The organism is Caenimonas terrae, from assembly GCF_042655405.1.
GTDB lineage: Bacteria > Pseudomonadota > Gammaproteobacteria > Burkholderiales > Burkholderiaceae_C > Ramlibacter > Ramlibacter terrae_A.
Window position 1 is genome coordinate 1 of record NZ_JBHSMF010000009.1, and the last position, 107841, is coordinate 107841.

Here is a 107841-nt window from a genome sequence, read left to right on the forward strand (position 1 = left end):
AAAGTCGTCCCGCAGCTGCGCCGCGCCGTTCCTTGTGCGCCGGTTACGTCCGACGTTAGGCCACATCATGGAAGCCTCACAGGACATCGAGGAAGAACGGCGAATTGCCACACTTGTTTTACCCGAGGACTACGGTCGGAATGCGGGACAAGTGGCCAGCCTATCCACGCACGCAATTCTCTACATCAAACGCAAGGAGCTGTCGCTCAAGCCGTTCGAGTTGATATCGCTGCCGGCATCGCAGTGCTCGTCGATCCAATACGAACAGAGGCTCGCTGTCGTTCCAATGGTTCTCGGTGGTCTGCTCGTACTGTTGCTTCTCAGCGCATTCATCTTCGGTAGCGTCGAGGCGGGAACGAGCATTCGTCTTGGTGCAGTGGCACTCGCCTTGATCTTTGGTTTGAACATGCTGTTCGGGGTAAAGCGGCACAGGCTCACGTTCATCGTCGACGGAAAGCGCTATCGCTGGCAATCCAAAGCCGGAGACTACAAGTACAAGACCGCGGTTGTCGAAAGGCTCGTCGCCTATGCTCGCGAGCGTGGGCTTCTTCATGCTGCGAAGGCTTAAGCGTGAAGTGGCCTAACCCTTCCATCGAGCGGACGGTTTCCAGCGGGCTGCGCCCGCCTCCAACCGCCGCTCATGTCAAACGTTAGGCCTCAAGAATGCGCGCGCTACAGATCGAGCTGAATGGCCAGAGCTTGGCGGTCGCCGGATCGGAAGCCGCGGTCCTGCTCTCCGCCGGAATTAGCCTATCCATTCATGAAAGTGGTGGTACGTTGGACGTGAGCGGCATGGAGGACTTGGGGAACGATGTCAGCTGTCACCTCTCGTGGGTCGAGATGATCGATCTCGTAAAAGGCGATCGCGTGACGGTAAAGTTTGTTGAAGCGGCGACAGCCACGCCGCCGTCCGAGGCCCGGCGAACGGACTCACCGCAATATGCGGCCGAGCGTGCAGCCTATGAAGACGACCTCCGAGAGAACCCTCTTGGACCAGTGGTTTTGGAGCGCAAGCAAGCGGACGCCAGGCTGGCGCTTTATTGGAAATCTGACCCACCAATCGTGGCGTCGTTTGAAAGTGGGCGCGAATTCATATCCTGTCGCTTTAGCTGGCACTCCTTTCGACCTGACCGTTGCCGCATGACTTTCAGCAGCTTCTCGCAGGTCGAAGCACTCGACCGCACGGGCGGTAAGGATTGGTTCAGCGGCACATTGAACGTGGGAGAAGTCTGTGCGATCGAGCTCGGGGCCTAACAGGTCCGTCAACGCGGACGCCCAAAGTCGTTCCGCGGCTGCGCCGCGCCGTTCCTTGGTCGCCGGCTACGTCCGACGTTAGGCGCCTCATGTTGGACCTGCTGGAACTCCTGCTCAACATTGGCGCCGTGTGGCGCATCGCACTGGGCTGTGGCCTTGCACTTGCTCTTGTTGCTGCAGCGAATGCGGTTTATCCGGTGCCAGCCGGCGCATGGTTCCTCCTTGGCTTCGTTGGCGCGTCGGTTGGTGGCGTATGGCAGGCCGCAGCCGCATCCAAGCAGGCACCGTCTCCACCCGTCACGCCTGGTCGCAGGCCGCGCCTGCCGAGCGCACTCGCGTTCCTGACGGTAGCCGCCATTGGCGGCCTGTGGGGCTACCTGGCGGAACTCGCCTTCGGCCGAACGTTTGCGGTCCTTTGCATGCTTCTTGGCCCGCCGCTCCTAGCACCCGTCTTTGGCATCTTGTCCAAGGAGAGACTCAGCCCCTTCTCTGTCGTGCTCGCTTCGGCAGCGTGCCTGCTTGGCTACGCCACTCCACATGCCATCAACTTGTTCTTCCAGTCGACAGGCGCCTAACCCCTCGCTCGAGGCGACGCGCTACAGCAGCCAGCCCTGGCCGCGCTACGCTGTGGTCCATCACGCTCCGCGCGGCCAGGGCCGTCTGCCTCCGCACGCGGCTCAGCCCGAAAGTTAGGCGTCACATGTGGCTGTGGTTGCCTGCTCTGACTTGCATCTTCTTCGGACTCGGCCTCGCGATGAGTGGGAGCCTTCGCGAAGCGGCAACGGTAACGGCATGGAGCTTTCCGCTCATCCTGCTTAGCTGGTACTTTGCATCGCGTAGGAAGAGCCTTGCTCCTACCAGGACGGAACGCACGATCGCAAAGGTCTGGCTGATCCTTCGGAGAACGATCTGCTTTGCCGGTGCAACTCTCTTCGCAGCGACGGCAGCCTTTGGGGGACATTCTGCGTGGGCACACAAAAGTGGTGCCACCTTGGTGGGAAGCGTTATGGCGCTGGTGATGGCCGTGGCGTGTATTTGGTGGGGTGCATACGGTAGCACGGGGAAGAAAGGCCTCTTTCGCGGTGACATGGAGGCGCACGAGCAAAGGAAACGTCGCTATGGCCGGAAGTAGTCGAGAGGACATCGGGGCGGTGACGCCTAACAGGTCCGTCAACGCGGACGACCAAAGTGGTTCCGCAGCTGCGCCGCGCCGTTCCATGGTCGCCGGTTACCTCCAACGTTAAGCATCAGCAATGCGACGTACTGCCCTCCTACAAACCGCCGCGATCGCCGTGGTCTGTGCGCTCTTCGCGGCGAAGTTGCCCTCGCTGGCCGAGCCTGGCGCAACTGCGTTCTCTTGGGTGGGTGCAGCGATGGGCGCGTGCATCGCCTTCTTTGCCGGCTTCATCGGCTCCCGCTTTTCGTCTGCAAATCCTGATTTCGAGGCCTCAGCCACACCCGTACAGCTAAGGCTGCTGCGTGGCTCTGTGATTGGCCTCGCGGGCGCGGTCACGAGTTTCACCGCGTATCTGTATTTTCCGTCGCCGTGGCTCAAGGCAATCATTGGCGTTTCTATCGCGGTTGGAGCCGCCTGCGTGTTTCTCAGTCTCGTCGCCAAGTGGGCACCTGCCGGGAGGCCTGATGCTTAACATGTCCGTCCACACGGACACCCACGGGTGTCCGCTCCCTTCGGTCGCACCGTACCGCGGTCGCCGGTCATCTTCACGTTAGACGGCAAAGGAGTCATCGTGCAAATAGTGAGTCTCTCTGCATTCGCGCTCGCGGGCCTGCTTGCTGTCGCGTTCGGAGTCCGGTATCTCGTCACGCGCGAGTTCATGTCATATCACGCGCAGGTTCTGGGCCAGCCTTGGTCAGCGCTCGAACCCCGCCTGCAAATCATCATCCTCGGGATGCTTAGGGTTGCTGGTGCTGGCTTGCTCAGTTCCGGTTGCGCCGTTCTGTGGCTCTTGCTCCCCATCGGCCGAGGGCAGCCCTGGGCGGTCTGGGCCGCTCTCACGGTAGTGCTGGTAGTCACCGCGCCCATTCTTTACGTCGTTGTCTGGCTGCGTCAGCAGTCTCCGGGCGCGAGAACTCCTGTGATCCCCACCGTCGCCGCTATGTTACTGGCCACCGCTGCAGCCGTCGCATTCTTCGCTGGCCGCTATGCCGCCTAACAGGTCGGTCAACGCGGACGCCCACGGGTGTCCGCGCCTTCGGCGCACCTCTCTCGTGGTCGCCGGTTACGTCCGACGTTATCGGTCAAAGGCATGAGGGAAAACGCCGTGGCGCTCGCGCACGTTGCCCGTCGGGCAGCTCGGGCACTGTCGCGCCGGAACGCCCCGCGCCACGGCCGGTTTGCGGACGGCGCTGCGTGCGCGGCGCTCGGGCGGTCTTCTGGCGCGCATGGTTGCGTTGGCCTGCTTTGGCAGCCGAGTTGTTCCGCGTGGGTGGACTCCAGTGCGCACGCGCTCAAACCGCTCCACTTTTCTGGGGGGTCTTCCCGAGCGTTCGGGTGGGCAGCAGTTCAGCCTGGTAGCGCTCCGGTCAGCCTTCAACACTGCCGCACACTTGCCGGCATCGCAGCGGCAAGGTGCCGGTCGGCAGTCGGGGTTGGTTTGGCGTTGGCCAGGGCGGCTTCCGATAACGGGTCGGTCAACGCGGACGCCCACGGGTGTCCGCGCCTTCGGCGCACCTCTCTCGTGGTCGCCGGTTACGTCCGACGTTAAGTCTCATGGACGCACTCGCCGAGCTTAACAAGCGCCTTCGCCTGATCGCGGGATTGCTCGATGGCGCTGCGTCTCTGATTAGGGATGCCCCCCTTCCTTCCACGAACGCGCACATTCGGCGTATCGGAGAGGCGTTGGCGTCGGTCTATGAGATTCAGGGCGCTCTGTACAAGCTCCGACCGGAACTGGAGGTCCCATATGAGGACGCGCCCGAGGAAGTCCGCGCGGCGAACAAGCGTCTTGGCGACGCGATGATTGCGGCATACGATCTTGCGGATACTGCTATGGTGGCCGAGGCAATCGCACTGTTGGCTGACTTTGCTAAGAATGAACCGTCGGAGTACCACCGCTCAATTGCGAATGGGGAAGTCGAGAGGCTGAAGGCCAACTATGAGACTTAACAGGTCCGTCAACACGGACGCCCAAAGTCGTTTCGCAGCTGCGCCGCGCCGTTCCTTGGTCGCCGGTTACGTCCGACGTTAGGCGTCATCGGGCAATGGCCATCTTTCCCAACCGGATCGTACGGACAGACGAGGGCGTGTGGCTATCTCAGGTTCCGCCTTGGACGCATGCGTGTGTGCTCATTGCACTTCTTGTCGCAGCAGGAATCGTTGCGTTTTTCTCTAGGGGGAAGAGACTTCCCGGTGAGGCGTTTATTCCGGCCGCCATTGCCGCCGGGTCGTTGGTTCAAAGTGTGCGCGAACGCCGACGGTACGGTCAGTTAGGTCGGCCGCTAGTCTCTCGTTTCAATGGCTCTCTCAATATCAGTCCACGAGTTGGCGCTGAACTGAAAGTCAACCTTTCAACCACGAAGAAGGTCGTTGTCTATGGGCAGGCGGGCCGACGTATCTACAGGGCCGTCGACAACGATGGATCGTATGTGGAGATAAGGCCTGAGTGGGGGCGAAGTGAAGAGCGCGAGGCTATCGCGTTCCTTGAGAATGCCCTTGGGCCGCTCGTTCTTGTCGAGGTAGCTCAGACTGAATTTGCTGCGGTGCGTGGCGATGGACCTTACTATGACGCCTAACCAGTCCTTCAACACGGACGCAAAAGGGAGTCGGCTCCCTTCGGTCGCACCTGCCTTGTGCGCCGGTCAAGTCCGACGTTAGACGGTGGAGGTTTGAATCATGCTTCTTCAGGCAAGTGTCTTTCTCGCGCTACTTTGTTCAGCCCTGTGGGTCCTTTTGGCCGCGAGCAAACGCCGCTGGTCGGAGGTGTCCCTCGCGGGTTGCATACTGCTCATCGCAGTGTTTCGAGCGAGTTCCATGGCCGTGCCAGGTTGGGCTTACCTTCTAATTGGAGCCCTCGCCTTGGTCGCAGCCGTCCTGCATGTGCGCCACCTCTCGCGCGATCCGGAATGGAGGGCGTCTTGGAAGCGGTAGCTTGGGGCGGGTGCGCTCTGTTGTCTAACTTGTCGGTCGACACGGACGCCCGAGGGCGTCCGCGTGCTGCGCGCACACCTTTCCTCGGTCGCCGGTCACCTTCGCGTTAGGCTTCACATTCCACACCCCATGTCACTCCCTCGGTCCAGCCTCCGCATCGCCATCGCGCAGATTCCGATGCACTGGACGATTGAAGAAAACCTCGCGGCAATGCTTTCGGCTATGCGGCTGGCGCGCTCGGCCGGGGCGACGCTGTGCGCCTTCTCCGAACTGGCCGTCACGGGCTTCCACCGCAAGATCGTTGAACTGGCGAAGGCCGACCTCGTGGCGCCAGCGATACGCCAGATCACTGACGCGGCGTCGGAGTTGCGTTTGGCAGTTGCCTTCGGTGCACCGACATTCGGCCCGGACGACGCCAAGTACAACAGCCACATCCTGGTTGACGAGCTCGGCGAAGTAGTAGCGGAGGTTCACAAGAACGGACTCACTGCGCCTGAGGCAACGTTCTTTCAACCAGGAACCTCCAGGCCTGCAGCCCCTCTTCGAGGCTTCGTTACCTCGGCCGTCATCTGCCGAGAAGTCGAAGATCACGGTCCGGTCGTAGAGCAATTGCGCGAGAGCGCTGTCCGGCTTGTACTGTGGCCTGGCCTCATGAGCCCTGACCCGGACAAGCCAGTCACGGACCCGCCGGAACACGTCGTACAGGCGCAGCGCATTGCTGCAGTTACTGGAGCGTACGTGGTGCAATCCAACTGGCCAAATGCACTCAACAACCCGGAGCGCAGCGTCGAGACGGGTCACAGTGTCTGCATCTCGCCTCTGGGCGTCCTGCTTATCCGCCTTCCTCAGAGCCAGTTCGGTGTTGGTGTCTTCAACCTGGGTGAGTCCGCATTCGACTGGCATGCGCAGTGAGGCCTAACCAGTCGCTCAACCCCCGACTCGCTAGGCCTTACAGGACCTGCCTCCGCTCGCGGGGTTGGCTCGAACGTTAGGCCGCAGATGCAACTGTCCGCGCAAGAACTAGACGCCGTCTCCTTGGCGAAACTTGGCGACGAGGCCAGGATGCTTCTGTGCGCCGGTGACATCGACACTCTTGCGACGCGCTTCGGGTACGCGCTTGCATACGATCGGCACCCCGCCGACGCCATCCGCGAGGAACTCGCGTCCAGCCTCGCCGAAGCTGGGGCCAGTCGGCTCATTGCAACTGGCTGGCAACCGCCGCGCGTGGGCTACTTCAAGCAGAACGACACGGGTTTGTTCGCTCTCGTGGAGAGTTTAGTGCCAACCGAGAATGGGGCATCTATCCTCGTCGAAGTCATTGTGGCTGGTAGTGGCACCAATGCCCACGCCACGCTGGAGCAAGTTAGTGCTGCGGTCTAACAAGTCCCTCAACACGGACGCCCGCGCGGCAGGCGCAGCTCCGGTAAATCCATGTTCTACTGGCCGCGTTCTATGGCGGCACATCGACTAACCAAAGGAAGTGAAATGCGCAACTCCGGTAAGGCTCCAACGATGGCCGTGTGGGTCATTTCGCTTGTGCTCTTCTTAATAGCGCTCGCGGCTCACTTTGGAATTGCGAAGATTCCGGAGCCGTTTGCATCGTGGTCCTGGATTGTCGGCCTCGGCCTGCTGCTCCTCGCGTGCCGTGTTCGTGGCCTCTAGCTTCGGCTACAGCGCAGGACAGCACAGCACAGCGCGGCGTGGAGTTTGGCGCGCTGCGCCAGATTGCCCGCCTCGCCGGTTCTGCGAACCAGCGCCATCTGGCGGTTGACTTGGCCGGCACGAGTGCTCGGTTGAGCTTGGCTGCGGCTGCGTAGGGGTCTTCGATGTCACGCGTGGGGAGGTCGTCGAACATGCTCGCTGCAGTGCCCGCTAACAGGTCCGTCAACGCGGACGCCCAGGGTCGGCCCGCACCTGCACCGTGCCTTACCCTGGCGGCCGGTTGCGTCCGACTCCACGCGGCGAGATGCGAGCGTGTCACAGCCGGGAGCGGCGATCGGATGCTGGAGGCAATTGATGACTGACTACCTCGGACTTGATTGGCTGGCGATGGTGCTGACCTTCACCGCGATCTATCTCCTCGGCAACAAGAGCCGATACGGCTTCCTCATCATGATGGCTGGCAACCTCTGTTGGACCGCGATCGGTGTCTGGGCACACAGTTACGCCATGGTCTTGGCTAACCTCGGGTTCTTTTTGATGAATGTTCGCGGGTTTGTGAAGTGGGCGCCGGCCACCCAGGCGACCGGAGCGCTCGATGCATGACAGATCCGTCAACGCGGACGCCCGGAGTTGTTTCGCAGCTACGCTGCGCCTTTCCTTCGGCGCTGGTTGGCCATGTCGAGGTCGCCGAAAGGCACGCCGAATGGACTTGTGTTCAGGAGAGAGCCATGAAAGCTAACAGGTCGTTCGACGCGGACACGCAGCGGCATTGCGCGGCAAGCCGTGCGTGGGAGCATACGTCTCGCGACGCAATGCCACTGCGTGCTGATCATCTCCAACGCTAAACCGCACCGGGCGGCTGCTTTGGATGACGCGCCGATCGAGATCGCCGAGTACAACCCGAGGTGGGTCGAGGCGTTCCAACTTGAACGAGATGTCCTCGGTGTCGCTCTCGCCCCGTGGCTTGTTGGCGGCCCTGAGCACATTGGAAGCACTGCCGTTCCGGGTCTTGCGGCCAAACCCATCATTGACATCATGGCCCAGGTCCTTTCCCTCGAGGACTCCCGGGGCGCTATCGCTGCCGCAGCGGGCGCCGGCTATGTCTATTTCCCCTACCGCGCCGAAGCAATGCACTGGTTCTGCAAGCCGTCGCCGTCGATGCGCACGCATCATCTTCATTTGGTTCCGAGGGGAAGTCGTCTCTGGAACGAGAGATTGGCGTTCCGAGATGCTCTGCGCGCCGACGAAGCTCTCCGAGCGGAGTATCGGGACCTCAAGGTTGCATTAGCGGCAAGATTCCGTCACGATCGCGATGGCTACACGGATGCCAAGCTCCTTTTATCCATCGAGTTCTCCAGGGCGCAGGGAAAGGCGATGCACATGCGGTCTAACAGGTCGTTCGACACGGATGCCCGAATGCCTCCGTGCGCTTCGCGCCCGCGCCTCCGGGCCGCCGGCCAACTCCAACGTTAGAGCCCATGGGCATCGTCGTACTCTTTGCCGTAGCTTTGTCCGCCAGCGCCTACTTGAGCGCATTCTTTGCGTGTGTCATTTCTGCTCGGCGGAGTCGCAGCATCCCGATGTATTGGGCGGCGGCCGTTGCCAGTGCCGCCGTTGGTTGCGCAGTTGGGTGGGTCGCCCAGCCAAGACTCGATCGATCAAAAAGCAACTCAGCCAGAATTGCTTCAGCCCTGGCGTGGGGGCTTGCCGCAGTCCATTTGGTTCGATTTGCCCAGATCTGAAAAATTGCGATGTCCCGAATGCGGTCTAACGACGCGGACACGCAACATAGAACCGCGGCTTCGCCGCCGGCAATTTCCAACGTAAACTGGCAACACATAATCCGCACATGCCCGCACAGAAGATCCGTGCCGTCGCCATTTGCGTCTTCCTAGACAACGGGAGAATCCTGGTGAATGAGGGACACGATCCGGTTGAGGGGTCGAGCTTCTGTCGTCCTTCGGATGGGGGCATCGAGTTCGGAGAAACAGGTGCCGAGGCCGTCGCGCGCGAAGTGCGTGAGGAGCTCGGCGCTGAAGTCGCGAATGTTCGCCTGATTGGAACGCTGGAGAACATCTTCACCTACCTCGGGGCGCCAGGTCACGAAATCGTCCAGGTCTATGACGGCGAATTGGCTGACCGTTCGTTGTACGGGCGTGCCTTCGTTTCAGTCGTGGAAAGTGACGGCCAGCCTTTTCAGGCCGTGTGGCGGGGGCTTGGCTCGTTTGGCCCCCAATTGCCGCTTTACCCCGCCGGGCTCGTCCAATTGTTGCTTGCGAAGGAGGCTGAAGTTGCTGAATAACTGGTCCGTCAACGCGGACGCCCAAGGTCGTCCCGCGGCCTTGCCGCGCCGTCAGCTCGGTGGTTCCGAGATTCCGTCGGCGGGAAATGCGAGCTGACGTAAACGTTCCGTCCAACGGGTTCGTCAACGAACGGAGGCGCCATGGGACTCTTGACATTCAGTATCAACGTGACCCTGGACGGTTGCGTCGACCACCAGGAGGGCATCGCCGACGAGGAAACACACGCCTTCTTCACCCGCCTCATGGACGAGGGCGGGGCGATGCTGTGGGGCCGCGTCACCTACGAAATGATGGAGAGCTACTGGCCAGGGGTCGCCCGCGGCGACGGGGAGGCACCGCCGGCGATGCGCCAGTGGGCGGTGAAGCTCGAGGCCAAGCCGAAGTACGTGGTGTCTTCAACGCGAAAGGACTACGCCTGGACCAACAGCCACCACATCGCCGGTGACCTGCGCACGGGTGTACAGAAGCTCAAGGACGCGACACCGAACGGCGTGCTCCTCGGGAGCGGCAAACTCGCGACGGAGCTGGACCGGCTGGGTCTGATCGACGAGTACAAGTTGCTCGTCCACCCGAGGATCGCCGGCCACGGCCCGACCCTGTACGAGGGCGGGCTGCCCAGCACGCGACGGCTCGACTTGATCTCAGCGAGGCCGCTGCGCAGCGGCGCGGTCGCCTTGCACTACCGGCGCGCGGCAGGTGCTTGACATGTCGGCCAACACGGACACCCGACGGTTCATCGTCCGCTCCGCGGCGCCTTTCCCCGGGTTACCTTTAAGCTAGAGGGCACAGATGACTTCGCTGTCACTCCGGGATCGAATCGCCGACGGCGTGATCGCCACGGTCTTCGGGCTGCTCCTGGGTTTCGCGGCCGCGCTCTTTCTCGTCTTTGAGTTCGAACGGCGGTTTCTTTGGGGAGTTGTGCTGTTCTCGGCGCTCTTCTTCTTCGGCGTTGGTTTCGTTAGGTCTTGAATGAGCCGGATCGTTATTCTTGCCTTGAGCGCCGCCGCAACGCTCGCAACGTTTTCCGCACGTGCGCAGGAGGGCGCCATGCAGTCGGAATCGCGGGATGCAGCGGCCGCATACATGGGCACTGCGAACTTCCTGGTTGGTCGCATCGCGAGTGAGTGCCTGGTGGTCGTCGGCCGCCCGGAGTCGCCCCAGGACTACGCCGCTATCTGGCAGAGCAGGAACGCCAGGTACTGGATTGCAGCACGAAAGTACATGGTCAAACGTCTTGACGCGGCGCTTGCGTCCGGTGGGACGGCAAAGCGCGACTCTGTCTTGGCTGAGTACGCGGCCGCGATCCGACGGGACGGTGAAGCTTCGGCGCAGTCCTGGATCACCCGTGGTTCTCGGGAGGAAGCGTGTATGCAAGCCATCACCGTCATCGACGCTGGCGGATTGGACGTCACACAGCGCGTACCAATCTACAACGAGCTCGAGGCGCTTGCAAAGTGGGCTGAACAGTGATCAAGCTCTCGCCGAACAGGTCCGCGGTCTGTCTATGCAGTCGATAAGGGGCGTCTCTCAGGTCAATGGCGTTGACTTCGAACGCACGCCGGTTTCTACTCCGAATCAGCGTGAAGCAAAGGCCGATATGGGACAGAACAGCAAAGTCGTTGGTCCTCAAGACGGGCGCCAACTCAAGCAACCAGAACCGACGACGTTCGGACTCGGGGATCGAGTAAGAAAAAAGTCCGGCGCCGCGTGGCAAGGCTGCGTGGTCGGCTGGTACAGCACAACCCTGACTCCAGAGGGTTATGCGGTGGAATCCGAGGCTCATCCGGGCTCAGTGCAAATCTACCCGGTCGCAGCCCTTGAACGTGTGGCCTGAGCCGGCAATCGAGCCGACCCGCTACGGCAGATGGATATGACCCGGCGGCATTCGGTTCGCCACCTTGTGTCGCCGTGCCGAGGCCCTGGCCGCCGCGGGCAGTTCACTAGCTGGCGCCTTAACACGGCAATCGGACGTACGCATACTTGGCAGAACTTCCTGGCAATGCCCATCGACACGGACGCCCAAAGTCGTCCGCTCCTTTCGTGGACCGCGCGCTTTCGCCCGTCGGAGAGCAAGTGGACGACACCGGCCATCGCAGCATGCATCGCGTTGACGGTAATGTTCGCCGCCGACGCGAGCGCCGAGGTCCACAAGTGCGTGAAGGAGGGCCAGGCGAGCTACCAGGAACAGCCTTGCGCAGGGCAGGGCGGCGCGGACACGACGGTCCAGACGTTCAAGCCGAGCCCTTGGGTCGGCTGCTACCAGTCTGAAGGCCCGATGCTTGACCGCGTTGGGACGCGGCAAGAAGCGATGGAGGTAAGCCAGGATGGCGGCACCCTGTACTCGGCCATGGGCAGTGACGGCCCATACCAGCTGCGGCTGATCTGGGCGCCTTCCTCCCCGAGGCAACTGCGCTTGATCAAGGAGGCCATCGGCGGCAAGGAAAGGGACGGCATCGAGGTCACGCATGGTCTATTCATGTCGGGTGCGACCAAGGGTCCCGAGGTGCACGATGCCCCCGAGGACCAAGATGTCATGGGGTATTGGTGGATCCGCGGCCTCGACATTGAAGGCGATCCCATGCATCACCTGCCACGGACGAAGGAAACGCTTCGGACCAGCAAGGAATTTCTCTACTTCCTCGCGCCCGGTGTCTTTCAGAAGGCGAGCATGGTGCCTTGCGCGGTGAACAGATGACGAAGCAACGAGGAGGAATGCGCAGCATGGTTGGAGCCTTGTCCCGCGTGGATGTGCCACCACTCTTTGAAGGCCGAATTGTCGATCGACATGGACGCCGGTCTGCGTCTGGCTTGTCCGGTCGCCGGCCAACTTCACGCTAGACCGCTCAATGGGGAATGCACATGGAACCCGTCAGCCTTCGTCTTGGTAGGAGAAGCGATGCGCTGACGGTTGCCGCGCTCTCGGTGCAGGTGTTCCTCGACACTTACGCGACCGCTGGGGTCCGGCCAGATTTGGCGCGGGAGGCGTTCCGCGAATACTCGGAGCAAGCGTTTGTGGAACGCCTTTCAATGTCCGGCTGCCGGTTCGTTCTAGCAGAGGCACAGGATGCTCTCCTGGGTTTTGCCGAAGTTCAGTGCGAATCGCGCAAGGCTCCGGGCGCGGCCCCGCGTGGTTTCGAGTTGGTTCGGTTGTACGTCCAGCCGCAGGCGCAACGAGCAGGCGTGGGTAGTGCTCTCCTGAGGGAAGCAGAGAAGATCGCTTCATCCGCTCATTCTCCTGCCATATGGTTGACCGTGTGGGAGGAGAACGTGCGCGCGCTGGCGTTCTACGCCCGAAGTGGCTACGCTGACGTTGGAGCAACCGACTACATGTTCGAGGGGAAGGCGTATGGAAACCGGGTCGTTGCGAAGCAGCTTTCCGTGGCCTGACAGGCCCGTCGGTGCGGACGCTCAAGGGTGTCGCCCACCTGCGCCACGCCGGTCTTCGATCGCCGCTTACGTCTGACGGTATGCAGCACGGTCTGCGTGAGCGCCTCTTGCTCGCTGGAGCAGTTCTTTTGGCGCATCTTGGCCTGATCTACCTGATGCGCTTGACCGACTGGTTGCCCCGAACGGGAGGCTCCATTCGCCAAACGCCGGGGATCTCGGTCTCTCTTTTGAGGGTTGAGCCTGACGTGCCGAAGCGCGACGTCCTGCGTAGGGGGCGCGGCTTCGGGTCAAGTAGTGTGGGAGCCAAACATGCGTCGAAGGGCGTAGCACAGGAAGTCCAATCCGAGCCTCCCACCGTTGCCGTTGCGCAGATGCCGGACAGCAGGCGTGGCCCGGTCACTCTTTGGCCGGATGACAGAGCGCTTCGTGATTTTGCGCGATCATATGAGCCGTCGTTGGCTGAGAGGTCAAGAGCCAGGATCGGTGAGTCACAGGCAGACCTGACGCCAGGGGAAAGGTTGCGCGACTCGGTGGGCGATGCATCGATTCCGGACTGCGCTCGACCGGACGCGCTTCGCCGCATGCCGGTGCGGATCGGCGGATTGCTGGATTTGCCGCTGCTCGCCTATGCTGCCGCCAAAGGTCTTTGCAAGTAGCGAAAGGGGCTCCAGTGCCGCACAACAAACCAGACACAGGCAAGCCCGCAGGCGTCACCGCTGCGCGACGAATTCCGGCCGGCGCCCGTTGCCGTCCTTCCGTGCAGCAGAGTGACGCACAGTCTTTCGCGCCGAAGTACTCTCTGGTCGAGATCGAGCGGCGGTGGATCGCGGATTTGTCGTCTGTTGGTTCGCTTGAAGGGCTTGCGTATCGGGACATTGAAGACCTGTACGTTCGCGGTACCCGGCTTCGGCTTCGCAAAGTGACCGCCCAGAGCGGGGAGGTCGAACTCAAATTCTGCAAGAAGTACGGCCGCGGCGAAGGACTGGCGGAAGCCATCACAAACCTCTACCTGTCGCCGCGTGAGTACGAGTCCCTAGCGGCTCTTCCCGGTCGGGTCCTGCGCAAGCGCCGCTACTCCTACTGCGGTGGCGCGCTGGATTTCTATCCCGCTTTCCGATTTGCGATGTTTGAAGTAGAGTTTGACTCGGTGAACGATGCGCAGTGCTACGTCGTCCCCGCGTTCGTTCGCCGCGAGGTCACGGACGACGAAGACTATTCGGGAGGTTCCCTGGCTGCGAGAACCGCATGACAAGTCCTGCAACGCGCACGCCCAGAGTCGCTTCGCAACTGCCACGCGCCTCTCTTGGCGCCGGGTGCGCCCCGACGTAAGAGCTCATGAACACCTCCGCCGTTCTCGCACGGGCCCTGATCGCCTACTCGGTCCATGAGCATCAGGACGGGGCGGCGACGCACGTCCAGGTGACCCTGCAGCCGCGGTCTTGTACCGTTCGAGACAACGGACGCGGAATGGGGCTCGATCGCGACGGCTACGTCGTGGGGCTGCTTGAACAACTCGGCGGGCGGCGAAGCGACGTGGCCCTGCACGGCATCGGGCTGGCGATCATCGCGATGTCCTCGCCCATGCTACGGATTGAATCGCGCCGAAATGGCTGCCGATCTGCTCAAACCTTCGTATGGGGCATGGCACAAGGCCCGGTAAGCTCCGAACCGGCAGCGGGAGCCACGGGAACATGCGTGAGCTTCGCCTTGCCGATTGAGGCGCCTGAGATCGATGTGGACGAGGTACTTGCGCAAGTTGATCGATGGCGCGCCGCGTTTCCTGGATTGACGATTGATATTTCATTCAATGCACAGCATGCGCTCTGACAGGGGCCTTCGTGCCTTATTCGAGGAAACGATCCCTACAGCGGATAGGGGGCCGCTGATGATCCGGCTCAGGAGCTGGAACAGAAGATCGCTCTACAACTCGAGGCTCTCCGCTCGAGTGGTTCACTGTAGATGCAAAGTATCGTCGCGGGTAACGCCAAGTGCTGTCGGTGATGCCGTCTTACGCAAATGCACGTGAGTTCTTGCGCGCCGTCCAAGCGCGCTACCTTAGCCTTCCGGGGTACTCAGACACGGGCCTGGCGCGTTCGTTGGGGCTTCGGCGGCCCCGAGTCTGTCATTTCGAAACTGCCTATCGTGCGCCTGATCTGTTTCGCTTCGCCTTCGCGTCGCCCCATCCGTTCAGAAAGCTATCTCACCGGGTCGCTCGACACGTGATCGGCACGGATGGGAACGCTCCGTACTTCTATTCCAGGTTCTATGACGGCGGCGAGGAGCTCGAAAAATCGGAATCGCTGATGATGGCGGTTGCCGGAGCGACTGGAATCTCCAGCGGTACGGCGCACACAATCGCTGCATTGCTGTTCCCGCAGATCGGTGGGTTCACCCTTCTTGACATGCGCAAGATCAGGTTCCGGTCCCGACGGCGCGTTTCCGGTGTCGATTGCGTCGCGGTCTCGGGCGCCCACCCTGGTGGCGGGCGCGTCACCGCGTGGTTTGGGGCGGAAGATCTCCTTCTGCACCGGTTGCTTCGTGCCAAGTTCAAGGCTGAGGAGATCAGGCTGGACGTCAAGCCCTTTCTTTGCCGGCTCTACGGCGCTGTTCGATGCACCCAGGATCGATGCCTGACAGGTCCGTCGACGCGGCAGACCGAAGGTTCAGTTCAAGCGACGGGCGGATTGTCGATCACTTCTGGTTTGATCAGGGCGACCCTTAGGAAAAGCGTCGCCTCGAGCGGTACGTCGACGGCCAGCGCAGGTACAGCGTGGATTTTGAAGTCGTCCCGGAGTAGCCGCCCCACTGCGGGGGCAATCGCTAATTCGCGAAGGTGGAAGCGAGCGGGGCGCGCTTCGGCGGCGGTGTCGCAACAACTCGGGACGCAGCGCTGCGGGCGGCGCTGATCTCTTCCTGCTCATGGGCCAGCGTGTGGTTGAAACGATAGATTCCTGCGGCAGCGAGCACGGCGAGGACCAGCAGGTATCTCTTTTCGGTCTTGGGATTTCCGCTGAAAAGTGCCAGCAGCGCGCAGCCGGCGATGCCGATGACCAGCAACTTCAAGTCCATCGAAAGAGAATTGAAGAAGTCCATGGTGATCCTCAAACTGCAGATGCTCCCACTCTATACAGCCTCGCCGAATGCGGCTAGGAAGCGATGCATTCCCGGGGTTTCCGCGTTGTTGCGTGACCACGTCAGTCTGGGGCCGTTCCAGGGCCTCGCGGCCTTAGTGCACGGTCCACGACATCGATAGAGTTGCGCGCAATGGGCTGCCGCGACGCGAACCCGCACTGGACCGAGCCGTATTGATGAGTTGCAGACGCAGTGCCTGCGCCAACGGGCGGGTGGCGCGCACTGCGCTTCCGGTCCCGCTTCGCGCCAACGGATGCGACTGGCTCCGCCAGCCCGCCACGGGCGATTCTTCGCACCGCCCATTTTGTTTCTCCCGGCGTCCTGGGGTATCGTGGCAAGCATGTATCGCCTCGCGCCTTCACGGACGCTCGTGCAACCCGCGGGTTTCGCCCGTGGCTGCTTCCCTCTCACGCCCTGGGCCGCGTGATGGCCGCCGGCTACGCTGTCATCGGTGTCGGCGGCCCCGGCGTGGTGACGCAAACGGTAGCGGCTTTGATCGGCGCGCTCCAACGTTAAGGCGCATTCAGGATGCACTGCTTCAATCATGCGGGGCTCGAGGCTGTTGCGGTCTGCAGGATGTGCGGTCGCGCAATTTGCATGTCCTGCGTGCGCCCGACCGAGACCGCGGTCACATGCTCGCAAGCTTGCCGAGTCCGGGCGGACGCACTGGCCGGGCAGTTGGCAACCCACGCAGCCCTCACGGTCAAGGCGCAGCGGCTCACGGGTCTCACGCCCGGCATCTATCTGCTGTTCGCGCTTTTCCTCTTGTCGCTTGGCGTGATCGGCGCATTGCTGACACAGAGCCGAGTCCTCGCATCTGTCGCACCGATCCTGTGGCTGTTGTCTGCGTTCTGCATTCTCTTTGCCATTGCGATGGCATCCATCTGGCGACGGCTTCGGGGCCGCGATGGCGCTGCCCCGCAAGTGAAGCAGTGAAGGGCGCACTGTGGAAATCGCAGCATTCCCGGGAGAAAGGCGCTTTCTGGCAGGCGTGCTTGTTTGCGCTGCGGCTGCGGCGGCTGCTGTTGCGCTGATATCGGGAACGCTGATCTGGCTGGCCGGCTTCGGCGCAGGACTTGCCCTGGTGTCCTACGCTCTCGCACTGCTGCGCAGGTGCGGCGTCGCCTCGAACTGGAATGAGCGTCGGGGCCGAATCCTCTCGGCGTCGGTGGAAAGCGTGTTTGTGCCCGACGAGGCGACCGACACCGAATACCGGCCACAGGTGCGCTACGAATACGAGGGGGATGCAGGGGCGCGCACCGGGAGCCTGTTTTCTGTTTCGTCCTCGCTGTTCCGCGCGCGTACCTCGGGCGAGATCGAGAGCTTGCTGCTTTCGTACAGGCCGGCCACAAACGTGACTGTGAAGGTATGCCCGACGTGTTCCGACTGGGCGGTGCTGCGCACGGACATGCTGCCCAGGCGTCGCAGCCATGTGTTGGCAGCGCTGGTGGGTGGCCTGCTGGTGGCGCTTGTTTCGGCTGCCGCCGCAATCTTGCATGCGCTCTGACATGCCAATCCGCATTGCCGATCATGATGCCATGCCAACCTTGAAGAAGTCACCGCCCGAGCTCATCGAACGCTTCTCCGCCGCGTTGCCAGCCCACCCGGGCCTGGTTCGCAAGCCGATGTTCGGGTACCCTGCCGCCTTCGTCCAGGGGAATATGGTGTGCAGCCTGTTTCGGGATTCGGTCGTGGTGCGGCTCGGCAAGAATGGCGCCGCGGAGGCAGTCGCGGCGGGCAAGGCAGCGCAGTTTGCGCCCACGCCCGGCCGCGCCATGACTGGATACGTCGTGATTCCTGACGCAGATGTCCAGGGACCGGAAGCGCTGTCCGCCTGGCTGCAGCGGGCGCTCGATTTCACCCTGACGTTGCCGGCGAAGGTGGCGTCCAACGCCGGACGGCACGGATGACGATCCTGCGCACAAGCTTCGTCCTGCCTATCTGGTCGTGGACGATCTCGACGCTCTGTATGCGCGAGCGTCGGCGGCCGGAGCGCAAGTGGTGAAGGCGTTGAACACCGAGCCATGGGGGATGCGCGAGTTCGGGCTGCGCACGGTCGATGGGCATCGAATCATGTTTGGACAAGAAGTGGGTGCAGCGTGACCACGCCGACGATAGCGAGCGACGCAAGTAGGCAACCTCTCCGGCTTCCTGCGCCGCTCTACGTGCGGCTGCTGGCCATTCTCATCACTGGCGTCTTTTCGGGCCTGGCTGCGCTGGCGTTGGTCACTGGTCATGTGGGAGAGCGCTGGACCCGCTTGGGTTACGCCGGTCCGCTCGAGGAGGGGCGCGCGCAGAGCTTCGGCTTGGCCATGCTGTTCTTCGGCCTGCTGCCGCTCATGCTCTGCGCCCGAACGCCACGCTCGGCCATGTGGGTGGCTTCGATCTCGGTGGTCCTGGGGTTGATCTGCGTCTTCGCCGGCGCGCTGCTCTGAGCGAAAGGAGTGCAGGCAATGGACCCACTCGCCCTCGCATTCGCCCCAGTGCTTGCCTGCGATGCGCAGGAACTGGCGTCCCTGCGGGTCGAAGCAATGCGCGAGAGTCTGGAACGCATCGGCCGCTTCGACCCCGTGCGGGCGCGCAGCCGTTTCCTGGAAAATTTCTCGCCCGAGCACACCCGCGCGATCCTGCTGGACGGCCAGAGGGTCGGCTTCTTCGTCGTCCGGCCGCAGGGGGAGACGCTGTTGCTCGATCACCTGTACGTCAGGCCGTCGCACCAGAACCGCGGCATCGGCTCCAGGGTGCTGCAGGCGGTCGTCTCGGAAGCAGACGAAGGCGGACATGCAGTTCGCGTCGGCGCTCTTCGCGCCAGTGATTCCAACCGCCTCTACGCACGCCATGGCTTCGACCTGGTGGAGGAGGCGGAATTCGACAATTACTACCTTCGCAGGGGCCGGGATGCGCCCAGACAGACCGCTTAGCCGCGTCCGTCGCCAGCCTTGCATTGCGCCATGACGCCAGCCCAACGCCGCCTGCGCACGAACTGGCTGATTGCCGCAGCCGTGCTCCTGCTCGTGCTGGTCTTCGGCGACTTCGTTGAGGCGAATGCGGCGTGGCTGCGCTGGGTCTTGTTCGCGGGGATCGTCTTCGCGTCCTTCGGCCAGGGCCGGTCGCGCTCGCAGATGGCGCGCGACGGGAATGAGGACCTGGCGAGCCTGGTGGAATCGGCTCCCTGGCTGAAGATCTGGTTCAGCGTCTGGGCCGCCGTGGCGCTCATTGGAGCCATCTACGTCACCCGGCGCGACGTCGACCTGTTCCAGCTTGTCGGCGGGATCCGGTTCTTCATCCTGTCCTTTGCCATTCTTGTCGGACCGGCCCTGGCCCTCAACGAGCGAAGGCGGTTCCGGGAACTCGGGGAGGACCGCGATGCCCTCTGACCAATGCGTTCGACACGGACGCCGACGCCGCGCTATTCTTGGCCATGGGGGACATATTTCATGTTGAACTCAATCTCCGCAGTGCGTCACAGCGTCTCGATCGGCCGTGTCTCCGGCATGAGGATGAAGTCAAGGAATTCCCTGGGCAGGGACGCCCTGCATGCGGTCATGTCCATCCCCGGAGCATTCGACGTGAAGGTCGAATGCGAGACCGCGGATGTTGCAGTGGTCGGCTACGGCTGGCGGATGGCCGAGCGCTTCACCCAGACCGACGAACACCTGGCGGTGCGCGGGCTGCGTCGCATCGACTGGCTGGGTGACGCGGATGCCGGCTGACAGGCCGTTCATCGCCGCGCAGTCCCGGCCGCAACGCCCCGGGTCGGAGATGGAGCTAGTCTGGCCCGCATCCGAACACTTGCCGGGCTACGTGTCGGCGCTGGAGCGGGGGTGGTCGGCGGACAACGTGCGCGGCGAGGTGGCGGCACGCGAAGAACTCGCGCAGATCGACGCCAACCCCACGGCCTTCCTCGGCAGCCTGGTGGATCGCGAAGCAAGGGGCGAGCCGGTCACGCTGCCGGATGGCTCGGTCGTCAGTCGGCTTCCCTCGTTGCGCCGCTGGCTGTGGGACGGAGAATTCTGTGGAAGTATCGGTTTTCGATGGCAACCCGGTACCACGGCGCTGCCGCCACACTGCCTGGGGCATATCGGCTATGCGGTCGTGCCGTGGAAGCAGGGCCGAGGTTACGCCACGCTCGCGCTGCGCTTGCTGTTGCCGGAGGCAAGAGCTGCCGGACTCGCGTTCGTCGAGATCACCACCGATCCAGACAATCTCGCCTCGCAACGCGTGATTCAAGCCAACGGGGGCGTGCTCGTTGAACGCTTCACCAAGCCGCCGCAGTTCGGGAGTGTTCCCGGGCTGCGTTTCCGGATTGCGCTCGAATGAGGGCAGCGCCGCACCCGCAATGGCAGCCCGGCGCGCACCGCCGGCGGCAACGTGAGCCCGCATGCCGCAGTCGGGCCTGATCGTGCGAGTGCCGCAGGCCGAGGAGCGCTTCGGGGCACTGCGTCGACGATTCGACCCGCAGGCGCGACTGGGTGTGCCGGCGCATGTCACGGTCCTGTTTCCCTTCATGGCGCCGGAGGAAATCGGCGCGGCGGAGTGCGCCGCACTGGCGCAGGTGTTTGCCCGATTCGTGCAGTTCCCGTTCGTGCTCGGTGCCGTGCGCCGGTTCCCGCAAGCGGCGTACCTGGCGCCAGATGATCCCGGCCCGTTCATCGCGTTGACCCGTGCGGTGGTCGCTCGTTTTCCCGAGTACCCACCCTATGGCGGTGCCTATGAGACCGTCATCCCGCATCTCACGGTCGCTGACGGCGACGCGTCGGGCGCAGGGGAGGCGGAACTTTCGATGCGCAAGATCATGGACGCGCATGGGCCGCTGGGATCGGTTTGCAGCTGCGTGTCTTTGATGGAGAATTCGTCGGGGCAGTGGAGGCAAATGCATGAATTTTCGCTTGGTCGATCGCGGGGCTGAGATGTCCATCGGGAGTTGCGACGCGCCATTGCACATGCCGGCCCGGCGCCGCAGCGCTTTGCGTGTGGCCCCAGCGCACCCGACGATGTCACGTCTGCAGACCGCGCTTCTCCTCTTGGCGCTGGCCGGTCACGCAGCGGCGCAGGAGCCGGCGTCGCCGGCGATACCAGCGGCCTCGCAAGCCCCGGCACCCGCCGGCGCTTCGGGCGCGCGGCGCGTCGCCTCGTCCCCATTGGGCGCCTGCTTCGGGCGGCAGCCTGCTTACCCGGCCCGGGCTCTGCGCAACGACGAGCAAGGAGCAAGCCTTGTCGGATTCACCGTCAGTCCCACCGGTCACATCGAAGACCCGGGCCTGCTGCGGTCTAGCGGCCATGGTCTGCTGGACCAGGCTGCCCTTGCCCATCTGAACAAATGCATCGCTTCAGTCACGACCCAGCCCGACGCAGCGCTTCCGCCAGGTCGGTACGCGCTGCCGATGGTGTGGCGCATCCAGTGAGACTGCTCATTTCTGCCTTGTTGTTTTCCGCGACTGCAGCGCTCGCCCAGTCGCCGGCCAGCGTGCGGGGCATGGAAGGCGCCCTTCTGAAGGGCGATGGCGTTGCGGCGACAACCTACGCCGCCGCGGCACGGGGCGAGCAGCTCGGCGAGAAAGACCGCAGCTACGTTACCTGTGTCGAGGGCCGGCTCGGGCGTCCCGTCTCGACGGACCAGGGCCTGCCGCCATTCACCGCCAGGGTGCTCAACGCCTATCAGCTGTACTGGCAGCAGTCCTTGCTGAACCCGCCTGCGAGAGCGGGGTATGAGATGGCGCTCGCATCCCGCCTGGCCGAACTCCTCGGGCAAGCGGACCGCGATTTCTCCGGCCTGGAGGACCAGCTGCGGTCCCGCCTTGCATCCGACGGTTTCTACTCCCTCATGGGCGTCACACCGCCCCTGCGCGAACTGATGCTCTGGCGGACACAGAGCGCCAGGTCATTCCAGGTGGCGCTGCCCGAACAGGACTACGAATCGCGGGTCGTGATGCTCGATGACTTCGCCTCCCTGGGCTGGGCGGGGTGGGCGACCTGCGGCAACAGAAGCACCGGAGGATGGGCCACGGAGTCCACCCTGTATGCGGTCATGCCGCGCTATCCGGGCGGCGTCGGCAGCAATGCGTTCCTGGCCGTCCTGCTGACGCACGAGACCCAGCACTTCGCCGACAAGAACAGGTTCCAGAAGCTTCAGCCGTGGGAGCTGGAGTACCGGGCCAAACTCGCCGAGCTGTGGGCGGCGGACGACGCCACTGCAGCCGATCGCCTTGGATCGTTCGTCGACAGCCAGAGCGACGATCCGTCACTGGCGCACCCCTATGCCAACGCGCGCGTGCTCACGGGGCTGGCTGGGCTCCTGCGCGCGTCGCCGCTCGGCGTCGGGCGCAGCGCCCTGCGGGAAGCCGCACGGACGCTGCTGGCGCGGGACACTGCGGCCCGGGGCGGGCCCAGGCCCGCGGCCGAGGCGGGCTCACCGCGCTGACGCAGCCTCGCCAACGGCGCCTTTCTCTTTCTGAGCGGCCCGGATCAAGTCCGCCGCCTTCTCCGCGATCATGAGCACCGGCGCGTTGGTGTTGCCGCCGACGATGCGCGGCATGATCGAGGCATCGACCACGCGCAGGCCATCCAGGCCGCGCACGCGCAGCTGCGCGTCCACCACGTCCATCCCGCCATTGCCCATCCGGCAGCTTCCCACCGGGTGGTAGATCGTGTCGGCCTTGGCCCGGATGAAGGCGGCAATCTGCTCGTCGGTCTGCGCCGCGGCGGACTCCGGCAGTTCGCGCCCGCCCAGCGCGGCCAGCGCCGGCTGGCGCAGCAGGTGGCGCATGGCCCGGAAGCCGCGCACCAGCCTCGCCATGTCGTCCGCCTCGCCCAGGAAGTTGGGGTCGATGCGCGGCGCCGACGCCGGGTCGGCGCTGGCCAGCTTCACGCTGCCGCGGCTCTTCGGGCGCAGCACGCAGACATGGCAGGAGAGGCCGTGGCCGAACACCGTCTTGCGGCCGTGGTCCACCAGCTTGCCGATCACCAGGTGCAGCTGCAGGTCGGGGATGGCCTCGTCCGGGCTGCTGCGGATGAAACCGCCGGCCTCGGCGAAGTTGGTGGTGAGCATGCCGCTGCGGTGCCGGCGCCATTCGAGGATGCCTTTGAGCACGCGCGCCGCGCCCGGCAGCGAGAGGCCGAACAGGTCCGTCGCCGTGGGCACATCCCAGGTCGTCACCACGTCGACGTGGTCGTGCAGGTTCGCGCCCACGCCCGGCAGGTCGTGAACCACGGCGATGCCGTGCTCGCGCAGCTGCGCCTGCGGCCCGATGCCGGAGAGCATCAGCACCTGCGGCGACTGCAGCGCGCCGGCGCACAGCAGCACCTCGCGCGCCGCCTTGAGCTGGCGGCGTTCGCCCCGGGTGTCGAACTCCACGCCCACGGCGCGCCGCCCTTCCAGCAGGATGCGGCGGGTCAGGGCGCCGGTGATCACCTGCAGGTTGGGGCGCTGCAGGTTCGGCGTGAGATAGGCCTTGGCCGCGCTGAAGCGCTCGCCTTTGCGATGGGTGACCTGGTAGACGCCGACGCCTTCCTGGTCGGCGCCGTTGAAGTCGGTGTTCTCGCGGTAGCCGGCCTGCACGCCCGCCTGCGTGAACAGCCGGCCGAAGCGGCTCGGGCTGCGCGGGTCCATCACGTTGAGCGGCCCGTCGGCCCCGTGCCAGGGGTCGGCGCCGCGCTCGTTGTGCTCCGAGCGCTTGAAGTAGGGCAGGACATCGTCCCAGCCCCAGCCGGGATTGCCCTGCGCCGCCCAATGGTCGTAGTCGTCACGATGCCCGCGCGTGTAGATCATCGCGTTGACCGAACTGGAGCCACCCAGCACCTTGCCCCGGGGCTGGTAGCCGCGCCGTCCGCCCAGGCCCGGCTGCGGTTCGGTCTGGAATCCCCAGTTCGCCTGGCCGGTCTTGGCCAGCAGGGCCAGCCCCGCCGGGCAATGGATCAGCACGCTGTCGTCGGGGCCGCCCGCCTCCAGCAGCACCACCTGCACTGCGGGGTCCTCGCTCAGGCGCGCAGCCAGCACGCAGCCCGCCGAACCGCCCCCGACGATGATGTAGTCGACCATGTGTTCTCCTCACTTGAGGCACGGAAGCTACAGCGAATGCGGCCGGACCGCCAGGGTGCTTGCAATGATTGCGGCGCCGACGGGCACTTGCGGTGCGGCCACATTGCTGGAAGACTCCACCGGCCGGCGGAGGAAGTTTCCAGGGCGCAACAACAACCGACACGAGGACTTCTGTGCCAGCGAACATCATCCGCTTCGTTCTTCTCGTCGTGCTGGCGCTGCTCGTGGGCACGATGTTCGGCATCTGGGCGGGATACAACCCTTCCTCGCTCTCGGCCTCGGCCTACGTCGAACAGCAGCAAAACGCGATCCGCGGGCTGAACGTGCTGCTGCCGCTGATGGGAGCGGCGTGCATCCTCCTGAGCCTGGGCCTGGCCATTTTGTCCAGCGGGGATCCCCGCAGCCGCTATCTGCTGGTCGCGGCGGCGCTGCTCATGATCGTTGCCGGCCTGGTCACGCGCTTGGGCAACCAGCCGATCAACGCGGTGGTCATCACATGGAGCCCCCAGGCGCCGGCGGCCAACTGGGCGCAGTTGCGTGACCAATGGTGGCAGTGGCATGTGGTGCGCAGCCTGGCCGGCGTCGCCGCCCTCGGCCTGGCCGTGCTCGCCGTCATCGGCGCCAGGCGCCCCGCAAGCTAGCACCCGGAGGTCATACGAATGCAGAGCGAAGACCCCAACATCACAGCTGCCGCCTGCCGCTACCTGCTGGTCGGGCTGCTGCCGCGGCTCGAGCGGGCCAGCCCAGGACTGGTTGCCGAGCTTCGCGCGGGCATCGTGGCCGACCGCGATGCGATGGCGGCGATGGACAGCCTGGCGCGGAGGTGGCGGCGACGATCGACGAGGCGCTGCGAATGATCGGCCTGGCGGATTCCGCCTGAGCGCCGACCTCTGGCCCTGCGCATGCAGGCGATGCCATGGCCGTTGACCTGGGACGGATGGAAGATCCAATCCTCGCATTCGTGAGCCAGCAGGAGTGGGAGGCCTGGCTCGCGCAAGGCGCAAGCACGTCGCCGGGTGTGTGGCTCCGCCTGGCCAAGGCAGGGGCGGCGGACAAGACCCTCTCCTACGCCGAGGCGCTGGAGAGCGCGCTGTGCTACGGCTGGATCGACGGCCAGAAGCGCGCCGAGAGCGACCAGCACTGGCTGCAACGGTTCACGCCCAGGGCGACTCGGAGCATCTGGTCGAAGATCAACAAGGAGAAGGCCGAGGCTCTCATCGCATCGGGCCGGATGCGCCGCGCCGGCCTGGACGAAGTCGAACGGGCCCGGCAGGACGGCCGCTGGGATGCAGCCTATGCGTCGGCGCGCAATGCCACCATTCCGGACGACTTGCAGCAGGCGCTGGACGCGAGTCCGGCCGCCAGGGCCTTCTTCGCCAGTCTCGACAGCCGCAACCGCTACGCCGTCCTGTTCAGGATCCAGAACGCGAAGAAGCCCGAGACGCGGGCCAGGAAGATCGCCCAGTTCGTCGCCATGCTGGCCGCGGGCGAAAGGCTCCATCCATGAGTGCGGTGCAGATCGCTCCTCTGCAGGCGTCGGACCTGGCCGAACTGGCAGCGGCCATCCGCACCGACGCCGTTTACGCGCACCTCGGCGGCAAGGCGCCGGCGATGCAGCGCTTCGCATCGGGCCTGCAGCGCGCCCTGGCCGGCCCGCCAGAGCACCGCAGGACCGAGCGCTGGCTCAACTACCTGGTCCGGGCCGCCGACTCGGGTCAGGTGCTGGGCCAGCTGCAAGCGACGGTGCACGACGGCATCGCCGAAGTGGCGTTTCTCTTCGGCGCCGACAGCTGGGGCCGCGGCCACGCCTCGCATGGGCTGCGCTGGCTGCAACAGGAGGTCGTCCGCAGTTGCGGGCCGGTCGATTTCTGGGCGACGGCGGTCCCGGCCAACCTGCGCTGCCAGGCGCTGCTGGCACGCGCCGGCTATGTGGCGGTGGCGCCGGCGGACGCGCCGCGGCTTCTGTCTTACGATGACGGCGACCTGGTCTTCACCCACCGGCCGCCTGCCGCGTAGGGCGGCCATCGACACTGCAAGGAGAGCGGGATGCCTGGAGCCATGATCGCCGCGCTGGTCTTCACGGTGGCCTTGCTGGTCACCACCGCCTACTTCATCCTGGGCTCGATCCCGCTGCTGGTGCTCAAGCACGACACGCCGCTGGACGCCCGCTTCGTGCGCGGCTTCTTCAACGTCTATTACCGCGCCGCCGTGGCCACGGCCGGCGCAACGGCCGTCAGCTATGCCATCGCGCAACGCCCCGGGCTGGCAACCGGCGCTGCGCTGCTGGCACTGCTGGCCATCGTCCTGCGCAGCAGGATCATTCCCAAGATGGACGCGCTGGGAACCGAGATCCAGTCCAACCCCATGGATGCGATCCCGGGGTTCCGCCGCACCCACGTCACGGCCATCGCGATCAACGTCGTGCAGCTCGCAGCGATCGTCTGGAGCCTGACGGTGTCGCTCTAGGCGTATTAAAGTGCGGCCATGCGCATCGAGATCGACGACTTGACCCGGCCCGAAGTCATTGCCCTGCTCAACGAACACCTGGCCAACATGTACGAGCTGTCCCCGCCCGAGAGCGTGCATGCGCTGGACCTGGCCAAGCTGCGGCAGCCGGACATCACCTTCTGGTCGGTGTGGGACGGCGACGGTCTGCTCGGATGCGGCGCGCTCAAGGAACTGGCGCCCGGCCACGGCGAGGTCAAGTCCATGCGCACGCCGGCCGCGCGGCGCCGCACCGGCGCCGGGCGGGCGGTGCTGGCGCACATCATCGGCGTGGCCAGGCAGCGCAATTACCAGCGCCTGAGCCTGGAAACCGGTTCCTCGGACGCCTTCCGGCCGGCGCAGGTCCTTTACGAAAGCGCCGGCTTCACGCGCTGCGGTCCCTTCGGCAGCTATGCCGAGGATCCGCACAGCGTCTTCATGACCTTGCAGTTGCCATCCACCAGGAGCTGAGTCCATGTCCACCGGAACCGTCCGACTTCACCGTGTCATCCGCGCGCCGGCCGAGCGCATCTACCGCGCCTTCCTCGACGGCGATGCGATGGCCAAGTGGCTGCCGCCCAACGGCTTTACCGGCAAGGTGCACCAGATGGACGCGAATGCCGGCGGCCGCTGGCGCATGTCCTTCACCAATTTCAGCGCGGGCAGCAGCCACTCGTTCGGCGGCACCTACCTGCAGCTGGTCCCCAACGAGACCATCCGCTACACCAGCGTGTTCGACGACCCCAACCTGCCGGGAGAGATGACCACCACCGTGACGCTCACGCCGGTGTTCTGCGGCACCGAGCTGAACGTCGTGCAGGAGGGCATTCCCGCCGTCATCCCGCTGCCGGCCTGCTACCTGGGCTGGCAGGAATCGCTGGTGCTGCTGGCCCAGCTGGTCGAGCCCGAGATCCCGGGCTGAGCAGCGCCGGCAGCGCTTGCGGAGCCGCCCATGAACGACGCCCTGGACCAGCTCGCAGCCGGCCTCGACCTGCCGGCGCCGGAGCATGAGGGCCTGCGGCTGGCCTTCGGCCATGCGTGCGTGCTGCGGGTGCAGCACCTGCTGGAAGAGCCCGATGTCATGCATTGCCTCGACGTGCTCGGGCTGTTTCTGCAAGGCCGGGCCGGGCGCGACGCGCTGGCGGCGGCGGCGCAGCAGGCGGTGCGGCTGGCCAACTCGCACCGCGGATCGGCGTCCATCGACGGCTGCGGCCACGCGGCAGTGTCCGCCTCCTATGCGGTCGCCAATGCGCTGCAGGGCAAGGCGCTGCAGGCCGCCAGTTATGCGGCCTATGCGGCGGTCTATGCGCAGGGCGGCTCGGCCGCGGTGGCGGACCGCGGATCGTTCGAGCCCGAGTTCCGCTGGCAGTGCGCGTCCTTGCAGTCGCTCGCCGCCAGCGAGCGGATGATGATGGAGAAATCGCAATGACAAGACAGCTGATAGGTTCCGGCTCCAGCTTCGAGGCCCAGATCGGCTACTCGCGGGCGGTGGTGGCGGGCGACTGGGTGTTCGTTTCGGGAACCACCGGCTTCGACTACGCGGCCATGACCATTTCCGACGACGTCGTCGCGCAGGCCGAGCAGTGCCTGGTGAACATCGAGTCCGCGCTGCGGCAGGCCGGGTCGAGCCTGGCCGACGTGGTGCGCGTCCACTACATCCTGCCGGACGGGGCGCTGTTCGAGCAGTGCTGGCCGGTGTTGCGCAGGCATTTCGGCGAGGTGCGTCCCGCCGCGACCATGCTCAGCGCCGGCCTGGCCGATCCGCGCATGAAGATCGAGATCGAGGTCACCGCCCTCAAGCAGGGCAGGGAGTAAGCCCATGGCCGGCCCGATCCAGCCGCGCGAGATCGACCACCTGGTGCTGCGCGTGGTGGACCTCGATGCGATGAAGGCGTTCTATTGCGAGGTGCTGGGCTGCACCGTGGAGCGGGTGCAGGAGGCGATCGGCCTGCTGCAGCTGCGCGCGGGGCGCTCCATCGTCGACCTGGTGCCGGTGGAGGGCAAGCTCGGGCGCGAGGGCGGTGCCGCGCCCGGGCGCGAAGGCCGCAACATGGACCACTTCTGCCTGCGCGTGGAGCCGTTCGACGAGGCGGCCATCCGCGCCCACCTCCATGCCCACGGCGTCCAGGCCGGGCCGATCGAGCCGCGCTTCGGCGCCGAAGGGCAGGGGCCCTCCATCTACCTGAGCGATCCCGAGGGCAACGTGGTGGAGCTCAAGGGGCCGCCATCGGCCGCCATCGACCGCGGCATCTGAAGGAGAACGCCATACCGGCCGCACGTGCGCTTTGCTCCGACCCCTGGCCGGAGCTGCCGCTGGCGGCCTGGTGCGACACCCTGGCGACGCTGCACATGTGGCTGCAGGTGGTCGGCAAGGTGCGGCTGGTGCGCAGTCCGTGGACCAACCATTCCTGGCACGTCACGCTGTACGTCACGCCGCGCGGGCTCACAACCTCGCCGATCCCGCACGGCGAGCGCAGCTTCCAGATCGATTTCGACTTTGTCAGCCACGAACTGGTGCTGCAGGCCAGCGACGGCCAGCTGGCGCGCTGGCCGCTGCGGGCCGAGCCGGTGGCATCGTTCTACGGCCGGCTGATGGAAGAACTGGACCGCATGGACCTGCACGTCGAGATCCGCTGCCTGCCCTGCGAGGTGGAGGAGGCGCTTCCGTTCGACCGCGACGTCGTGCATTGCGCCTACGACGCGGAGTACGCCAACCGGTTCTGGCGCGTGCTGCTGCAGTCGGACCGCGTGTTCAAGCAGTTCCGCGCCGGCTTCAAGGGCAAGTGCAGCCCGGTGCATTTCTTCTGGGGCGCGCCCGACCTGGCGGTGACGCGCTTTTCCGGCCGGCCGGCGCCGCGGCATCCGGGCGGCGTCCCCGGCCTGGCGGACTGGGTGGCGCAGGAGGCCTATTCGCACGAGGTGAGCAGCTGCGGCTTCTGGGCCGGCGACGCGCGCCTGCCCTATCCGGCTTTCTATTCGTACGCCTATCCGTCGCCGCCGGGCTTCGCGCAGGCGCAGGTGCAACCGGCCGAGGCCTTCTTCCACGCCGGTCTGGGGGAATTCCTGTTGCCCTATGACGTGGTGCGGCAAGCCGCCGACCCGGATGCCACGCTGCTCGCGTTCCTGCAGTCGACCTTCGACGCCGCTGCCGGGCTGGGCCGCTGGCCCTGACGGCCGCGCTGGACGCCGCAATGGTTGCGGCGTACCCTGCCGGCAAACCGAGGAGGGCGCGATGAAGACGGAACTCTGGTACCTCGTGCTGGTGACGGCGTTCACCGGCCTGCTGTGGGTCCCCTACATCCTGGACCGCGTGCTGGTGCGCGGCCTGGTGGATGCGGTGGGCTATCCCGACAATCCCAAGCCGCAAAGCCTGTGGGCGCAGCGGCTGATGAAGGCCCATGCCAACGCCGTCGAGAACCTGGTGGTGTTCGCCGCGCTGGTGCTGGCCGCGCAGGTGGCGGGCGTGAGCAACGGCACCATCGCCACCGCGGCGATGGTCTACTTCTGGGCCCGGGTGGTGCATGCGGCTGTCTACACGCTCGGCATCCCCTGGCTGCGGACGCTGGCGTTCACCGTCGGCTTCCTGTGCCAGGCGGCGATCGCCTTGCAGCTGCTGCGTTAGGAATATCCTGCAGCGGATGCAGTTGTCCCTTTCCGGCTCCGAACGGTTCCTCGCGGGCTTCCATGACGCCGACCCGGGCGTCACCTCGCGCGCCTTCGCCCGGCTGCCGGCGCGAATGGCGGATTGCACCTTCCCCTCGTCGTACGAGTGCCTGGCCGCCGTGGTGCCGTCCGGCCCCGGCACGCTGGTCGACCTGGCCTGCGGCGACGGCTACCTGCTGGCGCTGCTGGCGGCGCGCCGGCAGGCCGGCCTCTCTCTGGTGGGCATCGACCTGAGCGCCGGCGAACTCGCGGCCGCGCGGCGCCGGCTCGGCCCAGCCGTCCTGCTGCACCAGGCGCGCGCCCAGGCGCTGCCGCTGGCCGATGCGAGTGCCGACACCGTGCTGTGCCACATGGCGCTGATGCTGCTGGACGACGCACCGCGGGTGCTGGAGGAAGTGCGGCGGGTCCTCAAGCCCGGCGGCGTGTTTGCCGTGGTCGTGGGCGGCGGTGCCGCCGCCTCGCCGGCGCACGAGGTCGTCGTGTCCCTGCTGCGGCAATCCCGCAAGCTGCCCGAGTTCGAGTCGCTGCGGCTGGGCGACAGCCGCCTGTACGCGCCCGACGGGATCGCCGAGCTGTTCGGGCCGGCGTTCGGGCTGCCCGCCATCGACGACATCCTGCTGCTGCGGCGCAGCGGACCGGACGGACTGTGGGACTGGTTCAGCGGGCTGTACAACATGGCCTGGCTGGGGCCGGCCGACCGGGCGGCGATCGGCCCGCGTTTCGTGCAGGAGGTAGCACCGCTTTGCAACGCCGACGGCAAGATGGAGCACCGCGTGATGCTGCGCCGCATCACGGCCCGCCGCGGCCTTGACTGAAAATCATGGGCGCGAGATTCACGATGCAGATGAAAACGGTTGGCACCCTGGCAGCGACCGCGCTGTTGTGCGCCTGTTCGGCCATCGGCCCGCGGCCGGCGCCGGACGGGGCCAGGCTGGAAGTGATGGCGACCGAGCGGGCGTTCGCCAAGTCGATGGCGGATCGCGACCTGGCCGCCTTCGCCTCGTTCCTGTCCGACGAAGCGGTCTTCTTCAGCGGCCCGGAGCCGCTGCGTGGCAAGAGTGCGGTGCTGGCCTTCTGGTCACGCTTCTACAGCAGCCCGGCCGCGCCCTTTTCATGGGAACCGGACCAGGTGGAAGTGCTCGATTCGGGCACCCTGGCCCTGAGCTCGGGGCCGGTGCGCAATCCGAAGGGCGAGCTGACGGCGCGCTTCAGCTCGATCTGGCGGCGCGAGGCCGGCGGATGGCGCATCGTCTTCGACAAGGGCGCGCCGGTCTGCAACTGCACGCCACCGTGATGGGAGCATGAGCCATGTCCACTGATGCCGCACGCGGCAGCTGCCTGTGCGGCGCCGTGCTCTTCACCGCCCGGCTGCCTTCACGCTGGGTGGCGCACTGCCACTGCACGCGCTGCCAGCGCGCCCATGGCGCGGCCTTCGTCACCTGGGTCGGACTGGACGAGGCCGCGGTGGCGATCGACGACGGCCGCGGCGCGCTGCGCTGGCACGCGGCGCACCTGGGTGGCCGCCGCGGATTCTGCGGCGAATGCGGCAGCCCGATGTTCTTCCAGGGCGAGCGCTGGCCGGGCGAGCTGCACATCGCCCGCGCGCTGTTCGCCGAGGCGGTGGACCGGGAGCCGCAGATGCACGCGTATTACGACACCCATGTTTCCTGGGTCACGCTGGGCGACAGCCTGCCGACCCGGGCCGCGCCGCAATAATCGGCCATGGAAACCAAATGGCTGGAAGATTTCGTGAGCCTGGCGGAAACCCGCAGCTTCAGCCGCTCGGCCCAGTTGCGGCACGTCACCCAGCCGGCGTTTTCGCGCCGGATCCAGGCGCTGGAGGCCTGGGCCGGCACCGACCTGGTGGACCGCAGCTCGTATCCGACGCGGCTGACGCCGGCCGGCGAGACCCTGCACGGCCAGGCGCTGGAAATGCTGCAGGCGCTGCAAAGCACGCGCGCCATGCTGCGCGGGCATTCGGCGGCGGCCCAGGACGTGATCGAGTTCGCCGTGCCGCACACGCTGGCCTTCACCTTCTTTCCGGCCTGGGTCTCCAGCCTGCGCGAGAAGTTCGGCCCGATCAAGAGCCGGCTGATCGCGCTGAACGTCCATGACGCGGTGATGCGGCTGGTGGAGGGCGGCTGCGACGTGCTGATCGCCTACCACCACCCCTCGCAGCCGCTGCAGCTGGACGCGGACCGCTACCAGATGGTGACGCTGGGCGAGGAAGTGCTGTCGCCGTACTCGCGGGCGGACGCATCGGGCCAGCCGCTGTTCCGGATGCCGGGCACGCCCGGCCAGCCGCTGCCTTATCTCGGCTACGCGCCCGGGGCTTACCTGGGCCGGGTGACGGACCTGATCCTCAAGCAGGCCGGCACCGCCATCCACCTGGACCGGGTCTACGAGACCGACATGGCCGAGGGCCTGAAGGTGATGGCGCTGGAGGGCCACGGCGTCGCCTTCCTGCCGCACAGCGCGGTGCGCAAGGAGTTGCGCAGCAAGAAGCTGGTCAGCGCCGCGCCGCCGGGCATGAAGGAGCTGGAGCTGACCATGGAAGTGCGCGCCTACCGCGAGAAGCCGCTGGGCAAGGAAGCGCCCAAGGGCACGGCCCAGGCGCTGTGGACCTACCTGGCCGGCCCGGGCGCGCGCTAGCCCCGTCCATTTCATTCTTCGCCGCGGGATCGCCCGCAACGCAACACGCTGCGGTTTGACATGCAGGCATTTACCTGCATATAATCCGCCTCACGCATACACACCACGAATGGACCCCGACAAGGTTTTCAAGGCACTGGCCGATCCGTCGCGCCGCAAGCTGCTCGACCAGCTGTACGAGCGCAACGGGCAGACGCTGGGCGAGCTGTGCCAGCACCTGGACATGGCGCGGCAGTCGGCCACCCAGCACATCGGCATCCTCGAGGCGGCCAACCTGGTGAGCACGGGCTGGCGGGGCCGGGAGAAGCTGCACTTCATCAACCCGGTGCCGCTGCACGAGGTCTACGAGCGGTGGGTGCGCAAATTCGAACGCAAGCGGCTCGGCCTGCTGCACGACCTGAAGCAACAACTCGAAGGAGAGTGACCATGAGCAAGGAAAAGACCAGTTTCGTCTATGTGACCTACATCCGCTCGACGCCGGAGAAGGTGTTCGATGCCATCACCAGGCCGGAGATCGCGCGGCGCTACTGGGGCCACGAGAACGTCTCCGACTGGAAACCCGGGTCGAGCTGGCAGCACGTGCGCGCCAACGAGCAGCGCACGGTGGAACTGGTGGGCAAGGTGGTGGAGGTGGCGCCGCCGACGCGCCTGGTCATCACCTGGGCCAACGCATCGCAGGCCGCGGACCCGGCCAGCTACAGCCGCGTGAGTTTCGACCTGGTGCCGTACGAGGGCATGGTGCGGCTGACGGTCACCCACGACGAACTGGAAGCCGGCAGCGGCATGGCCAAGGGCATCCAGCAGGGCTGGCCGGCGGTGCTGTCCAGCCTGAAGTCGCTGCTGGAAACGGGCGAAGGCATGGACGTGTTCGCCAAGCCCAAGACGGCCTGAGCGGCGAAGCACTCGATGACCCAGTCCTATACCGGCGGCTGCGCGTGCGGCGCGGTCCGCTACGCGACCGAGCAGGCGCCCATCTTCCAGAACCACTGCCAGTGCCGCGACTGCCAGCGCCGCAGCGGCACCGGGCACGGCTCCTACCTGAGCTTCGCATCGCGCGCCGCGATGACCATCACCGGCGAGGCGGCGCACTGGCAGGTCGCCGGCGACAGCGGCAACCTGAAGGTGCACTCCTTCTGCCCGGCCTGCGGAACGCCGGTCTACCTGAGCTTCGTCGCCATGCCGGACCTGATCGCGGTCCACGCGGCCAGCCTGGACGAGCCGGCCGGCTTCGCGCCGCAGGTCGTCACCTACCGCGGCCGCGGGCTGGCGTGGGACACGGTCGATCCCGCGCTGCCGGCTTTCGAGCGGATGCCGCCAGGCTAGCTCCGGGCGCCGGCTGCGGTGCGTTATGACGCATCGACATGACCCGGCGCCCAATCGGCATTGGCGCCATCGCGCCAGCTCCCATACAGTCCGGCGGTCCCATCACTGCAGGCACTCCATGAGCCCCAACTTCCGCGTCGAGCACGACTTCCTCGGCGACAAGCAGATCCCCGCCGACGCCTACTGGGGCGTGCACACTGCGCGCGCCGTCGAGAACTTCCCGATCTCGGGCACCATGATCTCGGCGATGCCCGACCTGATCGTCGCCTTCGCGCACGTGAAGAAGGCCGCGGCCCGCGCCAACCACCAGCTCGGCGTGCTGGACGAAAAGCGCCTTTACGCCGTCCTGTGGGCCTGCGAGCAGCTGGTGGCGGGTCGCTACCACGACCAGTTCGTGGTCGACGTGATCCAGGGCGGCGCCGGCACCTCCACCAACATGAACGCCAACGAGGTGATCGCCAACCTGGCGCTGGAAAGGCTCGGGTTCGAGAAGGGCCGCTACGACGTGCTCCACCCCAACGACCAGGTCAACGCCTCCCAGAGCACCAACGACGTCTATCCGACCGCCGTGCGGCTGGCCTTGTGGTCCGGCATCGACCGGCTGCTGCTGGCGATGGCCGGCCTGCGCGCCAGCTTCGAGCGCAAGGCCCACGAATTCGAGCGGGTGCTCAAGATCGGCCGCACCCAGCTGCAGGACGCCGTGCCGATGACGCTGGGCCAGGAGTTTTCCACCTACGCCGTGATGCTGGAAGAAGACGAGGAAAGGCTGCGCGAGGCGCGTGCCCTGATCCAGGAGATCAACCTGGGCGCCACCGCGGTGGGCACCGGCATCAACGCGCCGCACGGCTACACCGAGCTGGCGGTCGGCTTCCTGGCGAAGGAAAGCGGCATTCCGGTGGTCAGGGCCAAGAACCTGGTGGAAGCAACGCAGGACACCGGCGCCTTCGTGCAGCTGTCGGGCGTGCTCAAGCGGGTGGCGACCAAGCTGTCCAAGACCTGCAACGACCTGCGGCTGCTGTCCAGCGGCCCGCAGGCGGGCTTCGGCGACATCCGGCTGCCGCCGCGGCAGGCCGGCTCCTCGATCATGCCGGGCAAGGTCAACCCGGTGATCCCGGAGGTGATGAACCAGGTGGCCTTCGAGGTGATCGGCAACGACGTGACGGTGACGATGGCGTCGGAAGCGGGCCAGCTGCAGCTCAACGCCTTCGAGCCGATCATGGGCTGGAGCCTGTTCAAGAGCATCTCGCACCTGTCCAGCGCCTGCGAGACGCTGAGGGTGAACTGCGTCGACGGCATCGAGGCCAACCACGAACTGCTGGCCCGGCGGGTGCGCGAGTCGGTGACGCTGGTCACCGCGCTCAATCCCATCATCGGCTACGAGAAGGCGGCCATGATCGCCAAGACCGCGATCGCCACCGGCCTGCCGATCGACGAGGTCGCCGAGTCGCTGGGCATCATGACCCGGGCCGACGTCGAGGCCTTGCTGATCCCGGAAAAACTGACGCAGCCCCTGCGCCCCGAAGCCTGACGGGCGGGCCGGGCACAAACCATGCTTTGAAACGGTACGCAGACCCCGTCCGGGGCGGCTTCAGGGTAATCCCGAAAGCCGCAACGCCTAGAATTTCGTTGTCCATACACACATCGCTTCCTCTCAGGAGATCTTCATGAACAAGCATTTGCTGGCATTCGCCATTGCGGCCGCCGCGGCCACGGGCGCCTTTGCCCAGGCCAACGACACCCTCGCCAAGGTCAAGGCCTCGGGCGAAATCACCATGGGCGTGCGCGATTCCTCGGGCGCCCTGTCCTATACCCTGGGCGACGGCAAGTACGCGGGCTTCCACTACGAGCTGTGCCAGCGCATCATCGGCAACGTCGAAAAGGCCGTGGGCAAGAAGCTGACCGTCAAGTACCTGCCGGTCACCTCGCAGAACCGCATCCCGCTGGTGCAGAACGGCACCGTCGACATCGAGTGCGGCTCCACCACCAACAACGCGGCCCGCCAGAAGGATGTTGCCTTCGTGCTGACCACCTACGTGGAAGAAGTGCGGATCGCCGTCAAGGCCAACTCCGGCATCAACTCGCTGGCGCAGCTCAATGGCAAGAAGGTCGCCACCACCACCGGCACCACCTCGGTGCAGCTGCTGCGCAAGCACGAGCGCGCCCACGGGGTCGACTTCAACGAGGTGTTCGGCAAGGACCACGCCGAGAGCTTCCTGCTGCTGGAGTCCGGCCGCGCCGACGCCTTCGTGATGGACGGCCAGATCCTGGCCGGCAACATCGCCACCTCCAAGAACCCGGCCGACTACAAGATCGTCGGCGAAGTGATCAGCGTCGAGCCGATCGCGATCATGATCCGCAAGGACGATCCGGCCTTCAAGAAGGTGGCGGACGACACGGTGCGCGACCTGATGAAGAGCGGCGAGATCGCCAAGATCTACGACAAGTGGTTCGTGCAGCCCATCCCGCCGAAGAACACCCGCGTCGGCCTGCCGGCCAGCGAAGCCACCAAGAACGCCTGGGCCAATCCGAACGACAAGCCGCTGGAAGACTACCTGAAGAAGTAAGCGGCGCGAGCCGCCTGCCGGACCCCGCCTGCGCACTTGCCCGGGCGGGGTTTCTGTTTTAAGGTCGCCGGACGGCGCAGGCACAGAATAACCAGCATTCGCGAGGAGCCCTTATGGCATGGGATTGGCAGGTATTCTGCAAGACCACCGACGACGCCACCGTGATGGCCACCTGCTTCGGCAAGGGCGGAGACATCACCTACCTCCAATGGATGCTGCAGGCCTGGGGCTGGACCCTGTCGGTGGCCGCCTGCGCCTGGGTCATCGCGGTGCTGCTGGGGGGGCTGGTCGGCACGCTGCGGACGCTTCCCAACAGTCCGTGGCTGGTGCGGCTGGCCAATGCCTGGGTCGAGCTGTTCCGCAACATCCCGATCCTGGTGCAGCTGTTCCTCTGGTACTTCGTGCTGCCCAAGCTGTTTCCGCCGATGAAGGCGGTGCCCGGCTTCCTGCTGGTGGTGTTCGCACTGGGCTTCTTCACCTCGGCGCGGATCGCCGAGCAGGTGCGCGCCGGCATCCAGGCGCTGTCGCGCGGCCAGCGCTACGCCGGCATGGCGATGGGCTTCACCACCGCGCAGACCTACCGCTACGTGCTGCTGCCGATGGCGGTGCGGATCATCCTGCCGCCGCTGACCAGCGAGTCGATGAACCTGCTGAAGAATTCCTCGGTGGCGTTTGCCGTGTCGATCGCGGAGCTGACCATGTTCGCGATGCAGGCGCAGGAGGAGACGTCGCGCGGCATCGAGATCTACCTCGGCGTCACGGCGCTGTATGCGCTGTCTGCCTTCGCGGTGAACCGGGTGTTCGCCTTCATCGAGAAGAAGGTGGCGATTCCCGGCTTCATCGTTGCCGGCGGAACGGGAGGCCACTGATGGGAAATCTGGACCTCACCTTCGTCAGCTGGGACATCATCAGCAAGTTCGTCCTCAAGGGCTTCTATTTCAGCGTCACGCTGACCGTCATCGCCACCCTGGGCGGCATCTTCTTCGGCACCATGCTGGCGCTGATGCGGCTGTCGGGAAAGAAGGCGTTGATGCTGCCGGCCACCATCTACGTCAACGGCATGCGCTCGATTCCGCTGGTGATGGTGATCCTGTGGTTCTACCTGCTGGTGCCCACCCTGATCGGCCGCCCGGTCGGCGCCGAGCCGTCGGCCTTCATCACCTTCATCGCCTTCGAGGCGGCGTATTTCAGCGAGATCATGCGGGCCGGCATCCAGTCGATCCCGCGCGGCCAGGTGCATGCCGGCCAGGCGCTGGGCATGAGCTACGGCCAGAACATGCGGCTGGTTGTCCTGCCGCAGGCGTTCCGCAACATGCTGCCGGTCCTGCTGACACAGACCATCATCCTGTTCCAGGACACTTCGCTGGTCTACGCCATCGGCGCCTACGACCTGCTCAAGGGCTTCGTCACCGCCGGCAAGATCTACGGCCGGCCGGAAGAGGCCTACCTGCTGGCGGCCGTCGTCTACTTCGCGATCTGCTACGGCCTGTCCTTCATGGTCAAGCGCCTGCAGCTGAAGATCGCCATCATCAGATGACAGCCCCCACGCTCGTCACTTCGTGTACTTCGCTGCCCCCCGAGGGGGCATCGGTCCCCTTGGGGCGGCCCGGCGGCAACTGAAAGGAACCTTCACCATGTCCATGATCGAAATCAAGAACGTGTCCAAGTGGTACGGCCCGGTCCAGGTCCTCACCAACTGCAACGTCAACATCGACAAGGGCGACGTCGTGGTGGTGTGCGGCCCGTCGGGCTCGGGCAAGTCCACGCTGATCAAGACCGTCAACGCGCTGGAGCCGTTCCAGAAGGGCGAGATCTACGTCGACGGCATCGGCCTGCACGATCCCAAGACCGACCTGCCCAAGCTGCGCAGCCGGGTCGGCATGGTGTTCCAGCACTTCGAGCTGTTCCCGCACCTGTCGGTGACGGAGAACCTGACCATCGCGCAGATCAAGGTCCTGAACCGCACGGCCGACGAAGCCAAGGCGCGCGGCCTGAAGATGCTGGACCGCGTGGGCCTGATGGCGCACAAGGACAAGTTCCCCGGCCAGCTCTCGGGCGGCCAGCAGCAGCGGGTGGCGATCGCCCGCGCGCTGTCGATGGACCCGATCGTGATGCTGTTCGACGAGCCGACCTCGGCGCTGGACCCCGAGATGGTGGGCGAGGTGCTGGACGTGATGGTGACGCTGGCCAAGGAAGGCATGACGATGATGGTGGTCACGCACGAGATGGGGTTCGCGCGCAAGGTGGCCAGCCGCGTGATCTTCATCGACGTCGGCGGCCGCATCCTGGAGGATTGCTCCAAGGACGAATTCTTCGCCCATCCCGAGAACCGCCAGGCCCGCACCAAGGACTTCCTCAACAAGATCCTGCAGCACTGAAAGCGGGAGCGGAGCGGGGACAAAGACGCAGAAGCAACGCAGAAGACGCAGAAAAGAGAGTTGAGGGTTGAACCGGAGAGGGCGGAAGGTCGCGTGGCTTTCCTTTTTTTCATTTCTCCCTTCTGCGCTTTCTGCGTTGTTTCTGCGTTTTCTGCGTCCGGCTGTCCGCCTTCCGTATTCAGCGAAAATGGCGGCATGACAGAGCAAATCACGATCAAGCGGCCGGACGACTGGCACCTGCATGTGCGCGACGGGCAGGCGCTGCAGGCGGTGGTGCCGCACTCGGCGGCGCAGATGGGCCGGGCGATCATCATGCCGAACCTGCGGCCGCCGGTGACGACGGCAGCGCAGGCGATGGCCTACCGCGAGCGCATCCTGGCGGCCGTTCCCGTCGGCAAGTCCTTCGAGCCGCTGATGACGCTCTACCTCACCGACAACCTGCCGCCCGACGAGATCCGGCGCGCGAAGGAAGCGGGCGTGGTGGCGGTCAAGCTCTATCCGGCCGGCGCCACCACCAACAGCGACGCCGGCGTGACCGACATGCGCAAGACCTACGCGACGCTGGAAGCGATGCAGCGCGAAGGCCTGGCGCTGCTGGTGCACGGCGAGGTCACCTCGCCCGACATCGACCTGTTCGACCGCGAGGCGGTGTTCATCGACACCCAACTGGTGCCGCTGCGGCGCGACTTCCCGGAACTGAAGATCGTGTTCGAGCACATCACCACCCGCGAAGCGGCGCAGTACGTGCACGCCGCGGACCGCCACACGGCGGCGACCATCACGGCGCACCACCTGCTGTACAACCGCAACGCGATCTTCCTGGGCGGCATCCGGCCGCACTACTACTGCCTGCCGGTGCTCAAGCGCGAGGTGCACCGGGTCGCGCTGGTGGAAGCGGCCACCTGCGGCAGTTCCAAGTTCTTCCTGGGCACCGACAGCGCGCCGCACCCGGCGCACCTGAAGGAGCACGCCACCGGCTGCGCCGGCTGCTACACCGCGAACGCGGCGATCGAGCTGTACGCCGAGGCGTTCGACGCCGCCGGCAAGCTGGCGCAGCTCGAGGCCTTCGCCAGCCTGCACGGCCCCGCGTTCTATGGGCTGGAACCCAACACCGACACCATCACGCTCGATCGCCACGAGTGGACCATGCCCGAAAGCTACGCGTTCGGCGAGGCGCGGCTCAAGCCGCTGCGCGGCGGCGAGACGCTTCAATGGAGACTGCGCGCATGAATGTCGCTTTCCTGCTCGATGCGGACAACCTGTCGTCGGCCGCCGACGTCGACCAGATCTTCGCCCACTTCCGCCGGCTGGGCATCACCGTCACGGTGCGGCGCGCCTATGGCGGCACCGAGAAGCTGGTCGGCATGAAGGAGGTGCTGCGCCAGCATGCGGTGCGCTCGTTCATCAACCAGGGCAAGGGAACCACCGACGCCGCCCTGGTGATCGACGCCATGGACCTGTTGCACCACGACGCGCTGCCGTCGATGGTGGCGATCGGCTCCAGCGATGCGGACTTCGCGCCGCTGGCCGTGCGGCTGCGCGAGGACGGCATCCGCGTGCTCTGCTTCGCGCTGCGCGACAAGGCCGACGGCGATGCGCTGGCGCTGGTGTACGACGAGGTGGTTTACCTGGACTCGCCCAGCCGCGCCGAGCGGGTCGACCGGGCCGAGCGGGTCGAACGGGCGGCGCCGGCGCCGGCACGCAAGGCGCCGGCCGCGAAGAAGGCGCCGGCCCGGCCGGCCGCGGCGAAAAAGGCCGTCGGCAAGGTGTTCGCCGACGAGGATGACGAACTGGACGCCATCCTGGAAGCGGTGCCGGCGCTGCTCAGCGGCGAGCAGGTGCCGCTGAACGACGTCACCAAGCAGTTGCGCGACGCCAAGGTGCTCGGGCGCAGCGCCAGGTCGACCGCGCTGCTGGGCCGCCACGCCGCCGACTTCAGGCTCACGCCCGAGCGCAATCCGGCCTACGTGCAATGGATGGCGCGCACCGGCCGCTAGCCGCGATCGACTGGAGCCGGCCCTGGTTTGCGCCCTGGCGCGATCCGGGACAACGCGTTGCCGCCCGCGTCTGCGAGGGCGAGCCGCTGCACGAAGCGCTGAACCGCGAGCAGGGCGCACCGGTGCGCTTCGTGCCGCAGCAGGCGCTGCCGGACGGCCGGGCCTACGAACACTTCATCAGCGCCAGCGGCCAGTGCCCGGTGCGACCCGGCCTGCACGACTTCTTCAACGGGCTGGCCTGGCTGGCGCTGCCGCTGTCCAAGGCTCGCCTCAACCGGTTGCAGGCGGCGCAGATCGAGGAACGCGGCGTCGGCGCCGTGCGCGGGCCGGTGCGCGACGCCATCACGCTGTTCGACGAGAACGGCGCCCTGCTCGACGCCCCGCCCGAGCTCTGGGCCGCCCTGCTGGAGCGCGATTGGCAGCGGCTGTTCGTGCAGTTGCGCCCGCTCTGGCGGCAGGCGCGGCTGCTGGTGGTCGGCCATGCCCTGCTGGAGAAGCTGGTGCAGCCGCGCAAGGCGCTGACGGCGCACCTGTGGCGCAGTCCGGTCGCGCTGCAATCCGTCGCGGCTGCCGACGCGCTGCTGGCCGCCATGCTCACCCCGGCCGTGCTGGCGGCCAAGCCGTTCACGCCGCTGCCGCTGCTGGGAATTCCGGGCTGGAGCGCTCAAAACGCGGACGTTTGCTTTTATGATGACGCCCAGGTCTTTCGGCCCCGCAGGGCACCAGAACGCACAACAACTCCGCCCCTGCACCCCCGCGCCCACCCTTGATTCCGGCAAGCCGGGCCTCATCTGGACGCGGGGGCAATCCACAACCTTTCGGAGAGTTCATGAAACGCATTTTCCTGTTCGTGCTGACCAACCTGGCGGTGGTGGTGGTGCTGGGCGTCGTGTCCAGCCTGCTGGGCGTCAACCGCTATCTCACGGCCAACGGGCTGAACCTGCCCATGCTGCTGGGCTTCGCGCTGGTGATGGGCTTCGGCGGCGCCATCATCTCGCTGCTGCTGTCCAAGACCATCGCCAAGTGGAGTTCCGGCGTGCGGGTGATCGCGCAGCCGCAGAACGCCGACGAGGCATGGATCGTGGAGACGGTGCGCCGCGTCGCCGACAAGGCCGGCATCGGCATGCCCGAGGTCGGCATCTTCGAGGGCGAGCCGAACGCCTTCGCCACCGGCGCCTTCAAGAACAGCGCCCTGGTGGCGGTGTCCACCGGCCTGCTGCAGGGCATGACGCGCGAGGAAGTGGAAGCCGTGATCGGCCACGAGGTGGCGCACATCGCCAACGGCGACATGGTGACCATGACGCTGATCCAGGGCGTGATGAACACCTTCGTGGTGTTCCTGTCGCGGGTGATCGGCTCGCTGGTCGACGGGTTCCTGAGCAAGGGGGAGAACCGTTCCGGCCCCGGGATGGGCTACTACATCACCACCTTCGTGCTGGACGTGCTGCTCGGTTTCCTGGCGGCGATGATCGTGGCCTGGTTCTCGCGCCACCGCGAGTTCCGCGCCGACGCCGGCTCCGCCAGCCTGCTGGGCCGCAAGCAGCCGATGATCAACGCGCTGGCCCGGCTGGGCGGCATGGTGCCCGGCGAGCTGCCCAAGGGCCTGCAGGCGCTGGGCATCACCTCCGGTGTCGGCAAGCTGTTCGCCACCCACCCGCCGATCGAGGAGCGCATCGCCGCGCTGCAGGCGGCACAGACGCCACAGGCCGCCTGAGCGCGCCGCGCCCGCGAAAAAGCCGCCCACGGGCGGCTTTTTTTCTGTCATGCCGGGCTTGACCCGGCATCCACACGCTGCGAATGCAGATGCGGTCGATCAGGAAGTGGCGGTGTTTTTTCCTTGATCGACGTTCTTCGCGACGCCACAGCCTGGATCCCGGGTCAAGCCCGGGATGACAGCCCTTATCCGAGCGTCCGCTTCACTTGCGCCAGGTCCATCCCGTACATCTCGGCGAAGGCTTCCATGCTCTGGCCGCTGGCGGCGAAGGCGCGGGCGAGGGCTTCGCGCTTGGCCGATTTGTGCGCCAGTTGCGCCACGGCCTGCTGCAGGAGCGCGTTGTTGGTTTCGTCCTGCGTGCGCATCTTCTCCGCGTACTCGGCCGGGCTCAGGCCGGAGGCTTCGATGGCGGCGACCAGTTTCTGCATCAGCCGCGGGCGCAGGTCTTCCCTGGTGCGCTGCTGGCGGCGGCGGAACACTTCCATGATCGCGTGGTGCACGTGCTCCGGCGCCAGCGGTGCCACCGGCTGCCCGTCCAGGTCATGGCGCTGCAGGCCGGCCGCCACGCTTTCCAGGTAGGCGGTGGAACGGGCATGCAGGCCCAGGGCCACCTTCAGCTCCTCGCGCTGGAAGGCATCCGGATGGCGCGCCAGCAGGTCCTCGAAGATGCCGATCTTCAGCGGCTTGAACTGGGCGCCGAACAGCTGCGGATGCAGCTCGAACAGCCTGTCCAGCACCGGGTGGGCCGGCTTGCCGCGCGGCGGGCCCTTGCGCTGCTGCGCCTTGGGCCGGGACTTGGCCGCGGGGCCGGGCGCAGCCGGCGTGGGCGCTGCAATGCCGGCAGCCGAAGCGGGTGCGGGGTCGTCGGCGGGAGCGGGGGCAGGAGCGGGGGCGGATGCGGTGTCGTTCATGGTGGGATTCAGGTGGAAATTCGGAGGGCGGCGCGGGCCACGGCCTCGCCGACGCGGATGCCGTCGACGCCGGCCGACAGGATGCCGCCGGCGTAGGCGGCGCCTTCGCCGGCGGGAAACAGGCCGCGCACGTTCAGGCTCTGGTAGTCCTCGCCGCGGGTGATGCGCAGCGGCGAGGAGGTTCGGGTTTCGACGCCGGTGAGCACGGCGTCGGGCATGTCGAAGCCCTTGATCTTGCGGCCGAACACCGGCAGCGCCTCGCGCAGCGCCGCGATCGCGTAATCGGGCAGCGCCGGCGCCAGGTCGCCCAGCGTCACGCCGGGCGTGTACGACGGCTCGACCTCGCCCAGTTGGGTCGAGGCGCGGCCGGCCAGGAAGTCGCCCACCAGCTGGCCCGGCGCGCGGTAGTCGCCGCCGCCCAGCGTGTAGGCGGTCGATTCGAGCCGGCGCTGCAGGTCGATGCCGGCCAGCGGACCGCCTGGAAAGTCGGCCGGATCGATGCCCACCACCATGCCGGCGTTGGCGTTGCGCTCGTTGCGCGAATACTGGCTCATGCCGTTGGTGACCACCCGGCCCGGCTCGGAGGTGGCGGCCACCACCGTGCCGCCGGGGCACATGCAGAAGCTGTAGACCGAGCGGCCGTTGCCGGCGTGGTGCACCAGCTTGTAGTCGGCGGCGCCCAGCAGCGGATGGCCGGCATGGCGGCCCCAGCGGGCGCGGTCGATCACGCCCTGCGGATGCTCGATGCGAAAGCCGATCGAGAACGGCTTGGCCTCGACGAACACGCCGCGCCGGTGCAGCATCTCGAAGGTGTCGCGGGCGCTGTGGCCCAGCGCCAGCACGACCTGGTCGGCGCGCAGTTCGCTGCTCTTGCCGCTGGCCTGGTCCAGCACCGTCAGTCCCCTGACCTGGCCGTCCTCGATCTGCAGGTCGGTGACGCGCTGCTGGAAGCGGATCTCGCCGCCCAGCGCGATGATCTGCTCGCGCATGTGCTCCACCACCTTCACCAGCTTGAAGGTGCCGATGTGCGGATGGGCCACGTACAGGATCTCCGGCGGCGCGCCGGCCTTGACGAACTCGCCCATCACCTTGCGCCCGAGATGCCGCGGGTCCTTGATCTGGCTATAGAGCTTGCCGTCGGAGAAGGTGCCGGCGCCGCCTTCGCCGAACTGCACGTTGCTTTCCGGGTCGAGCACGCCCTGGCGCCACAGGGCCCAGGTGTCCTTGGTGCGCTGGCGCACCGGCTTGCCGCGCTCCAGCACGATCGGCCTGAATCCCATCTGGGCCAGCACCAGCGCCGCGAAGATGCCGCACGGCCCGAAGCCCACCACCACCGGCCGCACCGGCAGGTCGGCGGGCGCGGCGACCGGCGGATGCCACACCATGTCGGGCGTGGCGCTGACGTGGGGGTTGCCGGCGGACTTCGCCAGCAGCGCCGGCTCCTGCGCCGGATCGGCCAGCGTCACGTCGACGATGTAGACCGCGGCCAGGTCGGCCTTGCGGGCGTCGAAGCTGCGTTTGAACAACTCCACCTGCGCGATCTGCTCGCGCGGCAGCGCCAGCAACCGGCAGGCGGCTGCGAGCAGGACGGGTTCGGGGTGCTCCGCTTCGGCCAGCGTGAGCTTGATTTCGGACAGTCGGATCATCGCAATTGCGGCTTGTGTTGATCAAGCAGGCAAGCGCCGATGATAACGGGGCGGCGACAGGGCGGACGTCGCGCCGCCGGGCCGCCCCAAGGCACGACAGCCCCCTCGGGGGGCAGCGCCGCGGGATGGCATGCCCGCCAGCGTGGGGGCTCACATTACGCCGGCAGGAAGCCCTCGATCGACAGGTAGCGCTCGCCGGTGTCGTAGTTGAAGCCCAGCACCGTGGCGCCGGCCGGCAGGTCGGGCAGCTTCTGCGCGATCGCGGCCAGGGTGGCGCCCGAGGAGATGCCCACCAGGATGCCTTCCTCGCGCGCGCTGCGGCGCGCCATCTCGCGGGCCGCCTCGGCTTCCACCAGGATGACGCCGTCGAGCAGCGCGGTGTCCAGGTTCTTCGGGATGAAGCCGGCGCCGATGCCCTGGATCGGGTGCGGCGCCGGCTGGCCGCCGGAAATCACCGGCGAGGCGGTCGGCTCCACCGCGAACACCTGCAGCTTGGGCCACTTGGCCTTGAGCGTGCGGGCGCAGCCGGTGATGTGGCCGCCGGTGCCGACGCCGGTGATCAGCACGTCCAGGCCACCGGGGAAGTCGGCGATGATTTCCTGCGCCGTGGTGCGGTCATGGACCTCGATGTTGGCCGGGTTCTCGAACTGCTGGGGCATCCAGGCGCCGGGCGTGGCGGCGACGATTTCCTCGGCACGGGCGATGCAGCCCTTCATGCCCTTTTCGCGCGGGGTCAGGTCGAAGCTGGCGCCGTAGGCCAGCATCAGGCGGCGGCGCTCCACCGACATGCTGTCGGGCATCACCAGCACGATCTTGTAGCCCTTGACGGCCGCCACCATGGCCAGGCCGATGCCGGTGTTGCCCGAGGTCGGCTCGACGATGGTGCCGCCGGGCTTGAGGGCGCCGGACTTCTCGGCGGCTTCCACCATCGACAGCGCGATCCGGTCCTTGATCGAGCCGCCGGGATTGGCGCGCTCGGACTTGATCCAGACGTTGCGTGCGCCGAACAGGCGGTTGATGCGGATGTGCGGCGTGTTGCCGATGGTCTGCAGGATGTTTTCGGCTTTCAAGGGCTGCTCCTTTTGGCGAGGTCGGGCGGCCATTGTGGCGCAGGGCGATAATGCGTGGGTGAAGCCCGCCAGACCGCCGCTGGTGCAATCTGGGAAACCAGGCACTGGAGGAACGTCCGGACTGCACAGGGCAGCGTAGGAGGTAACACCTCTCCACCGCGAGGTGAGGATCAGAGCAACAGAGACGAGTCGACGGGTCGTTCGCAAGGACGGCTTGTCGGGTGAAACGGGCAATCTCTACGCGCAGCAATACCAAGTAGGCACACGTTGACGGGGCCCCCGGAGTGTGCGGGTAGGTAGCACCGAGCCGTCTGGCGACAGGCGGCCCAGATTAATGGCGGTCACGCCGGGGGCAACCCCGGCGCCACAGAATCCGGCTTATCGGCGGACTTCACACTTTTTTCTTTCTGCGGCGGCGGCCGGCGGCCGCGCGGACGGCGAGGCCGGGAGTGCGCCGTCTCTCCGTTCGCGTTGAGCTTGTCGAAACGCCGCAGAGGGCCAGGCTCCGCGCGGACGGCGAAGCCGGCGAGGGCGCAGCGCATCGGCACGGCGGCCGGTGCCATGCACCGGCTTCCCTGTGTTTTCCCGATTCCATGACGCGTCGCACAACTCACAGTGCGCCTCAGGCCGCACTGTTCGGACAAGTGCGACGAGCCAGATCACGAAGCGCGCTGAAGCGCGCCGTCATGGAATCGGGAAAACACAGGCACCGCGCAAGATGCGCCGCACCCTCCCCAGCCTCGCCGTCGATGACCCGATGGCGCGCGCACGCTGACCAACCTTCTGCGCGTCGGGCGCCGCCTGTCGCGCCGCGCGGAGCCGGCCCTGCGGCGTTTCGACAGGCTCAACGCGAACGGGACGGGTTTGCGCGGACTGGGATGGGTCCCGAGTCAAGCCCGGGACGACAGTTTGTGCCGATGACGGCCGCTAGAACCGCTCGTGCGCCATCAGGTAGCGCCACTGCCCCACCGGCAGCGGCCCCAGCGAGACGCGGCCCAGCCGCATGCGCTTGAGCGCCAGCAGCCGCAGGCCGACGGCGTCGCACATGCCGGGCACATGCTCGGGCAGCACCCCCTTCAGCGCGAAGCGCAGCCGCGTCTCGCCTTCGCCAGTGCTGTTGACGCTGACCTTGATCGGCGGCAACGGCTGGTTGCGGAACGTCAGGCCGTGGCACAGGCGCTTGACCTGCTCCGGCGTCACCTCGCCGGCCACCTGCGCGATCAGTTCCTGCTCGATGGTGGCCGCGTCCTCGGTCAGCTTGCGCAGGATGCGGCCGTCCTGGCTCAGCACCACCAGGCCGCTGGCCTGGCGCGGCAACGCCGACGGGATCACGAGGTGGGCGAAGTGGCGCTTGAGCGGGCGCACGCCCGAGGGATCGTCGCTGGCACGCAGGTTCGGATGCACCTCGGGCGCGGCGTCGGCCGGCTTGTGCAGCAGGATGGTCACCGGCAGCAGCGCCAGCAGGCTGGCCGAGGGATCGACCTGCACCTTCTGGTCCTGCACCCGCGCCATCGGCTCCTCGACCAACACGCCGTCCACCGTCACCCAGCCGCCCTCGATGTATTGCTCCGCTTCCCGGCGTGAGCAGCCCTTGAGTTCGGCCACGCGCTTGGCCAGCCGCACCGGTTCGGTCATTGGCCGCCCTGCATGGCCTCGAGCCGCTGCACGTGCGCCAGCAGCGAGCGCTGCGCCACCGGCCACATGCGCGGCGGCACGTCGTCGTAGGCCAGCTCCACCCATTGCTCCAGGCTGCCGTCAGGCCGGGCCCGCATCGCGGCCAGCACCTTGGCCTCGCGCCTGAGCCGGTGGGTCTTCAGGTGGGCGATCGCCTGCTTGGCCGCCCCCAGCACGTGGCCGTGGGCCGGCAGGATGAAGCCGATGCCGTGCGCGTCGCAGGCGGCGCTGAGCGCGTCCAGCGACTCCAGGTAATCGGTCATGTTGCCGTCCGGCGGGTCGACCACCGTGGTGCTGCCGTTGAGGATGTGGTCGCCGGAAAACAGCAGGCCGTCCTCCACCAGCACCAGGCACAGGTGGTTGGCCGCGTGACCGGGCGTGAGGACCACCTGCAGCGTGTGCTGCGCGGGGCCGGCGCCGACCATCAGCCGTTCGCCATTGGCCAGTTGGCGGTCCGGCGTGAATTCGCTGGCCGGCCGCGCCGTCGGCAGCGAGGCCAGGCCCAGGATCGGCGGACGGTTCCTGCACATCGCCTGCAACGGCCTGGCGCCGGGCGAATGGTCGGCGTGCGAATGGGTGCAGACGATCATGCGGATGTCGCCGCCGGTGGCGTGCCACAGGCGCTCGATGTGCTCGCTGCCCGCGGGGCCGGGATCGATCGCGATGTAGCCGCTGTCCGGATCGCCGACCAGGTAGCTGTTGGTGCCGGGGCCGGTCATCACGCCGGGGTTGGGCGCGGTCAGCCGCAGCACGTTCTTCAGCAGCCGCACCGGCTCGTCGGTGCGCCAGTCCAGGTGGTGGACGATCTGGCCGTCGGGGCTGACCAGTTCCAGCTCGCCGTACGGGCTTTCGTGCTCCATGTAGCGCGCCTCGGCGCCGCGCAGCAGGCCGGCCCGCGGACAGCTGGTCCACAGCGGCAGCTCGCTCGCGCAAGCCTGCAGCACGGCGTCGACCGACTCGAAGTGCTCCAGCCGCTCCAGCGTGCGGATGGTCGGGAAGATCATGAAGAAGCTGCCGGCCTTGTGGCGGGCCAGCGCGTCGGCCGGCCGCACCCACACCGGCTCGAACTGCTCCGACTCGTCGGCGACCGGCGCCTGGCTGGCGGGCATGCGCGCCACCAGGAAGGGCACGTCGAAACGGCGCGGCAGTTCGCGGTCGGTGATCCAGTGCGCCAGCACGTAGACCTCGTCGGCAGCCAGCGTCAGGCCGCGGGCCTCGCACTGGGCGGCGAAGGGGGCGTCGCGCCTGAGCGCCGCGATGTCGGCATCGTCGGCCGGGCGGCCGTCGGCGTGGCGGGCCAGCAGCACCCCCAGCTCCTCGTAGCTCTCGCGGATGGCTGCGATCGCCTGCGTCAGGTGCAGGTCGCCCTGGCCCGGACGGCGCGCGGCGATCCGGTGGGCGGCGCCGTCGGCCGCGTCGATGCCGCCGCCGGGAAAGACATAGGCGCCGGGCGCGAAGCTGGCGGTGGGCGAGCGGCGGGTCATCAGCACCTCGATGCCGGCGCCGGCCGCGCCATCGCGCAGCAGCAGCACGGTGGCGGCGGGCCGGGGGGCCGCGGGTTCGCGCTGGGGATGCAGGAGCTGGGAGGGACGGACCATGGCCCCATTATCGGCAGCGCCCGGCCGCGGCCCGGCGGCTTGGGGAAAACCCGTCGGTGAAAGCGCGCTCACCGTTGGCGCGCCGGCACTTCCATACTGGCTGCTTTTGCAGGAGACAGACCGATGATGATCAAGCGTTGGACCGGCGTATCGATGCTGGCGGGCCTGCTGGCCCTGACGGTGCTGCCGCTGGCGGCGAATGCCCAGGCCTGGCCTGCGAAGCAGCCGATCAGGCTGGTGGCGGTGTTCCCGCCGGGCGGCTCGGTCGACCAGGTGGCGCGCATCCTGTCCGTGCCGCTGCAGCAGCAGCTGGGCCAGACCGTGATCGTGGAGAACAAGGGCGGCGCCTCGGGCACCATCGGCACCGCCGCCGTGGTCGCTGCCCAGCCGGACGGCTATACCTTCGCCGTGGTGTTCGACACCCATGGCGTCAACCAGGCGCTGATTCCCGGCCTGTCGTACGACACCAAGCGCGACCTGGCGCCGGTGATCCTGGTGGGCACCTCCGCGATGGTGATCGCCACCAACGTCGGCTCCGAGTACAAGACCTTCGCCGACGTGGTCGCCGCCGCCAAGGCCAAGAAGCCGGTCAACTACGGCTCGATCGGCTCCGGCAGCCTGGGCCACCTGGCGATGACGCTGCTGGGGCGCAACGGCGGCCTCGACTGGCAGCACGTGCCGTACAAGGGCGGCGGCCCGCTGATGAACGACGGCGTCGCCGGCCACGTTCCGCTGACCATCGGCTCGGTGTTCGTGACCAAGCCCTTCATCGATGCCAAGCGCATGCGGCCGCTGGCCGTGACCACCAGCAAGCGCACCGCCGAACTGCCGGACGTGCCGACGGTGGCCGAGAGCGGCTATCCCGGCTTCGACGCGCCCGCCTGGTGGGCCGTGCTGGCGCCGGCGAAGACGCCGCCCGAGATCGTCAGGCGCATGAACGAGGAACTGAACAAGGCGCTGAAGTCGCCCGAGGTGGCGCAGCGGCTGTCCGGCCAGGGCATCAGCGTGATCGGCGGCTCGCCCGAGGTGGCCCGCACCTTCATCGACAAGCAGGTCGACATCTGGACCAAGGTGGTCCACGAGAACAACATCAAGGCGGACTGAAGCCCGGCGCCGGCGGGCCGCCTTGCCCCCAGAATGGCAGCCACCATCGAAGGAGCCGACCGTGAACATCCAGACCTTCCGCCGCGCCGCTCTGGGGCTGCTGGCCGCGTCCCTGGTTGCCGCCGCGCCGCTGGCGCGGGCGCAGGGCGACTGGCCGCAGCAGCCCGTCACGCTGGTGATGACCTTCCCGGCCGGCTCCGGCGTCGACGTGGTGGCGCGCGCCATCCAGGAGCCGCTGGGCAAGGTGCTGGGGCAGCCGGTGGTCATCGACTACAAGGTCGGCGCGGCCGGCAACATCGCCAGCGAATACGTGGCCCGCGCCAAGCCGGACGGCTACACCCTGGTGTTCGGCACGGCGGCCACGCATGGCAGCAATGCGGCCCTGTACAAGAAGCTGCCGTTCGACGTCGAAAACGACTTCGTGCCGGTCGCGCCGATCCTGGACGTCTCCAACGTGCTCACCGTCAATCCGCAGGTGATGAACGTCAGGACGCTCCATGAGTTCGTCGAGCTGGTGAAGGCCAACCCGGGCAAGTACAACTACGCGTCCACCGGCAACGGCACCGGCACCCATATGGCGTTTGCCGAGTTCAATTCGCGCCTGGGCCTGAACATGGTCCACGTGCCCTACAAGGGCGGCCCGGAGGCGATGCTGGGGGTGCTCAAGGGCGAGACCTGCTGCATCATGAACCAGGTGCAGACGGTGATGACGCAGTACAAGGCCGGCAAGGTGCGGCTGCTGGGCGTGACCACCGCCACCCGCGTGCCGGCGATCGCCGACGTGCCCACCATCGCCGAAAGCAGGTTGCCGGGCACTGCCGGCTTCGACAGCTCGATCTGGTTCGCCGTGTTCGCGCCCAGGGGCACGGACCCGCGCATCGTCGGCAAGCTCAATGCCGCCATCCGCACGGTGCTGGAGAACCCGGAGGTGCGCGCCCGGCTGGAGCTGGCCGGCAACTCGGTGCGCATCGAGACGCCCGAACAGTTCCGCGCCACGGTCCATGCCAACCGCGTCAAATGGGCCGAGGTGGTGAAGGCGGCCAACGTCAGCATCGACTAGCGTCCTGCGGCGGGGCAGGCAGCGGGTGACGATAATCGGCCCATGAGGATCCCGTTCACCAAGATGCAGGGCGCCGGCAACGACTTCGTCGTGCTGGACGAAACCCGCGGCCTGCTGCACCTGAGCCGCGCGCAATACCGGCAGCTGGCGGACCGCCACTTCGGCGTCGGCGCCGACCAGATCCTGTCGGTGCGGCCCTCGCCGGCGCCGGGCATCGACTTCGAATACGTGATCCACAACGCCGACGGCGGCGAGGTGGAGCAATGCGGCAACGGCGCGCGCTGCTTCGTGCGCTACGTGCGCGACAAGGGGCTGACCGGCAAGGACAGCGTCCGGGTCCGCACCATGTCCGGCGTGATCGAGCCGCGGCTCGACGCCGACGGCCGCGTCACCGTGGACATGGGCGCGCCGGTGTTCGAACTCCAGCTGGTGCCCTTCGATGCGGCCGGGCTTTCCCCTCAAAGCCACGGTTCCTGGCAAACCTGGCCGCTGGCGCTGGCGCCGGCCGCGCCTTCCACTACCATTTCGGTGGCGGTGCTGTCGATGGGCAATCCGCACGCGGTGCAGCTGGTGGCCGACGTGGAGACGGCGCCCGTCGCGGCGCAGGGCCCGATGATCGAGAACCACGCGCGCTTCCCGCGCCGGGTCAACGCCGGCTTCCTGCAGGTGGTGGACCGCTCGCACGTGAAGCTGCGGGTCTGGGAACGCGGCGCCGGCGAGACGCTGGCCTGCGGCACCGGGGCCTGCGCCGCGGTGGTGGCGGGCATCCGGCTCGGCCTGCTGGATGCGCGCGTCGACGTGCAGACCCGCGGCGGCGTGCTGACGATCGAGTGGAGCGGCCGGGAGGGCGCGCCGGTGCTGATGACCGGGCCGGCCGTGACCGTGTACGAAGGCGAGATCAACCTGGACGAGAACAACGCATGAAACCGACCGACGCCATGAACCCGATCACCGAGGACGACATCGCCAATTACCTGGCGAACACGCCCGACTTCTTCGCCCGCCACTCCGAGCTGCTGGCGGCGGTGCACCTGACCAGCCCGCACAGCCACCGCGCCGTCAGCCTGCAGGAGCGGCAGGCCGAGATGCTGCGCGAGAAGATCAAGGCGCTGGAGCACCGGCTGATGGACATGGTGCGGCACGGCAACGAGAACGTGATCATTGCCGACCGGCTGCAGCGCTGGGCCCGCAACCTGCTGCAGGTGCGCTCGGGCCGTTCGCTGCCCGCCACCATCGCCAGCGAGATCGAGAACCAGTTCATGGTGCCGCAGGTGGCGATCAAGGTCTGGGACGTGGACAGCCGCTACGGCCAGGAGGCGTTCGCCGAGGGCGTGACCGAGGACGCCAAGAGCTTCGCCTCCTCGCTGACGCAGCCGTACTGCGGTGTCAATTCCGGCTTCGAGGCCGTCAACTGGCTGGCCGACAGCGCCACCGCGCTGTCGCTGGCGCTGATCCCCTTGCGCGACGGCGCCGTCAACACCGCCGAGCCCGCCTTCGGCATGCTGGTGCTGGCCTCGCCCGATCCGCAGCGCTTCCAGAGCGGCATGGGCACGGACTTCCTGGAGCGGATCGCCGAACTGGCCAGCGCCGCGCTGTCGCGGCTGCGGCACGACTGAGGCGATGAGCGCCGCACTCGACGACAGCGGCCTGGTCGAGAGATATCTCGAGCATGTCCGCGTCGAGAAGCGGCTGGCGCGGCGGACGGTGGAGCTGTACGCGATCGACCTGCGCAAACTGTCCGACTTCGCCGCCACTGCCAATGTCGAATTGCTGCGGGTGCAGAACGCGCACATCCGGCGCTGGGTGGCGCAGATGCACAGCCGGGGCCGCAGCGGCCGCGGCATTGCGCTGATCCTGTCGGGCTGGCGCGGCTTCTACACCTGGCTGGGCCGCGAGGGCAGGGTGCAGAGCAATCCGGTGCAGGACGTGCGCGCGCCCAAGGCGCCCAAGCCGCTGCCCAAGGCGCTGGCCGTGGACGATTCGGTGCAACTGGCCGACTGGCATGACGAAAGCGCCGATCCCTGGCTGGAGGCGCGCGACGCCGCGATGGTGGAACTGCTCTATGGCTGCGGCCTGCGGGTGGGCGAACTGGTCGGCCTGGATGCCGTCGCCAGCACCACGGCGCGCGGCTGGATCGACCTGGAAGCCGGCGAGGCGCACGTGCTGGGCAAGGGCAGCAAGCGGCGCAGCGTGCCGGTCGGCCGCAAGGCGCTGCAGGCGCTGCAGGCGTGGCTGCCGCTGCGGGCTGCCGATGCCAAGCATGCCGACCAGCCGGCGCTGTTCACCGGCCGCCACGGCACGCGGCTGACGGCGCAGGCGGTGTGGCAGCGCCTCAAGCAGCGCAGCATGAAGGCCGGCCTGGCGACGCCGGTGCATCCGCACATGCTGCGCCATTCCTTCGCCAGCCACCTGCTGCAATCGAGCGGCGACCTGCGCGCGGTGCAGGAGCTGCTCGGGCACGCCAACATCACGACCACGCAGGTCTACACCCGGCTGGACTTCCAGCACCTGGCCAAGGCCTACGACGCCGCCCACCCGCGGGCGCAGCGCAAGGCAGGCAAGGCGTAGTGGCTGCCATGCCGCGCTTGACCCGGCATCCGTAGGCTGGAATACCAGTACCGTCGATCAAGGAAGGGTGCGCCTCCGATCCCGGTCGACGGTTTGCTTTCGTCGCGTCTGGATCCCGGCGCGAGGCGGGGATGACAGGCCCTTCGTGCACTGCACGCGCAAGCAGGACAATGGCGGCATGAAAAGCCTGCGACTCAAAGACGGCAAGGAGCGCTCGCTCCTGCGCCGGCATCCCTGGATCTTCGAATCGGCCATCGCCAAGGGCGGCGGCGATCCGGGCGAAACGGTGCGGGTGGAATCGCACAAGGGCGAATTCCTGGCCTGGGCCTCGGTCAGCCCGGCCTCGAAAATCCGCGCCCGGGCCTGGAGCTTCGACGAGCAGCAGCGGATCGACGCCGCCTTCCTCGCTTCCAGGGTGGCCGCGGCGATCCGCGCCCGCCGCCGCTTCGACATCCGCAGCGACGCGATGCGCCTGGTGCATGGCGAATCCGACGGCCTGCCCGGCCTGATCGTCGACCGTTATGGCGACACGCTGGTGGCGCAGTTCCTGTCGGCCGGCGCCGAGCGCTGGAAAGCGGCACTGGCCGACGCGCTGCTGGCGGAAACCGGGCTCGCGCGCCTGTACGAGCGCTCGGACACCAGCTCGCGCAAGCTGGAAGGGCTGCCTGAAGCAACTGGCTGGCTGCGCGGCGAAGGGCCGACCGGGCTGACGATCCAGGAGCACGGCTGGAAGCTCACGCTGGACATCGCCACCGGCCACAAGACCGGCTTCTACCTGGACCAGCGGGACAGCCGCCACAAGTTCGCCGAGCATGCGCGCCGGCTGGGACTGCAGCGGGTCCTCAACTGCTACAGCTACACCGGCGGCTTCACCGTGGCGGCCTTGGCCGGCGGGGCGGCCCACGTGACCTCGATCGATTCCTCGGCGCCGGCGCTGGAGCGCGCGCGCGCCAACGTGCAACTCAATGGCTTGAACCTCGCGCGCACTGATTTCCTGGATGCGGACGTCAACGGCTCGCTGCGCCGTTTCATCGAGGAGGGCCGCAGCTTCGACGCCATCGTGCTGGACCCGCCCAAGCTGGCGCCGACGGTCGCCCATGCCGAGCGCGCCGCCCGGGCCTACAAGGACATCAACCGGCTGGCGCTCAAGCTGCTGGAGCCGGGGGGCGTGCTGTTCACCTTCTCCTGTTCGGGCGGCATCAGCGCCGACCTGTTCCACAAGATCGTCGCCTCCGCCGGCGCCGATGCCGGCGTCGACGGCTACATCACCGAGCGGCTGGCCGGCGCCCCCGACCACCCCATGACGCTGGAATTCCCCGAGGGCGAGTACCTCAAGGGGCTGGTGGTGCTGCGCAAGTGAGCCGATGCCCGTAGTCCCCAAAGGGCAGCCCGGACCGCTAAACTGCCCACCCCCCTGACCGAATCTGGACGCCACCATGAGCCTCATTCCCGCCACCATCCTCACCGGCTTCCTGGGCTCGGGCAAGACCACGCTGCTCAAGCGCGTGCTCAGCGAAGCCCACGGCCAGAAGATCGCCGTCATCGAGAACGAATTCGGCGAAGAGAACATCGACAGCGACATCCTGGTCACCGAGACCAAGGAACAGATCATCCAGATGAGCAACGGCTGCATCTGCTGCACCATCCGCGAGGACCTGCGCGGCGCGCTGCAGCTGCTGGCGGCCAAGAAGCGCAAGGGCCTGCTGGATTTCGACCGCGTCATCATCGAGACCACCGGCCTGGCCGACCCGGGCCCGGTGGCGCAGACCTTCTTCATGGACGACGAGATCGCCGAGACCTACCTGCTGGACTCGATCCTGACGCTGGTGGATGCCAAGCACGCCGGCCAGCAGCTGGACGACCGGCAGGAGGCGCGGCGCCAGGTGGGCTTCGCCGACCAGCTGTTCATCAGCAAGACCGACCTGGTGGCCAAGGACGAGACCGACGCCCTGATCCACCGCCTCAAGCACATGAACCCGCGGGCGCCGATGAAGGCCGTCCATTTCGGCGACGTCAAGCTGGCGGAGGTGTTCGACCTGCGCGGCTTCAATCTCAACGCCAAGCTGGACATCGACCCCGACTTCCTGAAGGAAGAAGAGGAGCACGGCCACGACCATGCGCACGACCACGAGCACGGCGAGCACTGCGACCACCCCTCGCACGCCGCGCAAGGGCACCACCACCATCACGACGACGACGTCAAGAGCTTCGTGTTCCGCTCCGAGCGCGCCTTCGATCCGGCCAAGCTGGAGGACTTCCTGGGCGCGATCGTCAACATCTACGGGCCCAAGATGCTGCGTTACAAGGGCGTCCTGAGCATGAAGGGCACCGAGCGCAAGGTGATCTTCCAGGGCGTGCACCAGCTGATGGGAAGCGACCTGGGTCCGCCGTGGGCGCCGCAGGAGACCCGCAACAGCAAGATGGTGTTCATCGGCATCGACCTGCCCAAAGATATCTTTCTGCAGGGGCTCGAACAGTGCCTGGTTTGAGGTAGGCTTGCGCGTTCGTTTTTTGAGGCGGGAGCCTTGATGACTGTCTCGATTCTGCAACTTGCGCGTCGTTCCGGGGGCGGCCCGTCGCTGGTGAGCCGCGCGCAAGGCCCCTCGGGGGGCGGTCGGGAGCGGGGCAATCAGGGTATAACTCGCACTCATGAAGGCGAAATCCCCCCAGAACAAGGCAGGCCGTCCCATCCGGGCCAGGCCAGTGCCGGCGCCGTCGCGAGGAGACAGGACTTGAAGGCTCAATCCAAGGCCACGGCCAAGAATGGCAAGGCATCCGCCAAGGCCAGACCGGCCCCCGCCAAAAAGACAGCCAAGGCGCCGGTGAAGGCCGCGGCCAAAACCAAGCCCGCAGCCAAGCCCAGCGCCAAAGCGGCGCCCAAGCCGGCAGCGAAGAAGACAGCAAAGCCGGCCCCCAAGCCGGCTGCGAAGAAGACAACCAGGCCGGCCCCCAAGGCGGCCAAGACAGCGGCAAAAAAACCCGCAGCGAAGAAACCATTGCCCGTCAAGACTCCGACAGCCAAGGCCGTTCCGGCCACGGCCAAGCCCAAGGCCGCATCCGCAGCCAAGGCCACCACCCGCTCCGAGGCGCCGCCGGCGCCGTCCGCCGTCCGTCCTGACGCCCCCCGGCCGATGCCGGTGGTGCAGGCCGGTGCGCCGGCGCGGGCCACCAAGCCCTCCGCCCGGCTGGCCCAGATCACGGTGCCCTCGATGGCGCAGTCCGTGGCCTCCACCGCCGCCAAATCCAGCTACACCCACACCATGCCTCCAGCAGTCCTCCCCGCGCCGCCGATGGTGGCGGTCAAGAAAGACCCCAAGCTCGCCAACAACTGGAAGACCAAGTCGGTGGACCAGCTGAGCGACGCCGAAGTCCTGGCGATGCCGGACACGGAATACATGAACGAGAAGCAGATGGCGTTCTTCCGCCTGAAGCTGACCCAACTCAAGCAGGACATCCTCAACAGCGCCGGTGAAACGACCGAGCACCTGCGCGAGGACACCGTGATCGTGCCCGATCCCGCCGACCGGGCGACGATCGAGGAGGAGCACGCGCTGGAACTGCGCACCCGCGACCGCGAGCGCAAGCTGCTCAAGAAGATCGAGCAGTCGATCGCCCGCATCGACGCCGGCGATTACGGCTACTGCGACGAAACCGGCGAGCCGATCGGCGTCGGCCGCCTGCTGGCCCGGCCGACGGCGACGCTGTCGCTGGAGGCGCAGCAGCGCCGCGAACTCAAACAGAAGATGTTCGGGGACTAGGCTTTCCCCGGCAGTCCAACCACAGAAGCGACCTTCCAGCCCCATGTCCAAAGACGATTCCGGCCTGCTGTCCAAGGTCGTCAAATTCGTCCGCAACCCGACGACGAACTGGGCCGACCTGGACCAGCAGGAGACCGATCGCGAGAGCAGCTACTCCAAGCAGATGCTCAAGGAGATGATCGAGCGCAAGCGCCGCAACGACTTCGTGCGCAAGCGCGAGTTCGACATGCTGCGCAAAATGCGCCGCAGCGAGGTGATGGCAGGGCAGGACCCGATGGCGCGGCCCTCGTTCTTCCAGAGCTCGATGCCGTCCAAGCCGGACGACCGGGCCACCACGCTCAAGAAGATCGACGAGATCGAGGCGCAGATGTCGATGCAGTGGTGGAAGACCAAGCACGGCGACTCGTCCCTGCGCAGCACCAGTGGCGCCCTGCCGGGCTCGGCCCATGCGCCGATCGAGAACGCGCGCGTGCCGCTGCCGCCCAACCGCACCAATTCGTACACCCGCACGGCGCCGCAGCCGCTGGAGCCGCTGGCCTCCCCGGCCCCGACCGAAACGCCGCCGATGCTGGGGTCGGTGACGCCGGGGGCGATGCCGCCGGCGCGGCCGGATGCACCGGTGACACCGGCGGCGCCCGCGCCCGGCCGGGCCGGGCCTGCCTCCAGGCCGGCGCCGCAACGGCCGATCTCCGCCGTCACGCCGAACAAGGGCGATTCGCTGCCATCGAGCAACAGCAACAGCGTGTTCTCGGCCTCCAAGCTGATCGCCATCGACGTCGACGAATTTGCCCATGACCCCGAGCTGGAGGAAGCGGCGATCCGCTTCGCCAACGGCGACGACGCCGGTGCCGAGGCCGGGCTGATGGAAGTGCTGGCGCCCACCGGGACGCGGATCAACCACGACGAAACCTGGCTGACGCTGTTCGACCTGTACCGCGCCACCGGCCAGCTGGATCGCTACGAGGCGGCCGCGATCGAATTCGCCGGCCGCTTTGCGCGTTCGGCACCGCAATGGGTCTCGCTGCCCGACGCGGTGAGCCGCATGAACGCGCCGCCGGCGGGGACGCCGACGCCGAACCAGCAGATCGCCGACTGGACCTCGCCGGCATCGTTCGGCACCCAGACGCTGGCCGCGCTCAATGCGGCGCTGGCCAAGGCCCCGCAGCCGTGGCGCCTGAACTGGAACAAGCTGACCACCATCGAGGAAGTGGCGCTGGAAGGCCTGGCCAAGCTGTTCACCCAGTGGGCTTCGCAACCGGTGCAATTGCGCTTCATCGGCGCCGGCAACCTGGAGAACGTGCTGCGCAACGGCACGCCCTCGGGCGACAAGACGGCCAATCCGGCCTGGTGGCGCCTGCGCATGGAGATGCTGCGGGTGACGCACCAGCCGGACGAATTCGAGCTGGTGGCGCTGGATTACTGCGTGACCTACGAGGTGTCGCCGCCGTCCTGGGAAAGCGCGCGCACCGAGTTCAAGCCGCTGCAGAACGACGGCAGCTACATCTCCGGCCACACCATCATCGGCGACGCCTTCCACGATTCGATGGCGACCGGCGCGATGACGATGGTGGGCGACAGCCAGATCCCGCAGATCTCCAACGTGTCGACCGTCGAGCTTGCCGGCCAGATCCTGGGCGACGCCGCCGAAGCGCTGGCGACGCTCGATGCCAAGCTGGCCGGCGCCGACATCATGATCATTTCCTGCGACCGCCTGATCCGCATCGACTTCTCGGCGGCCGGCACGCTGCTGAACTGGGTCTCCTCGCGCCAGGCCGAGGGCCGGCAGGTGCAGTTCGTCCACGTGCATCGGCTGGTGGCCGGCTTCTTCAACGTGATCGGCATCAGCGAGCACGCACGGGTCATCGCCCGCACCGACTAGCGGCCCGGGCTGCTGCCGGCCTTGATTCGGCCGCGCCGGCCCCAAGCTGCTGGCGATGGAACAATTTCATGGAACGACCATCGTCAGCGTCCGCCGCCGGAATGCGGACGGCAGCTGGCAGGTGGCGATCGGCGGCGACGGCCAGGTCACGCTGGGCAACATCGTGGTCAAGGGCTCGGCCCGCAAGGTCCGCAAGCTCTACCACGACAAGGTGCTGGCCGGTTTCGCCGGCGCCACCGCCGACGCCTTCACCCTGTTCGAGCGCTTCGAAGCCAAGCTGGAGAAGCACCAGGGCCAGCTGGTGCGAGCCGCGATCGAGCTGACCAAGGACTGGCGCACCGACCGCGTGCTGCGCAAGCTCGAAGCGATGCTGGCCGTCGCCGACAAGGAGGCGTCGCTGATCATCACCGGCAACGGCGACGTGCTGGAACCCGAGCACGGCATCATCGCCATCGGCTCCGGCGGCGCCTATGCCCAGGCGGCCGCCAAGGCGTTGCTGGACAACACCGAACTCGGCGCCCGCGACATCGTCAAGAAGTCGCTCGAGATCGCCGGCGAGCTGTGCATCTACACCAACATGAACCACACCGTCGAAACGCTCTGAAAACGGACAGCCGGACGCAGAAAGCGCAGAAGCGACGCAGAACACGCAAAGAACAAGACGATGAAAGCTGAATTCAAAACCTCCATCGGTTTCCTCTGCGACTTCTGCGTTGCTTCTGCGTCTTCTGCGTCCTTGTCCCCGAATTGAAGAAGACCATGTCCTCAATGACGCCACAAGAAATCGTGTCCGAACTGGACCGCCACATCGTCGGCCAGGCCGACGCCAAGCGCGCAGTGGCGATCGCGCTGCGCAACCGCTGGCGGCGCCAGCAGGTGGACGAGAAGCTGCGCGGCGAGATCACGCCCAAGAACATCCTGATGATCGGGCCGACCGGCGTCGGCAAGACCGAGATCGCGCGCCGGCTGGCGCGGCTGGCGGATGCGCCCTTCATCAAGGTGGAAGCGACCAAGTTCACCGAGGTCGGCTACGTCGGCAAGGACGTGGATTCCATCATCCGCGACCTGGCGGAGATGGCCGTCAAGCAGACCCGGGTGGCGGAGATGCGCAAGGTGCGCACCCGGGCCGAGGACGCGGCGGAAGACCGCATCCTGGACATCCTGATTCCCACGGCGCGCACGGCCGATTCGTCGTTTTCGCGCGGCGTGGACGCCCCGCCGGCGGACAGTACTGCGCGCCAGGCGTTCCGCAAGAAGCTGCGCGAGGGCGACCTCGACGCCAAGGAGATCGAGATCGAGCTGAGCGAGCCGCGGCCGCAGCTGGAAATCATGGGGCCGGCCGGCATGGACGAAATGACCGAGCAGCTGCGCGGCATGTTCAGCCAGTTCGGCGGCGCCAAGCGCAAGCTGCGCAAGCTGCGGATCGGCGAGGCGATGAAGCTGCTGGTGGACGAAGAGGCCGGCAAGCTGGTGAACGAGGACGAGATCCGCACCCAGGCGATCAACAGCGCCGAACAGAACGGCATCGTGTTCATCGACGAGATCGACAAGGTGACATCGCGCAGCGACGGCGCCTCCAGCGGCGCCGAGGTCTCGCGCCAGGGCGTGCAGCGCGACCTGCTGCCGCTGGTGGAGGGCACCACGGTCTCGACCAAGTACGGGCCGATCCGCACCGACCACATCCTGTTCATCGCCAGCGGCGCCTTCCAGATGAGCAAGCCCAGCGACCTCATCCCGGAACTGCAGGGCCGGCTGCCGATCCGGGTGGAGCTGCAGTCGCTGTCGGTGCAGGACTTCGAGGCCATCCTGACCCAGACCCACGCGTCGCTGGTCAAGCAGTACCAGGCGCTGCTGCAGACCGAGGGCGTCACGCTGGAGTTCACGCCCGAAGGCATCACCCGGCTGGCCCATATCGCGTACGAGGTGAATGAGCGCACCGAGAACATCGGCGCGCGGCGGCTGTCGACCGTGATGGAGCGGCTGCTGGACGAAGTGAGCTTCGGCGCCACCCGGCTCGGCGGCCAGACGGTGACGATCGACGCCGCGTACGTCGATTCGCGCCTGAAGCAACTCAGCAAGGATGAGGACCTTTCGCGCTACATCCTCTGACAAGCTGGCTCAGCTTGAGGTTTCACTTTGACAGCCTCGGCTAAGTGCTTCATTTAGAAGGCTTTTCTGTCGAGCTGAGGATTCAGACAGTGATCTAAGTCCTTGATTTCATTGAAAAATTCACGAGAGGCATGCCTTGCGTAAGTGACATTTCCTGCTACAGTGGAAAAAAGTGCAATTAAGTGGTGAACAGTGCCTTCGCACCTCCACGGTTGCGCTTTTTCCATAGCAAGGGCTCACACAGTGTTTCAAGGGGCGTCGTCTCTCAGTCTGGATGCGAAAGGTCGGCTCTCCGTGCCGACCCGGCATCGTGACGTCCTGAGCGCGACCGCCTCCAACCAGCTCACCATCACCAAGCACCCGCATGGCTGCCTGATGATTTTCCCCCGTCCGGAGTGGGAAAAATTCAGCGCCCGCATCGCAGCGCTCCCCATGGAAGCCCAGTGGTGGAAGAGAATCTTTCTGGGCAACGCCATGGACGTCGAACTCGACGGCACGGGCCGCGTGCTGGTCTCGCCCGAGCTGCGCGCGGCCTCCGGCATCGAGAAGGACACCATGCTGCTGGGCATGGGCAACCACTTCGAACTCTGGGACAAGGCGACCTACGAGGCCAAGGAGGCCGAAGCGATGCGCGGGGCGATGCCCGATGTCTTCAAGGACTTTTCTTTCTGAAAGCAGGCGGTGGAAAGCACATGGCAACACACCACCGTCCTGTTGAAAGAAGCGGTCGAAGCACTTCTCACACGGACGGATGGCACCTACGTCGATGCGACCTTCGGGCGCGGCGGCCACTCGCGCCTGCTGCTGTCGAAGCTGGGACCACAGGGCCGGCTGATCGCGTTCGACAAGGACCCCGATGCGATCGCGGAGGCGGCCACCATCGCCGATCCGCGCTTCTCGATCCGGCACCAGGGCTTCAGCAACATCGGCGCGCTGCCGCCGCAAAGCGCCACCGGCATCCTGCTGGACCTGGGCGTGAGCTCGCCGCAGATCGACAACCCGGCGCGCGGTTTCTCGTTTCGCAACGACGGCCCGCTGGACATGCGCATGGACACCACCCGCGGCGAGAGCGTGGCCGAGTGGCTGGCGACGGCGGACATGGACCAGATCGCGGAGGTGATTCGTGACTATGGCGAAGAACGGTTTGCTGTTCCGGTTGCAAAGGCGATTGTTGCTCGCCGCGCAGAGCGTGCGATCACAGGCACCGCGGACCTGGCCCAGCTCGTGGCTGGCGCGGTCAAGACCCGCGAGTGGGGGCAGGACCCCGCAACCCGCACCTTTCAGGCTCTTCGGATTTTCATCAACGCGGAGCTCCAGGAGCTCCAGCAGGCGCTAGAGGCCAGCTTGGACCTGCTGCAACCCCAAGGCCGGCTGGTGGTGATCAGCTTCCACTCGCTGGAAGACCGCATCGTCAAGCAGTTCATCGCCAAGCATTCGCGCGAGGTGTTCGACCGCCGCGCGCCGTTTGCCGAGCCGGTCAAGATGCGGCTCAAGGCGCTGGACCGCATCAAGCCGTCGGCCGACGAGGTCAAGGCCAATCCGCGTTCCCGCAGCGCGATCATGCGCGTGGCCGAGCGGACGGAGGTGGCATGAGCGCAGCGCAGAACCGCTTCAGGCAAGCTCAAGCCCCCTCGGGGGCCGGCGCCGCGGCCTTGGCCGCAAGCGTGGGGGCCCCATGACCAGGCTCAACCTCGTCCTGCTGGTGGCCGTGATGGCGAGCGCGCTGTACCTGGTGCACACGCAGTACGACTCGCGCCGGCTCACCACCGAACTGGACCGCGCGACCAACGAGGCGCGCCGGCTCGAGACCGAGAACGAACGGCTGCAGGTGGAACGGCGGGCCCAGGCCACGCCGGCGCGGGTGGAGAAGCTGGCCAAGGAGCAGCTGCAGATGCGCACGGCCTCGCCGGCCATCACGCAGTACGTCTCGCTCAAGGCGCTGAGCGCGGCATCGGCGGGAGCGGCGCAATGACCCGGTCCGTCGCCTACACATCGAGCCCGCTGCTGGCAAGCAAGACCCCGGTCTGGCGCAGCAAGCTGATCGTCGCCGGCATCGCGCTGGGCTTCCTCGGCCTGGCCGGCCGCGCGGCGTGGGTGCAGGTGTTCGGCAACGACTTCTTCCAGAAGCAGGGCGAGGTGCGCTTCGGCCGCACGCTGGAACTGCCGGCCAACCGCGGCCGGATCCTGGACCGCAACGGCCTGCTGCTGGCCAGCAGCGTGCCGGCGCCCAGCATCTGGGCGATTCCGGAGGACGTCGAACGCGAGGACAAGGCCAGGCTGCAGCAGCTGGCCAAGCTGCTGGAGATGCCGCTGGCGGAATTGAACAAGCGGCTGGAGAACGAGGACAAGACCTTCGTCTGGGTCAAGCGCCAGGTCGACGAAAGCGTCGCCAAGCAGATCGCCGCGCTCAACCTCAAGGGCATCCACCAGCGCATGGAGTACCGGCGCCAGTATCCCGAGGGCGAGGCGGCCGCCCACGTGGTGGGATTCACCAACGTGGAAGACCACGGGCAGGAGGGCATGGAGCTGGCCTTCGACAAGGAGCTGGCCGGCCGCGCCGGCTCGCGCCGCGTGATCAAGGACCGCCTGGGCCATGTGGTGGAGGACGTCGGCGAGCAGGTGCCGCCGATGGACGGCCGCGACCTGCAGCTGTCGGTGGACAGCAAGGTGCAGTTCTTCGCCTGGCAGAAGCTGCGCGACGCCGTCACCGAGAACAAGGCCAAGGCCGGCAGCGTGGTGGTGCTGGATGCGCTCACCGGCGAAGTGCTGGCGCTGGCCAACTACCCGAGCTACGACCCCGCTAGGCGGCAGAACCTCACCGGCGAGCAGCTGCGCAACCGCGCGCTCACCGATACCTTCGAGCCCGGCTCGACCATGAAGCCGTTCACCATCGGCCTGGCGCTGAACACCGGCCGCGTGACGCCGCAGACCCAGATCCAGACCGCGCCCGGCTATGTCGTGATCGGCGGCGCGAAGATTTCCGACTCGCACGCGCACGGCCTGCTGACGGTGCAGCAGGTGATCCAGAAGTCCAGCAACATCGGCACGCTCAAGATCGCGCTGCAGATGCAGCCGCGCGAGATGTGGGAAGTGTTCTCCGAGGCCGGCTTCGGCCAGAAGCCCCATATCACCTTTCCCGGCGCGGTGAGCGGCCGGCTGCGCCCCTACAAGACCTGGCGGCCGGTGGAGCAGGCCACCATGTCGTACGGCTACGGCCTGTCCGCATCGCTGTTCCAGATGGCGCGGTCCTACACCGTGTGGGCCAACGACGGCAACATCATCCCGGCCACGCTGCTCAAGAGCGCCGGCCATCCGGTCGGCGCGCGCGTGTTCTCGGCCAAGACCGCCGCCGAGATCCGTACGATGCTGCAGATGGCTGCCGGCCCCGGCGGCACCGGGCCGAAGGCGCAGACCGTCGGCTACTCGGTGGGCGGCAAGTCCGGCACCGCGCACAAGCAGGTCGGCAAGGGCTACGCCACCAACAAGTACCGCTCCTGGTTCGTCGGCCTGGCCCCGATCGACAAGCCGCGCATCATCGTCGCCGTGATGGTGGACGAGCCGAGCGCCGGCAAGTATTTCGGCGGCGACGTCGCCGCGCCGGTGTTCAGCGCCACCGTGCAGCAGACGCTGCGCATGATGGGCGTGCAACCGGACATGAACGTCAAGCCGCAGATCGTGGTGGACTCGGTGGAGGAGTCGTTCTGATGCAGCAGCTGCACAGCCCCGACGATGCCGCGCAGTGGCTGCGCGCCCGCGTCACCGGCCAGCTGCACAGCGACAGCCGGCGCATCGGACCGGGCGACGGCTTCATCGCCTGGCCGGGCGCCGCCACCGACGGCCGCCGCCATGTGCCCTCGGCGCTGGCGCGCGGCGCGGCCGCCTGCGTGGTGGAGCATGCGGGCCTGGAGCACTTCAGCTTCGACGCGCCGTCGATCGCCAGCTACGCCGGCCTGAAGGCAGCGACCGGCCCGATCGCCGCCGCCTATTACGGCCAGCCGACCGGGCAGCTGCAGGTGCTGGCCGTCACCGGCACCAACGGCAAGACCTCCACCGCCTGGTGGCTGGCGCAGGCGCTGTCCAACCTGCGCCAGCCGATCCCGTGCGGGCTGGTCGGCACGCTGGGCGTCGGCCGCCCACCGCACGTGGAAGCCACCGGCCTGACCACGCCCGACCCGGTGCTGCTGCAGGCGCAGTTCCGCCGCTTCGTCGAGCAGGGCCTGCAGGCCTGCGCGATCGAGGCCTCCTCGGTCGGCATCGTCGAACGCCGGCTGGACGGCACGAAGATCCGCGTGGCCATCTTCACCAACTTCACCCAGGACCACCTGGACTACCACGGCGACATGGACGCCTACTGGGACGCCAAGGCCGAACTGTTCGCCTGGCCTGGCCTGCAGGCGGCCGTGGTCAACCTCGACGACGAGCGCGGCATCGGCCTGGAGCAATCGATGGCGGCCGCAGCGGTCGACCTCTGGACCTTCTCCTGCGAGCGGCCGGCCCGGCTGCAGGCGCAGGCGATCGGCTACGGCGCGCAGGGCCTGCGCTTCACCGTGGTGGAGGGCGCCGAGCGCCACCTGCTGGAGACCCAGCTGATCGGCCAGTACAACGTGTCCAACCTGCTGGGCGTGCTGGGCGCGATGCGCGCCATCGGCGTGCCGCTGGCCGAGGCCGTCGCGGCCTGCGGCAACCTGCTGCCGGTGCCGGGGCGGATGGAGCGGCTGCAGCTTCCCGGCCAGCCGGTGGTGGCGGTGGACTATGCGCACACGCCCGATGCGCTGGACAAGGCGCTGCTGGCGCTGCGGCCGCTGGCCACGCAGCGCGGCGGCCGGCTGTGGTGCGTGTTCGGCTGCGGCGGCGACCGCGATCCGGTCAAGCGTCCGCTGATGGCGGCGGTGGCGGAAAAGAACGCCGACCGCGTCGTCGTCACCAGCGACAACCCGCGCAGCGAGAAGCCGGAAACCATCATCGCGCAGATCCTGCTGGGCCTGTCGCACAACGAATGCGTGCAGGTCCAGGCCGATCGCGCGCAGGCGATCGCCGAGACGGTGGCCGGCGCGGCGCCCCAGGACGTGATCCTGCTGGCCGGCAAGGGCCACGAGGATTACCAGGAAGCGGGCGGCGTCAGGCACCCGTTCTCCGACATCGTGCACGCGCAGGCGGCGCTGGACGCGAGGGCGAAGGCATGACGATGTTCACGCTCAAGCAGGCGCAGGCCTGGCTGCCCGGCGCGACGCTGGTCGGCGACGGCGGCATCGCCGTGGCCCGCGTGCACAGCGACACGCGCACGCTGCAGCCCGGCGACCTGTTCGTCGCCATCAAGGGCGAGCGCTTCGACGCCAACGCCTTCGTCGCCGAGGCCCGGGGCAGGGGCGCGGTCGCGGCGCTGGCGCACCGCGGCAGCATCCCCGCCGGCTTTGCCGGGCTGGAGGTCGACGACAGCAAGCTGGCGCTCGGCCAGCTCGCCGCTGCGTGGCGCGCGAAGTTCGCCATCCCGCTGATCGCCGTCACCGGCAGCAACGGCAAGACCACCGTGACGCAGATGGTGGCCTCCATCCTGCGGGCCTGGCAGCCGCAGGCGACGCTGGCGACCCAGGGCAACCTGAACAACGACATCGGCCTGCCGCTGACGCTGCTGCGGCTGGACCAGACGCACAAGGTGGGCGTGATCGAGCTGGGCATGAACCATCCCGGCGAGATCGCCTACCTGGCGAAGATCGCCCGCCCCACCATCGCGCTGGTCAACAACGCGCAGCGCGAGCATCAGGAATTCATGGCCACGGTGCAGGCCGTGGCGCTGGAAAACGGCTCGGTGTTCGAGGCCTTGGACGCCCGCGGCGTGGCGGTCTATCCCGCCGGCGAGGCATTCACCGCGCTGTGGGCCGGCCTGGCCGCACCGCGCGCCAGCATGACATTCGGCGCCGCCGGCGCCGAGATCCGTTTGGCCGGGTCTGAATGGAAACAGGGGCACTGGGAGGTATCGGTGGAGACACCGGCCGGCCGGCTTGCCTACGACCTCCATATCGCCGGCCGCCACAACGTGCGCAACTCGATGGCGGCCGCTGCCTGCGCGCTGGCCGCCGGTGCGCCGCTGGAGGCGATCGCCCGCGGCCTGCAGGCCTTCGTGCCGGTGCAGGGCCGCTCCCGCGCCGTCGAAGTGAAGCTGGCGGGCCGCAGCCTCACGCTGGTGGACGACACCTACAACGCCAACCCGGACTCGGCCCGCGCCGCCATCGACGTGCTGGCGGAACTGCCGGGCCCGCGCCTGCTGGTGCTGGGCGACATGGGCGAGGTGGGCGACCAGGGGCCGCAGTTCCACCGCGAGGTCGGCGACTACGCCCGCGAGCGCGGCATCGAGACGCTGCTCACGCTGGGCGAGCAGGCGCAGGCCATGGGCGGGCGCCACTTCGGCGACGTCGATGCGCTCAACGCCGCCGTGCTGGAACAGCTGCCGCGCACCGCCAGCGTGCTGGTGAAAGGCTCGCGCTTCATGAAGATGGAGCGGGTGGTGCAGGCGATCACCGCCGGCCGACAACAACAACAGGAGTCCGGCCATGCTGCTTAGCCTCGCCTCGTGGCTGCAATCGCTGGGCCCGGAATTCAACTTCCTGCGGGTGGTGCAGTACATCACCTTCCGCGCGGTGATGGCGGCGCTGACCTCGCTGCTGATCGGCCTGATCGCCGGCCCGGCGGTGATCCGCCACCTGACGGCGCTCAAGATCGGCCAGCCGGTGCGCGGCTACGGCATGGAGTCGCACCTGTCCAAGAGCGGCACGCCGACCATGGGCGGCGTGCTGATCCTGCTGTCGATCGCCGTCTCCACGCTGCTGTGGTTCGACGTCACCAACCGCTTCGTCTGGATCGTGCTGGCCGTGACGCTGGGCTTCGGCGCGATCGGCTGGGTCGACGACTGGCGCAAGGTGGTGCACAAGGACCCGGAAGGCATGCGCTCGCGCGAGAAGTATTTCTGGCAGTCGCTGATCGGCCTGATCGCGGCGCTCTACCTGGTGTTCAGCATCTCCGAGAGCTCCAACATGCGGGTGCTGGAACTGTTCTTCTCCTGGGTGCGGTCCGGCTTCGACGTCGACCTGCCGCCCAAGGCCGGCCTGATGTTGCCCTTCTTCAAGGAGGTGAGCTATCCGCTGGGCGTGTTCGGCTTCGTGATCCTCACCTACCTGGTGATCGTCGGCGCCAGCAACGCGGTCAACCTCACCGACGGCCTGGACGGGCTGGCGATCATGCCGGTGGTGATGGTCGGCTCGGCGCTGGGCGTGTTCGCCTACGTGACCGGCAGCTCGGTCTATTCCAAGTACCTGTTCTTTCCCTACATCCGCGGCTCGGGCGAACTGCTGATCTTCTGCGCCGCGATGGCGGGGGCCGGCCTGGCCTTCCTGTGGTTCAACACCCATCCGGCGCAGGTGTTCATGGGCGACGTCGGCGCGCTGGCGCTGGGCGGCGCGCTCGGCACCATCGCCGTCATCGTGCGGCAGGAGATCGTGCTGGCCATCATGGGCGGCATCTTCGTGGTGGAGGCGATCTCGGTGATGGCCCAGGTCATGTACTTCAAGTACACCAAGAAGAAATACGGCGAGGGGCGGCGGATCCTGAAGATGGCGCCGCTGCACCACCATTTCGAGAAGACCGGCTGGAAGGAAACGCAGGTGGTGGTGCGCTTCTGGATCATCACCATGCTGCTGTGCCTGGTCGGGCTGTCGACCCTGAAGCTTCGATGAAATCATTGCAGGATCAATCCGTTCTCGTGCTGGGCCTGGGCGCCAGCGGCTACGCCATGGCGCGCTGGGCCGCGCGCAACGGCGCGCGCGTGACGGTGGCGGACACGCGCGCCGAGCCGCCGCAACTGGCGGCGCTGCGCGAGCACCTGCCCGACGCGACCTTCATTGCCGGCGAGTTCGGTGCGGCGCTGCTGGATGGCGGCGCGCAGGCGGTGTTCCGCAGCCCGGGCCTGTCGCCGCAGCAGGTCGCCGTCGTGTCCGCGGCCGCCCAGGAGCGCGGCATCCCCATGTCGGGCGAGCTCGGCCTGTTTGCACAGGCGCTGGCCGACCTGAAGGCAGACAAGGGCTATGCGCCCGCCGTGCTGGCCGTCACCGGCACCAACGGCAAGACCACCGTCACTGCGCTGACCGGGCAACTGGTGGAGCGGGCCGGCAAGCGCACGGCAGTGGCCGGCAACATCGGCCCGTCGTTGCTGGACACGCTGGCCGCGAAACTCGATGCCGACGACCTGCCCGAGGTGTGGGTGATCGAGCTGTCCAGTTTCCAGCTGGAGGGCGTGGAGAATTTCGAGCCGACCGCGGCGGTGGTGCTCAACGTGACGCAGGACCACCTGGACTGGCACGGCACCATGGAGGCGTATGCGGCGGCCAAGGCCCGCGTGTTCGGCCCGTCGTCGCTGATGGTGCTCAATCGCGAGGACCCGCTGGTGATGCAGATGCTGCCGGCGCCGGTCAGGATGAAGGGCGGCAAGTTCGAGCAGCGCCCCTACATCACCTTCGGCGCCGACATGCCGGCGCGTCCGCAGGATTACGGCATCGAGGTGGTGAACGGCATGGCCTGGCTGGTGCGCGCGCTGGAAGCCGACGAGACCCGCCGCAAGCGCAGCGACGAAGCCGAGGAAGTCCACATCCAGCGCCTGATGCCGGCCGACGCGCTGCGCATCCGCGGCCGCCACAACGCGGTCAATGCGCTGGCGGCGCTGGCGCTGGCCGGCGCGGCCGGCTGCCCGCTGGGGCCGATGCTGTACGGCCTGCGCGAATACCGCGGTGAGCCGCACCGGGTCGAGTCGGTGGGCACCGTCAACGGCGTCGAGTATTTCGACGACAGCAAGGGCACCAACGTCGGCGCCACGGTCGCCGCCCTGCAGGGCCTGGGCGCCGAGCGCAAGCTGGTGGTGATCCTGGGCGGCGACGGCAAGGGCCAGGACTTCGCGCCGCTGGCCGCGCCGGTGGCCCGCCACGCCCGCGCCGCGGTGCTGATCGGGCGCGACGCGCCGCTGATCCGCGCCGTGCTGGAGCCGGCCGGCGTCACGCTGCTGGCGGCCGAATCGATGGGGCAGGCGGTGGCGCTGGCGACGCAGCGCGCCCACGCCGGCGACGCGGTGCTGATGTCGCCGGCCTGCGCCAGCTTCGACATGTTCCGCAACTATCCGCACCGGGCCGAGGTGTTCCGCGCCGCCGTCCAGGCGGTGGCGGACGACGCCGGCGTGCCGCTGGAGGGCAACCAATGAGCGCGCTGGCGCAAAAGCTAGGCGGCCTGTTCGGCGGCGTGCGCAAGGGCCCGCCGCGCTCGAGCGCGCCGCGCGTCGGCGTGCTGGGCCGCAACGCCGACGCACCGGGGCGGGTGCAGGCCTTCGACCAGGCGCTGCTGTGGGTGACGGTGGCGCTGCTGGCCTTCGGGCTGGTGATGGTGTATTCGGCCTCGATCGCGATGCCGGACAACCCGAAGTTCGCGCGCTACGCCCACACCTATTTCCTGACCCGCCATGCCTTCTTCATGGTGATCTCGTTCGTGGCGGCGCTGATCACCTTCCAGGTGCCGGTCGCGACCTGGGAGCGCGTCGCGCCCTGGCTGTTCGTGGCCTCGCTGCTGCTGCTGGTGGTGGTGCTGATCCCGCACGTGGGCAAGGGCGTCAACGGCGCCCGCCGCTGGCTCAGCCTGGGCTTCATGAGCTTCCAGCCGTCCGAGCTGGCCAAGTTCTCGGTGCTGCTCTACGCCGCCGACTACATGGTGCGCAAGATGGACGTGAAGGAGCGGTTCTTCCGCGCCGTGCTGCCGATGGCCGCCGCCGTGGCGATGGTCGGCGTGCTGCTGCTGGCCGAGCCCGACATGGGCGCCTTCATGGTGATCGCCGTGATCGCGATGGGCATCCTGTTCCTGGGCGGCGTCAACGCCCGCATGTTCTTCCTGATCGCGGCCGTGATCGTGGTGGCGTTCGCCATGATGATCGCCTTCTCCGACTGGCGGCGCGAGCGGATCTTCGCCTACCTCGACCCGTGGAGCGAGAAGCACACGCTGGGCAAGGGCTACCAGCTGTCGCATTCGCTGATCGCGATCGGCCGCGGCGAGATCTTCGGCGTCGGCCTGGGCGGCAGCGTGGAAAAGCTGCACTGGCTGCCCGAGGCCCACACCGACTTCCTGCTGGCGGTGATCGGCGAGGAATTCGGCCTGGTCGGCGTGCTGGTGGTGATCGCGCTGTTCCTGTGGATCACGCGCCGCATCATGCACATCGGCCGCCAGGCAATCGCGCTGGACCGGGTGTTCGCCGGCCTGGTGGCGCAGGGCGTCGGCATCTGGATGGGATTCCAGGCCTTCATCAACATGGGCGTCAACCTGGGCGCGCTGCCGACCAAGGGGCTGACGCTGCCGCTCATGAGTTACGGCGGCTCGGCGATCCTGATGAACATGGTTTCGCTGGCGGTGGTGCTGCGCATCGATTTCGAGAACCGCGCGCTGATGCGGGGAGGGCGCGCATGACCCGCACGGCACTGGTCATGGCGGGCGGCACCGGCGGCCACATCTTCCCGGGGCTGGCGGTGGCCGAGGCGCTGCGCGAGCAATCCTGGCAGGTGCATTGGCTGGGCGGCCCGGACAGCATGGAAAGCCGGCTGGTGCCGCCGCGCGGCTTCCCGTTCGAGGCCGTCGATTTTTCCGGCGTGCGCGGCAAGGGTGCGGCCACGCTGCTGCTGCTGCCGCTGCGCCTGCTCAAGGCCTGCTGGCAAAGCATCAAGGTCGTGCGCCGGGTCAAGCCGGACGTGGTGATCGGCCTGGGCGGCTACATCACTTTCCCGGCCGGGATGATGAGCGCGCTGCTGGGCAAGCCGCTGGTGCTGCACGAACAGAACTCGATCGCCGGCATGGCCAACAAGGTGCTGGCGGGCGTCGCCGACCGCGTGTTCACCGCCTTCCCGAAGGTGATGGCCAAGGCGCGCTGGGTCGGCAATCCGCTGCGCCCGGCCTTCCTGCACCAGCCGGCCCCGGCCGAGCGCATGGGCGCGCGCACCGGCCCGCTGCGGCTGCTGGTGGTGGGAGGCAGCCTGGGCGCCAGGGCGCTCAACGAGATCGTGCCGCGGGCGCTGGCGCTGATCCCGCGCGAACGCCGGCCGCTGGTGTGCCACCAGAGCGGCGCCAAGCAGATCGACGACCTGCGCGCCAATTACGCCGCCGCCGGGGTGGAGGCGGAACTGGTGCCCTTCATCGACGACATGGCGCAGGCCTTCGCCACCGCCGACATCGTCGTCTGCCGGGCCGGCGCCAGCACCGTGACCGAGATCGCGGCGGTCGGCGCCGCGGCCGTGTTCGTCCCGTTCCCCTATGCGGTGGACGACCACCAGAGTTCGAACGCGCATTTCCTGGTGGACGCGGGCGGCGGCTGGCTGGTGCAGCAAGCCGCTTTCACCCCGGAATTCCTGGCGGACCTGCTGCAGAACGTCGACCGCGCGGAGCTGATCCGGCGCGCGGCCTGCGCCCGCTCGATGGCAAGAATCAATGCGGCGGCCGAGATCGTGGCCGCCTGCGAACAACTGGCTTCCAAGGCATGAAACACGCAATCAAGCACATCCACTTTGTCGGCATCGGCGGCGCCGGCATGTCCGGCATCGCCGAAGTGCTGCGCAACCTCGGCTACCTGATCTCGGGCTCGGACCTGTCGGACAGCGCGACGCTGCAGCGGCTCGCCACGCTGGGCATCAAGACCTATGTCGGCCACGCCGCCGCCAACGTGATCGGCGCCGATGCGATCGTCACCTCCACCGCGGTGCAGGCCGACAACCCGGAAGTGCTGGCGGCGCGCAAGCGCAACATCCCGGTGGTGCCGCGCGCCATCATGCTGGCCGAACTGATGCGCCTGAAGCAGGGCATCGCGATCGCCGGCACCCACGGCAAGACCACCACCACCAGCCTGGTGGCCAGCGTGCTGGCCGAGGCGGGGCTGGACCCGACCTTCGTGATCGGCGGGCGCCTGAACAGCGCCGGCGCCAACGCGCAGCTGGGGCAGGGCGACTACATCGTGGTGGAGGCCGACGAATCGGACGCTTCCTTCCTGAACCTGATGCCGGTGATGGCGGTGGTGACCAACATCGACGCCGACCACATGGAGACCTACGGCCACGACTTCGGCAAGCTCAAGTCGGCCTTCGTCGAGTTCCTGCACCGCATGCCGTTCTACGGCACCGCGATCCTGTGCATCGACGACGCGGCGGTGCGCGAGATCGCCCCGCGCGTGCAGTGCCCGGTCACCAGCTACGGCGTCAGCCCCGAGGCGCAAGTGCGCGCGGTGGACATCAAGGCGGTCGGCGCGCAGATGCACTTCACCGTGCAGCGGCGCAACGGCGTCACGCTGCCGGACATGAAGGTGGTGCTGAACCTGGCAGGCCACCACAACGTGCTCAACGCGCTGTCGGCAATCGCGGTGGCGGTGGAACTGAACATCCCCGACGACGCGGTGCTCAAGGCGCTGGCGGAATTCCGCGGCGTCGGCCGGCGCTTCCAGAGCTATGGCGAGATCGCGGTGCCGGCGGCGCAGGGCGGCGGCAAGTTCACCGTGATCGAGGATTACGGCCACCACCCGGTGGAAGTGGCGGCCACGCTGGCGGCCGCCCGGGGCGCCTTCCCCGGCCGCCGGCTGGTGCTGGCCTTCCAGCCACACCGCTACACCCGCACCCGCGACTGCTTCGAGGACTTCGTCAAGGTGCTGAACCAGGCCGACGCCGTGCTGCTGTCGGAGGTCTATTCGGCCGGCGAGGCGCCGATCGTCGCCGCCGACGGCCGCTCGCTGGCCCGCGCCGTGCGCGTGGCCGGCAAGGTGGAACCGGTGTTCGTCGACGACATCGCCGCCATGCCGCAAGCCGTGCTGGACGCGGTGCGCGACGGCGATGTCGTCATGTGCATGGGCGCCGGCTCCATCGGCGGCGTCCCCGCCAAGCTCGTCGAGCTGGGAGGTGCGGCATGACCCTTCGACAAGCTCAGGGCAATCGGTCGGATTTCGGCAAGGTCGCGGTCCTGATGGGCGGGCACTCGGCGGAACGCGAGGTGTCGCTGATGTCGGGCGGGGGCGTGCTCAAGGCGCTGCAGTCGCGCGGCGTGGATGCGCACGCATTCGACCCGGCGCAGCGCGACCTGTCGGAACTGCGCGCCGACGGCTTCCAGCGCTGCTTCATCGCCCTGCACGGGCGCTTCGGCGAAGACGGCACGGTGCAGGGCGCCCTGGAGCTGCTGGGCATCCCCTACACCGGCTCGGGCGTGATGGCCTCGGCCATTTCGATCGACAAGGTGATGACCAAGCGGGTCTGGCTGGCCGAGGGCCTGCCGACGCCGAAATACCAGCTGCTGCGGCGCGGCGGCTACACCCGCGAGCAGGTGCTGCAGGTGCCCGACGAGCTGGGCCTGCCGGTGATCGTCAAGCCGGCGCGCGAGGGCTCGTCGATCGGCGTGGCCAAGGTGCAGGGCTATTCCGAGATGACTGCGGCAGTGGAAGCGGCGTCGCTGCTGGATGCCGACGTGCTGTGCGAGCAGTTCATCGCCGGCGACGAGGTGACCTGCCCGGTGCTGGGCAGCGGTGCCGACGCCATCGCGCTGCCGGTGATCCGCATCGTCGCGCCCGAAGGCAACTACGACTACAACAACAAGTACTTCACCGACGACACCAAGTACCTGGTGCCGTGCGGGCTGCCGGCCGGTGAGGAGGAAGCGATCCAGGGCCTGGTGCTCAAGGCCTACCGCGTGCTGGGCTGCCGCGGCTGGGGCCGGCTGGACGTGATGATCGATGCGCAGACGCGCAAGCCCTATCTGCTGGAGATCAACACCTCGCCCGGAATGACGAGCCACTCGCTGGTGCCGATGTCGGCGCGGGCGGCCGGCTTGAGCTACGAGGACCTGTGCCTGCAACTGCTGGCATCGGCCGCGCTCGACCAGGAGAAACCCCGGCCATGAATCCGGCGCTGCCCCAACCGTTCGACGTCAAGCTGATGAACTTCACCGCCACGGTGATCTTCGCGGCCGCCGGCGTCGTGCTGCTGGCGGCGGCGCTGTGGTGGCTGGTGCGCAACCCCGCGTTCTCGATCGGCGCCATCACGGTGCAGGGCGACGTGACCCACACCAACGCGGTGACGCTGCGCGCCAACGTCGCGCCGCACCTGGCGGGCAACTTCTTCACCGTCAGCCTGCAGGAGACGCGCGACGCCTTCCAGGCCGTGCCCTGGGTGCGCGAAGCGGTGGTGCGGCGCGAGTTCCCCAACCGACTGCGGGTGACGCTGCGCGAGCACCAGGCCGTGGCCTTCTGGGGCGAGGACAGCGAGATGAAGCTGGTCGACAGCTTCGGCGAGGTGTTCGAGGCCAATCCGGGCGACGTCGAGCAGGACAACCTGCCGCGCCTGAAGGGCCCGGAGGGCCAGTCGCTGCAGGTGCTGCAGATGTACGAGGCGCTGCGGCCGCTGTTCGATCCGCTGGACCTGTCGATCGAGCGGATCGCGCTGTCGGCGCACGGCAGCTGGACGGCCGAACTGGACAGCGGCGCGCGGATCGAGCTGGGGCGCGGCAGCCAGCAGGAGGTGCTGGAGCGCACCAGGCGCTTCGTGCAGACGCTGACGCAGGTGACGGCGCGCTACAACCGGCACGCCGACTCGCTGGTGTCCGCGGACCTGCGGCACGGCGACGGGTATGCGGTGCGCCTGCGGGGCGTGACGACCGGGGCCGAGGCACCGCCAAAGAAATAACTGGATCGAGACAACATGGCAAAAGAGTACAAGGACCTGGTCGTCGGACTGGACATCGGAACCGCCAAGGTGATGGTGGTGGTGGCCGAGGTGATGCCCGACGGCAAGCTCAAGCTCGCGGGGCTGGGCGTGGCGCCGTCCAACGGGCTCAAGCGCGGGGTGGTGGTGAACATCGACGCCACGGTGCAGAGCATCCAGCAGGCCTTGAAGGAGGCCGAGCTGATGGCCGACTGCAAGATCACCCGGGTCTACACCGGCATCACCGGCGCCCACATCCGCGGGATCAATTCCAGCGGGATGGTGGCGGTGAAGGACAAGGAAGTGACGCCCGCCGACGTGGCCCGCGTGGTCGAGACGGCGCGCGCCATCAACATCTCCACCGACCAGCGGCTGCTGCTGGTGGAGCCGCAGGAATTCGTGATCGACGGCCAGGACGTGAAGGAGCCGATCGGCATGAGCGGCATCCGGCTGGAAGCCAAGGTGCACATCGTCACCGGCGCCCAGAGCGCGGCCGAGAACATCATCAAGTGCGTGCGCCGCTGCGGCCTGGAAGTGGAGCAGCTGATGCTCAATCCGCTGGCCTCGTCGCTTGCCGTGCTGACCGAGGACGAGAAGGAGCTGGGTGTTGCCATGGTCGACATCGGCGCCGGCACCACCGACGTCGCCATCTTCACCAACGGCGCGATCCGCCACACCGCGGTGATCCCGATCGCCGGCGACCTGATCACCAGCGACATCGCGATGGCGCTGCGCACGCCGACCAAGGACGCCGAAGACATCAAGGTGGAGAGCGGTTTCGCCAAGCAGCTGCTGGCCGACCCCGACCAGCAGGTCGAAGTGCCCGGCCTGGGCGACCGCGGCCCCCGCATGCTGAGCAAGCAGGCGCTGGCCGGCGTGATCGAGCCGCGGATCGAGGAGATCTTCTCGCTGGTGCAGCAGGTGGTGCGCGAATCGGGCTACGAGGAAGTGCTGTCTTCCGGAATCGTGCTGACCGGCGGCAGCTGCGTGATGCCCGGCATGGTGGAACTGGGCGAGGACATCTTCCTCAAGCCGGTGCGGCGCGGCAATCCCAAGTACTACGGCGCGCTGTCGGACATGGTGGCCCAGCCCCGTGCCGCCACCGTGATGGGCCTGCTGGAGGAGGCGCGGCTGGCCCGCCTGCGCGGCTTCAAGGTGGCGCAGAAGAACGGCTCCATGAAGACCGCCTTCGGCCGCCTGCGCGATTTCATCGTGGGGAATTTCTGATGGACATCCCGAAGACGGACAGCGGACGCAGAACGCGCAGGAGGAAACCATATGAATCTTGAATTCAGATTCTTCACCGTCTCTTTTGCGGCTGCTGCGTTGCTTCTGCGAATTCTGCGTCCGGATGTCCGCATCAAGAAGCGACGACGGAGGTGCACCGACCCACCTCGGTAGACGTCCATGGCAACAAAAAAACAATCTATCACCGGCAACTGCAAGACAAATTTCAGGAGTACCAAATGAGCATCGAAATGATTGAAGTGGAAGAGTTCCACCTCGGCACCCAGATCAAGGTGATCGGCGTCGGCGGTGGCGGCGGCAACGCGGTCGAGCACATGATCGACCGCGCCGTGCAGGGCGTGGAATTCATCTGCGCCAACACCGACGCGCAGGCGCTCTCGCGCAGCCCGGCGCACAAGACCATCCAGCTGGGCTCCAGCGGGCTGGGCGCCGGCAGCAAGCCGGAAAAGGGCCGCGAGGCGGCGGAGCTGGCGGTGGACGACATCCGCACGGCGATCTCGGGCGCCCACATGCTGTTCATCACCGCCGGCATGGGCGGCGGCACCGGCACCGGCGCCGCGCCGGTGATCGCGCGGGTGGCCAAGGAGATGGGCATCCTCACCGTCGGCGTGGTGACCAAGCCCTTCGACTGGGAAGGCGGCCGCCGCATGACCAACGCCGACAACGGCCTGTCGGAGCTGGAAGCCAACGTCGACTCGCTGATCGTGGTGCTGAACGAGAAGCTGCTCGACGTGCTGGGCGACGACATCACCCAGGACGAAGCCTTCGCCCACGCCAACGACGTGCTCAAGAACGCGGTCGGCGGCATCGCCGAGATCATCAACGTCCCCGGCCACGTGAACGTCGACTTCGAGGACGTGCGCACCGTGATGGGCGAACCGGGCAAGGCGATGATGGGAACGGCCGTCGCCTCGGGCCCGGACCGCGCCCGCATCGCCGCCGAACAGGCCGTCGCCTGCCCGCTGCTGGAAGGCATCGACCTGTCCGGCGCCAAGGGCGTGCTGGTGCTGATCACCGCGGCCAAGGGCAGCCTGAAGCTGTCCGAGTCCAAGCTGGCGATGAACACCATCCGCGCCTACGCCTCGGCCGACGCGCACGTGATCTACGGCACGGCCTACGACGACAACCTCGGCGACGAAGTGCGGGTCACCGTGGTCGCCACCGGCCTGTCGCGCCAGGGCCAGCGCCGCACGGCGCCCCCGCTGCAGGTGCTGCGCACCGGCACCGACAACGTGCCGTTCAACGTGCCCACCGTCAACAACGTGGTCGGCACGCCGGGCGTCATCATCACCAGCAACGGCGCGCAGCAGCCCGACTACGGCGGCATGGCCGTGCCCAGCGTCTGGCGCACCAACCGCACCCAGGCGGCGGCCAAGGTCGATGCCCTGAGTTCCGGCGGGATGGACGATTTCGAGATCCCGGCGTTCCTGCGCAAGCAGGCCGACTAGATGCAGGCAAGAGGTTCTCCCAAGGGGTAGTCCTTCGGGGTGGGCGCTGTCCGGGCCCACCCCTTTTTCTTGGGCCCTCGCGATCGGGGCCATCGCGGTCGCGCGGAGCCCGCCACGAGCCGGAAAGATAAAATCGCATGATGCTGCAGCAGAGAACCCTCAAGTCCCTGACCAAGGCCGTCGGCGTGGGCATGCACAGCGGCCAGCGGGTGGAACTGACGCTGCGGCCGGCGCAGCCGGACACCGGCATCGTGTTCCGCCGCACCGACCTGCCGCAGCCGGTGGACATCCCGATCTCGGCCCAGGCCGTGACGGACACGCGGATGGCCTCCACCATCTCCAACGGCGGCGTGAAGGTGCTCACGGTGGAGCACCTGATGTCGGCCTGCGCCGGCCTGGGGATCGACAACCTGTACGTGGACATCACGGCCGAGGAAGTGCCGATCCTGGACGGCTCCTCCGCCTCCTTCGTCTTCCTGCTGCAAAGCGCCGGCATCGAACTGCAGGCGGCGCCGCGCCGCTTCATCCGCGTCACCGACACGCTGGAGGTGCGCGAGGGCGAGGGCGAGAACCTCAAGTGGGCACGGCTGTCGCCCTACCACGGCTTCAAGCTCAGTTTCGAGATCGACTTCGCCCACCGGGTGGTCGACTCCACCGGCCAGCGGGTGGAGTTCGACCTGAGCTCCGGCTCCTACATCCGCGACATCGCGCGGGCCCGCACCTTCGGCTTCACCAAGGACTTCGAGACCATGCGCGCCAACGGCCTGGCCCTGGGCGGCGGGCTGGACAACGCCGTGGTGATGGACGACTACAAGGTGCTCAACTCCGACGGATTGCGCTACGACGACGAGTTCGTCAAGCACAAGATCCTGGACGCGATGGGCGACCTGTACCTGCTCGGCAAGCCGCTGCTGGCCGAGTACAGCGCCTTCCGCTCCGGCCATGCGCTAAACAACAAGCTGCTGCGGGCGCTGCTGGAGCGGCCCGACGCGTACGAGATCGTCACCTTCGAGGACGAGAAGCAGGCGCCGGCAGGCTTCGCCGTGCCGGCCCGCGCCTGGTAGCGGCCAGGCCGTTCAGCCCCGGTAGTTTTCCACCGTCTGCGGATCGCGCACGTCGGCCTGGTCGGGGTCTTCGCCGAATTCGCGCCGGGCCCGCCGCTGGCGCAGCAGGTCCCAGCATTGATCGAGCTGCTGCTCGATGTCGCGGATGCGCGCCGGGTCCGCCGGCTTGCTGGCCTCGCGCAGCTTCTGCTCCTCGTGGACCAGTTCGGTGATGTGATCCAGGATGGTCTTGTCGCTCATGGCTGTGCTCCGGTCTGGGTCGGCGGAATGCCGCATCGGTCCAGCTTACGCCTGGCGCGACGGCCGCGCAAACACAGCAGCCCGCGGCCGCAGCCTCAGTAGGTGCGCCCGGCGCGGTACATGCCGCTGGTGCGGCGGGTGAGCTGGGTGGCCTGGGCGATCCGCGCCATCGACTGGCCGACGTGGGCATGGGTGATGGCCAGCCCGAGCGCGTCGGCCGCATCCTTGCCGGGCAGGGCGGGCAGCTTGAGCAGGCGCTTGACCATCTCCTGCACGTCGGCCTTGGCCGCCCGCCCGGAGCCGGCCACCGCCTGCTTCATCTGCAGCGCGGTGTACTCGGCCACCACCAGCTGGCAGGACACCAGCGCCGTGACGCAGGCGCCGCGCGCCTGTCCGAGCAGCAGCGTGGCCTGCGGGTTGACGTTGACGAACACGATCTCCACCGAGGCGACGTCGGGCGCGTAGCGCTCCTTCACCTCGTTGATGCCGTCGAACAGCACCTTCAGCCGCGCCGGCAGGTTGCCGCCCTCGGCCTTCATGGTGCTGATGGTGCCGCTGGCCACGTAGCGCAGCGCGTGGCCGTCGACGTCGATCACGCCGAAGCCGGTGGTCCGCAGGCCCGGGTCAATGCCGAGGATGCGCATGGACGGCGGTGCGGGACGGCTGGGACTGCATGGTCCGATGATAAGCGGCCGGGCCGGATCCGGCGGCTCCGGTCGCGCAGGTGCGCGGAAAACACCCCGTCCTGGAACCATCCCGGGCCCATCCGGACACCATCCACTTGGATGGTGATAAGATGGCCGCATGCCCGCCAGAAGCACCCTCGCTCCCCCGAGCCGTCCGGTCGACGAAAAGATCACGATCAACATCGGCTGCGTCGACCTGGGCCAGATCGACCTGCTGGTGCAGGAAGGCTTCTATGCCAACCGCACCGACCTGATCCGCACCGCCATCCGCAACCAGCTGGCGGCGCACGGCGACGCCGTGCGCGACGTGGTGTCGCGCAAGACGCTGGTGCTGGGCATCCAGCATTACACGGCGGCCGACCTCCAGGCCGTGAAGGAAGCCGGCGAGAAGCTGCAGATCCGCGTGCTGGGGCTGGCCTCCATCGCCCACGACGTCACGCCCAAGCTGGCGCTGGCCACCATCGAATCCCTCACCGTGCTGGGCGCGCTCCATGCGAGCCCGGCCGTCAAGGCAGCATTGCGCGACCGCATCGGCTGAAAGAACTACCCATGAACAACAACGATTTCCAGCACTTCATGAACGAGGCCGCGCGCCTCACGCGCTCGGGCGACCTGCAGGCCGCCACCAGCGCCATCCAGTCCGCGCTGGGCGGCGCACCGGCGCCCGGCCCGGGCAATGCCGGCAAGCCGGGGGCGATCGACGTCGAGGCGCGCGAACTGCCAACCGGCGGCCGGCCGCAATTCGTCGCCGGCAGCTTCGCCACCACCTCGGGCCAGCGCGAATACAAGCTGTTCATCCCGGGCGGAGCGGGCGGCAAGCCGCTGCCGCTGGTGGTGATGCTGCACGGCTGCACCCAGACCCCGGACGATTTCGCGGCCGGCACCGCGATGAACGACCTGGCGCAGCCGCAGGGCGTGTACGTGCTGTATCCCGCGCAGTCGCAGCAGGCCAATCCGCAGCGCTGCTGGAACTGGTTCAAGCACAGCCACCAGCAGCGCGGGCGCGGCGAGCCGGCGCTGCTGGCCGGGATGACGCGGCAGGTGATGGAGCAACACGCGATCGACCCGGACCGCGTGTTCGTGGCCGGCCTGTCGGCGGGCGGCGCGATGGCCGCGATCCTGGGCGACACCTATCCCGACCTGTATGCGGCAGTGGGCGTGCACTCCGGGCTGGCGGCCGGCGCGGCATCCGACCTGCCCTCGGCCATGCAGGCGATGCAGGGCAAGGGCGCGCATCCCCGCAGCAGCGAACGCCACGTGCCGACCATCGTCTTCCACGGCGATGCCGATGCCACGGTGCACCCGCGCAATGGCGAGCAGGTTGCCGCCGCCAGTTCGGCCGGCGCCGGCGCGGCCGACGTCCGGCAGCACCAGCCGGCCGGCCGGCGCCGCAGCACCCGCAGCGTCCATCGCGACGCCGGCGGCCAGGTGCTGGCCGAACACTGGCTGGTGCACGGCGCGGCGCATGCCTGGTCGGGCGGCAGCGCACGCGGCTCCTACACCGATGCGTCGGGCCCGGATGCGAGCGCGGAGATGCTGCGCTTCTTCCTACAACATCCGCGCCGCCCGGCGCGCTGAGCGAGCCGGGCCTGCGCCTCAGGCCGCGTACCAGAGCACCGCGAAGTAGTGGCAGACGGTGCCGGCCAGCACGAACAGGTGCCAGGCCAGGTGCCCATAGCGCAGCTGCGAATCGGTGGCGAAGAAGGCGACGCCTCCCGTGTAGCACAGGCCGCCGGCCAGCAGCCACAACAGGCCCGCCGTCGGCACGCGGGTAAAGAGCGGATCCACCGCGATCACCACCACCCATCCCATCAGCAGGTAGACGCCGGTCGACAGGATCGGGTTGGAGGCCTTGCCCGATGCCTTCAGCGCGACCCCGGCGATGGCCAGGCTCCAGACGACGGCGAACAGGCTCCAGCCCCATGCCCCGCGCAGCACGCCGAGCGTGAACGGCGCATAGGTGCCGGCGATCAGCAGGTAGATCGAGGCGTGGTCCAGGATCTTGAACACCCGTTTGGCCTTGCCCGCGGGCAAGGCGTGGTACAGCGTCGACGCCAGGTACATCAGGACGATGGTCAGCGAGAACAGGCTGCAGGCGGCGATGTAGATCGCGTCGCCCTGCCGCACCGCCTGCACGATGAGCACCGGGATGCCCACGCAGGCCGCCAGCAGCGCGGCGCCGTGGCTGATGCTGTTGGCGATCTCCTCCCCCAGCGACTGCTCGCGCCGGGGCCGCACGCGCAGCAAACCGGTGGCGATCGTCATCGTTGTGGGGCGCGGGAGGCGGGCCGGTACGGCTCGACCTTGTCCTGCTCCGCCGGGTCGTTGCGGGCGACCACCGCGCGGGCCGCTTCGGTCGCGCTCAAGTTGACCGCCTCGTGCGGCACGCCCGGCGGCACAAACAGGAAGTCGCCGGCTTCGCTGACGGTTTCGTTCTCCAATGCAGGGCCCCAGCGGGTGAGCACGCGGCCTTCGAGCACATAGATCCCGGTCTCGTAGCCCACATGCAGGTGCGGATCGGCGCGCGCGCCGGGCGGGATGACGACGACGTGCATCGAGAGCCCGGCGGCCCCCACGGTCTGGCCCGAGATGCCGATGAAATACGGCAGGCGCTGCCGGCTCATGACCTCGCGGTCCGGCCGCAGCGCTTGCACCTTGCGTTCAGCGACGTTCATGTAGGCTCCTCCCGCGGCAAGTTCAGGGCTTGACGAACTTCAGCACGAATTCGTCCTTGGGCATCGGCGGCTCGGGCGTTTCGCGGTCGCGCGGATCGGCCGGGTTGCGCAGGAAGTTGCCGCTGGCCGCCAGCCGGAATCCGGCCGCCGTCACTTCGGCGATGACGAACGCCTCCTCGACGCGATGCAGCGTGCCGGATTCGGAAATGCCGGTGCCGGCGCGGCCGGCGTGGTCGGCGATCACGTAGCTGCCGCCGCGCTTGAGCGCCTCGAAGATCGCGTGGTTCATGTGCCCGCGGTCCACGCCCATGTGGCCGAGGTCGTGGTAGTTGAACATCAGCGTCACCAGGTCGAGCGCATTGCCGGCGGCTTCCGGCGGCACCGGGTCCTGCATCGGCCGCACCACCGGCACGATGTTCGAGGTGGCCGGGTTGCGGGCCCGTTGCGCCAGCGCCGGCGGCGTCGGCCCCTGGGTCTGGCTGTAAACCTTGCCGCCCGGGCCGACCGCGCGCGCGACCAGCTCCGTCGTGTAGCCGCGGCCGGCGCTCACGTCCAGTGCCACGATGCCCGGCCGGATGTCGATGAACCCGAGCATTTGCGCGGGCTTGCGCCGCACGTCGTTGCCGCGGTCGGCGGCGCTGCGCTCCGGGCTGGCGACGATGGCGTCGATGCGCTCGGCCGACAGGCCGGTGGCGCAGCCGGCCAGCAGCACGGCGGCCAGCAGCGTTGCCGCGCCGGCCGCGCGGGGAATGGAACCGGATCTGCCTGGGTGGCGCATGGGAGGCCTCGTTGGTGGGGACAAGCGATCCTAAGCCAGCGGCCTAGCGCGGCGCCGGGCCGCCCGTTTCCGGCAGCAGGCGCAGCCGCTGCAGCTGCTCGGCCAGCATGCCGTCCACGGCGGGCGCCATCCGCTCGACGCCGCCGGCCATGATCGACAGGCTGGCGCTGTCCTGCGAATAGGTGCGCTGCAGGTTCCACCAGGCGCCGACCCGGGACACCAGCGTGTCGTAGACCACGGCGGGCGTTGCAGCGATGGCGACCTCGTGACGGACCAGGAAGCCGGACGGCCCGGTCTCCACCGAGGCCTGCGCCGGCGATGCGGCCACCCCGCATGCGAGCAGGACCAGCGCCGAAACGAGCTGTCTGTTGTGCATCTGGATCCCTGTCAGGAGCCTGGCCCGAGCGCCACGCGACGTCCCGATTTATACAGGGCATGGCGCCGCCGCTCCAGCGGGATTTCGCCGGGGCGTCGGCCGGCGACGCCGCCCTAAACTGCCGCATCCCTTCAAGGAGCCATGTCCATGCTGTTCCCCACCACCATCGTCGGCAGCTTTCCGCAACCCGACTGGCTGATCGACCGGCAAAAGCTCGCCGGCCGCTTCCCGCCCCGGGTGCGGGCGAAGGAACTGTGGCGGGTCGCCCCGCCGTACCTGGAAGAGGCGTGGAACGACGCGACGCTGCTGGCCATCCGGGCGCAGGAGGCGGCGGGGCTGGACATCGTCAGCGACGGCGAGATCCGGCGCGAGAGCTACTCCAACCGCTTCGCCACCGCGCTGGACGGCGTGGACCTGGACAATCCCGGCACCGGGCTGGACCGTTCCGGCCATCCCAACCCGGTGCCGCGCATCACCGGCAAGATCCGGCGCCGGCACGCGGTGGAAGTGGAGGACATGCTGTTCCTGCGCCGCCACACCGACCGCAAGACCAAGATCACCGTGCCCGGCCCGTTCACCATGCTGCAGCAGGCGCAGAACGATTTCTACGCCAGCGAGGAAGAGGCGGCGATGGACTATGCGGCCGCCGTCAACGCCGAGATCCGCGACCTGTTCGCCGCCGGCGCCGACGTGGTGCAGATCGACGAGCCCTACATGCAGGCACGGCCGGAGAAGGCGCGCCAGTACGGCCTGGCGGCGCTGAACCGCGCCCTGGACGGCATCACCGGCACCACCGCGGTCCACATCTGCTTCGGCTACGCGGCCATCATCCACGAGCGGCCGACCGGCTATTCCTTCCTGCCCGAGCTGGCGCAGTGCGGCTGCAAGCAGGTGTCGATCGAGACCGCGCAGTCCCACCTCGATTGCAGCGTGCTGCAGCAGCTCGAAGGCAAGCAGGTGATGGTCGGCTGCATCGACCTGTCGGACATGGCGATCGAGTCGCCCGCGGTCATCGCCGACCGCGTGCGCCGCGCGCTGCCTTACGTCGCCAAGGAGCGCGTCATCCTCGCCCCCGATTGCGGCATGAAGTACCTGCCGCGCGAGGTGGCGCAGGGCAAGCTCAGGGCGATGGTGGAAGCGGCGCAGATCCTGCGCAAGGAATACGCGTAACGGCTGTCATCCCGGGCATGACCCGGGACCCAGACGTCACGAATTTCAAGACCGTCGATCAACAGGCGGGCCGGCTTCTTCCTGGTCGACGGTATTCGATTGGCACGCCAATGTCTGGATCCCGGCTCGAAGGCCGGGATGACAGCTCACAGCGACGCCAGCACCCGGTCCACCATCACTCCGGCCTGGCCCAGCGAGTTGGCCGGGTCGCAGAAGCCTTCCAGCTGCGCACGCGTGACGTGCTTGCCGATCTCGGGATGGGCGGCCAGCACGTCGACCAGCTGGCGCCTGCCGGCGATCGCCTCGCGGCACAGGTCGTACACCAGGTCGTGCGCGTATTCGCGGCCGATGAAGGGACCCAGGCCCATCATGACGGCCTCCGACATCACCAGGCCGTTGGTCATGTCGATGTTGGCGCGCATGCGTTCGGCGTCCACCTCCAGGCCGGCCAGGATGAACTTGGTCTGCTTGAGCGCGCCGGACAGCAGGCAGAAGGTCTCCGGCAGCACCACCCATTCGATTTCCCAGGGGCCGGTGGAGCGCTCGTGGTCGGCCACCATCGCGTCCATTAGCGCCGCCGCGTGCTGGCGCACCACCGAGATGTTGGCGTGGATGTACAGGCAGGAGATCGGGTTGCGCTTCTGCGGCATGGTCGACGACGAGCCGCGGCCGGGCGCGTAGGGCTCGAACACTTCCGCCACCTCGGTCTGCATCAGCAGCTTCACGTCCATCGCGATCTTGCCCAGCGAGCCGCCGACGATGCCCAGGAAGGCGCCGACCTCGGCGATGGTGTCGCGCACCGTGTGCCACGAGATCAGCGGCTGCGCCAGGCCCAGCTCCTGGCACAGGCCGGCCTGCGTTTCCATCGCGCCCTTTTCCAGCGACGACAGGGTGCCGGAGGCGCCGCCGAATTCGCCCATCAGCACGCGCGGCTTGAGCTGCGCGAGGCGCTCACGATGCCGCTCGATGCCGGCCAGGATGCTGGCCATCTTGTAGCCGAAGGTGATCGGGGTGGCCTGCTGCAGGTTGGATCGGCCGATGATGGGCGTGTCGCGGTGCTTGCGCGCCAGGATGGCGAGCGAGCCCGAGATCTCGGCCAGATCGCGCTCGACCAGCGCCAGGCCCTCGCGCATCTGCAGCACGGTGGCCGTGTCCGTGATGTCCTGCGTGGTCGCGCCCCAGTGGCAGAACTCGCCCAGCTTGTCGCGGCAGTTGGCGTTGATCTGGTTGACCACCGCGATGATCGGATAGCCGATCTGCTCGGTCTTGGCCTTGAGCTTGTCCCAGTCGATCCGGGACAGCTCGCAGTTGCGCACGATCTCGTCGGCCGCCTCCTGCGGGATCAGGCCGAGCCGGCCCTGCACCCTGGCCAGCGCGCGCTCGATGTCGAGGTACTTGGCGGTGCGGTTCTCGTCGGACCAGACCTCGCGCATCTGCGCGTCGCTGAACATGTCGCCGAAGATCTTTGAATCGATGATGGATGCGGCCATGGGGCTCCTAGTGGTGTGTGTGGGGTCAGGGCAGTTCGGCGTCGCGCATGCGCGCCGCGATGGTGGAGGCGCGGCTGGCCAGGTAGCCCGAGTTGGGCAGCTTCTCGAAATAGCGCGGGCGCGGCAGCATCACAGCCAGCCGCGCCGATTCGTAGGCCGAGAGCTGGGCCGCGCTCTTGCGGTAATAGTGCTGGGCGGCGGCCTCGGCGCCGAACACGCCTTCGCCCCATTCGACGCTGTTGAGGTAGATCTCCAGGATCCGTTCCTTGTTCAGCATCCGCTCCAGCAGGAAGGTCAGCACCAGTTCCTGGCCCTTGCGCACCAGCGTGCGCTCGCCGGACAGCAGCAGGTTCTTGGCCAGCTGCTGGGTGATGGTGGAGCCGCCGACGATCTTGGGCGCCTTGAGCGGGCGCGCCGCCGCCGCGCCGGCCCGGCTGGCGCTGCGGCGTGCGGCCTGTTGCGCCGCCTGCCGCGCCACCTGTTCCTCGGCCTTGGCGTTGCGCTGCCAGGCCTTTTCCAGCGCCTCCCAGTCGACGCCGTCGTGGTTGGTGAAGCTGCCGTCCTCCGATGCGATCACCGCGCGCTTGAGGTTGTCGCTGATGCGCGCGTACGGCACCCACTGCTGGCGCCAGCGCAGCTGGTGCTTCTCGCTGGCGATGCGCCAGGCTTCGGAGCGCTGGAACGCCGTGGACTGCGGTGCGATCACTGCCATCGTGGCGATGCGCACGATGAAGAACAGCTGCAGCGCCAGTGCCGCGACCAGCACCAGCAGCATCCAGCGCAGCAAGCCCTTCATCGTCGGTCAGTCCAGGCCGGCGCGCAGTTCCGCCAGCACCCGCGCGGAGGGCGGGCGCACGCCGCGAAACACCTGGAAGGCCTCGGCCGCCTGTTCCACCAGCATGCCCAGGCCGTCGCGCGGCACCGCTCCGTGGGCCCGCGCCCAGGCCATGAAGCCGTCGGCCGCCGGGCCGTACATCATGTCGACGGCCAGCGTGCCCGGCTTGAGCACGCCGTCGGCCACCGGAATGCCGGCGCCGCTCAGGCTGCTGGCGGTCGCGTTCACCACGATGTCGAACGGGCCGCCGACCTCGTCCAGCGCCGCCGCCGAGAGCCCGACGCCGTGCTCGCGCGCCAGCGCGGCATGCCGCTCCACCAGCGACTGCGCCTTGTCGAGCGTGCGGTTGGTGACCACGATCCGCTTCGGCCGGGCCTCGACCAGCGGGCCCAGCACGCCGGCCGCTGCGCCGCCGGCGCCGATCAACAGCAGCTCGCAACCGGCGATCGTCACGCCCGCATTGCCCTGGATGTCGTTGACCAGGCCGACGCCGTCGGTGTTGTCGGCGTAGACCGCGCCGCCGGCGTCGAAGCGCAGCGTGTTGCAGGCCTGCGCCAGCCGGGCGCGCTCCGTGAGCGTGGTGGCCAGCGGGGCGGCCTGGAACTTGAACGGCACCGTGATGTTGCAGCCCTTGCCGCCGGCGGCGCGGAACGCCTCGATGGCGGCGTCGAAGCCGTCCAGCGCGATCAGCTGCTTGCCGTATTCCAGCTGCTGGCCGGTAAGCTGCGCGAAGCGCGCGTGGATCCAGGGCGACTTGCTGTGCTCCACAGGATTGCCGAGAACGCAGTACTGGTCCATTGCAAGGCGGCCGCGTTCAGCGGTTGGTGAGTTTGGTTTCGAGCGTCTCGTCGCGCGTGAAGCGGAAGCGCGACACCACCACGATCTGGTCGGCCTTGCGCCGCATGGCGTCGTTGAACTTGCCGAACGGCCCGGCGGCGCGGGCGATGGCCTGGGCCCGGCGGTCCAGCGTCAGGTTGCCCGAGCTTTCCACCACCTCGGTGTCCAGCACCTTGCCGTCGAAGTTCACGGTGACGATCATCGTCAGCTCGCCGTACAGCTTCTGCCCGGCCAGCTCCGGGAAGTTCTGCGTGCCGCGGTCCTCGATCCGGCGCCGCAGGCCGTCGTAGTAGATCGCGTACTCCGCCTCGCGGGTGGCGGGGCTGATGTAGCGCTTCTTGGGGCGGGCGTTTTCCTCGTTGATGCGCCGCTCGATCTCGGCCAGCAGCTTGACCAGCTGGCGCCGCCGGTCCTCGCGCGCGACGGATTCGGGATTCTTCTTGTCCTGCTGCGGGTCGGGCGGCGGCATCGCGGCGAGCATGCGCCGCACCTGCGCCAGCATCACCATCTGCTGGTCCTGCATCGCGTCGATCTTGCGCTGCGCTTCCTCGGCGGCGTCGCCCAGTTCGGTGAACGCCGACGGCGGCAATGGCGACGTGGCGCGGCCCTTGGCCGCCTCGCCGCCGCCGGCCATCGAGGCCTGCGCGATGGCCATCGCCTTCTCGGGCTTCTCGTTGCTGCGGGCGTTGACCAGGATCACTTCCAGCGGCGTGTCCTGGAACACGCGGTTGAAGCCCTCGGGGTCGATGAAGCGGACCGTCAGCAGCACCGCATGCACGGCGAAGGAGGCGCCAAGCGCGATCTGCAGGGTACTGAAGGAACGCAGGTTCACGGAGCCGGATTATCGCTTTCAGCCTCGCTGACATCCACCGCGATCGTGATCGGGCCGGCCGCGGGCTCGTCTTCCGTCTCTTCTTCCGCAACCAGCGGCACTTCTTCCACGTCCAGCCGCTCGACCACGGTGCCGTGCACGTCCAGCGTGATCTCGTCGATCTTGCCCAGTTGCACCCGCACCCTGGCGCCGCGCGGCAGGTCGTTGCCGCCCATCACGCCCAGCACCAGCGGAAGTTCGTCGGCCCGCACCAGGCCTTCGCGGAACACGGTGCCCACCAGCTCGGTGATGCCCTGCTGCTCCAGGTACTTGAGCGTCCAGAAGCGCTCCATGCCGGCCTGGTAGCCGTTGTAGGCGGAATAGGCCGCATCGAAGCCGGAGATGATGGAGAACAGCTCCGCGTCCTTGGGCTTGAACGGCGCAGCGAGCGCCGCGGTGCGGCCGTGGCGGGCGCCGGCGATGATCTGCCACTGGTTGACCAGGTCGGTGTAGCGGCGCAGGGGCGAGGTGCTCCAGGCATAGCTCTTCACGCCCAGGCCGGCGTGCGGCAACGCCCTGGTTCCCATGCGCACCTTCACGCCGGGGGCCATGCTGGCCTGGCTGCGGTAGATGCCGGGCACGCCCAGCTCCGACAGCCAGCTGCCCCAGGTGCTGTTGGCCAGGATCATCGCCTCGGCCACGATCAGGTCCAGCGGCGAGCCGCGCTGGCGGGTCGTGATCCGCACTTCTTCGTTGCCGGTCGGTTCGGCGCCGTCGTTGCCCACCAGCTTGAAGTTGTAGTCGGGCCGGTTGAAGTTCTCCGGCTTGCCGCGCACGATCTCGCGCTGCGCCTTCAGGTGCCCGGCCAGGCGGTACAGGAAGGTCAGCGGCTCGCGCAGCCGGCCCGCCGCCCCGGCGTCGTCCTGGTGGGCGAAGGCCGGGTCGACCAGCCACTGCTCGGTCACCACCGCGTCGAGCTGGTCGTGGCGCAGGTTGGCCACGATCGGCACCCGCTCGATCCGGGTCTGCGACGACTTGATCTCCAGCGTCGCTTCGTCGAGCGTGACGTACAGCGAGATGGCGGGGCAGTCGCGTCCTTCGATCAGCGTGTAGGCCTGCACCACCTCGTCGGGCAGCATGGTGATCTTGTAGCCCGGCATGTAGACGGTGGACAGCCGCTGGCGCGCCACCAGGTCGATCGGCGCGCCCGGCTGCAGGGCCAGGCCGGGCGCGGCGATATGGATGCCCACCGTGATCGTGCCGCTGCCCAGCCCCTGCACCGACAGCGCGTCGTCGATTTCGGTGGTCTGCGAGTCGTCGATCGAGAACGCCTGCACGCCGGCCAGCGGCAGGTCGTCCTGGATCGGCGGCGCCGGCAGCGGCGGGAAGGCCGTTCCCTTGGGGAAGTTCTCGAACAGGAAGCGCTTCCAGTGGAACTGGTAAGGCGAATCGATGGCGCCGGCGCGCTGCAGCAGGTCCAGCGGCGCCGTGTGGGTGGCCCGCGACGCTTCGACCACTGCCTTGTACTCGGGCGCGTTCTTGTCCGGCTTGAACAGGATCTTGAACAGCTGCTCGCGGATCTGCGGCGGGCAGCTGCCGGCGCCCAGTTCCGCCGCCCACAGCGAGATCTGCTGCTGCAAGGCCTTCTTCTTCTCGATCGCCACCAGCGCCTGCTGCAGGATCTCGGCCGGCGCCTTCTTGAAGCGGCCCTTGCCGGCGCGGCGGAAGTAATGCGGCGCCTCGAACAGCCGGAACAGGGCCGCGGCCTGCTGTTCCAGCGTCGCCTTGTCGCTGAAATAGTCGCGCGCCAGTTCGGCGAAACCGAACTCCTCCTCGGGCGCGAATTCCCAGGCCAGCTCCAGCTCGATGCCCTCGGCCAGCGCCTGGGCCTGGCGGATCAGGTCGGACGGCGCGGGCTTGTCGAACTTGAGCAGCACGTTGGCCGCCTTCACCTTGACCCGCTTGCCGCTCTCCAGCTCGATCTGGCTGGACGCATCCGCCTCCGACAACACCCGGCCGGCCTGGAATTTCCCGGCTTCTTCAAACAATGCAAACATGGGCGCGATTGTCCCATGGGAGGGTCCGCGCTTCGAAAGCGGGGGCAAGGACGCAGAAGGCGCAGAAGTTACGCAGAAGATGCAGAAAAATTCAGCGATGAATTCAACTGCTTCCTTCCGCGATTTCTGCGTTGCTTCTGCGCGTTCCGCGTCCGGTTGTCCGACTTCAAGCGAGGTCCAGGAACGCGAAGACCGCGTCGATGTGCTGGCCGAAGTCGCTGATTGCGTGGTCGCTGCCCTCAAGCAGCTCGATGCGGGCGCCGGCGTAGCGGGCGCCCATCTCGCGCCAGTCAAGCACTTCGTCGCCCTTGGCGATGATGGCGAGGTAGTTCGACGGGTCGGCCAGCGGCCCGCCCTCCAGCGCCCGCAGTTCGTCCACGTACCCCGGCTCGAACACGAAGCGCTCGGCCGGGTCGTGCCACGCGGCCTGCTCGCCCACGTACTTCGCCAGGTCGCGCGCGGCGTGCACCGCCGGATTGAGCACGACGGCCTTGCAGCCCGTGGCCTCGGCGACATGGGTGGCGTAGAAGCCGCCCAGCGACGAGCCCATCACCGCCATGCGCTCGTGCGGCCATCCGGCGATGCCGGCCAGCACCATCGCCATCGCTGCGCGCGGCGAGGGCGGCAGCTGCGGGCACCACCACGTCACCCCCGGTTGGCGCTCGGCCACGCGCTGCGCGACCATCCGCGCCTTGGTCGATTGCGGCGACGAACGGAAGCCGTGCAGGTAAAGCAAGTGAGAAATTGCCATTGCACGCCATCCTATCCCGCTGGCGTAGCGCATTGAGACTAGACCGTATGGGCGAAGCAACCGCCAGGGGCCTTGCCTAAGCTGCACGGGCATCGAAGGAGTAGCACCATGACCACTTTGACCTCTGCACTGAACTACGGCGCCCTGATCACCCTGTCCTGCTGCAACGCCGTGTTGCAGATCGCGGCGGCGCCGGTGTGCGCGGATCCGGCGCAGGATTCCAGCTGGCCTGCGTGCGCGCCCGACGGGGTGCTCGGCGAAACCGAGCTGCGGCGCAAGCTGTTCCGCCCCGGCCGCACCACCCGGATGGTGCTGGCCGAGCGCGCCGGCGCCGCCGGTGCGGACGGCGACGGCCGCTTCGTCGCCCGGTTCCACGGCGACGGCAAGCTCGAAGGCGGTGCCGCCGGCGGCGACAACGTGGCGCGCGGCTGGCGCATCGACGGCGGCCGGGTCTGCCTGGACTACGACCCCGGGTACCGCAGCCAGCCCGAATGCGGCGCCTTCGAAGTGCTGCGCGGCAGGCTGTACCTGGTCGAGGACGAGGGCCAGCGCAAGCCGGTGGACAGCGTCGAATGGGCCGCCAATTGAAGGGCCGCGCCGGGCGGCGCCTCGGGGCGCCGGGGCCGGCCCCCGAGCGGGCGCAGGGCCGATAATCGGCCGGATGGCAGCAGTATTCGACCGACCCTCCCTGCGGCAGCGCGCCGCGCCGATGTTCCGCGGCTTCGACGGGCCGCTGGCGTTCGCCGTGTTCCTGCTGGCCTGCGCCGGGCTGCTGACGATGTATTCCTCCGGTTACGACCACGGCAGCCGCTTCGTCGACCATGCCCGCAACATGCTGCTGGCCGGCTTCATCATGTTCGTGGTGGCGCAGGTGCCGCCCCAGCGGCTGATGAGTTTTGCGGTCCCGCTGTACGTGCTGGGTGTCGGGCTGCTGATCGCGGTCGCGGTGTTCGGCGTGACCAAGAAGGGCGCCAAGCGCTGGCTCAACATCGGGGTCGTGATCCAGCCCAGCGAGATCCTGAAGATCGCGATGCCGCTGATGCTGGCATGGTGGTTCCAGAAGCGCGAGGGCCAGTTGCGGCCGCTGGACTTCATCGTCGCCGGCCTGCTGCTGGCGGTGCCGGTGGCCCTGATCGTCAAGCAGCCGGACCTGGGCACCGCGATCCTGGTGCTGTCGGCCGGCATGGGCGTGATCTTCTTCGCCGGCCTGTCGTGGAAGCTGATCGCGCCGCCGATGATCCTCGGACTGACGGCGGCCGTGCTGCTGGTGGTGTTCGAGCCGCGCCTGTGCGCCGACGGCGTCAGCTGGCCGCTGCTGCACGACTACCAGCAGCAGCGGATCTGCACCTTGCTGGACCCGGGCCGCGATCCGCTGGGCAAGGGCTTCCACATCATCCAGGGAATGATCGCCATCGGCTCCGGCGGGGTGTTCGGCAAGGGCTTCATGCAGGGCACGCAGACCCACCTGGAGTTCATCCCGGAGCGGACCACCGACTTCATCTTCGCGGCCTACTCCGAGGAGTTCGGCCTGCTGGGCAACCTGTGCCTGATCGCCGCCTTCATCTTCCTGATCCTGCGCGGGCTGGCGATCGCGCTGGAGGCGTCCAACCTGTTCTCGCGGCTGCTGGCCGGCGCGGTGACGCTGATCTTCTTCACCTACGCCTTCGTCAACATGGGCATGGTCAGCGGCATCCTGCCGGTGGTGGGCGTGCCGCTGCCCTTCATCAGTTACGGCGGCACCGCGATGGTCACGCTGGGCATGGGGCTGGGCATCCTGATGTCGATCTCCAAGGCCCGGCGGCTGGTGCAAAGCTGAGGCCGATGGAGCAGCCCAGGCGCGATCCTGTCGGCATCGTCGGCGTCGGCAACATGGGCGGCGCGATGGCCGCCCGGCTGCTGGAGGCGGGCTGGCCGGTCCAGGTCTGCGACATCGACCTGCACCGGGTGCGCCTGCTGGAGCTGCAGGGCGCGCAGGTGCGCCACACCGCCGCCCAGTGCGCCACCGGCGTGGCCGTGCTGATCGTCTGCGTGGTGGACAGCCCGCAGGTGGATACGGTGCTGTTCGGGCCCGCCGGCGCAGCGTCGGTGCTGCGGGCCGGCCAGGACGTGCTGCTGTGTCCCACCATTGCGCCGCAGGACACCGAGCGCTTTGCCGCGCGGCTGCTGGAACAGGGTGTCTGCGTGATCGATGCGCCCATGTCGGGGGGTCCGGCGCGCGCCCGTGACGGTTCGATGAGCCTGATGCTGGCCGGCGGCGGCGCGGTGATCGACCGCCGGCGCGAGCTGATCGCCGCCTTGAGCGACAAGGTGTTTCGCATCAGCGCACGGCCCGGCGACGGCGCCCGGAGCAAGCTCGTCAATAACCTGCTGGCGGGCATCAACCTGGTGGGGGCGGCCGAGGCGATCGCTCTGGCGGAGCGCCTGGGACTGGACGCGGCGTCGACGCTGGCGCTGATCGGGCAGTCCAGCGGCCAGAGCTGGATCGGTTCCGACCGCATGCAGCGCGCCATCGCCGGCGACTTCGAGCCGCGGGCCCACATGACGCTGCTGGAGAAAGACACGCGGCTGGCGCTGCAGGCCGCCGCCGCGGCCGGCTTCGAGGGCCCGCTGGGTGCCGCCGCCCACGCGGTGTTCGCGCGGGCCTGCGCCGCCGGCCTGGCCCAGCGTGACGACGGCGCGCTGCTGCAACTGCTGCGTCAGCCGCCTGTAAGCTGACCCTGGGGCCTTCCCGGGCGGCACTGCAAGCCTAGAATGCGGCATGATTTCCCGCGAACCCACCATCGAACGCCTGGCCACCGCCCAGCGCCTGCTGCTCGAGCCTTTCGGGCTGAACGAATCCCACCTGTCGCGCGCCCTGGGCGAAATCTCGGCCCACAAGGTCGACGACGCCGACCTCTATTTCCAGTACACCCGCAGCGAAGGCTGGAGCCTGGAAGAGGGCATCGTCAAGACCGGCAGCTTCAGCATCGACCAGGGCGTCGGCGTGCGGGCGGTGAGCGGCGAGAAGACGGCGTTCGCCTACTCGGACGACATCTCCGAAGCCTCGCTGCTGGATGCGGCGCGCACGGTGCGCACCATCTCTTCGTCGACGCGCTCGGGCAAGGTCAAGGTCGCAGCGCGCCGGGTGGCGGGAGGCCGCTCGCTCTACAACGCCATCGACCCGATCGGCACGCTGGACAGCACGGCCAAGGTCAAGCTGCTGGAAAGGACCGAGCAGCTGGCCCGCAAGAAGGATCCGCGCGTCAAGCAGGTGATGGCGGGGCTGGCCAGCGAGTGGGACGTGGTGATGGTGGCGCGGGCCGACGGCACGCTGGCCGCCGACGTCCGCCCGCTGGTGCGGCTGTCGGTGACGGTGATCGCCGAACAGAGCGGCCGGCGCGAGATGGGCTCGGGCGGCGGCGGCGGCCGCTTCGGCCTGGCCTATTTCGACGACGCGCAGATCGAGTCCTACGTCAATGACGCGGTCAAGGCCGCCATCACCAACCTCGATTCGCGCCCGGCCCCGGCCGGCGAGATGACGGTGGTGCTCGGCCCGGGCTGGCCCGGCATCCTGCTGCACGAGGCGATCGGCCACGGTCTGGAAGGCGACTTCAACCGCAAGGGCTCCAGTGCATTCAGCGGCCGGATCGGCCAGCGGGTCGCCGCCAAGGGCGTGACGGTGCTGGACGACGGGACGATCAGCGACCGGCGCGGATCGCTCAACGTCGACGACGAAGGCAACGCCAGCCAGCGCAACGTGCTGATCGAAGACGGCATCCTGCGCGGCTACATCCAGGATTCGCTCAACGCCCGCCTGATGGGCGTCGCCCCGACCGGCAACGGCCGGCGCGAAAGCTATGCCCACGTGCCGATGCCGCGCATGACCAACACCTACATGCTCGGTGGCGACAAGGCGCCGGAAGAAATCGTCGCCAGCATCAAGAAGGGCCTGTACGCCACCAATTTCGGCGGCGGCCAGGTGGACATCACGTCGGGCAAGTTCGTGTTCTCGGCCAGCGAGGCCTTCTGGGTCGAGAACGGCAAGATCCAGTACCCGGTCAAGGGCGCGACCATCGTCGGCAACGGCCCGGATGCACTGACCCGCGTGACCATGATCGGCAACGACATGAAGCTGGACACCGGCGTCGGCACCTGCGGCAAGGAAGGCCAGAGCGTTCCGGTGGGGGTCGGTCAGCCGACGTTGCGCATCGACGGCCTGACGGTGGGCGGAACCGCCTGAGGCCCGGATGCCCGGTCACTCCCGTCCTGCAAGCCAACCGTCGACCCAGCGGCCGACGAACGGGGATTTCGGCCAGCTGAGCAACTTCCTGCGCGCCTCGGTCGCGGACGAAGAGAGCCGGCGCGTCAGCGAAAGCATGTCGGACCTGGCGACCCACGTCGAGGCCATCATCCTGAGCCTGCGGCACGGCAAGGTCCGCACCATCATCGCGCCGATGCTGGTGGACCTGCTCACCGTGCTGCGGGCGCACCGCCACATGGTCGTCGGCCTGGGCCTGCCCTGGCGCGGCCTGTACGAATATGCCGGCTACCTGCAGGCGCTCAACCACCTGCGGGTGCTGATCGGGCAATGGCTGCTGGAGGGCGGCCCGCGCAGCACCGAACTGCTGCTGAACGCGGAAGACTTCGAGCTGGTGGCCTGGCGCACGCTGGCCGAGGGCATGCTGCTGATCGACGTGTACGAGCAGTCGGTCCAGCGCGACCAGCAGGAGCAGGCCGAGTCCGGGCTCGCCGCGCTGTCCGAACCGCAGGTGGAGCGTGCGATCCAGTGGTGGAAGAAGCTCAGGCTGTGAGGCCGGGAGCCTTCCCGGCGCGCCCGTCCGGGTGTGCTACATTGATCCCCATGCGTGCAACCCGCTCCTATTTTTTTGCATATTTTTGGTTCTCCACCCCTGGCGGTAGAGAGATCTGAGCGTCCCTGCAACAAACGCACCGAACTCCCCAAACCGCCGGAATCCCCGGCGGTTTTTTTTTGCCCTCTTCAAACCCTGACCTGTAGGAGCCCAGCGATGAACGATCAGTCCCCCGCCACCAGTCCCTGGCAAGCGAATCCCGTCGACAAGACCAGCGAGACCGACGACGAACGCATCAAGGACATCACCGTGCTGCCGCCTCCAGAACACCTGATCCGCTTCTTCCCGATCCGCGGCACGGCGGTGGAAAACCTGATCACCGCCACCCGCAGGAACATCCACAACATCATGGAAGGCAGCGACGACCGGCTGCTGGTGGTGATCGGCCCATGCTCGATCCACGACCCGGTCGCCGCGCTCGAGTACGCCCGCAAGCTCAAGGAGGTGCGCACCAGGCACCAGGACACGCTGGAGATCGTGATGCGGGTCTATTTCGAGAAGCCGCGCACCACGGTCGGCTGGAAGGGCCTGATCAACGATCCCTACCTGGACGAGAGCTTCCGCATCGACGAAGGCCTGCGGATCGCCCGCCAGCTGCTGATCGAGATCAACCGGCTCGGCCTGCCGGCCGGCAGCGAATTCCTGGACGTGATCTCGCCCCAGTACATCGGCGACCTGATCGCCTGGGGCGCCATCGGTGCCCGCACCACCGAGAGCCAGGTGCACCGCGAGCTGGCCTCGGGCCTGTCGGCGCCGATCGGCTTCAAGAACGGCACCGACGGCAACATCCGCATCGCCACCGACGCCATCCAGGCAGCCGCGCGCGGCCACCACTTCCTGTCGGTGCACAAGAACGGCCAGGTGGCGATCGTCCAGACCAACGGCAACAAGGACTGCCACGTGATCCTGCGGGGCGGCAAGGCGCCCAACTATGACGCGGCCAGCGTCGCGGCCGCTTGCCGCGACCTGGAGGCGGCCAAGCTGCCGCAGCGCCTGATGGTCGATTGCAGCCATGCCAACAGCAGCAAGCAGCACGAGAAGCAGCTGGAGGTCACGCGGGACATCGCGGCGCAGATCGCCGGCGGGTCGCGCAGCGTGTTCGGGGTGATGATCGAGAGCCACCTGCAGCCGGGAGCCCAGAAGTTCACGCCCGGCAAGGACCAGGCGGGCGCCCTCGAGTACGGGAAAAGCATTACCGACGCCTGCCTGGGCTGGGCCGATTCCCTGGAGGCACTGGATTGCCTGTCGGCAGCGGTGGTCGCGCGGCGGCAGAAATGACGCGAACCGTGATAAATTTTGTTTACAAATAGTAACCTCTAGATTACATTTGTTGCTAATTCCTGTAGGCAGGACACCCCCTGTGAAGGACGCAACATGTCAATTGAACTCCCGGTACTGCGACTCGGACTGGCTGGCTTCGCTGCCCGGCAGGTCGCCGAGCTGGACGCCCTGCTCAGGCGGTCCGCGCCGGGGCGGCATGTTTGGCAGATCGGCCATTTCGGCGATTCGGACGCTTGGTGGCTGAGCGGTCCCAGGACCCAGCGAATCACCGACGGCACAATCCGGATCCTGCCCGCCATCCCGAGTGAGCGTTCGCTCCAGATCGACCTGCAGGAGGTCGATCGTCCCGTCGGCTTCTCGCTGCCCACCGTATTCACCCCGCCGAACTCGAGCTACACCTTCGACCCCGAGTCCATCCCCAGCATCAACGCGGTGCTGGAGAAGTTCGAGGGCTGGCTGCAACCGGTCGCCGCCCAGTTCTCGCTGGCCGCGCGCATCATCGAACAGGAAAGCGTGCTGGGCTCCGGCATGTACCACGTGATCCTGAATGCCCGCCTGCTGGCGGTGGTGGACATGAAGGGCGACATCGGCGTGTTCCCCAGCGCCGGCCCGGCCGATTTCGACGATGCGATGTGGGTGCGCCAGCCCGAGCGCACCGAGATCCCCGATTCGTTTGTGCGCACCACGCTGTCCGAGCTGATGTGGCAGTACGCCGTGCGGACCACCCGCGACGTGCTGCCCAAGCGCTACCGCAGCGGCCTGCTGTATTTCCGCCGGCCGCCGCGGCTGCAGCAACGGCTGCTGTCCGACGGCCACATGCTGCTGATGCGCGAACTGTCTGCGGCCGCCGGCACCTTCGCCGAACTGCAGCAGCGCACCGGCATGGCGGCCCCGGCGATGGCCAAGGCGCTCGCGGCGCTTTACCTGGTGGGCACGATCACGTCCAACCCGAAGCGGGCGAGCGTGACGCGCACGGTCCCCGGCGGTGACGACAGCGAACCGAGCCAGGGGATCCAGCACAGCATCGTTCCGTCCGGCCTGGAGACGGAGTCGATGCCCTCGACGCAGCCGCCGCGCATGCGGCCGGGCGCGCGCCACGGCAGCGCCGACTTCACCCTGCCGATGCCCCTGGTGCGGCGCTAGCCGGCGGCGGCCAGCGCGGCCAGCAGGCGGGCGTGGAAGCCGCCGAAGCCGCCGTTGCTCATGCAAAGCACGTGATCGCCGGGACGGGCCTCACGCAGCACCTGCTGCAGCAGTTCGTCCACCGACCCCGCCACCATGGCCCGCGCGCCCATCGGCGCCAGCGGTTCGCGCGGGTCCCAGCCCAGGCCGCCGCTGTGGCAGAACGCCAGGTCGGCCTGCTCCAGGCTCCAGGGCAGCTGCGACTTCATGGTCCCGAGCTTCATCGTGTTGCTGCGCGGCTCGAACACCGCCAGGATGCGCTGCGCGCCGATCTTGCGGCGCAGGCCGTCGACGGTGGTGCGGATCGCAGTGGGGTGGTGGGCGAAGTCGTCGTAGACCGTGATGCCGTTGACCACGCCGAGCGTCTCCATCCGGCGCTTGGCATTGTGGAAGCCGCACAACGCGGCGGCGCTGACTTCGGGCGCGACCCCGACGTGCTGCGCCGCGGCGATGGCGGCCAGCGCATTGAGCTGGTTGTGCACCCCGCTCAGCGCCCATTGCACCCTGCCGGCCGGCTTGCCGCGCTCCAGCACCTCGAACGCATCGGCGTCGCCCCGGGCGCTGAAATCGCTGACGGCGGCCCCGAAGCTGCGCACCTCGCTCCAGCAGCCCTGATGCAGCACGCGGGCGAGGCTCTCCTCCAGCCCGTTCACCACGATCCGGCCGGATGCCGGCACGGTGCGCACCAGGTGATGGAACTGGCGCTCGATCGCGGCCAGGTCGTCGAAGATGTCGGCGTGGTCGAACTCGAGGTTGTTCAGCACTGCCGTGCGCGGCCGGTAGTGGACGAACTTGCTGCGCTTGTCGAAGAAGGCGGTGTCGTATTCGTCGGCTTCGATCACGAACGTGTGCCCGCTGCCGGTGCGCGCCGAGATGCCGAAATTGAGCGGCACACCGCCCACCAGGAAGCCGGGATTCTTCCCTGCGTATTCCAGGATCCAGGCGAGCATCGAAGTGGTGGTGGTCTTGCCGTGGGTGCCGGCGACCGCCAGCACGTGGCGGCCCTGCAGCAGGTTCTCCGCCAGCCACTGCGGCCCGCTGGTGTAGCGCTCGCCGGCATCCAGGATGGCCTCCATCAGCGGATAGCGCGGCTGGCCGTCGGCGCCGCGGGCCCGCGACACCACGTTGCCGACCACCCAGACGTCGGGCTTGAGCGCCATCTGCTGCGCGCCGTAGCCTTCGATCAGTTCGATCCCCAGCGCCCGCAGCTGGTCGCTCATCGGCGGATAGACCCCCGTGTCGCAGCCAGTGACCTTGTGCCCTGCTTCCCGTGCCAGCGCGGCGACGCCTCCCATGAACGTGCCGCAGATCCCCAGAATATGAATGTGCATGGGCGCGGATTATCGGTGCCCCGCGAAGCGCTCCCGTAACTTCATCTTCCAGAACTTGCCGGTCGACGTGCGCGGCACGGCGTCGATGAACTCGTAACGATCCGGCAACTGCCACTTGGCAAAGCCGTGCTTCAGCAGATGGGCGCTGAAATCCTCCGGCGTCGCCGCCTGGCCCGGTTTGAGGACCACGCAGGCCAGCGGCCGCTCGCTCCACTTCAGGTCCGGGATCGCAATCACCGCCGCTTCGGCCACGGCAGGATGGCCCATGATCGCGTTTTCCAGGTCGACCGAGCTGATCCACTCGCCGCCGGACTTGATCAGGTCCTTGGTCCGGTCGGTGATCCGCACGAAGCCCAGGGCGTCGACGGCGGCGACGTCGCCGGTGCGCAGCCAGCCGTCGTCGGTGAACTTGTCGGGGTCGACCGGCACCTGGTGGTAGCTGCCGGTGATGAAGGGGCCGCGCACCTGGATCTCGCCGACGCTGCTGCCGTCCCAGGGCTGGTCGCCGCCGTCGTCGCCGCGCACCCGCAGGTCCACCAGCGGCACCGGCACGCCAGCCATCGCGGCGCGGCGGTAACGCTCGTCCTGCGTGGCCTGGCGCAGCTCGGCACGCGGATAGGAGACGGTGCAGACCGGCGAGGTCTCTGTCATGCCCCAGCCTTGCAGGATCCAGATGCCGTGCCGGTCGAAGGCGCGGATCAGCGCCTCCGGCACCGCGGCCCCACCCACCAGCGAGCGCATCCCCCGGGGCAGCGTCCAGCGCCCCTGGTTGGGAGAGCCCTCGTCCTGCGAGGCATCGAAGGCCTGGATCAGGCTCATCCAGATGGTCGGCACGCCCAGCGCCAGCGTCGGCGGCTCCAGCTGCATCAGGTCCAGCAGGTCCTCGGGATGCAGGTGCGGCCCCGGAAACACCAGCTTGACGCCCAGCATGACAGCGCCATACGGGATGCCCCAGCTGTTGGCATGGAACATGGGCGTTACCGGCAGCACCACGTCCGTGCCGCGCAGTCCCCAGAAATCGCCCAGGCTCGCCACCAGCGTGTGCAGCACGGTGGAGCGGTGCGAATAGACCACCCCCTTGGGCCGCCCCGTGGTGCCGGACGTGTAGCACATGGCCACCGGGTCGTCCTCGGCGTGCGGTTCGTACTCGAAGCCGTCCGGGTCGGCGTCGGCCAGCAGCCGCTCGTAGTCGATGAAGTCGGGCGCCACCGGCGCGCCCGAGAACGGGACCACGATCACCTGCTCGAACTTGTGCAGGGGCGCAACCTGCCGGTACAGCGGCAGCAGCACGTCGTCCACCACCAGGAAGCGGTCCTGGGCGTCGCCTGCGATCCAGCCGATCTCGTCGGGCGAGAGCCGCAGGTTCAGCGTGTGCATCACCCCGCCGGCCGCCGGGATGCCGAAGTAGCACTCCAGGTGGGCGTGATGGTTCCAGCACAGGGTCGCGACCCGGTCGCCTTTCTTCATTCCCATCTTCTTCAGGGCCGACGCGAGGGCGCGGGCGCGCCGGTGGAAGTCGCCGAAGCTGTGGCGGCGCAGGCTCTTGTCCGGCAGCCGGGAAACGATCTCGTTGCCGGCGAACAGCCGGCCGGCCCGCTCCAGCAGGTGGTTGATCGAAAGCGGGACGTCCATCATCGTGCTGTGCATGCGGCCTCCTGGTAGCCGGGTCACTTTACGTCCGGTCGCGGCCGCTGGCGGCAGAATCTTCCCTGATGGACAACCTGAAATCGGAAATCGCGGCCACGGCTGCGCGGATGGTGGTGGAGGAGGGCCTGGAATACGGGCCCGCCAAGCGGCGCGCCGTCCGCCAACTGGGGCTGCCGCCGCGCACCGCCCTGCCGGACAACGACGAGGTGGAAGACTCGGTGCGCGAGTACATCGAGCTGTTCTGCGCGGACACCCAGCCGGGCGAACTGGAGGCGCTGCGGCGGCTGGCGCTGACGTGGATGGAGCGGCTGGCGCAGTTCCGCCCGTACCTGGGCGGCGCGGTGTGGCATGGAACGGCGACCCGCCTGTCGGACATCTACCTGCAACTGTTCTGCGACGATCCCAAGTCGGCCGAGATCGCCCTGATCGAACACAACGTGGATTACGAAGCCCGCGCCGTCACCGGCTTCCACGGCGAAACGGTGGACGCCCTGAGCCTGTCCAGCATGAGCCCCGAGCTGGGCGAGCCGATCGGCGTGCACCTTCTGGTCTACGACCACGACGACGTGCGAGGCGCCCTGCGTCCGGATGCCAAGGGCCGCACGCCGCGCGGGGACATCGCCGCGGTGCGCGCGTTGCTGGGACAATAGCGTGATGGATTCCACGGCCAAAGCACCCCCCACGCCCTCCGGCACGAGCAGCCGGCGCCGCTTCCTTTACGGCGGTGTCGCTGCCGCCGCCGCGGCCGCCGGAGCCGGGCTGGCCTGGTGGAAGTACGCGCCGACGCAAGCACCCTCCAACGCGCTGGACTCGTTCTGGTCCACCAGCTTCCAGACGCCGCAGGGCGCCGCGCTGCCGATGGCTGCCTTTCGCGGCAAGCCGCTGCTGATCAACTTCTGGGCCACCTGGTGTCCGCCCTGCGTCGAAGAGTTACCGATGATCGACGCCTTTTACCGCCAACACGCAGGCAACGGCTGGCAAGTTGTCGGCTTGGCGCTCGACCAGCCCAGTGCCGTGCGCAGCTTCCTGCTGCGCACGCCGGTCACTTTTCCGGTCGGGCTCGGCGGGCTGGAAGGGACCGAGTTGGGCAGATCGTTGGGCAATGCCAGCGGGGCGCTACCGTTCAGCGTCGTCGTCTCTGCCGTTGGGGGAGTGCTCCACCGTAGAATGGGACGCCTCACCGCCGGCGAACTGGCGGAGTGGGCCAGGCAGGCCTGACCCGCCGGCGTGTCGGCCGGTGCCCAGGCAGCGGCCTCGTCAAAAAATAAAATCGCGAGAAATAGCGGAAGAAAATCAAAGTAAGCGTGAATTGGAGTAAATTCGCGTTCCTTTTGTTGCATCCGCTGGAGAGCACATGGATTTGCGCAAGCTGAAGACGCTGATCGACCTCGTATCCGAGTCGAACGTTTCGGAACTCGAGATCACCGAAGCCGAAGGCAAGGTCAGGATCGTCAAGGGCGGCGTCGCCACCGGCCACGCGATGCCGGCCCAGGCCTATGCAGCACCGCTGCAGGCGGCCGGAGCCGCGCTGGCACCCGCCGCGGCCCCTGCCGTGCCGCAAGTGCCGGCCGGCCACACCGTCAAGTCGCCTATGGTGGGAACGTTCTACCGGTCTTCCAGCCCCGGCGCCAAACCGTTCATCGAGGTGGGCAGCCAGGTCAAGGAAGGCGAGACGATCTGCATCATCGAGGCGATGAAGATCCTCAACGAGATCGAAGCCGACAAGTCCGGCACCGTCACCCAGATCCTGTGCCAGAACGGCCAGGCCGTGGAATATGGGCAGGCGCTGGTCGTGATCGAATAAGCAAGGCCCATGTTCAAGAAAATCCTGGTCGCCAATCGGGGCGAAATCGCACTGCGGATCCAGCGGGCCTGCCGCGAGCTCGGCGTCAAGGCGGTGATGGTCTATTCCGAAGCCGACCGCGAAGCCAAGTACGTCAAGCTGGCGGAGGAGGCGGTCTGCATCGGACCCGCCCCGTCGCCACAGAGCTATCTGAACATGCCGGCGATCATCTCGGCCGCCGAGGTCACGGACGCCGAAGCCATCCATCCGGGCTACGGCTTCCTGTCGGAGAACGCCGATTTCGCCGAGCGCGTCGAGAAGAGCGGCTTCCAGTTCATCGGACCGACGCCCGAGAACATCCGCACCATGGGCGACAAGGTCTCGGCCAAGCAGGCCATGATCAAGGCCGGCGTGCCCTGCGTGCCCGGCTCCGAGGGCGAGTTGCCGGACGACCCGGTGATCATCCGCCGCACCGCCAAGGCGGTCGGCTACCCGGTCATCATCAAGGCGGCCGGCGGCGGCGGCGGCCGCGGCATGCGGGTGGTCCACACCGAGGCGGCCCTGATCAACGCGGTGCAGATGACCAAGGCGGAAGCCGGCGCGGCGTTCGGCAATCCGGCGGTCTACATGGAGAAATTCCTGCAGAACCCGCGCCACATCGAGATCCAGATCCTGTGCGACAAGCACAAGAACGGGGTCTACCTGTGGGAGCGCGACTGCTCGATGCAGCGCCGCCACCAGAAGGTGATCGAGGAAGCGCCGGCGCCGGGCATCCCGCGCAAGCTGATCGAGAAGATCGGCGAGCGCTGCGTCGCCGCCTGCAAGAAGATCGGCTACCGCGGCGCCGGCACCTTCGAGTTCCTGTATGAAGGCGGCGAGTTCTATTTCATCGAGATGAACACCCGGGTCCAGGTGGAGCATCCGGTGACGGAGCTGATCACCGGCATCGACATCGTCAAGACGCAGATCATGGTCGCGGCCGGCGAGAAGCTGCCATTCGCCCAGCGCGACATCGCGCTGCGCGGCCACGCCATCGAATGCCGGGTGAATGCCGAGGACCCGTACAAGTTCGTGCCCTCGCCCGGGCGCGTCACCACCTGGCACGCGCCGGGCGGTCCCGGTGTGCGGGTGGACTCGCACATCTACACCAACTACTTCGTGCCGCCGAACTACGATTCGATGATCGGCAAGATCATCGTGCACGGCGACACCCGCGAACAGGCGCTGGCGCGGATGCGCACCGCGCTGCTGGAGACGGTGATCGAGGGCATCAACACCAACATCCCGCTGCACCGCGAGCTGATGGTGGATGCCAAGTTCATGGCCGGCGGCACCAACATCCACTATCTCGAAGAGTGGCTGTCGCGGCATAAGGCCCTGAAGGCCTGAGCCAGATGTTCGAGCTGCGCCTGCTGGTTCCGCAGGACCGGGTCGATGCCGTGTCCGACGCCCTGGAGGCGCTGGACGCGCTGAGTGTCTCGGTGGAAGACGCCGACGCCCAGACCGATTCCGAGCAGGCGCTGTTCGGCGAGCCCGGCATGCCGCCGCCGCGCGGCGGCTGGAACCGCTCCCGCGTGATCGCGCTGTTTCCCACCGAGGAGGCTGCCCGCGAAGCGGGCGCGCTGCTGCAGGCCCAGGACTTCTTCGACGGCTGCCAGGTCGCCGGCGTCGAGGACGTGCCGGAGCAGGACTGGGTGCGGCTGACCCAGTCGCAGTTCGCCCCGGTGGAGATCACCCCGCAGTTCTGGATCGTGCCGACCTGGCACCAGCCGCCCGACCAGGCCCGGCAAGTGATCCGGCTCGACCCCGGACTGGCCTTCGGCACCGGCACCCATCCGACCACCCGCATGTGCCTGCGCTGGATCGCCCGCCAGCAGCTGGCCGGCCAGCGGGTGCTCGACTACGGCTGCGGCTCCGGCATCCTGGCGATCGGTGCCGCCAAGTTCGGCGCCACCGACATCGACGCGGTGGACATCGACGAGGCGGCGGTGCAGTCGACGCAGGCCAATGCGCTGGCCAACGACGTGGTGCTGCACGCCGGCCTGCCGGAACGCGCGCAAGGCAAGTACCAGACCGTGCTGGCCAACATCCTGGCGTCGCCGCTGAAGGTGCTGGCGCCGCTGCTGTGCGCCCATGTGGCGCCGGGCGGCTCGCTGGTGCTGGCAGGCATCCTGGAGCGCCAGACCGAGGAGTTGAAGCAGGCCTACGCCCCTTACGCCCGGCTCGACGTCGCTGACACCGAGGACGGCTGGGTGCTCATGACGGCCCGCCTCTGACCGCCTCCGGCCGGAAGGTGGCCGATACAATCTGCCGCTCATGAGCCTGATCACCCGGTGCCCCGCTTGCGGGACGATGTTCAAAGTCGTCCCCGACCAACTCCGGATTTCCGAAGGCTGGGTGCGTTGCGGGCAATGCGCCGAGGTGTTCGACGCCACGGCCAACCTGCAGGAGCCCGAACCCGCGGCCGCGGCCGCGGCGGCGACGCCGGAGCCGGAGCCGTCGGCACCGCCCGCGCCGCCCGCGCCGC

The 107841-nt window shown here is 67.7% G+C and carries 124 protein-coding genes and 1 other RNA gene; 103 read left to right on the forward strand and 22 right to left on the reverse strand.

Annotated elements, in window-relative coordinates; all coding sequences use genetic code 11:
• The 19 genes from ACFPOE_RS13550 to ACFPOE_RS13640 all read left to right on the forward strand — a co-directional run.
• Positions 1–568 (forward strand): hypothetical protein (locus ACFPOE_RS13550; protein ID WP_376850657.1); only part of this gene is annotated, 568 nt, incomplete at its 5' end.
• Between the two features lie 95 nt (positions 569–663).
• Positions 664–1254, forward strand: coding sequence for a hypothetical protein (locus ACFPOE_RS13555; RefSeq protein ID WP_376850658.1), 591 nt, complete (start codon positions 664–666; stop codon positions 1252–1254).
• 89 nt (positions 1255–1343) lie between these two features.
• Entirely contained in the window at positions 1344–1829 is a 486-nt protein-coding gene (locus tag ACFPOE_RS13560; protein ID WP_376850659.1) for a hypothetical protein, read from the forward strand.
• A 678-nt stretch (positions 1830–2507) separates the two neighbouring features.
• Positions 2508–2903: a hypothetical protein gene (locus tag ACFPOE_RS13565; protein ID WP_376850660.1), complete on the forward strand. Its 396-nt coding sequence runs from the start codon at positions 2508–2510 to the stop codon at positions 2901–2903.
• A 1082-nt stretch (positions 2904–3985) separates the two neighbouring features.
• Entirely contained in the window at positions 3986–4381 is a 396-nt protein-coding gene (locus ACFPOE_RS13570; RefSeq protein ID WP_376850661.1) for a hypothetical protein, read from the forward strand.
• A 95-nt stretch (positions 4382–4476) separates the two neighbouring features.
• On the forward strand, positions 4477–5007 hold the full coding sequence (locus tag ACFPOE_RS13575; RefSeq protein WP_376850662.1) for a hypothetical protein: 531 nt from the start codon (positions 4477–4479) through the stop codon (positions 5005–5007).
• A 484-nt stretch (positions 5008–5491) separates the two neighbouring features.
• Positions 5492–6274: a carbon-nitrogen hydrolase family protein gene (locus ACFPOE_RS13580; RefSeq protein ID WP_376850663.1), complete on the forward strand. Its 783-nt coding sequence runs from the start codon at positions 5492–5494 to the stop codon at positions 6272–6274.
• A gap of 87 nt (positions 6275–6361) precedes the next feature.
• Positions 6362–6742 carry a hypothetical protein gene (locus ACFPOE_RS13585; protein WP_376850664.1) on the forward strand — a complete coding sequence of 127 codons (381 nt, stop codon included), beginning with the start codon at positions 6362–6364 and terminating at the stop codon, positions 6740–6742.
• Positions 6743–7378: 636 nt separating this feature from the next.
• On the forward strand, positions 7379–7627 hold the full coding sequence (locus ACFPOE_RS13590; protein WP_376850665.1) for a hypothetical protein: 249 nt from the start codon (positions 7379–7381) through the stop codon (positions 7625–7627).
• Between the two features lie 219 nt (positions 7628–7846).
• Positions 7847–8497 (forward strand): GrpB family protein, encoded by a 651-nt coding sequence (locus tag ACFPOE_RS13595; protein WP_376850666.1) that lies wholly within the window; start codon positions 7847–7849, stop codon positions 8495–8497.
• Positions 8498–8873: 376 nt separating this feature from the next.
• Positions 8874–9326 (forward strand): NUDIX hydrolase, encoded by a 453-nt coding sequence (locus tag ACFPOE_RS13600; RefSeq protein ID WP_376850667.1) that lies wholly within the window; start codon positions 8874–8876, stop codon positions 9324–9326.
• Between the two features lie 141 nt (positions 9327–9467).
• Positions 9468–10031, forward strand: a complete 564-nt coding sequence (locus tag ACFPOE_RS13605) for a dihydrofolate reductase family protein (RefSeq protein WP_376850668.1) — start codon at positions 9468–9470, stop codon at positions 10029–10031.
• Positions 10032–10116: 85 nt separating this feature from the next.
• Complete coding sequence (locus ACFPOE_RS13610; protein WP_376850669.1) at positions 10117–10296, forward strand: hypothetical protein; 180 nt, start codon at positions 10117–10119, stop codon at positions 10294–10296.
• The gene (locus tag ACFPOE_RS13615; RefSeq protein WP_376850670.1) at positions 10297–10797 is read left to right on the forward strand and encodes a hypothetical protein; all 501 of its coding nucleotides are present in this window, start codon (positions 10297–10299) and stop codon (positions 10795–10797) included.
• Positions 10798–10924: 127 nt separating this feature from the next.
• Positions 10925–11161 (forward strand): trimethoprim-resistant dihydrofolate reductase DfrB, encoded by a 237-nt coding sequence (gene dfrB / locus ACFPOE_RS13620; protein WP_376851895.1) that lies wholly within the window; start codon positions 10925–10927, stop codon positions 11159–11161.
• Between the two features lie 165 nt (positions 11162–11326).
• Positions 11327–12022 carry a hypothetical protein gene (locus ACFPOE_RS13625; protein ID WP_376850671.1) on the forward strand — a complete coding sequence of 232 codons (696 nt, stop codon included), beginning with the start codon at positions 11327–11329 and terminating at the stop codon, positions 12020–12022.
• 164 nt (positions 12023–12186) lie between these two features.
• Entirely contained in the window at positions 12187–12714 is a 528-nt protein-coding gene (locus ACFPOE_RS13630) for a GNAT family N-acetyltransferase (RefSeq protein WP_376850672.1), read from the forward strand.
• A 670-nt stretch (positions 12715–13384) separates the two neighbouring features.
• The gene (locus ACFPOE_RS13635) at positions 13385–13963 is read left to right on the forward strand and encodes a CYTH domain-containing protein (RefSeq protein ID WP_376850673.1); all 579 of its coding nucleotides are present in this window, start codon (positions 13385–13387) and stop codon (positions 13961–13963) included.
• Positions 13964–14049: 86 nt separating this feature from the next.
• Positions 14050–14541 (forward strand): DNA topoisomerase IV subunit B family protein, encoded by a 492-nt coding sequence (locus ACFPOE_RS13640; protein WP_376850674.1) that lies wholly within the window; start codon positions 14050–14052, stop codon positions 14539–14541.
• Positions 14542–15534: 993 nt separating this feature from the next.
• On the opposite strand, the gene ACFPOE_RS13645 is transcribed toward ACFPOE_RS13640, so the two are convergent.
• Entirely contained in the window at positions 15535–15807 is a 273-nt protein-coding gene (locus tag ACFPOE_RS13645; protein WP_376850675.1) for a hypothetical protein, read from the reverse strand.
• Between the two features lie 645 nt (positions 15808–16452).
• Between ACFPOE_RS13645 and ACFPOE_RS13650 the strand changes: the two genes are divergently transcribed.
• The 12 genes from ACFPOE_RS13650 (at position 16453) to ACFPOE_RS13705 (ending at position 22267) form a co-directional block, all read left to right on the forward strand.
• Positions 16453–16782 (forward strand): hypothetical protein, encoded by a 330-nt coding sequence (locus tag ACFPOE_RS13650; protein WP_376850676.1) that lies wholly within the window; start codon positions 16453–16455, stop codon positions 16780–16782.
• Positions 16783–16792: 10 nt separating this feature from the next.
• A complete protein-coding gene (locus tag ACFPOE_RS13655) occupies positions 16793–17353 on the forward strand; it encodes a DUF3592 domain-containing protein (protein WP_376850677.1) in 561 nt (186 codons plus the stop codon).
• A 1-nt stretch (position 17354) separates the two neighbouring features.
• Positions 17355–17756 (forward strand): TfoX/Sxy family protein, encoded by a 402-nt coding sequence (locus tag ACFPOE_RS13660; RefSeq protein ID WP_376850678.1) that lies wholly within the window; start codon positions 17355–17357, stop codon positions 17754–17756.
• 37 nt (positions 17757–17793) lie between these two features.
• Positions 17794–17949, forward strand: a complete 156-nt coding sequence (locus ACFPOE_RS13665; RefSeq protein ID WP_376850679.1) for a VOC family protein — start codon at positions 17794–17796, stop codon at positions 17947–17949.
• Positions 17946–18281, forward strand: coding sequence for a hypothetical protein (locus ACFPOE_RS13670; RefSeq protein WP_376850680.1), 336 nt, complete (start codon positions 17946–17948; stop codon positions 18279–18281). The genes ACFPOE_RS13665 and ACFPOE_RS13670 overlap by 4 nt, the downstream gene beginning before the upstream one ends.
• Before the next feature lie 18 nt (positions 18282–18299).
• Entirely contained in the window at positions 18300–18767 is a 468-nt protein-coding gene (locus ACFPOE_RS13675) for a GNAT family N-acetyltransferase (RefSeq protein ID WP_376850681.1), read from the forward strand.
• A gap of 30 nt (positions 18768–18797) precedes the next feature.
• Positions 18798–19223, forward strand: coding sequence for a hypothetical protein (locus ACFPOE_RS13680; protein WP_376850682.1), 426 nt, complete (start codon positions 18798–18800; stop codon positions 19221–19223).
• Positions 19224–19391: 168 nt separating this feature from the next.
• Positions 19392–19559 (forward strand): hypothetical protein, encoded by a 168-nt coding sequence (locus ACFPOE_RS13685; RefSeq protein ID WP_376850683.1) that lies wholly within the window; start codon positions 19392–19394, stop codon positions 19557–19559.
• 49 nt (positions 19560–19608) lie between these two features.
• Positions 19609–20166 carry a GNAT family N-acetyltransferase gene (locus tag ACFPOE_RS13690; protein WP_376850684.1) on the forward strand — a complete coding sequence of 186 codons (558 nt, stop codon included), beginning with the start codon at positions 19609–19611 and terminating at the stop codon, positions 20164–20166.
• Positions 20167–20227: 61 nt separating this feature from the next.
• Positions 20228–20755, forward strand: a complete 528-nt coding sequence (locus ACFPOE_RS13695) for a 2'-5' RNA ligase family protein (protein ID WP_376850685.1) — start codon at positions 20228–20230, stop codon at positions 20753–20755.
• 85 nt (positions 20756–20840) lie between these two features.
• Positions 20841–21251, forward strand: coding sequence for an energy transducer TonB (locus tag ACFPOE_RS13700; RefSeq protein WP_376850686.1), 411 nt, complete (start codon positions 20841–20843; stop codon positions 21249–21251).
• The gene (locus ACFPOE_RS13705; protein ID WP_376850687.1) at positions 21248–22267 is read left to right on the forward strand and encodes a hypothetical protein; all 1020 of its coding nucleotides are present in this window, start codon (positions 21248–21250) and stop codon (positions 22265–22267) included. The genes ACFPOE_RS13700 and ACFPOE_RS13705 overlap by 4 nt, the downstream gene beginning before the upstream one ends.
• Here ACFPOE_RS13705 and ACFPOE_RS13710 read toward each other — a convergent pair.
• On the reverse strand, positions 22256–23884 hold the full coding sequence (locus ACFPOE_RS13710; protein WP_376850688.1) for a GMC family oxidoreductase: 1629 nt from the start codon (positions 23882–23884) through the stop codon (positions 22256–22258). The two genes, ACFPOE_RS13705 and ACFPOE_RS13710, sit on opposite strands and share 12 nt — an antisense overlap.
• A gap of 173 nt (positions 23885–24057) precedes the next feature.
• On the opposite strand from ACFPOE_RS13710, the gene ACFPOE_RS13715 reads away from it, so the two are divergent.
• The 28 genes from ACFPOE_RS13715 to htpX all read left to right on the forward strand — a co-directional run bounded on the left by ACFPOE_RS13715 (position 24058) and on the right by htpX (position 42659).
• Positions 24058–24525 carry an anthrone oxygenase family protein gene (locus ACFPOE_RS13715; RefSeq protein WP_376850689.1) on the forward strand — a complete coding sequence of 156 codons (468 nt, stop codon included), beginning with the start codon at positions 24058–24060 and terminating at the stop codon, positions 24523–24525.
• 18 nt (positions 24526–24543) lie between these two features.
• Positions 24544–24741, forward strand: a complete 198-nt coding sequence (locus ACFPOE_RS13720) for a hypothetical protein (RefSeq protein WP_376850690.1) — start codon at positions 24544–24546, stop codon at positions 24739–24741.
• An 80-nt stretch (positions 24742–24821) separates the two neighbouring features.
• Complete coding sequence (locus tag ACFPOE_RS13725) at positions 24822–25391, forward strand: YdeI/OmpD-associated family protein (protein WP_376851896.1); 570 nt, start codon at positions 24822–24824, stop codon at positions 25389–25391.
• A complete protein-coding gene (locus tag ACFPOE_RS13730; RefSeq protein WP_376850691.1) occupies positions 25388–25900 on the forward strand; it encodes a GNAT family N-acetyltransferase in 513 nt (170 codons plus the stop codon). Before ACFPOE_RS13725 ends, ACFPOE_RS13730 begins: the two co-directional genes overlap by 4 nt.
• A gap of 30 nt (positions 25901–25930) precedes the next feature.
• On the forward strand, positions 25931–26350 hold the full coding sequence (locus ACFPOE_RS13735; protein ID WP_376850692.1) for a hypothetical protein: 420 nt from the start codon (positions 25931–25933) through the stop codon (positions 26348–26350).
• Positions 26351–26368: 18 nt separating this feature from the next.
• Positions 26369–26839, forward strand: coding sequence for a GNAT family N-acetyltransferase (locus ACFPOE_RS13740; protein WP_376850693.1), 471 nt, complete (start codon positions 26369–26371; stop codon positions 26837–26839).
• A gap of 4 nt (positions 26840–26843) precedes the next feature.
• Positions 26844–27290, forward strand: coding sequence for an SRPBCC family protein (locus ACFPOE_RS13745; RefSeq protein ID WP_376850694.1), 447 nt, complete (start codon positions 26844–26846; stop codon positions 27288–27290).
• 30 nt (positions 27291–27320) lie between these two features.
• A complete protein-coding gene (locus tag ACFPOE_RS13750; RefSeq protein WP_376850695.1) occupies positions 27321–27797 on the forward strand; it encodes a hypothetical protein in 477 nt (158 codons plus the stop codon).
• Positions 27794–28183 (forward strand): RidA family protein, encoded by a 390-nt coding sequence (locus tag ACFPOE_RS13755; RefSeq protein ID WP_376850696.1) that lies wholly within the window; start codon positions 27794–27796, stop codon positions 28181–28183. Before ACFPOE_RS13750 ends, ACFPOE_RS13755 begins: the two co-directional genes overlap by 4 nt.
• A gap of 4 nt (positions 28184–28187) precedes the next feature.
• Entirely contained in the window at positions 28188–28622 is a 435-nt protein-coding gene (locus ACFPOE_RS13760; protein WP_376850697.1) for a VOC family protein, read from the forward strand.
• Positions 28623–28675: 53 nt separating this feature from the next.
• Positions 28676–29539, forward strand: a complete 864-nt coding sequence (locus ACFPOE_RS13765) for a DUF5996 family protein (RefSeq protein ID WP_376851897.1) — start codon at positions 28676–28678, stop codon at positions 29537–29539.
• 61 nt (positions 29540–29600) lie between these two features.
• A complete protein-coding gene (locus ACFPOE_RS13770) occupies positions 29601–29990 on the forward strand; it encodes an MAPEG family protein (RefSeq protein ID WP_376850698.1) in 390 nt (129 codons plus the stop codon).
• A gap of 16 nt (positions 29991–30006) precedes the next feature.
• Complete coding sequence (locus ACFPOE_RS13775) at positions 30007–30846, forward strand: class I SAM-dependent methyltransferase (protein ID WP_376850699.1); 840 nt, start codon at positions 30007–30009, stop codon at positions 30844–30846.
• 29 nt (positions 30847–30875) lie between these two features.
• Positions 30876–31325: a YybH family protein gene (locus ACFPOE_RS13780; RefSeq protein WP_376850700.1), complete on the forward strand. Its 450-nt coding sequence runs from the start codon at positions 30876–30878 to the stop codon at positions 31323–31325.
• A gap of 14 nt (positions 31326–31339) precedes the next feature.
• Complete coding sequence (locus tag ACFPOE_RS13785) at positions 31340–31747, forward strand: GFA family protein (RefSeq protein ID WP_376850701.1); 408 nt, start codon at positions 31340–31342, stop codon at positions 31745–31747.
• Positions 31748–31753: 6 nt separating this feature from the next.
• Positions 31754–32683 carry a LysR family transcriptional regulator gene (locus tag ACFPOE_RS13790; RefSeq protein WP_376850702.1) on the forward strand — a complete coding sequence of 310 codons (930 nt, stop codon included), beginning with the start codon at positions 31754–31756 and terminating at the stop codon, positions 32681–32683.
• Between the two features lie 109 nt (positions 32684–32792).
• On the forward strand, positions 32793–33107 hold the full coding sequence (locus tag ACFPOE_RS13795) for an ArsR/SmtB family transcription factor (protein ID WP_376850703.1): 315 nt from the start codon (positions 32793–32795) through the stop codon (positions 33105–33107).
• Between the two features lie 2 nt (positions 33108–33109).
• Entirely contained in the window at positions 33110–33574 is a 465-nt protein-coding gene (locus ACFPOE_RS13800; RefSeq protein ID WP_376850704.1) for an SRPBCC family protein, read from the forward strand.
• 15 nt (positions 33575–33589) lie between these two features.
• Positions 33590–34006 (forward strand): GFA family protein, encoded by a 417-nt coding sequence (locus ACFPOE_RS13805; RefSeq protein WP_376850705.1) that lies wholly within the window; start codon positions 33590–33592, stop codon positions 34004–34006.
• A gap of 118 nt (positions 34007–34124) precedes the next feature.
• The gene (locus ACFPOE_RS13810; protein WP_376850706.1) at positions 34125–35534 is read left to right on the forward strand and encodes an aspartate ammonia-lyase; all 1410 of its coding nucleotides are present in this window, start codon (positions 34125–34127) and stop codon (positions 35532–35534) included.
• A gap of 136 nt (positions 35535–35670) precedes the next feature.
• A complete protein-coding gene (locus tag ACFPOE_RS13815) occupies positions 35671–36570 on the forward strand; it encodes an amino acid ABC transporter substrate-binding protein (RefSeq protein ID WP_376850707.1) in 900 nt (299 codons plus the stop codon).
• A gap of 113 nt (positions 36571–36683) precedes the next feature.
• Positions 36684–37439 (forward strand): amino acid ABC transporter permease, encoded by a 756-nt coding sequence (locus tag ACFPOE_RS13820; protein WP_376850708.1) that lies wholly within the window; start codon positions 36684–36686, stop codon positions 37437–37439.
• The gene (locus tag ACFPOE_RS13825; protein ID WP_376850709.1) at positions 37439–38107 is read left to right on the forward strand and encodes an amino acid ABC transporter permease; all 669 of its coding nucleotides are present in this window, start codon (positions 37439–37441) and stop codon (positions 38105–38107) included. Before ACFPOE_RS13820 ends, ACFPOE_RS13825 begins: the two co-directional genes overlap by 1 nt.
• Before the next feature lie 103 nt (positions 38108–38210).
• A complete protein-coding gene (locus ACFPOE_RS13830) occupies positions 38211–38948 on the forward strand; it encodes an amino acid ABC transporter ATP-binding protein (protein ID WP_376851898.1) in 738 nt (245 codons plus the stop codon).
• A gap of 195 nt (positions 38949–39143) precedes the next feature.
• Positions 39144–40178 carry a dihydroorotase gene (gene pyrC / locus ACFPOE_RS13835; RefSeq protein WP_376850710.1) on the forward strand — a complete coding sequence of 345 codons (1035 nt, stop codon included), beginning with the start codon at positions 39144–39146 and terminating at the stop codon, positions 40176–40178.
• Complete coding sequence (locus tag ACFPOE_RS13840) at positions 40175–40945, forward strand: NYN domain-containing protein (protein WP_376850711.1); 771 nt, start codon at positions 40175–40177, stop codon at positions 40943–40945. Before pyrC ends, ACFPOE_RS13840 begins: the two co-directional genes overlap by 4 nt.
• Positions 40921–41715 carry a DUF3025 domain-containing protein gene (locus tag ACFPOE_RS13845; RefSeq protein WP_376850712.1) on the forward strand — a complete coding sequence of 265 codons (795 nt, stop codon included), beginning with the start codon at positions 40921–40923 and terminating at the stop codon, positions 41713–41715. The genes ACFPOE_RS13840 and ACFPOE_RS13845 overlap by 25 nt, the downstream gene beginning before the upstream one ends.
• A gap of 59 nt (positions 41716–41774) precedes the next feature.
• Positions 41775–42659 (forward strand): protease HtpX, encoded by an 885-nt coding sequence (htpX, locus tag ACFPOE_RS13850; protein WP_376850713.1) that lies wholly within the window; start codon positions 41775–41777, stop codon positions 42657–42659.
• Between the two features lie 185 nt (positions 42660–42844).
• Here the strand turns inward: htpX and ACFPOE_RS13855 are convergent, their stop codons facing one another.
• The 3 genes from ACFPOE_RS13855 to cysK form a co-directional block, all read right to left on the reverse strand.
• The gene (locus tag ACFPOE_RS13855) at positions 42845–43570 is read right to left on the reverse strand and encodes a ProQ/FINO family protein (RefSeq protein WP_376850714.1); all 726 of its coding nucleotides are present in this window, start codon (positions 43568–43570) and stop codon (positions 42845–42847) included.
• 8 nt (positions 43571–43578) lie between these two features.
• Positions 43579–45216 (reverse strand): NAD(P)/FAD-dependent oxidoreductase, encoded by a 1638-nt coding sequence (locus ACFPOE_RS13860; protein WP_376850715.1) that lies wholly within the window; start codon positions 45214–45216, stop codon positions 43579–43581.
• 155 nt (positions 45217–45371) lie between these two features.
• On the reverse strand, positions 45372–46286 hold the full coding sequence (gene cysK / locus ACFPOE_RS13865) for a cysteine synthase A (protein WP_376850716.1): 915 nt from the start codon (positions 46284–46286) through the stop codon (positions 45372–45374).
• 60 nt (positions 46287–46346) lie between these two features.
• On the opposite strand from cysK, the gene rnpB reads away from it, so the two are divergent.
• An RNA gene (gene rnpB, locus ACFPOE_RS13870) (RNase P RNA component class A) lies at positions 46347–46683 on the forward strand.
• Positions 46684–47213: 530 nt separating this feature from the next.
• On the opposite strand, the gene ACFPOE_RS13875 is transcribed toward rnpB, so the two are convergent.
• A complete protein-coding gene (locus ACFPOE_RS13875) occupies positions 47214–47921 on the reverse strand; it encodes an RNA pseudouridine synthase (RefSeq protein WP_376850717.1) in 708 nt (235 codons plus the stop codon).
• Positions 47918–49558, reverse strand: a complete 1641-nt coding sequence (locus tag ACFPOE_RS13880) for an MBL fold metallo-hydrolase (protein ID WP_376850718.1) — start codon at positions 49556–49558, stop codon at positions 47918–47920. The genes ACFPOE_RS13875 and ACFPOE_RS13880 overlap by 4 nt, the downstream gene beginning before the upstream one ends.
• A gap of 123 nt (positions 49559–49681) precedes the next feature.
• Between ACFPOE_RS13880 and ACFPOE_RS13885 the strand changes: the two genes are divergently transcribed.
• The 7 genes from ACFPOE_RS13885 (at position 49682) to ACFPOE_RS13915 (ending at position 56779) form a co-directional block, all read left to right on the forward strand.
• The gene (locus ACFPOE_RS13885) at positions 49682–50662 is read left to right on the forward strand and encodes a tripartite tricarboxylate transporter substrate binding protein (protein WP_376850719.1); all 981 of its coding nucleotides are present in this window, start codon (positions 49682–49684) and stop codon (positions 50660–50662) included.
• A 61-nt stretch (positions 50663–50723) separates the two neighbouring features.
• On the forward strand, positions 50724–51722 hold the full coding sequence (locus ACFPOE_RS13890; RefSeq protein WP_376850720.1) for a Bug family tripartite tricarboxylate transporter substrate binding protein: 999 nt from the start codon (positions 50724–50726) through the stop codon (positions 51720–51722).
• Positions 51723–51764: 42 nt separating this feature from the next.
• Positions 51765–52646 (forward strand): diaminopimelate epimerase, encoded by an 882-nt coding sequence (dapF, locus tag ACFPOE_RS13895; RefSeq protein ID WP_376850721.1) that lies wholly within the window; start codon positions 51765–51767, stop codon positions 52644–52646.
• Positions 52643–53338 (forward strand): DUF484 family protein, encoded by a 696-nt coding sequence (locus tag ACFPOE_RS13900; RefSeq protein ID WP_376850722.1) that lies wholly within the window; start codon positions 52643–52645, stop codon positions 53336–53338. Before dapF ends, ACFPOE_RS13900 begins: the two co-directional genes overlap by 4 nt.
• Before the next feature lie 4 nt (positions 53339–53342).
• On the forward strand, positions 53343–54290 hold the full coding sequence (locus ACFPOE_RS13905) for a tyrosine recombinase XerC (protein WP_376850723.1): 948 nt from the start codon (positions 53343–53345) through the stop codon (positions 54288–54290).
• Between the two features lie 178 nt (positions 54291–54468).
• Entirely contained in the window at positions 54469–55650 is a 1182-nt protein-coding gene (locus ACFPOE_RS13910; protein ID WP_376850724.1) for a class I SAM-dependent rRNA methyltransferase, read from the forward strand.
• Positions 55651–55726: 76 nt separating this feature from the next.
• Positions 55727–56779: a CobW family GTP-binding protein gene (locus ACFPOE_RS13915; RefSeq protein ID WP_376850725.1), complete on the forward strand. Its 1053-nt coding sequence runs from the start codon at positions 55727–55729 to the stop codon at positions 56777–56779.
• Between the two features lie 251 nt (positions 56780–57030).
• Here the strand turns inward: ACFPOE_RS13915 and ACFPOE_RS13920 are convergent, their stop codons facing one another.
• Positions 57031–57297 carry a hypothetical protein gene (locus ACFPOE_RS13920; protein WP_376850726.1) on the reverse strand — a complete coding sequence of 89 codons (267 nt, stop codon included), beginning with the start codon at positions 57295–57297 and terminating at the stop codon, positions 57031–57033.
• On the opposite strand from ACFPOE_RS13920, the gene dksA reads away from it, so the two are divergent.
• The 20 genes from dksA to lpxC all read left to right on the forward strand — a co-directional run bounded on the left by dksA (position 57287) and on the right by lpxC (position 80534).
• The gene (dksA, locus tag ACFPOE_RS13925) at positions 57287–58048 is read left to right on the forward strand and encodes an RNA polymerase-binding protein DksA (protein WP_376850727.1); all 762 of its coding nucleotides are present in this window, start codon (positions 57287–57289) and stop codon (positions 58046–58048) included. The genes ACFPOE_RS13920 and dksA overlap by 11 nt on opposite strands.
• Positions 58049–58091: 43 nt before the next feature.
• Positions 58092–59927 (forward strand): STAS domain-containing protein, encoded by a 1836-nt coding sequence (locus ACFPOE_RS13930; protein ID WP_376850728.1) that lies wholly within the window; start codon positions 58092–58094, stop codon positions 59925–59927.
• Between the two features lie 55 nt (positions 59928–59982).
• Positions 59983–60531: an ATP-dependent protease subunit HslV gene (hslV, locus tag ACFPOE_RS13935; RefSeq protein ID WP_376850729.1), complete on the forward strand. Its 549-nt coding sequence runs from the start codon at positions 59983–59985 to the stop codon at positions 60529–60531.
• A 155-nt stretch (positions 60532–60686) separates the two neighbouring features.
• On the forward strand, positions 60687–62036 hold the full coding sequence (hslU, locus tag ACFPOE_RS13940; RefSeq protein WP_376850730.1) for an ATP-dependent protease ATPase subunit HslU: 1350 nt from the start codon (positions 60687–60689) through the stop codon (positions 62034–62036).
• Between the two features lie 243 nt (positions 62037–62279).
• A complete protein-coding gene (gene mraZ / locus ACFPOE_RS13945; RefSeq protein WP_376850731.1) occupies positions 62280–62708 on the forward strand; it encodes a division/cell wall cluster transcriptional repressor MraZ in 429 nt (142 codons plus the stop codon).
• Positions 62709–62717: 9 nt separating this feature from the next.
• Positions 62718–63629: a 16S rRNA (cytosine(1402)-N(4))-methyltransferase RsmH gene (rsmH, locus tag ACFPOE_RS13950; RefSeq protein ID WP_376850732.1), complete on the forward strand. Its 912-nt coding sequence runs from the start codon at positions 62718–62720 to the stop codon at positions 63627–63629.
• Positions 63630–63711: 82 nt separating this feature from the next.
• Positions 63712–64008: a cell division protein FtsL gene (gene ftsL / locus ACFPOE_RS13955; RefSeq protein WP_376850733.1), complete on the forward strand. Its 297-nt coding sequence runs from the start codon at positions 63712–63714 to the stop codon at positions 64006–64008.
• Positions 64005–65741 carry a peptidoglycan D,D-transpeptidase FtsI family protein gene (locus ACFPOE_RS13960; RefSeq protein WP_376850734.1) on the forward strand — a complete coding sequence of 579 codons (1737 nt, stop codon included), beginning with the start codon at positions 64005–64007 and terminating at the stop codon, positions 65739–65741. Before ftsL ends, ACFPOE_RS13960 begins: the two co-directional genes overlap by 4 nt.
• Entirely contained in the window at positions 65741–67219 is a 1479-nt protein-coding gene (locus ACFPOE_RS13965) for a UDP-N-acetylmuramoyl-L-alanyl-D-glutamate--2,6-diaminopimelate ligase (protein WP_376850735.1), read from the forward strand. Before ACFPOE_RS13960 ends, ACFPOE_RS13965 begins: the two co-directional genes overlap by 1 nt.
• Before the next feature lie 2 nt (positions 67220–67221).
• Entirely contained in the window at positions 67222–68595 is a 1374-nt protein-coding gene (locus tag ACFPOE_RS13970; protein WP_376851899.1) for a UDP-N-acetylmuramoyl-tripeptide--D-alanyl-D-alanine ligase, read from the forward strand.
• Positions 68585–69763 carry a phospho-N-acetylmuramoyl-pentapeptide-transferase gene (mraY, locus tag ACFPOE_RS13975; RefSeq protein WP_376850736.1) on the forward strand — a complete coding sequence of 393 codons (1179 nt, stop codon included), beginning with the start codon at positions 68585–68587 and terminating at the stop codon, positions 69761–69763. Before ACFPOE_RS13970 ends, mraY begins: the two co-directional genes overlap by 11 nt.
• Positions 69760–71274: a UDP-N-acetylmuramoyl-L-alanine--D-glutamate ligase gene (gene murD / locus ACFPOE_RS13980; protein ID WP_376850737.1), complete on the forward strand. Its 1515-nt coding sequence runs from the start codon at positions 69760–69762 to the stop codon at positions 71272–71274. The genes mraY and murD overlap by 4 nt, the downstream gene beginning before the upstream one ends.
• Positions 71271–72521, forward strand: coding sequence for a putative lipid II flippase FtsW (gene ftsW / locus ACFPOE_RS13985; RefSeq protein ID WP_376850738.1), 1251 nt, complete (start codon positions 71271–71273; stop codon positions 72519–72521). Before murD ends, ftsW begins: the two co-directional genes overlap by 4 nt.
• Positions 72518–73585 carry an undecaprenyldiphospho-muramoylpentapeptide beta-N-acetylglucosaminyltransferase gene (gene murG / locus ACFPOE_RS13990; protein ID WP_376850739.1) on the forward strand — a complete coding sequence of 356 codons (1068 nt, stop codon included), beginning with the start codon at positions 72518–72520 and terminating at the stop codon, positions 73583–73585. Before ftsW ends, murG begins: the two co-directional genes overlap by 4 nt.
• Positions 73582–74994: a UDP-N-acetylmuramate--L-alanine ligase gene (gene murC / locus ACFPOE_RS13995; RefSeq protein WP_376850740.1), complete on the forward strand. Its 1413-nt coding sequence runs from the start codon at positions 73582–73584 to the stop codon at positions 74992–74994. Before murG ends, murC begins: the two co-directional genes overlap by 4 nt.
• Positions 74991–75974, forward strand: a complete 984-nt coding sequence (locus ACFPOE_RS14000) for a D-alanine--D-alanine ligase (protein WP_376850741.1) — start codon at positions 74991–74993, stop codon at positions 75972–75974. Before murC ends, ACFPOE_RS14000 begins: the two co-directional genes overlap by 4 nt.
• Positions 75971–76756, forward strand: coding sequence for a cell division protein FtsQ/DivIB (locus ACFPOE_RS14005; protein WP_376850742.1), 786 nt, complete (start codon positions 75971–75973; stop codon positions 76754–76756). The genes ACFPOE_RS14000 and ACFPOE_RS14005 overlap by 4 nt, the downstream gene beginning before the upstream one ends.
• Before the next feature lie 15 nt (positions 76757–76771).
• The gene (ftsA, locus tag ACFPOE_RS14010) at positions 76772–78001 is read left to right on the forward strand and encodes a cell division protein FtsA (protein WP_376850743.1); all 1230 of its coding nucleotides are present in this window, start codon (positions 76772–76774) and stop codon (positions 77999–78001) included.
• A gap of 239 nt (positions 78002–78240) precedes the next feature.
• Entirely contained in the window at positions 78241–79470 is a 1230-nt protein-coding gene (gene ftsZ / locus ACFPOE_RS14015; RefSeq protein ID WP_376850744.1) for a cell division protein FtsZ, read from the forward strand.
• 140 nt (positions 79471–79610) lie between these two features.
• Entirely contained in the window at positions 79611–80534 is a 924-nt protein-coding gene (gene lpxC, locus ACFPOE_RS14020; protein ID WP_376850745.1) for a UDP-3-O-acyl-N-acetylglucosamine deacetylase, read from the forward strand.
• A 12-nt stretch (positions 80535–80546) separates the two neighbouring features.
• Here the strand turns inward: lpxC and ACFPOE_RS14025 are convergent, their stop codons facing one another.
• Together ACFPOE_RS14025 and ruvC are read right to left on the reverse strand one after the other, a co-directional pair.
• On the reverse strand, positions 80547–80774 hold the full coding sequence (locus tag ACFPOE_RS14025) for a DUF2630 family protein (protein ID WP_376850746.1): 228 nt from the start codon (positions 80772–80774) through the stop codon (positions 80547–80549).
• A gap of 95 nt (positions 80775–80869) precedes the next feature.
• Positions 80870–81418 carry a crossover junction endodeoxyribonuclease RuvC gene (gene ruvC / locus ACFPOE_RS14030; RefSeq protein ID WP_376850747.1) on the reverse strand — a complete coding sequence of 183 codons (549 nt, stop codon included), beginning with the start codon at positions 81416–81418 and terminating at the stop codon, positions 80870–80872.
• A gap of 160 nt (positions 81419–81578) precedes the next feature.
• Here ruvC and ACFPOE_RS14035 point away from each other — a divergent pair, with 160 nt between their 5' ends.
• On the forward strand, positions 81579–81998 hold the full coding sequence (locus ACFPOE_RS14035) for a CopG family transcriptional regulator (protein WP_376850748.1): 420 nt from the start codon (positions 81579–81581) through the stop codon (positions 81996–81998).
• A gap of 11 nt (positions 81999–82009) precedes the next feature.
• Positions 82010–83038, forward strand: coding sequence for an extracellular catalytic domain type 1 short-chain-length polyhydroxyalkanoate depolymerase (locus ACFPOE_RS14040; protein ID WP_376850749.1), 1029 nt, complete (start codon positions 82010–82012; stop codon positions 83036–83038).
• A gap of 18 nt (positions 83039–83056) precedes the next feature.
• On the opposite strand, the gene trhA is transcribed toward ACFPOE_RS14040, so the two are convergent.
• Genes trhA through ACFPOE_RS14060 form a run of 4 tightly spaced genes read right to left on the reverse strand, consistent with a single transcriptional unit; the run spans position 83057 to position 85289 of the window.
• The gene (gene trhA / locus ACFPOE_RS14045; RefSeq protein ID WP_376850750.1) at positions 83057–83725 is read right to left on the reverse strand and encodes a PAQR family membrane homeostasis protein TrhA; all 669 of its coding nucleotides are present in this window, start codon (positions 83723–83725) and stop codon (positions 83057–83059) included.
• Positions 83722–84135, reverse strand: a complete 414-nt coding sequence (locus ACFPOE_RS14050) for a cupin domain-containing protein (protein ID WP_376850751.1) — start codon at positions 84133–84135, stop codon at positions 83722–83724. The genes trhA and ACFPOE_RS14050 overlap by 4 nt, the downstream gene beginning before the upstream one ends.
• 22 nt (positions 84136–84157) lie before the next feature.
• The gene (locus ACFPOE_RS14055) at positions 84158–84913 is read right to left on the reverse strand and encodes a class I SAM-dependent methyltransferase (RefSeq protein ID WP_376850752.1); all 756 of its coding nucleotides are present in this window, start codon (positions 84911–84913) and stop codon (positions 84158–84160) included.
• A gap of 43 nt (positions 84914–84956) precedes the next feature.
• Positions 84957–85289 carry a hypothetical protein gene (locus tag ACFPOE_RS14060; RefSeq protein ID WP_376850753.1) on the reverse strand — a complete coding sequence of 111 codons (333 nt, stop codon included), beginning with the start codon at positions 85287–85289 and terminating at the stop codon, positions 84957–84959.
• 147 nt (positions 85290–85436) lie between these two features.
• Here ACFPOE_RS14060 and ACFPOE_RS14065 point away from each other — a divergent pair, with 147 nt between their 5' ends.
• The gene (locus ACFPOE_RS14065; RefSeq protein ID WP_376850754.1) at positions 85437–86459 is read left to right on the forward strand and encodes a uroporphyrinogen decarboxylase family protein; all 1023 of its coding nucleotides are present in this window, start codon (positions 85437–85439) and stop codon (positions 86457–86459) included.
• A 146-nt stretch (positions 86460–86605) separates the two neighbouring features.
• Here ACFPOE_RS14065 and ACFPOE_RS14070 read toward each other — a convergent pair whose 3' ends face one another.
• The 6 genes from ACFPOE_RS14070 to ACFPOE_RS14095 form a co-directional block, all read right to left on the reverse strand.
• Positions 86606–87949 (reverse strand): class-II fumarase/aspartase family protein, encoded by a 1344-nt coding sequence (locus ACFPOE_RS14070; protein ID WP_376850755.1) that lies wholly within the window; start codon positions 87947–87949, stop codon positions 86606–86608.
• A 25-nt stretch (positions 87950–87974) separates the two neighbouring features.
• A complete protein-coding gene (locus ACFPOE_RS14075; protein ID WP_376850756.1) occupies positions 87975–88745 on the reverse strand; it encodes a transglycosylase domain-containing protein in 771 nt (256 codons plus the stop codon).
• A 6-nt stretch (positions 88746–88751) separates the two neighbouring features.
• A complete protein-coding gene (gene aroE / locus ACFPOE_RS14080) occupies positions 88752–89582 on the reverse strand; it encodes a shikimate dehydrogenase (RefSeq protein ID WP_376850757.1) in 831 nt (276 codons plus the stop codon).
• A 16-nt stretch (positions 89583–89598) separates the two neighbouring features.
• Entirely contained in the window at positions 89599–90447 is an 849-nt protein-coding gene (locus tag ACFPOE_RS14085) for an energy transducer TonB (RefSeq protein WP_376851900.1), read from the reverse strand.
• Between the two features lie 2 nt (positions 90448–90449).
• Positions 90450–92489, reverse strand: coding sequence for a ribonuclease catalytic domain-containing protein (locus tag ACFPOE_RS14090; protein ID WP_376850758.1), 2040 nt, complete (start codon positions 92487–92489; stop codon positions 90450–90452).
• Positions 92490–92655: 166 nt separating this feature from the next.
• Positions 92656–93240, reverse strand: coding sequence for a YqiA/YcfP family alpha/beta fold hydrolase (locus tag ACFPOE_RS14095; RefSeq protein WP_376850759.1), 585 nt, complete (start codon positions 93238–93240; stop codon positions 92656–92658).
• A gap of 108 nt (positions 93241–93348) precedes the next feature.
• On the opposite strand from ACFPOE_RS14095, the gene ACFPOE_RS14100 reads away from it, so the two are divergent.
• The 7 genes from ACFPOE_RS14100 (at position 93349) to ACFPOE_RS14130 (ending at position 100514) form a co-directional block, all read left to right on the forward strand.
• Complete coding sequence (locus ACFPOE_RS14100) at positions 93349–93828, forward strand: hypothetical protein (protein ID WP_376850760.1); 480 nt, start codon at positions 93349–93351, stop codon at positions 93826–93828.
• A 73-nt stretch (positions 93829–93901) separates the two neighbouring features.
• A complete protein-coding gene (gene rodA, locus ACFPOE_RS14105) occupies positions 93902–95056 on the forward strand; it encodes a rod shape-determining protein RodA (RefSeq protein ID WP_376850761.1) in 1155 nt (384 codons plus the stop codon).
• Positions 95057–95061: 5 nt separating this feature from the next.
• On the forward strand, positions 95062–95955 hold the full coding sequence (locus ACFPOE_RS14110) for an NAD(P)-dependent oxidoreductase (protein WP_376850762.1): 894 nt from the start codon (positions 95062–95064) through the stop codon (positions 95953–95955).
• 43 nt (positions 95956–95998) lie between these two features.
• The gene (gene tldD / locus ACFPOE_RS14115) at positions 95999–97459 is read left to right on the forward strand and encodes a metalloprotease TldD (RefSeq protein ID WP_376850763.1); all 1461 of its coding nucleotides are present in this window, start codon (positions 95999–96001) and stop codon (positions 97457–97459) included.
• 7 nt (positions 97460–97466) lie between these two features.
• Positions 97467–98030, forward strand: coding sequence for a hypothetical protein (locus ACFPOE_RS14120; protein ID WP_376850764.1), 564 nt, complete (start codon positions 97467–97469; stop codon positions 98028–98030).
• Positions 98031–98246: 216 nt separating this feature from the next.
• The gene (locus ACFPOE_RS14125) at positions 98247–99368 is read left to right on the forward strand and encodes a 3-deoxy-7-phosphoheptulonate synthase (protein ID WP_376850765.1); all 1122 of its coding nucleotides are present in this window, start codon (positions 98247–98249) and stop codon (positions 99366–99368) included.
• 96 nt (positions 99369–99464) lie between these two features.
• Complete coding sequence (locus ACFPOE_RS14130; RefSeq protein ID WP_376850766.1) at positions 99465–100514, forward strand: hypothetical protein; 1050 nt, start codon at positions 99465–99467, stop codon at positions 100512–100514.
• Here the strand turns inward: ACFPOE_RS14130 and mpl are convergent.
• Both mpl and ACFPOE_RS14140 read right to left on the reverse strand, forming a co-directional pair.
• Positions 100511–101884, reverse strand: coding sequence for a UDP-N-acetylmuramate:L-alanyl-gamma-D-glutamyl-meso-diaminopimelate ligase (mpl, locus tag ACFPOE_RS14135; protein WP_376850767.1), 1374 nt, complete (start codon positions 101882–101884; stop codon positions 100511–100513). The genes ACFPOE_RS14130 and mpl overlap by 4 nt on opposite strands.
• Positions 101885–101893: 9 nt before the next feature.
• Positions 101894–103531, reverse strand: a complete 1638-nt coding sequence (locus ACFPOE_RS14140; protein ID WP_376850768.1) for a long-chain fatty acid--CoA ligase — start codon at positions 103529–103531, stop codon at positions 101894–101896.
• A gap of 65 nt (positions 103532–103596) precedes the next feature.
• Here ACFPOE_RS14140 and ACFPOE_RS14145 point away from each other — a divergent pair, with 65 nt between their 5' ends.
• The 6 genes from ACFPOE_RS14145 to ACFPOE_RS14170 all read left to right on the forward strand — a co-directional run.
• A complete protein-coding gene (locus tag ACFPOE_RS14145; RefSeq protein WP_376850769.1) occupies positions 103597–104181 on the forward strand; it encodes a hypothetical protein in 585 nt (194 codons plus the stop codon).
• Between the two features lie 4 nt (positions 104182–104185).
• Complete coding sequence (locus ACFPOE_RS14150; RefSeq protein WP_376850770.1) at positions 104186–104749, forward strand: TlpA disulfide reductase family protein; 564 nt, start codon at positions 104186–104188, stop codon at positions 104747–104749.
• A gap of 136 nt (positions 104750–104885) precedes the next feature.
• The gene (gene accB, locus ACFPOE_RS14155; RefSeq protein WP_376850771.1) at positions 104886–105335 is read left to right on the forward strand and encodes an acetyl-CoA carboxylase biotin carboxyl carrier protein; all 450 of its coding nucleotides are present in this window, start codon (positions 104886–104888) and stop codon (positions 105333–105335) included.
• Between the two features lie 9 nt (positions 105336–105344).
• Entirely contained in the window at positions 105345–106703 is a 1359-nt protein-coding gene (gene accC, locus ACFPOE_RS14160; RefSeq protein WP_376850772.1) for an acetyl-CoA carboxylase biotin carboxylase subunit, read from the forward strand.
• A gap of 5 nt (positions 106704–106708) precedes the next feature.
• Positions 106709–107590 carry a 50S ribosomal protein L11 methyltransferase gene (gene prmA, locus ACFPOE_RS14165; protein ID WP_376850773.1) on the forward strand — a complete coding sequence of 294 codons (882 nt, stop codon included), beginning with the start codon at positions 106709–106711 and terminating at the stop codon, positions 107588–107590.
• Positions 107591–107630: 40 nt separating this feature from the next.
• Positions 107631–107841: zinc-ribbon domain-containing protein (locus tag ACFPOE_RS14170; RefSeq protein WP_376850774.1), on the forward strand; the 211-nt coding region annotated here is incomplete at its 3' end.

Excerpts from the sequence above, each read along its gene's own strand:
- ACFPOE_RS13555 (WP_376850658.1), top strand. The coding sequence starts at position 664 with ATGCGCGCGCTACAGATCGAGCTGAATGGCCAGAGCTTGGCGGTCGCC.
- ACFPOE_RS13560 (WP_376850659.1), top strand. The coding sequence starts at position 1,344 with ATGTTGGACCTGCTGGAACTCCTGCTCAACATTGGCGCCGTGTGGCGC.
- ACFPOE_RS13565 (WP_376850660.1), top strand. The coding sequence starts at position 2,508 with ATGCGACGTACTGCCCTCCTACAAACCGCCGCGATCGCCGTGGTCTGT.
- ACFPOE_RS13570 (WP_376850661.1), top strand. The coding sequence starts at position 3,986 with ATGGACGCACTCGCCGAGCTTAACAAGCGCCTTCGCCTGATCGCGGGA.
- ACFPOE_RS13575 (WP_376850662.1), top strand. The coding sequence starts at position 4,477 with ATGGCCATCTTTCCCAACCGGATCGTACGGACAGACGAGGGCGTGTGG.
- ACFPOE_RS13580 (WP_376850663.1), top strand. The coding sequence starts at position 5,492 with ATGTCACTCCCTCGGTCCAGCCTCCGCATCGCCATCGCGCAGATTCCG.
- ACFPOE_RS13585 (WP_376850664.1), top strand. The coding sequence starts at position 6,362 with ATGCAACTGTCCGCGCAAGAACTAGACGCCGTCTCCTTGGCGAAACTT.
- ACFPOE_RS13590 (WP_376850665.1), top strand. The coding sequence starts at position 7,379 with ATGACTGACTACCTCGGACTTGATTGGCTGGCGATGGTGCTGACCTTC.
- ACFPOE_RS13600 (WP_376850667.1), top strand. The coding sequence starts at position 8,874 with ATGCCCGCACAGAAGATCCGTGCCGTCGCCATTTGCGTCTTCCTAGAC.
- ACFPOE_RS13605 (WP_376850668.1), top strand. The coding sequence starts at position 9,468 with ATGGGACTCTTGACATTCAGTATCAACGTGACCCTGGACGGTTGCGTC.
- ACFPOE_RS13610 (WP_376850669.1), top strand. The coding sequence starts at position 10,117 with ATGACTTCGCTGTCACTCCGGGATCGAATCGCCGACGGCGTGATCGCC.
- ACFPOE_RS13615 (WP_376850670.1), top strand. The coding sequence starts at position 10,297 with ATGAGCCGGATCGTTATTCTTGCCTTGAGCGCCGCCGCAACGCTCGCA.
- dfrB (WP_376851895.1), top strand. The coding sequence starts at position 10,925 with ATGGGACAGAACAGCAAAGTCGTTGGTCCTCAAGACGGGCGCCAACTC.
- ACFPOE_RS13625 (WP_376850671.1), top strand. The coding sequence starts at position 11,327 with ATGCCCATCGACACGGACGCCCAAAGTCGTCCGCTCCTTTCGTGGACC.
- ACFPOE_RS13630 (WP_376850672.1), top strand. The coding sequence starts at position 12,187 with ATGGAACCCGTCAGCCTTCGTCTTGGTAGGAGAAGCGATGCGCTGACG.
- ACFPOE_RS13640 (WP_376850674.1), top strand. The coding sequence starts at position 14,050 with ATGAACACCTCCGCCGTTCTCGCACGGGCCCTGATCGCCTACTCGGTC.
- ACFPOE_RS13645 (WP_376850675.1), bottom strand. The coding sequence starts at position 15,807 with ATGGACTTCTTCAATTCTCTTTCGATGGACTTGAAGTTGCTGGTCATC.
- ACFPOE_RS13660 (WP_376850678.1), top strand. The coding sequence starts at position 17,355 with ATGCCAATCCGCATTGCCGATCATGATGCCATGCCAACCTTGAAGAAG.
- ACFPOE_RS13675 (WP_376850681.1), top strand. The coding sequence starts at position 18,300 with ATGGACCCACTCGCCCTCGCATTCGCCCCAGTGCTTGCCTGCGATGCG.
- ACFPOE_RS13680 (WP_376850682.1), top strand. The coding sequence starts at position 18,798 with ATGACGCCAGCCCAACGCCGCCTGCGCACGAACTGGCTGATTGCCGCA.
- ACFPOE_RS13685 (WP_376850683.1), top strand. The coding sequence starts at position 19,392 with ATGTCCATCCCCGGAGCATTCGACGTGAAGGTCGAATGCGAGACCGCG.
- ACFPOE_RS13690 (WP_376850684.1), top strand. The coding sequence starts at position 19,609 with ATGGAGCTAGTCTGGCCCGCATCCGAACACTTGCCGGGCTACGTGTCG.
- ACFPOE_RS13695 (WP_376850685.1), top strand. The coding sequence starts at position 20,228 with ATGCCGCAGTCGGGCCTGATCGTGCGAGTGCCGCAGGCCGAGGAGCGC.
- ACFPOE_RS13700 (WP_376850686.1), top strand. The coding sequence starts at position 20,841 with ATGTCACGTCTGCAGACCGCGCTTCTCCTCTTGGCGCTGGCCGGTCAC.
- ACFPOE_RS13710 (WP_376850688.1), bottom strand. The coding sequence starts at position 23,884 with ATGGTCGACTACATCATCGTCGGGGGCGGTTCGGCGGGCTGCGTGCTG.
- ACFPOE_RS13720 (WP_376850690.1), top strand. The coding sequence starts at position 24,544 with ATGCAGAGCGAAGACCCCAACATCACAGCTGCCGCCTGCCGCTACCTG.
- ACFPOE_RS13725 (WP_376851896.1), top strand. The coding sequence starts at position 24,822 with ATGGAAGATCCAATCCTCGCATTCGTGAGCCAGCAGGAGTGGGAGGCC.
- ACFPOE_RS13730 (WP_376850691.1), top strand. The coding sequence starts at position 25,388 with ATGAGTGCGGTGCAGATCGCTCCTCTGCAGGCGTCGGACCTGGCCGAA.
- ACFPOE_RS13735 (WP_376850692.1), top strand. The coding sequence starts at position 25,931 with ATGCCTGGAGCCATGATCGCCGCGCTGGTCTTCACGGTGGCCTTGCTG.
- ACFPOE_RS13740 (WP_376850693.1), top strand. The coding sequence starts at position 26,369 with ATGCGCATCGAGATCGACGACTTGACCCGGCCCGAAGTCATTGCCCTG.
- ACFPOE_RS13745 (WP_376850694.1), top strand. The coding sequence starts at position 26,844 with ATGTCCACCGGAACCGTCCGACTTCACCGTGTCATCCGCGCGCCGGCC.
- ACFPOE_RS13750 (WP_376850695.1), top strand. The coding sequence starts at position 27,321 with ATGAACGACGCCCTGGACCAGCTCGCAGCCGGCCTCGACCTGCCGGCG.
- ACFPOE_RS13755 (WP_376850696.1), top strand. The coding sequence starts at position 27,794 with ATGACAAGACAGCTGATAGGTTCCGGCTCCAGCTTCGAGGCCCAGATC.
- ACFPOE_RS13760 (WP_376850697.1), top strand. The coding sequence starts at position 28,188 with ATGGCCGGCCCGATCCAGCCGCGCGAGATCGACCACCTGGTGCTGCGC.
- ACFPOE_RS13770 (WP_376850698.1), top strand. The coding sequence starts at position 29,601 with ATGAAGACGGAACTCTGGTACCTCGTGCTGGTGACGGCGTTCACCGGC.
- ACFPOE_RS13775 (WP_376850699.1), top strand. The coding sequence starts at position 30,007 with ATGCAGTTGTCCCTTTCCGGCTCCGAACGGTTCCTCGCGGGCTTCCAT.
- ACFPOE_RS13780 (WP_376850700.1), top strand. The coding sequence starts at position 30,876 with ATGAAAACGGTTGGCACCCTGGCAGCGACCGCGCTGTTGTGCGCCTGT.
- ACFPOE_RS13785 (WP_376850701.1), top strand. The coding sequence starts at position 31,340 with ATGTCCACTGATGCCGCACGCGGCAGCTGCCTGTGCGGCGCCGTGCTC.
- ACFPOE_RS13790 (WP_376850702.1), top strand. The coding sequence starts at position 31,754 with ATGGAAACCAAATGGCTGGAAGATTTCGTGAGCCTGGCGGAAACCCGC.
- ACFPOE_RS13795 (WP_376850703.1), top strand. The coding sequence starts at position 32,793 with ATGGACCCCGACAAGGTTTTCAAGGCACTGGCCGATCCGTCGCGCCGC.
- ACFPOE_RS13800 (WP_376850704.1), top strand. The coding sequence starts at position 33,110 with ATGAGCAAGGAAAAGACCAGTTTCGTCTATGTGACCTACATCCGCTCG.
- ACFPOE_RS13805 (WP_376850705.1), top strand. The coding sequence starts at position 33,590 with ATGACCCAGTCCTATACCGGCGGCTGCGCGTGCGGCGCGGTCCGCTAC.
- ACFPOE_RS13810 (WP_376850706.1), top strand. The coding sequence starts at position 34,125 with ATGAGCCCCAACTTCCGCGTCGAGCACGACTTCCTCGGCGACAAGCAG.
- ACFPOE_RS13815 (WP_376850707.1), top strand. The coding sequence starts at position 35,671 with ATGAACAAGCATTTGCTGGCATTCGCCATTGCGGCCGCCGCGGCCACG.
- ACFPOE_RS13820 (WP_376850708.1), top strand. The coding sequence starts at position 36,684 with ATGGCATGGGATTGGCAGGTATTCTGCAAGACCACCGACGACGCCACC.
- ACFPOE_RS13825 (WP_376850709.1), top strand. The coding sequence starts at position 37,439 with ATGGGAAATCTGGACCTCACCTTCGTCAGCTGGGACATCATCAGCAAG.
- ACFPOE_RS13830 (WP_376851898.1), top strand. The coding sequence starts at position 38,211 with ATGATCGAAATCAAGAACGTGTCCAAGTGGTACGGCCCGGTCCAGGTC.
- pyrC (WP_376850710.1), top strand. The coding sequence starts at position 39,144 with ATGACAGAGCAAATCACGATCAAGCGGCCGGACGACTGGCACCTGCAT.
- ACFPOE_RS13840 (WP_376850711.1), top strand. The coding sequence starts at position 40,175 with ATGAATGTCGCTTTCCTGCTCGATGCGGACAACCTGTCGTCGGCCGCC.
- ACFPOE_RS13845 (WP_376850712.1), top strand. The coding sequence starts at position 40,921 with ATGGATGGCGCGCACCGGCCGCTAGCCGCGATCGACTGGAGCCGGCCC.
- htpX (WP_376850713.1), top strand. The coding sequence starts at position 41,775 with ATGAAACGCATTTTCCTGTTCGTGCTGACCAACCTGGCGGTGGTGGTG.
- ACFPOE_RS13855 (WP_376850714.1), bottom strand. The coding sequence starts at position 43,570 with ATGAACGACACCGCATCCGCCCCCGCTCCTGCCCCCGCTCCCGCCGAC.
- ACFPOE_RS13860 (WP_376850715.1), bottom strand. The coding sequence starts at position 45,216 with ATGATCCGACTGTCCGAAATCAAGCTCACGCTGGCCGAAGCGGAGCAC.
- ACFPOE_RS13875 (WP_376850717.1), bottom strand. The coding sequence starts at position 47,921 with ATGACCGAACCGGTGCGGCTGGCCAAGCGCGTGGCCGAACTCAAGGGC.
- ACFPOE_RS13880 (WP_376850718.1), bottom strand. The coding sequence starts at position 49,558 with ATGGTCCGTCCCTCCCAGCTCCTGCATCCCCAGCGCGAACCCGCGGCC.
- ACFPOE_RS13885 (WP_376850719.1), top strand. The coding sequence starts at position 49,682 with ATGATGATCAAGCGTTGGACCGGCGTATCGATGCTGGCGGGCCTGCTG.
- dapF (WP_376850721.1), top strand. The coding sequence starts at position 51,765 with ATGAGGATCCCGTTCACCAAGATGCAGGGCGCCGGCAACGACTTCGTC.
- ACFPOE_RS13900 (WP_376850722.1), top strand. The coding sequence starts at position 52,643 with ATGAAACCGACCGACGCCATGAACCCGATCACCGAGGACGACATCGCC.
- ACFPOE_RS13905 (WP_376850723.1), top strand. The coding sequence starts at position 53,343 with ATGAGCGCCGCACTCGACGACAGCGGCCTGGTCGAGAGATATCTCGAG.
- ACFPOE_RS13910 (WP_376850724.1), top strand. The coding sequence starts at position 54,469 with ATGAAAAGCCTGCGACTCAAAGACGGCAAGGAGCGCTCGCTCCTGCGC.
- ACFPOE_RS13915 (WP_376850725.1), top strand. The coding sequence starts at position 55,727 with ATGAGCCTCATTCCCGCCACCATCCTCACCGGCTTCCTGGGCTCGGGC.
- ACFPOE_RS13930 (WP_376850728.1), top strand. The coding sequence starts at position 58,092 with ATGTCCAAAGACGATTCCGGCCTGCTGTCCAAGGTCGTCAAATTCGTC.
- hslV (WP_376850729.1), top strand. The coding sequence starts at position 59,983 with ATGGAACAATTTCATGGAACGACCATCGTCAGCGTCCGCCGCCGGAAT.
- hslU (WP_376850730.1), top strand. The coding sequence starts at position 60,687 with ATGTCCTCAATGACGCCACAAGAAATCGTGTCCGAACTGGACCGCCAC.
- ftsL (WP_376850733.1), top strand. The coding sequence starts at position 63,712 with ATGACCAGGCTCAACCTCGTCCTGCTGGTGGCCGTGATGGCGAGCGCG.
- ACFPOE_RS13960 (WP_376850734.1), top strand. The coding sequence starts at position 64,005 with ATGACCCGGTCCGTCGCCTACACATCGAGCCCGCTGCTGGCAAGCAAG.
- ACFPOE_RS13965 (WP_376850735.1), top strand. The coding sequence starts at position 65,741 with ATGCAGCAGCTGCACAGCCCCGACGATGCCGCGCAGTGGCTGCGCGCC.
- ACFPOE_RS13970 (WP_376851899.1), top strand. The coding sequence starts at position 67,222 with ATGTTCACGCTCAAGCAGGCGCAGGCCTGGCTGCCCGGCGCGACGCTG.
- mraY (WP_376850736.1), top strand. The coding sequence starts at position 68,585 with ATGCTGCTTAGCCTCGCCTCGTGGCTGCAATCGCTGGGCCCGGAATTC.
- murD (WP_376850737.1), top strand. The coding sequence starts at position 69,760 with ATGAAATCATTGCAGGATCAATCCGTTCTCGTGCTGGGCCTGGGCGCC.
- ftsW (WP_376850738.1), top strand. The coding sequence starts at position 71,271 with ATGAGCGCGCTGGCGCAAAAGCTAGGCGGCCTGTTCGGCGGCGTGCGC.
- murG (WP_376850739.1), top strand. The coding sequence starts at position 72,518 with ATGACCCGCACGGCACTGGTCATGGCGGGCGGCACCGGCGGCCACATC.
- murC (WP_376850740.1), top strand. The coding sequence starts at position 73,582 with ATGAAACACGCAATCAAGCACATCCACTTTGTCGGCATCGGCGGCGCC.
- ACFPOE_RS14000 (WP_376850741.1), top strand. The coding sequence starts at position 74,991 with ATGACCCTTCGACAAGCTCAGGGCAATCGGTCGGATTTCGGCAAGGTC.
- ACFPOE_RS14005 (WP_376850742.1), top strand. The coding sequence starts at position 75,971 with ATGAATCCGGCGCTGCCCCAACCGTTCGACGTCAAGCTGATGAACTTC.
- ftsA (WP_376850743.1), top strand. The coding sequence starts at position 76,772 with ATGGCAAAAGAGTACAAGGACCTGGTCGTCGGACTGGACATCGGAACC.
- ftsZ (WP_376850744.1), top strand. The coding sequence starts at position 78,241 with ATGAGCATCGAAATGATTGAAGTGGAAGAGTTCCACCTCGGCACCCAG.
- lpxC (WP_376850745.1), top strand. The coding sequence starts at position 79,611 with ATGCTGCAGCAGAGAACCCTCAAGTCCCTGACCAAGGCCGTCGGCGTG.
- ACFPOE_RS14025 (WP_376850746.1), bottom strand. The coding sequence starts at position 80,774 with ATGAGCGACAAGACCATCCTGGATCACATCACCGAACTGGTCCACGAG.
- ruvC (WP_376850747.1), bottom strand. The coding sequence starts at position 81,418 with ATGCGCATCCTCGGCATTGACCCGGGCCTGCGGACCACCGGCTTCGGC.
- ACFPOE_RS14035 (WP_376850748.1), top strand. The coding sequence starts at position 81,579 with ATGCCCGCCAGAAGCACCCTCGCTCCCCCGAGCCGTCCGGTCGACGAA.
- ACFPOE_RS14040 (WP_376850749.1), top strand. The coding sequence starts at position 82,010 with ATGAACAACAACGATTTCCAGCACTTCATGAACGAGGCCGCGCGCCTC.
- trhA (WP_376850750.1), bottom strand. The coding sequence starts at position 83,725 with ATGACGATCGCCACCGGTTTGCTGCGCGTGCGGCCCCGGCGCGAGCAG.
- ACFPOE_RS14050 (WP_376850751.1), bottom strand. The coding sequence starts at position 84,135 with ATGAACGTCGCTGAACGCAAGGTGCAAGCGCTGCGGCCGGACCGCGAG.
- ACFPOE_RS14055 (WP_376850752.1), bottom strand. The coding sequence starts at position 84,913 with ATGCGCCACCCAGGCAGATCCGGTTCCATTCCCCGCGCGGCCGGCGCG.
- ACFPOE_RS14060 (WP_376850753.1), bottom strand. The coding sequence starts at position 85,289 with ATGCACAACAGACAGCTCGTTTCGGCGCTGGTCCTGCTCGCATGCGGG.
- ACFPOE_RS14065 (WP_376850754.1), top strand. The coding sequence starts at position 85,437 with ATGCTGTTCCCCACCACCATCGTCGGCAGCTTTCCGCAACCCGACTGG.
- ACFPOE_RS14070 (WP_376850755.1), bottom strand. The coding sequence starts at position 87,949 with ATGGCCGCATCCATCATCGATTCAAAGATCTTCGGCGACATGTTCAGC.
- ACFPOE_RS14075 (WP_376850756.1), bottom strand. The coding sequence starts at position 88,745 with ATGAAGGGCTTGCTGCGCTGGATGCTGCTGGTGCTGGTCGCGGCACTG.
- aroE (WP_376850757.1), bottom strand. The coding sequence starts at position 89,582 with ATGGACCAGTACTGCGTTCTCGGCAATCCTGTGGAGCACAGCAAGTCG.
- ACFPOE_RS14090 (WP_376850758.1), bottom strand. The coding sequence starts at position 92,489 with ATGTTTGCATTGTTTGAAGAAGCCGGGAAATTCCAGGCCGGCCGGGTG.
- ACFPOE_RS14095 (WP_376850759.1), bottom strand. The coding sequence starts at position 93,240 with ATGGCAATTTCTCACTTGCTTTACCTGCACGGCTTCCGTTCGTCGCCG.
- ACFPOE_RS14100 (WP_376850760.1), top strand. The coding sequence starts at position 93,349 with ATGACCACTTTGACCTCTGCACTGAACTACGGCGCCCTGATCACCCTG.
- rodA (WP_376850761.1), top strand. The coding sequence starts at position 93,902 with ATGGCAGCAGTATTCGACCGACCCTCCCTGCGGCAGCGCGCCGCGCCG.
- ACFPOE_RS14110 (WP_376850762.1), top strand. The coding sequence starts at position 95,062 with ATGGAGCAGCCCAGGCGCGATCCTGTCGGCATCGTCGGCGTCGGCAAC.
- tldD (WP_376850763.1), top strand. The coding sequence starts at position 95,999 with ATGATTTCCCGCGAACCCACCATCGAACGCCTGGCCACCGCCCAGCGC.
- ACFPOE_RS14120 (WP_376850764.1), top strand. The coding sequence starts at position 97,467 with ATGCCCGGTCACTCCCGTCCTGCAAGCCAACCGTCGACCCAGCGGCCG.
- ACFPOE_RS14125 (WP_376850765.1), top strand. The coding sequence starts at position 98,247 with ATGAACGATCAGTCCCCCGCCACCAGTCCCTGGCAAGCGAATCCCGTC.
- ACFPOE_RS14130 (WP_376850766.1), top strand. The coding sequence starts at position 99,465 with ATGTCAATTGAACTCCCGGTACTGCGACTCGGACTGGCTGGCTTCGCT.
- mpl (WP_376850767.1), bottom strand. The coding sequence starts at position 101,884 with ATGCACATTCATATTCTGGGGATCTGCGGCACGTTCATGGGAGGCGTC.
- ACFPOE_RS14140 (WP_376850768.1), bottom strand. The coding sequence starts at position 103,531 with ATGCACAGCACGATGATGGACGTCCCGCTTTCGATCAACCACCTGCTG.
- ACFPOE_RS14145 (WP_376850769.1), top strand. The coding sequence starts at position 103,597 with ATGGACAACCTGAAATCGGAAATCGCGGCCACGGCTGCGCGGATGGTG.
- ACFPOE_RS14150 (WP_376850770.1), top strand. The coding sequence starts at position 104,186 with ATGGATTCCACGGCCAAAGCACCCCCCACGCCCTCCGGCACGAGCAGC.
- accB (WP_376850771.1), top strand. The coding sequence starts at position 104,886 with ATGGATTTGCGCAAGCTGAAGACGCTGATCGACCTCGTATCCGAGTCG.
- accC (WP_376850772.1), top strand. The coding sequence starts at position 105,345 with ATGTTCAAGAAAATCCTGGTCGCCAATCGGGGCGAAATCGCACTGCGG.
- prmA (WP_376850773.1), top strand. The coding sequence starts at position 106,709 with ATGTTCGAGCTGCGCCTGCTGGTTCCGCAGGACCGGGTCGATGCCGTG.